This window comes from Acinetobacter sp. Swhac1, from assembly GCF_013390985.1.
Taxonomy (GTDB): Bacteria; Pseudomonadota; Gammaproteobacteria; order Pseudomonadales; family Moraxellaceae; genus Acinetobacter; species Acinetobacter towneri.
Genome location: NZ_JACASN010000003.1, coordinates 1 through 115,343, shown reverse-complemented (window position 1 = coordinate 115,343; position 115,343 = coordinate 1). Strand labels below are relative to the sequence as shown.

100 protein-coding genes, 9 pseudogenes and 1 other annotated feature (1 of these 110 running past the window's edge) are annotated in these 115,343 nt (G+C 38.2%); of the genes and pseudogenes, 34 read left to right on the top strand and 75 right to left on the bottom strand.

Going from position 1 to position 115,343, the window contains the following annotated elements; genetic code table 11:
• The 20 genes from ung to HX743_RS02325 form a co-directional block, all read right to left on the bottom strand.
• Positions 1–169, bottom strand: partial view of a uracil-DNA glycosylase gene (gene ung, locus HX743_RS02420; RefSeq protein WP_004976786.1) — the 5' portion only. The gene continues 545 nt to the left of window position 1, outside the view; only the first 169 of its 714 coding nucleotides appear in the window; it begins with the start codon at positions 167–169; its stop codon lies beyond the left edge, outside the window.
• 37 nt (positions 170–206) lie between these two features.
• Positions 207–803 carry a 6-carboxytetrahydropterin synthase gene (locus HX743_RS02415; protein WP_104851897.1) on the bottom strand — a complete coding sequence of 199 codons (597 nt, stop codon included), beginning with the start codon at positions 801–803 and terminating at the stop codon, positions 207–209.
• Between the two features lie 176 nt (positions 804–979).
• Complete coding sequence (gspK, locus tag HX743_RS02410) at positions 980–1,963, bottom strand: type II secretion system minor pseudopilin GspK (protein ID WP_096901166.1); 984 nt, start codon at positions 1,961–1,963, stop codon at positions 980–982.
• 13 nt (positions 1,964–1,976) lie between these two features.
• Positions 1,977–2,600 (bottom strand): type II secretion system minor pseudopilin GspJ, encoded by a 624-nt coding sequence (gene gspJ, locus HX743_RS02405; RefSeq protein WP_178318415.1) that lies wholly within the window; start codon positions 2,598–2,600, stop codon positions 1,977–1,979.
• Positions 2,597–2,977: a type II secretion system minor pseudopilin GspI gene (gene gspI, locus HX743_RS02400; RefSeq protein WP_178318414.1), complete on the bottom strand. Its 381-nt coding sequence runs from the start codon at positions 2,975–2,977 to the stop codon at positions 2,597–2,599. Before gspI ends, gspJ begins: the two co-directional genes overlap by 4 nt.
• Positions 2,967–3,518 (bottom strand): prepilin-type N-terminal cleavage/methylation domain-containing protein, encoded by a 552-nt coding sequence (locus tag HX743_RS02395; RefSeq protein WP_178318413.1) that lies wholly within the window; start codon positions 3,516–3,518, stop codon positions 2,967–2,969. Before HX743_RS02395 ends, gspI begins: the two co-directional genes overlap by 11 nt.
• Positions 3,519–3,524: 6 nt before the next feature.
• Entirely contained in the window at positions 3,525–4,139 is a 615-nt protein-coding gene (locus HX743_RS02390) for a TetR/AcrR family transcriptional regulator (protein ID WP_004976797.1), read from the bottom strand.
• A 93-nt stretch (positions 4,140–4,232) separates the two neighbouring features.
• Complete coding sequence (locus tag HX743_RS02385; RefSeq protein ID WP_004976800.1) at positions 4,233–5,006, bottom strand: TatD family hydrolase; 774 nt, start codon at positions 5,004–5,006, stop codon at positions 4,233–4,235.
• A gap of 24 nt (positions 5,007–5,030) precedes the next feature.
• Positions 5,031–5,372: a PilZ domain-containing protein gene (locus HX743_RS02380; RefSeq protein ID WP_026438361.1), complete on the bottom strand. Its 342-nt coding sequence runs from the start codon at positions 5,370–5,372 to the stop codon at positions 5,031–5,033.
• 10 nt (positions 5,373–5,382) lie between these two features.
• Positions 5,383–6,372 carry a DNA polymerase III subunit delta' C-terminal domain-containing protein gene (locus HX743_RS02375; protein WP_178318412.1) on the bottom strand — a complete coding sequence of 330 codons (990 nt, stop codon included), beginning with the start codon at positions 6,370–6,372 and terminating at the stop codon, positions 5,383–5,385.
• Between the two features lie 14 nt (positions 6,373–6,386).
• Entirely contained in the window at positions 6,387–7,148 is a 762-nt protein-coding gene (kdsB, locus tag HX743_RS02370; protein ID WP_004976805.1) for a 3-deoxy-manno-octulosonate cytidylyltransferase, read from the bottom strand.
• 11 nt (positions 7,149–7,159) lie between these two features.
• Positions 7,160–8,173 (bottom strand): tetraacyldisaccharide 4'-kinase, encoded by a 1,014-nt coding sequence (lpxK, locus tag HX743_RS02365; RefSeq protein WP_178318411.1) that lies wholly within the window; start codon positions 8,171–8,173, stop codon positions 7,160–7,162.
• Positions 8,174–8,176: 3 nt separating this feature from the next.
• On the bottom strand, positions 8,177–9,904 hold the full coding sequence (gene msbA, locus HX743_RS02360; RefSeq protein ID WP_178318410.1) for a lipid A export permease/ATP-binding protein MsbA: 1,728 nt from the start codon (positions 9,902–9,904) through the stop codon (positions 8,177–8,179).
• On the bottom strand, positions 9,904–10,326 hold the full coding sequence (locus tag HX743_RS02355) for a biopolymer transporter ExbD (RefSeq protein ID WP_178318409.1): 423 nt from the start codon (positions 10,324–10,326) through the stop codon (positions 9,904–9,906). The genes msbA and HX743_RS02355 overlap by 1 nt, the downstream gene beginning before the upstream one ends.
• A 9-nt stretch (positions 10,327–10,335) precedes the next feature.
• Entirely contained in the window at positions 10,336–10,983 is a 648-nt protein-coding gene (locus tag HX743_RS02350; RefSeq protein ID WP_004976814.1) for a MotA/TolQ/ExbB proton channel family protein, read from the bottom strand.
• 31 nt (positions 10,984–11,014) lie between these two features.
• Positions 11,015–11,902, bottom strand: coding sequence for a ParB/RepB/Spo0J family partition protein (locus HX743_RS02345; protein WP_178318408.1), 888 nt, complete (start codon positions 11,900–11,902; stop codon positions 11,015–11,017).
• On the bottom strand, positions 11,899–12,681 hold the full coding sequence (locus tag HX743_RS02340) for a ParA family protein (protein WP_096901175.1): 783 nt from the start codon (positions 12,679–12,681) through the stop codon (positions 11,899–11,901). The genes HX743_RS02345 and HX743_RS02340 overlap by 4 nt, the downstream gene beginning before the upstream one ends.
• Before the next feature lie 22 nt (positions 12,682–12,703).
• A complete protein-coding gene (gene rsmG / locus HX743_RS02335; RefSeq protein WP_178318407.1) occupies positions 12,704–13,336 on the bottom strand; it encodes a 16S rRNA (guanine(527)-N(7))-methyltransferase RsmG in 633 nt (210 codons plus the stop codon).
• An 84-nt stretch (positions 13,337–13,420) separates the two neighbouring features.
• Positions 13,421–14,110: an N-acetylmuramate alpha-1-phosphate uridylyltransferase MurU gene (murU, locus tag HX743_RS02330; RefSeq protein ID WP_070154601.1), complete on the bottom strand. Its 690-nt coding sequence runs from the start codon at positions 14,108–14,110 to the stop codon at positions 13,421–13,423.
• Complete coding sequence (locus HX743_RS02325) at positions 14,111–15,124, bottom strand: aminoglycoside phosphotransferase family protein (RefSeq protein ID WP_178318406.1); 1,014 nt, start codon at positions 15,122–15,124, stop codon at positions 14,111–14,113.
• Between the two features lie 120 nt (positions 15,125–15,244).
• Between HX743_RS02325 and HX743_RS02320 the strand changes: the two genes are divergently transcribed.
• The gene (locus HX743_RS02320) at positions 15,245–17,698 is read left to right on the top strand and encodes an LPS-assembly protein LptD (RefSeq protein WP_178318405.1); all 2,454 of its coding nucleotides are present in this window, start codon (positions 15,245–15,247) and stop codon (positions 17,696–17,698) included.
• Positions 17,698–18,999: a peptidylprolyl isomerase gene (locus HX743_RS02315; protein ID WP_168419028.1), complete on the top strand. Its 1,302-nt coding sequence runs from the start codon at positions 17,698–17,700 to the stop codon at positions 18,997–18,999. The genes HX743_RS02320 and HX743_RS02315 overlap by 1 nt, the downstream gene beginning before the upstream one ends.
• Before the next feature lie 169 nt (positions 19,000–19,168).
• Here HX743_RS02315 and hfq read toward each other — a convergent pair whose 3' ends face one another.
• The 4 genes from hfq to tsaE all read right to left on the bottom strand — a co-directional run bounded on the left by hfq (position 19,169) and on the right by tsaE (position 23,179).
• Complete coding sequence (gene hfq / locus HX743_RS02310; protein ID WP_178318404.1) at positions 19,169–19,687, bottom strand: RNA chaperone Hfq; 519 nt, start codon at positions 19,685–19,687, stop codon at positions 19,169–19,171.
• Between the two features lie 92 nt (positions 19,688–19,779).
• The gene (gene miaA / locus HX743_RS02305) at positions 19,780–20,724 is read right to left on the bottom strand and encodes a tRNA (adenosine(37)-N6)-dimethylallyltransferase MiaA (protein WP_178318403.1); all 945 of its coding nucleotides are present in this window, start codon (positions 20,722–20,724) and stop codon (positions 19,780–19,782) included.
• 6 nt (positions 20,725–20,730) lie between these two features.
• Positions 20,731–22,710, bottom strand: a complete 1,980-nt coding sequence (mutL, locus tag HX743_RS02300) for a DNA mismatch repair endonuclease MutL (protein ID WP_178318402.1) — start codon at positions 22,708–22,710, stop codon at positions 20,731–20,733.
• Complete coding sequence (gene tsaE / locus HX743_RS02295) at positions 22,703–23,179, bottom strand: tRNA (adenosine(37)-N6)-threonylcarbamoyltransferase complex ATPase subunit type 1 TsaE (protein WP_096901184.1); 477 nt, start codon at positions 23,177–23,179, stop codon at positions 22,703–22,705. The genes mutL and tsaE overlap by 8 nt, the downstream gene beginning before the upstream one ends.
• Positions 23,180–23,395: 216 nt before the next feature.
• Here tsaE and HX743_RS02290 point away from each other — a divergent pair, with 216 nt between their 5' ends.
• The 3 genes from HX743_RS02290 (at position 23,396) to HX743_RS02280 (ending at position 25,314) form a co-directional block, all read left to right on the top strand.
• Entirely contained in the window at positions 23,396–24,310 is a 915-nt protein-coding gene (locus tag HX743_RS02290) for a pseudouridine synthase (protein ID WP_178318401.1), read from the top strand.
• A 110-nt stretch (positions 24,311–24,420) separates the two neighbouring features.
• Entirely contained in the window at positions 24,421–24,777 is a 357-nt protein-coding gene (locus HX743_RS02285) for a type II toxin-antitoxin system RelB/DinJ family antitoxin (RefSeq protein WP_004976848.1), read from the top strand.
• 93 nt (positions 24,778–24,870) lie between these two features.
• Positions 24,871–25,314 carry a GNAT family N-acetyltransferase gene (locus HX743_RS02280; RefSeq protein ID WP_004976850.1) on the top strand — a complete coding sequence of 148 codons (444 nt, stop codon included), beginning with the start codon at positions 24,871–24,873 and terminating at the stop codon, positions 25,312–25,314.
• 101 nt (positions 25,315–25,415) lie between these two features.
• On the opposite strand, the gene HX743_RS02275 is transcribed toward HX743_RS02280, so the two are convergent.
• Positions 25,416–26,138 carry a pseudouridine synthase gene (locus tag HX743_RS02275; RefSeq protein ID WP_167845958.1) on the bottom strand — a complete coding sequence of 241 codons (723 nt, stop codon included), beginning with the start codon at positions 26,136–26,138 and terminating at the stop codon, positions 25,416–25,418.
• Positions 26,139–26,297: 159 nt separating this feature from the next.
• Here HX743_RS02275 and HX743_RS02270 point away from each other — a divergent pair, with 159 nt between their 5' ends.
• The gene (locus tag HX743_RS02270) at positions 26,298–26,753 is read left to right on the top strand and encodes a DUF441 domain-containing protein (RefSeq protein WP_178318400.1); all 456 of its coding nucleotides are present in this window, start codon (positions 26,298–26,300) and stop codon (positions 26,751–26,753) included.
• An 85-nt stretch (positions 26,754–26,838) separates the two neighbouring features.
• Here the strand turns inward: HX743_RS02270 and HX743_RS02265 are convergent, their stop codons facing one another.
• From HX743_RS02265 to HX743_RS02245, 5 genes are all read right to left on the bottom strand, one after another.
• Positions 26,839–28,014 (bottom strand): CynX/NimT family MFS transporter, encoded by a 1,176-nt coding sequence (locus tag HX743_RS02265; protein WP_096901189.1) that lies wholly within the window; start codon positions 28,012–28,014, stop codon positions 26,839–26,841.
• Positions 28,015–28,144: 130 nt separating this feature from the next.
• Positions 28,145–29,065: a LysR family transcriptional regulator gene (locus HX743_RS02260; RefSeq protein ID WP_178318399.1), complete on the bottom strand. Its 921-nt coding sequence runs from the start codon at positions 29,063–29,065 to the stop codon at positions 28,145–28,147.
• 283 nt (positions 29,066–29,348) lie between these two features.
• Positions 29,349–30,332, bottom strand: coding sequence for an ion transporter (locus tag HX743_RS02255; RefSeq protein ID WP_178318398.1), 984 nt, complete (start codon positions 30,330–30,332; stop codon positions 29,349–29,351).
• A 140-nt stretch (positions 30,333–30,472) separates the two neighbouring features.
• On the bottom strand, positions 30,473–32,185 hold the full coding sequence (locus HX743_RS02250; RefSeq protein WP_178318397.1) for an AAA family ATPase: 1,713 nt from the start codon (positions 32,183–32,185) through the stop codon (positions 30,473–30,475).
• Between the two features lie 103 nt (positions 32,186–32,288).
• Positions 32,289–34,292, bottom strand: a complete 2,004-nt coding sequence (locus HX743_RS02245) for a hypothetical protein (RefSeq protein WP_178318396.1) — start codon at positions 34,290–34,292, stop codon at positions 32,289–32,291.
• 465 nt (positions 34,293–34,757) lie between these two features.
• On the opposite strand from HX743_RS02245, the gene HX743_RS02240 reads away from it, so the two are divergent.
• Both HX743_RS02240 and HX743_RS02235 read left to right on the top strand, forming a co-directional pair.
• Complete coding sequence (locus HX743_RS02240; protein ID WP_004976867.1) at positions 34,758–35,930, top strand: iron-containing alcohol dehydrogenase; 1,173 nt, start codon at positions 34,758–34,760, stop codon at positions 35,928–35,930.
• A gap of 246 nt (positions 35,931–36,176) precedes the next feature.
• Positions 36,177–37,172: an alpha/beta hydrolase gene (locus tag HX743_RS02235; protein WP_178318395.1), complete on the top strand. Its 996-nt coding sequence runs from the start codon at positions 36,177–36,179 to the stop codon at positions 37,170–37,172.
• Between the two features lie 57 nt (positions 37,173–37,229).
• Here HX743_RS02235 and HX743_RS02230 read toward each other — a convergent pair whose 3' ends face one another.
• On the bottom strand, positions 37,230–38,411 hold the full coding sequence (locus HX743_RS02230) for a transcriptional regulator (protein ID WP_178318394.1): 1,182 nt from the start codon (positions 38,409–38,411) through the stop codon (positions 37,230–37,232).
• 245 nt (positions 38,412–38,656) lie between these two features.
• On the opposite strand from HX743_RS02230, the gene HX743_RS02225 reads away from it, so the two are divergent.
• A complete protein-coding gene (locus HX743_RS02225) occupies positions 38,657–40,168 on the top strand; it encodes an aldehyde dehydrogenase family protein (RefSeq protein WP_004976873.1) in 1,512 nt (503 codons plus the stop codon).
• A 230-nt stretch (positions 40,169–40,398) separates the two neighbouring features.
• Here the strand turns inward: HX743_RS02225 and HX743_RS02220 are convergent, their stop codons facing one another.
• The 4 genes from HX743_RS02220 to tkt form a co-directional block, all read right to left on the bottom strand.
• Positions 40,399–40,983: a YceI family protein gene (locus tag HX743_RS02220; RefSeq protein WP_004976875.1), complete on the bottom strand. Its 585-nt coding sequence runs from the start codon at positions 40,981–40,983 to the stop codon at positions 40,399–40,401.
• A 136-nt stretch (positions 40,984–41,119) separates the two neighbouring features.
• On the bottom strand, positions 41,120–41,605 hold the full coding sequence (locus HX743_RS02215; protein WP_167845954.1) for a GNAT family N-acetyltransferase: 486 nt from the start codon (positions 41,603–41,605) through the stop codon (positions 41,120–41,122).
• 179 nt (positions 41,606–41,784) lie between these two features.
• Entirely contained in the window at positions 41,785–42,000 is a 216-nt protein-coding gene (locus HX743_RS02210; protein WP_004976879.1) for a hypothetical protein, read from the bottom strand.
• Positions 42,001–42,152: 152 nt separating this feature from the next.
• Complete coding sequence (tkt, locus tag HX743_RS02205; RefSeq protein ID WP_004976881.1) at positions 42,153–44,141, bottom strand: transketolase; 1,989 nt, start codon at positions 44,139–44,141, stop codon at positions 42,153–42,155.
• A gap of 749 nt (positions 44,142–44,890) precedes the next feature.
• Here tkt and metK point away from each other — a divergent pair.
• Both metK and HX743_RS02195 read left to right on the top strand, forming a co-directional pair.
• The gene (metK, locus tag HX743_RS02200; RefSeq protein ID WP_004976883.1) at positions 44,891–46,057 is read left to right on the top strand and encodes a methionine adenosyltransferase; all 1,167 of its coding nucleotides are present in this window, start codon (positions 44,891–44,893) and stop codon (positions 46,055–46,057) included.
• 158 nt (positions 46,058–46,215) lie between these two features.
• Positions 46,216–46,527, top strand: a complete 312-nt coding sequence (locus tag HX743_RS02195) for a monooxygenase (RefSeq protein ID WP_178318393.1) — start codon at positions 46,216–46,218, stop codon at positions 46,525–46,527.
• 152 nt (positions 46,528–46,679) lie between these two features.
• On the opposite strand, the gene HX743_RS02190 is transcribed toward HX743_RS02195, so the two are convergent.
• Positions 46,680–46,910, bottom strand: coding sequence for a hypothetical protein (locus HX743_RS02190; protein WP_372238839.1), 231 nt, complete (start codon positions 46,908–46,910; stop codon positions 46,680–46,682).
• A 315-nt stretch (positions 46,911–47,225) separates the two neighbouring features.
• Here HX743_RS02190 and HX743_RS02185 point away from each other — a divergent pair, with 315 nt between their 5' ends.
• The gene (locus HX743_RS02185) at positions 47,226–47,435 is read left to right on the top strand and encodes a hypothetical protein (RefSeq protein WP_154320816.1); all 210 of its coding nucleotides are present in this window, start codon (positions 47,226–47,228) and stop codon (positions 47,433–47,435) included.
• Between the two features lie 20 nt (positions 47,436–47,455).
• Here the strand turns inward: HX743_RS02185 and HX743_RS02180 are convergent, their stop codons facing one another.
• The 3 genes from HX743_RS02180 to HX743_RS02170 form a co-directional block, all read right to left on the bottom strand.
• On the bottom strand, positions 47,456–48,091 hold the full coding sequence (locus tag HX743_RS02180; RefSeq protein WP_178318392.1) for a LysE family transporter: 636 nt from the start codon (positions 48,089–48,091) through the stop codon (positions 47,456–47,458).
• Positions 48,092–48,260: 169 nt separating this feature from the next.
• The gene (locus HX743_RS02175) at positions 48,261–48,836 is read right to left on the bottom strand and encodes an FxsA family protein (protein ID WP_004976892.1); all 576 of its coding nucleotides are present in this window, start codon (positions 48,834–48,836) and stop codon (positions 48,261–48,263) included.
• Positions 48,837–49,004: 168 nt separating this feature from the next.
• Positions 49,005–49,388: a YkvA family protein gene (locus HX743_RS02170; protein WP_178318391.1), complete on the bottom strand. Its 384-nt coding sequence runs from the start codon at positions 49,386–49,388 to the stop codon at positions 49,005–49,007.
• 200 nt (positions 49,389–49,588) lie between these two features.
• Between HX743_RS02170 and ruvC the strand changes: the two genes are divergently transcribed.
• Positions 49,589–50,134 carry a crossover junction endodeoxyribonuclease RuvC gene (ruvC, locus tag HX743_RS02165; RefSeq protein WP_004976895.1) on the top strand — a complete coding sequence of 182 codons (546 nt, stop codon included), beginning with the start codon at positions 49,589–49,591 and terminating at the stop codon, positions 50,132–50,134.
• 24 nt (positions 50,135–50,158) lie between these two features.
• Here ruvC and HX743_RS02160 read toward each other — a convergent pair whose 3' ends face one another.
• Positions 50,159–51,682 (bottom strand): NAD(P)H-hydrate dehydratase, encoded by a 1,524-nt coding sequence (locus HX743_RS02160; protein WP_178318390.1) that lies wholly within the window; start codon positions 51,680–51,682, stop codon positions 50,159–50,161.
• 21 nt (positions 51,683–51,703) lie between these two features.
• On the opposite strand from HX743_RS02160, the gene queG reads away from it, so the two are divergent.
• Both queG and bioB read left to right on the top strand, forming a co-directional pair.
• The gene (queG, locus tag HX743_RS02155; protein ID WP_154320819.1) at positions 51,704–52,804 is read left to right on the top strand and encodes a tRNA epoxyqueuosine(34) reductase QueG; all 1,101 of its coding nucleotides are present in this window, start codon (positions 51,704–51,706) and stop codon (positions 52,802–52,804) included.
• A gap of 288 nt (positions 52,805–53,092) precedes the next feature.
• Entirely contained in the window at positions 53,093–54,085 is a 993-nt protein-coding gene (gene bioB / locus HX743_RS02150; RefSeq protein WP_178318389.1) for a biotin synthase BioB, read from the top strand.
• A gap of 85 nt (positions 54,086–54,170) precedes the next feature.
• Here the strand turns inward: bioB and HX743_RS02145 are convergent, their stop codons facing one another.
• The 7 genes from HX743_RS02145 to tnpA form a co-directional block, all read right to left on the bottom strand.
• Complete coding sequence (locus HX743_RS02145; protein WP_004976903.1) at positions 54,171–54,380, bottom strand: hypothetical protein; 210 nt, start codon at positions 54,378–54,380, stop codon at positions 54,171–54,173.
• Positions 54,381–55,046: 666 nt separating this feature from the next.
• Positions 55,047–55,790: an adenosylcobinamide-GDP ribazoletransferase gene (locus HX743_RS02140; protein ID WP_004976907.1), complete on the bottom strand. Its 744-nt coding sequence runs from the start codon at positions 55,788–55,790 to the stop codon at positions 55,047–55,049.
• Positions 55,787–56,392 (bottom strand): histidine phosphatase family protein, encoded by a 606-nt coding sequence (locus HX743_RS02135; protein WP_004976909.1) that lies wholly within the window; start codon positions 56,390–56,392, stop codon positions 55,787–55,789. The genes HX743_RS02140 and HX743_RS02135 overlap by 4 nt, the downstream gene beginning before the upstream one ends.
• Positions 56,389–57,447 (bottom strand): nicotinate-nucleotide--dimethylbenzimidazole phosphoribosyltransferase, encoded by a 1,059-nt coding sequence (cobT, locus tag HX743_RS02130; protein WP_178318388.1) that lies wholly within the window; start codon positions 57,445–57,447, stop codon positions 56,389–56,391. The genes HX743_RS02135 and cobT overlap by 4 nt, the downstream gene beginning before the upstream one ends.
• Positions 57,444–57,965 carry a bifunctional adenosylcobinamide kinase/adenosylcobinamide-phosphate guanylyltransferase gene (gene cobU / locus HX743_RS02125; protein ID WP_096901203.1) on the bottom strand — a complete coding sequence of 174 codons (522 nt, stop codon included), beginning with the start codon at positions 57,963–57,965 and terminating at the stop codon, positions 57,444–57,446. The genes cobT and cobU overlap by 4 nt, the downstream gene beginning before the upstream one ends.
• Positions 57,962–58,588: a 2'-5' RNA ligase family protein gene (locus tag HX743_RS02120; protein ID WP_178318387.1), complete on the bottom strand. Its 627-nt coding sequence runs from the start codon at positions 58,586–58,588 to the stop codon at positions 57,962–57,964. The genes cobU and HX743_RS02120 overlap by 4 nt, the downstream gene beginning before the upstream one ends.
• A 204-nt stretch (positions 58,589–58,792) precedes the next feature.
• On the bottom strand, positions 58,793–59,191 hold the full coding sequence (gene tnpA, locus HX743_RS02115; RefSeq protein ID WP_096901003.1) for an IS200/IS605 family transposase: 399 nt from the start codon (positions 59,189–59,191) through the stop codon (positions 58,793–58,795).
• Between the two features lie 54 nt (positions 59,192–59,245).
• On the opposite strand from tnpA, the gene HX743_RS02110 reads away from it, so the two are divergent.
• Both HX743_RS02110 and tehB read left to right on the top strand, forming a co-directional pair.
• Entirely contained in the window at positions 59,246–60,370 is a 1,125-nt protein-coding gene (locus HX743_RS02110; protein WP_250316191.1) for a transposase, read from the top strand.
• 265 nt (positions 60,371–60,635) lie between these two features.
• Positions 60,636–61,502 carry an SAM-dependent methyltransferase TehB gene (gene tehB, locus HX743_RS02105; protein ID WP_178318434.1) on the top strand — a complete coding sequence of 289 codons (867 nt, stop codon included), beginning with the start codon at positions 60,636–60,638 and terminating at the stop codon, positions 61,500–61,502.
• A 535-nt stretch (positions 61,503–62,037) separates the two neighbouring features.
• On the opposite strand, the gene HX743_RS02100 is transcribed toward tehB, so the two are convergent.
• The 10 genes and pseudogenes from HX743_RS02100 to HX743_RS02055 all read right to left on the bottom strand — a co-directional run bounded on the left by HX743_RS02100 (position 62,038) and on the right by HX743_RS02055 (position 72,838).
• Positions 62,038–64,134: a DUF3987 domain-containing protein gene (locus tag HX743_RS02100; protein ID WP_178318386.1), complete on the bottom strand. Its 2,097-nt coding sequence runs from the start codon at positions 64,132–64,134 to the stop codon at positions 62,038–62,040.
• Positions 64,131–64,337 carry an AlpA family transcriptional regulator gene (locus HX743_RS02095; protein ID WP_178318385.1) on the bottom strand — a complete coding sequence of 69 codons (207 nt, stop codon included), beginning with the start codon at positions 64,335–64,337 and terminating at the stop codon, positions 64,131–64,133. Before HX743_RS02095 ends, HX743_RS02100 begins: the two co-directional genes overlap by 4 nt.
• Positions 64,338–64,445: 108 nt before the next feature.
• Positions 64,446–65,420 (bottom strand): hypothetical protein, encoded by a 975-nt coding sequence (locus HX743_RS02090; RefSeq protein WP_178318384.1) that lies wholly within the window; start codon positions 65,418–65,420, stop codon positions 64,446–64,448.
• 35 nt (positions 65,421–65,455) lie between these two features.
• The gene (locus HX743_RS02085) at positions 65,456–68,332 is read right to left on the bottom strand and encodes a type I restriction endonuclease subunit R (protein ID WP_178318383.1); all 2,877 of its coding nucleotides are present in this window, start codon (positions 68,330–68,332) and stop codon (positions 65,456–65,458) included.
• 180 nt (positions 68,333–68,512) lie between these two features.
• Positions 68,513–68,878, bottom strand: a complete 366-nt coding sequence (locus HX743_RS02080; RefSeq protein WP_104498412.1) for a hypothetical protein — start codon at positions 68,876–68,878, stop codon at positions 68,513–68,515.
• A 155-nt stretch (positions 68,879–69,033) separates the two neighbouring features.
• Positions 69,034–69,192, bottom strand: a pseudogene (locus HX743_RS02075) (type I restriction-modification system subunit M N-terminal domain-containing protein); the annotation flags it as partial.
• A gap of 1,102 nt (positions 69,193–70,294) precedes the next feature.
• Positions 70,295–70,852 carry a hypothetical protein gene (locus HX743_RS02070; protein WP_178318382.1) on the bottom strand — a complete coding sequence of 186 codons (558 nt, stop codon included), beginning with the start codon at positions 70,850–70,852 and terminating at the stop codon, positions 70,295–70,297.
• Positions 70,853–70,891: 39 nt separating this feature from the next.
• On the bottom strand, positions 70,892–71,611 hold the full coding sequence (locus HX743_RS02065) for a hypothetical protein (RefSeq protein WP_178318381.1): 720 nt from the start codon (positions 71,609–71,611) through the stop codon (positions 70,892–70,894).
• 17 nt (positions 71,612–71,628) lie between these two features.
• Positions 71,629–72,090, bottom strand: coding sequence for a hypothetical protein (locus tag HX743_RS02060; RefSeq protein ID WP_178318380.1), 462 nt, complete (start codon positions 72,088–72,090; stop codon positions 71,629–71,631).
• A 25-nt stretch (positions 72,091–72,115) separates the two neighbouring features.
• Positions 72,116–72,838 carry a hypothetical protein gene (locus tag HX743_RS02055; RefSeq protein WP_178318379.1) on the bottom strand — a complete coding sequence of 241 codons (723 nt, stop codon included), beginning with the start codon at positions 72,836–72,838 and terminating at the stop codon, positions 72,116–72,118.
• A gap of 126 nt (positions 72,839–72,964) precedes the next feature.
• On the opposite strand from HX743_RS02055, the gene HX743_RS02050 reads away from it, so the two are divergent.
• On the top strand, positions 72,965–73,303 hold the full coding sequence (locus HX743_RS02050; protein WP_178318378.1) for a helix-turn-helix transcriptional regulator: 339 nt from the start codon (positions 72,965–72,967) through the stop codon (positions 73,301–73,303).
• Positions 73,304–73,343: 40 nt separating this feature from the next.
• On the opposite strand, the gene HX743_RS02045 is transcribed toward HX743_RS02050, so the two are convergent.
• Together HX743_RS02045 and HX743_RS02040 are read right to left on the bottom strand one after the other, a co-directional pair.
• Entirely contained in the window at positions 73,344–74,333 is a 990-nt protein-coding gene (locus HX743_RS02045) for a hypothetical protein (RefSeq protein WP_178318377.1), read from the bottom strand.
• 1,677 nt (positions 74,334–76,010) lie between these two features.
• Entirely contained in the window at positions 76,011–77,231 is a 1,221-nt protein-coding gene (locus HX743_RS02040; RefSeq protein WP_178318376.1) for a tyrosine-type recombinase/integrase, read from the bottom strand.
• 392 nt (positions 77,232–77,623) lie between these two features.
• On the opposite strand from HX743_RS02040, the gene HX743_RS02035 reads away from it, so the two are divergent.
• From HX743_RS02035 to HX743_RS02015, 5 genes and pseudogenes are all read left to right on the top strand, one after another.
• Entirely contained in the window at positions 77,624–78,892 is a 1,269-nt protein-coding gene (locus tag HX743_RS02035; protein ID WP_178318375.1) for an integrase family protein, read from the top strand.
• 183 nt (positions 78,893–79,075) lie between these two features.
• Positions 79,076–79,216 (top strand): annotated as a pseudogene (locus HX743_RS02030) (IS5/IS1182 family transposase); the annotation flags it as partial.
• 482 nt (positions 79,217–79,698) lie between these two features.
• Positions 79,699–80,310, top strand: a complete 612-nt coding sequence (locus HX743_RS02025; RefSeq protein ID WP_005157459.1) for a hypothetical protein — start codon at positions 79,699–79,701, stop codon at positions 80,308–80,310.
• A 164-nt stretch (positions 80,311–80,474) separates the two neighbouring features.
• Positions 80,475–82,115 carry a dynamin family protein gene (locus HX743_RS02020; RefSeq protein WP_178318374.1) on the top strand — a complete coding sequence of 547 codons (1,641 nt, stop codon included), beginning with the start codon at positions 80,475–80,477 and terminating at the stop codon, positions 82,113–82,115.
• 90 nt (positions 82,116–82,205) lie between these two features.
• Positions 82,206–83,855 carry a dynamin family protein gene (locus tag HX743_RS02015; RefSeq protein ID WP_178318373.1) on the top strand — a complete coding sequence of 550 codons (1,650 nt, stop codon included), beginning with the start codon at positions 82,206–82,208 and terminating at the stop codon, positions 83,853–83,855.
• A 98-nt stretch (positions 83,856–83,953) separates the two neighbouring features.
• On the opposite strand, the gene vapC is transcribed toward HX743_RS02015, so the two are convergent.
• The 3 genes from vapC to HX743_RS02000 all read right to left on the bottom strand — a co-directional run bounded on the left by vapC (position 83,954) and on the right by HX743_RS02000 (position 88,282).
• Positions 83,954–84,358 (bottom strand): tRNA(fMet)-specific endonuclease VapC, encoded by a 405-nt coding sequence (vapC, locus tag HX743_RS02010; protein WP_178318372.1) that lies wholly within the window; start codon positions 84,356–84,358, stop codon positions 83,954–83,956.
• Positions 84,359–84,586 carry a type II toxin-antitoxin system VapB family antitoxin gene (vapB, locus tag HX743_RS02005; RefSeq protein ID WP_178318371.1) on the bottom strand — a complete coding sequence of 76 codons (228 nt, stop codon included), beginning with the start codon at positions 84,584–84,586 and terminating at the stop codon, positions 84,359–84,361.
• Positions 84,587–84,952: 366 nt separating this feature from the next.
• Entirely contained in the window at positions 84,953–88,282 is a 3,330-nt protein-coding gene (locus HX743_RS02000) for a dynamin family protein (protein ID WP_178318370.1), read from the bottom strand.
• Between the two features lie 179 nt (positions 88,283–88,461).
• Here HX743_RS02000 and HX743_RS01995 point away from each other — a divergent pair, with 179 nt between their 5' ends.
• The 8 genes and pseudogenes from HX743_RS01995 (at position 88,462) to HX743_RS01960 (ending at position 96,437) form a co-directional block, all read left to right on the top strand.
• Complete coding sequence (locus HX743_RS01995) at positions 88,462–90,558, top strand: dynamin family protein (protein ID WP_178318369.1); 2,097 nt, start codon at positions 88,462–88,464, stop codon at positions 90,556–90,558.
• Positions 90,559–90,621: 63 nt separating this feature from the next.
• Entirely contained in the window at positions 90,622–90,903 is a 282-nt protein-coding gene (locus tag HX743_RS01990; protein ID WP_178318368.1) for a hypothetical protein, read from the top strand.
• A gap of 109 nt (positions 90,904–91,012) precedes the next feature.
• Positions 91,013–91,864, top strand: a pseudogene (locus HX743_RS16320) (AAA family ATPase); the annotation flags it as partial.
• Between the two features lie 174 nt (positions 91,865–92,038).
• Positions 92,039–92,254: pseudogene (locus tag HX743_RS16315) on the top strand (biotin/lipoyl-containing protein); the annotation flags it as partial.
• Between the two features lie 173 nt (positions 92,255–92,427).
• A protein-coding gene (locus tag HX743_RS01975; RefSeq protein WP_178318367.1) for an IS3 family transposase occupies positions 92,428–93,647 on the top strand; the annotation gives its coding sequence in 2 pieces (ribosomal slippage) (positions 92,428–92,704 and positions 92,704–93,647; 1,221 coding nt in all).
• Positions 92,703–92,819: a sequence feature (AL1L pseudoknot), on the top strand. Its footprint overlaps the gene before it by 117 nt.
• 49 nt (positions 93,648–93,696) lie before the next feature.
• Positions 93,697–94,284: a hypothetical protein gene (locus tag HX743_RS01970; RefSeq protein WP_178318366.1), complete on the top strand. Its 588-nt coding sequence runs from the start codon at positions 93,697–93,699 to the stop codon at positions 94,282–94,284.
• 17 nt (positions 94,285–94,301) lie between these two features.
• Entirely contained in the window at positions 94,302–95,741 is a 1,440-nt protein-coding gene (locus HX743_RS01965) for a VWA domain-containing protein (RefSeq protein ID WP_178318365.1), read from the top strand.
• A 33-nt stretch (positions 95,742–95,774) separates the two neighbouring features.
• On the top strand, positions 95,775–96,437 hold the full coding sequence (locus HX743_RS01960) for a HEPN domain-containing protein (protein ID WP_005157496.1): 663 nt from the start codon (positions 95,775–95,777) through the stop codon (positions 96,435–96,437).
• Positions 96,438–96,542: 105 nt separating this feature from the next.
• Here HX743_RS01960 and HX743_RS16250 read toward each other — a convergent pair.
• A pseudogene (locus tag HX743_RS16250) lies at positions 96,543–96,704 on the bottom strand (IS982 family transposase); the annotation flags it as partial.
• Positions 96,705–96,898: 194 nt separating this feature from the next.
• On the opposite strand from HX743_RS16250, the pseudogene HX743_RS01955 reads away from it, so the two are divergent.
• Positions 96,899–97,842, top strand: a pseudogene (locus HX743_RS01955) (IS5-like element IS17 family transposase).
• Positions 97,843–97,992: 150 nt separating this feature from the next.
• Positions 97,993–100,035, top strand: coding sequence for a tetratricopeptide repeat protein (locus tag HX743_RS01950; protein ID WP_178318364.1), 2,043 nt, complete (start codon positions 97,993–97,995; stop codon positions 100,033–100,035).
• 256 nt (positions 100,036–100,291) lie between these two features.
• Here HX743_RS01950 and HX743_RS01945 read toward each other — a convergent pair.
• Positions 100,292–101,071: pseudogene (locus tag HX743_RS01945) on the bottom strand (IS66 family transposase); the annotation flags it as partial.
• Here HX743_RS01945 and HX743_RS01940 point away from each other — a divergent pair.
• Positions 101,065–101,166, top strand: a pseudogene (locus tag HX743_RS01940) (transposase domain-containing protein); the annotation flags it as partial. The pseudogenes HX743_RS01945 and HX743_RS01940 overlap by 7 nt on opposite strands.
• On the opposite strand, the gene HX743_RS16310 reads toward HX743_RS01940, so the two are convergent.
• The 11 genes and pseudogenes from HX743_RS16310 to HX743_RS01890 all read right to left on the bottom strand — a co-directional run.
• Entirely contained in the window at positions 101,163–101,294 is a 132-nt protein-coding gene (locus tag HX743_RS16310; RefSeq protein ID WP_256732297.1) for a hypothetical protein, read from the bottom strand. The pseudogene HX743_RS01940 and the gene HX743_RS16310 sit on opposite strands and share 4 nt — an antisense overlap.
• A 211-nt stretch (positions 101,295–101,505) precedes the next feature.
• A complete protein-coding gene (locus HX743_RS01935) occupies positions 101,506–102,090 on the bottom strand; it encodes a 4Fe-4S single cluster domain-containing protein (protein WP_178318363.1) in 585 nt (194 codons plus the stop codon).
• A gap of 11 nt (positions 102,091–102,101) precedes the next feature.
• Positions 102,102–103,946: an AAA family ATPase gene (locus HX743_RS01930; protein WP_178318362.1), complete on the bottom strand. Its 1,845-nt coding sequence runs from the start codon at positions 103,944–103,946 to the stop codon at positions 102,102–102,104.
• Positions 103,947–103,969: 23 nt separating this feature from the next.
• Positions 103,970–105,085 carry a hypothetical protein gene (locus HX743_RS01925; RefSeq protein WP_104794866.1) on the bottom strand — a complete coding sequence of 372 codons (1,116 nt, stop codon included), beginning with the start codon at positions 105,083–105,085 and terminating at the stop codon, positions 103,970–103,972.
• Between the two features lie 19 nt (positions 105,086–105,104).
• Positions 105,105–107,216 carry a PIN domain-containing protein gene (locus HX743_RS01920; protein WP_178318361.1) on the bottom strand — a complete coding sequence of 704 codons (2,112 nt, stop codon included), beginning with the start codon at positions 107,214–107,216 and terminating at the stop codon, positions 105,105–105,107.
• Positions 107,217–107,255: 39 nt separating this feature from the next.
• Positions 107,256–111,086 (bottom strand): ATP-binding protein, encoded by a 3,831-nt coding sequence (locus tag HX743_RS01915; protein WP_178318360.1) that lies wholly within the window; start codon positions 111,084–111,086, stop codon positions 107,256–107,258.
• 22 nt (positions 111,087–111,108) lie between these two features.
• Complete coding sequence (locus tag HX743_RS01910) at positions 111,109–112,167, bottom strand: radical SAM/SPASM domain-containing protein (protein WP_178318359.1); 1,059 nt, start codon at positions 112,165–112,167, stop codon at positions 111,109–111,111.
• A 17-nt stretch (positions 112,168–112,184) separates the two neighbouring features.
• Positions 112,185–113,075, bottom strand: coding sequence for a JmjC domain-containing protein (locus tag HX743_RS01905; protein WP_120366293.1), 891 nt, complete (start codon positions 113,073–113,075; stop codon positions 112,185–112,187).
• Positions 113,069–114,226, bottom strand: a complete 1,158-nt coding sequence (locus tag HX743_RS01900; protein ID WP_178318358.1) for a leucine-rich repeat domain-containing protein — start codon at positions 114,224–114,226, stop codon at positions 113,069–113,071. The genes HX743_RS01905 and HX743_RS01900 overlap by 7 nt, the downstream gene beginning before the upstream one ends.
• Before the next feature lie 54 nt (positions 114,227–114,280).
• Positions 114,281–114,436, bottom strand: coding sequence for a hypothetical protein (locus HX743_RS01895; RefSeq protein WP_171327147.1), 156 nt, complete (start codon positions 114,434–114,436; stop codon positions 114,281–114,283).
• 245 nt (positions 114,437–114,681) lie between these two features.
• Positions 114,682–115,343 (bottom strand): annotated as a pseudogene (locus HX743_RS01890) (IS3 family transposase); the annotation flags it as partial.

Below are 115,343 nucleotides of genomic sequence, written 5' to 3'. Positions count from 1 at the left end.
TCAGTGAACTTGGTGGATAAATCACCTTATTCTGTTGTTTTTCCTGCAACAAAAAATCGCGTAGCGCATCCATTTGTGGACTCAATAAAAATTCAGCTAGATTGTATTTCCAACTCTCATCTAACTGAACTTTATTTAAGCTCGCATATTGCTGCTCAGTAAAAGACATACCGCTATCAATCCTTGTTGATGTCTAATGATGTGATTTAAAGTTTAACTTGTAACTCGACATTCGGGTTTTGGAATGTCATCCCCTGTTTTAATTTTTCATACATTTGTGGGTCTGACCACTCTGTCTGTACTTGCTCAGAGAAATGAATTTGATCCAGACTCAGCAATCCCATCTGCGCATTTTCAATATCTTCCAAAAAGCTTTGTGCATAGCCAGTATCGGTTTCATGCACAATTACAGAATAGACCTCTACATCACCCTCCCCATTTTGTGTGATGGTCGATGCCAAAACTTGCTGTGCCAAATAAAAGAAAATACGTGAAAACTGCTCTGCCGATGGCGATACTGGTAAAGAAACCCAACGTGCGCTGAACGTTTTGCAGGCTTGAATATATGCAGGATCGTCCTGCTCCCAAAAACAAATGGCATGATCAAAAGCATCAAATAATTCTTTGATTACACCTTTAAGCAAACCAAAGTCATACACCATTTGTCCATGATCGAGTTTTGAAGCTTTCAGTAACAATTCTACTTTATAGCTATGACCATGAATCGAGCGCTTACAGCGGTCTGAAGTGCAATTACGCACAATATGCGCATTTTCAAACTTAAATAACTTTCGAATTAACATGGGTCTTAACGTCATCAAAATATTTGGGGGGATATTCTTTTTGAGTATAATGCAAAACGTGAACAATAAGCCAATTTTAGCCCACAGATTGCCAGACAAAAATCGTAATGATCAGTTTCAGCACAGACATGCAATGCATTTACATCTAAATAGCAGCACAAGGTTAATGATGATACTTAAAATGGCGTCAGACTTCGCCCACTAACATTGACAGATTTTTCACTACGCACCAAATCACTGCTAAATTGACGTTTGCGCTCGCCCAATACCACTTCAATTTTGGCTTTAAAATAATGTGATTGTACACCCAATAAACCTGTAAATTCATTGCGTATCGCGCTATCGACAGCTTGAAAGCCATCTAACTCCCACAAAGCGTTTACATTGCTAAAGTGTTCCAAATTGGCATTACGACGATCAAGTAGATTTTGCACTACAACCACATCCAGTTTTTCATCTAAGCTCGCCAAAACCAAAGCAGGTGCGGTATTAATATTGATAGTGGTATCCCGTTTTGGCAAGGCACTCACATAAGGCGCAATTTGCTGATACTTCGTACCTTCAAAACCACGGACTTGTTTTAATTCTTCTGCGCTGTGAAATAAGCTATTGGGCGGTAAATAAGGAATTGCTAAACCTTGGTAATAACTCGACTCTGCACCCATTGCACCACTCGGCTCATCATCTGCATCTTGCCAGTCAATCACGGCTTCACTTAATTGAGCAGGTAGCCCAACACGCTGCAACAGCTTTTCAAAATATTTTTTTGCTTTTTCGTTCACTTGATCTTCGGTTGTCAGCAAACTATTTAAATTAAATTTCCCCGACTCATCTTGCAATACGCCCGATACATAACCATCTTCGACTGGAAATGGCGGCATCGGTTTTGCCCAGTTCTCTTGTAAGTGATCAACTTGGCCTGCATTTTCAGCATCATCTTGCAGTAATTCTGCAAAAAATACTTCAGCACTTTTGGCATATAACAATGCCTGATTTTGACGCATCAAATAGGCGGTATTTTCACTGGTGTACATTTGCCGCTTGGCAATGGTCGCTGCCAAAATCGTAGCTAAGGCAACCAACATCAAAATCGTAATCAAGGCGATGCCTTGTTGTGATTTGATGATGCTACCTAAGCGCTGAGTCGATTTCGAATACATTGCCATTGTGCCTTTAATTGTCTTTCTTCTTTAAAAAATCAGTCTGCAATAAGCTAAATATCCATTCGTATTGCACGTCACGCACGGTTAAATTTATTTTTATTCCTTTCGGGAGTAGCCTTAATTGTTCAGTTTGCTGAGGATCAATATTGCTTTCAGGCCAACTACTTAATTCATTTGGATTCAATACCATAATCTCAAAGGCTTCAACTTCATCCAACATCACGCTCGACTCAGGCTGATCATTGCCCGTTTGATGCAAATTACGATATTTTAAACGATACAATTTTTTTTCATCGGCACGATATTGATATTCAACACGCTCATGGGGTGAAATACCCTGCTGCAAAGGATCGGTCACCCCTGTTTTACTGAAATTAAAGCGTCCATTTTGTAAAACTAAAGCAGGTTGTTGCTGCCCTTTAACATTGGCCGTTAATGGAACAGCCTGCATCGTGTCACGTAATATTTGTTGATAGCTTTCTTGCAACTGCTCTAAATTGGCTTCATGCATCGCATTGCGATCTTTGACTTTGGCGAGATAATCAAATACTTTCCAACCCAAAGCAGACAGCACTGCAAAAATTGCAATAGCGACTAGCAACTCAACTAAAGTGAAGCCTTTCTTTGTACTCATGATTGCTGCTCACGGGCATTAAAAAACACCAAAGAAGTCACTCCTGCTTCAACTTGTCCTGTGTCTTGATTATATAAACTGATTTGAAGATCGACACGTTGCACATTCGGACTAATGGTTGGTTGTGTGGACTTGTCAATTTGCCATGTTTCGCCCTGTTGTGTCACTTGCTTTGACTCTGTCCCACTTAACCATTGACGATTCATTTCCATCAATGCCACTTCATTCAAAGCCACAAATTGTGCATTGGTTCTTAAAATTGCATTGGCGGTGGATTGGGTATATTGCATCGCCACTTTGGTCATTGCCATAGCTGCTGTTGCAAAAATTGCCAAAGCCACCATAACTTCAAGTAGTGTAAATCCTTTAGCTTTCATGGATTTTTCCTAAATGATCGACCTCTATTTCCGCACCCACAGGACGCTGTTCTAAATAGAACTGAATACGCACAGGTTTGGCTTCACCATTGCCCAGCCAAATCAGTGCAGGCACATTACCTTGCAACAACTCACTGTTGTTAGCATTTGGATAGCTTTGTTCTAAAGATAAAATTTGGATAGAAACTTGTTCAGGTAAAGTTCTTCTTTTAAATTCGCTATAGCTTTGCCATTTTTGATTATTTTGTAGGCTTAATTGTTGTTCTGTGGCATAAGGCTGATATTCCAACACATCATAACGCGCAGGCGAAACATCGGTTGCTTGATGCAAATTGAGTGCAAAAATACGCGCTTGATCATTGGCTTCACGATTCAGCTTACGCAAATCCAATAAAAACACTTCCCGCGCCTGCATAGCTTTACGCTGATCAACACCACCGATATTCATTAAAACCAGCGATGCCATAATCGCCATAATGACTATCACCACCATCAATTCAATGAGCGTAAAACCGCGAACCGAAGATAGTGGTGTGTTCATAGCGTATTAATTCAATTGCTCGAAAGATTGTGCTTGTTTGGGCATCGCCAACGCTTGATCGATATAGGCCACACGTAAAGTATCCCGGGAACCTAAATAACGCTGATAGAAACTTGAGTTTAAAATGGCTGCCGCACCATGCGTAAGTGCCCAAATTGAAGCCAGATAATCACGCACTTCCATGTGACTATTAATAGATTCCAAATATTGTTCAGTCATACGGATAATGATGCGTAATCGGCTTTTACGAACCTGATATAGTTCACTAAACAACAAGCCAATGCCAACACCCGTTGTAGAAAGGCGTTCTTCAATTTGATGAAAAAGCACAGTACGTTCAGGATGATGTAAGTGATGCAGCATAAAAAATGCTAGATGTTCAGGAAACTGTTTTTCCGCATCTTTAATCATTTCTAGCAACATGCGCTCATTACGAATAATAAGCAACATATATAGTTCATCTTTACTTTGAAAGTGTTTATATAGAGTACCTTTGGCCAAATCCAGTTCTGCTGCCAAAGCATCAAGGGTCATTCCTGCTTCACCATTTTCCAAAAGCAACTGCTCTGCCACTTGGAAAATTAACGTTTCTCTTGCTCGAAACTGAGCCTGACGATCCATCTTCACCCGATAAACTCTCTTTTCACTATTCAATCAATGGAAATTTTTAATATCACCAGAACATTAAATTTTTGCATCATTCCACTATGCAAATTAATGTCCTTTGAGCAGGTTTTCAAAGTTTTGTGTTGTTATGAAAGCCATTTCCTCTAAGGACTTATCATATACATCACTTAGGGCTTTGGCTACATACGGAACGTATTTTGGCTCATTTGTCTTACCGCGATATGGCACAGGTGCCAAATATGGGCTGTCTGTTTCAATAAGCACACGATCTAAAGGCACTTGTTTGGCCACATCACGTAAATCTTGTGCATTTTTAAAAGAAACAATGCCCGAAAATGACACATAATAACCGCAATCTAGCACCGCTTTGGCTGTTGCCCAATCTTCAGTAAAGCAATGCAAAACGCCATGGGTCGATTTTTCAGCACGGATAATATCCACCGTATCTTGCTTGGCAGCGCGGGTATGCACTACAACTGGTTTCTTCACAGCTTGCGAGGCATGAATATGGCGCGCAAAACAGGCTTTTTGCTCCGCAACAAAATCGGTACTGTGAAAATAGTCTAGACCTGTTTCGCCCAAAGCCCAGACTTTGTCTGCTTGTGCTAAAGCAATCAGTTGCTCGGTGGTGGCACGCGCCATATTTTCAGCATTTTCACAAGGATGCACACCCACGCTATAACCAACATCGGCATGGCGTGCTGCAATTTTTGACAATGCAATATGATCGTCTAAATCGACAGAGATACCCATAATTTTAGACACACCCGCTAGGCGTGCCTGTGCAATTGCTGCATCTAAGTCACCATCATAAGGGCTTAAATCCAACATCGTTAAATGACAATGTGTATCTACAAACACGATTTTTTCCTAAAAGCAAACAACCTACATAGTGTAACTGTTACGGTTGTCAGACTTAAGCCCCGCAAGGATTCTTTCGGCTTCAGATTTGTAATAAACGCCTTTTTCACCGCTCAGTTGAATGCCAAAGCCCTGCAATTTGATGCCGTTTTGCTTTTGCGAAATCCAGATGACTTTTCCTGTAAGTGGAATTTTTTGTGATTGTTCAGGCAAAGTTGCAAGCACGAAGATTTCTTCACCCATTTTTACAGGTTGTTTTGAGGGTACAAATAAGCCACCGCCCACAACGTATGGCATATAACTTAAATATAGCGTTTCGACATCAGGAATATTGGCCTGAATAATACCGCCCATACGTGGTTGCATCATGTTCCCCTTAAATATTCATCAACTTAATACATAATTGATCAAGCACTAGATTACTTTGCACGTTTTGCTCAAGCATTGGCTTGGCTTGCTGTAATTCTGCATATAAACCAAACAGACTTTCTAAGTCATATTGTTCAGCCAAATGCTGCAAAGCGGTGCTTAAATCCAAATTTTTAATACTTTGATTTAGCTTGACACAAATTAAATCACACAACAAGTATTCAAACATCTGACTAAAATCAGTAAAGCTCAGCGCCTTGTTCCACTTGGTTGCGATTGCCATCGGCATATTTTTTTGCGTCACCAGTTTATACCAGTCTTTCAGAAAATCTGTACGCTGTTCCAGCCATTCTGCCTGTGCCAACTGCAAAGCCTGCAATGGCATTTGATTAGACAAATTCATCAACAATTGCTGTTTGTTCGCATCTAAATCGGGCAAATGCTGCTGCAAATATGCCGTAGCCTGTGCAGCATCAATACGGTCTAAAGCAAAATGCTGCAAACGGCTACGAATGGTTGCAGGTAATTTAAGATAATGATCTGCCAGCGAAATAATCACGATGCGATCACCCGGTTCTTCGAGGGTTTTCAGCAACGCATTGGAAGATGCAATATTTAAGGCTTCAGCAGGTTCAATCACAATTACCCGCCAGCCATCTACCGTTTGCTGGACAAAAGGTAATAAATCACGGATCTTCTCGATCTTAATTTTCGCGTTTTGCTTTTTATTCTCTTCATCGGTGCTGATATAGACATAATTCGGATGTGTATCTGATTTTAACCACTGACAACTGCTACATTCACCACAAGGCTGTGACTGCACATCACGCTGTTGGCATAAAATCCAAGCCACAAATTGCTGTGCAAAGGCTTCTTTACCACAACCCTGTTTGCCAAAAAACAATAAACCATGCCCCATTTTGGGAAATCGCCCTGTCAGGTTTTCCCAAACTTGTTGCTGCCAAGGATATACTTGTCCAATTACATCACGTTGCATGGTCGGTGATTCACTTACTCAAAATGGGCAATATCCATTGCATTTAAACGGTCTAAGTCTGCTTGGGTATCTACACCCGGTGGTAAATTGGCTTCTGCAACTGCAATGGCAATACGATGTCCATTTTCCAAGACACGCAATTGCTCTAGGCTTTCCAGCTTTTCCAATGTTCCCATTTCCCAAGTCACATATTCTTGCAGCAATTCCACACGGTACGCATACAAACCTAAATGGCGATACGCATGTGCATGCAATTGTGGTGTCGCTGCTTTCGCACCATCGCGGTCATAAGGAATCGTGGCACGGCTAAAATACAAAGCCTGGTTGTGTTTAGACATGACCACTTTAACAATGCTGTCGCGAGTAAATTCATCTAGTTGCTGAATCGGCTCACATAGCGTAGACATCGAGCATTCAGGTTGAGCTTCTAACAACTGCGCCACTTGTTGCACCAATTGCGCAGGCAAAAGTGGCTCATCGCCCTGCACATTGACGATAATATCGTTTTTATCCCAACCTTTAATGCGCGCCACTTCACTTAAACGATCTGTACCTGATGGATGGTCTGCCGAAGTCAGCACTACATCTACGCCTTCGGCACGGCATAATTCTGCAATACGAGCATCATCGGTCGCCACACACAAGTCATCAAAACCTGCCACTTTTTTTGCCTGATCAACCACACGTAAAATCATGGCACGACCATGAATTTCCAGTAAAGGTTTGCCTGGCAGGCGTGAACTGGCATAACGTGCAGGGATAACAATGTGCTTCATAATTTTCCTTATCATGGTCTTTCAGGCAGGTTTAAACCCAATTGTTTCAATTGTTGATGTAAGGTGACATAGCAGGCCAATGACAATACTGCATCTACAGGTACAACCCAAATTTCACGCTGAAAATCTGGATATTGTTTTAACAGAGGCAATAACTTTACTGCATCTTTTTCTGTGGTAATAATCGGTTGCGAATCTTCAAACTGCAAATCGGTAATTTCATAGTCATGGTGGTCTGGAAACTCATGGCATTGAAATTGGGTCACACCCATCGACTCTAAAGTTTTATAAAACCGCTCAGGAAAGCCAATGCCCACGACAGCATAAAAATTTTGGGTCGGATCAAAAATTAATTCTTGTGCGGGATGCAATAAGTATGGCGCTGCAACGGCCAAATGCATATTTAATTCAGAACTCGGTTGCGCTGCATGTTCAATCACCGTGGCATGCTCTAATCGAGATTTTGGTTCACGCAAATAACCTTCGGGCAATATTTTCTCGTTACCCAAACCACGATTATTATCTAAAACAATCCATTCCAATTGACGGTTTAAAGCCAAATGCTGCAAACCATCATCACTAATAATTAAATCCAATTCATGCTGTGCAAGTAACAATTCAATACTTTTTTGACGATTTGGCCCCACAGCCATCGGTACGCCTGTAGATTGCACAATCAAAGTCGGTTCATCGCCCACTACGTCAACATTAGCGTCAATGCTGACATAGGCTGGAAATGGGCCTTTTCCGCCATAACCACGGCTAATCACGCCAACACGAACATCTAAACTTTGTAGATATTTGACCAAGTGAATCAGCAAAGGGGTTTTGCCGCTGCCACCCACAGTAATATTGCCAATCACCATCACAGGTACGGGCGCGGTATAAGCGGTTTTAATACCTGAACGATATAAGTTTTGATTGAGCAAACTCACGCCACGGTACAATAAAGACAAGGGCCTAAGCACAACCAGCCATTTGGCTTGTTGCTGCCAAGCGTCCTGAATAAATTGTGCCAAAGCCATGAGTTAATGTTCCTCGAAGTTACGCTGATGCAACTGAAAGTACGCGCCTTTTTGCGCCATGAGTTCCTGATGAGTACCTTGTTCTAAAATACGTCCCTGATCCATCACTACAATACGGTCAGCATTTTCGATGGTAGATAAACGGTGTGCAATGACAATGGTGGTACGGTCTTGCATAGCCGCATCAAATGCACGTTGAATAAAGTATTCAGATTCATTGTCTAAAGCACTGGTGGCTTCATCTAAAATTAAAATTGGTGCATTTTTTAAGATTGCACGTGCAATGGCAATACGTTGTCGCTGACCACCCGACAAATTCAAGCCTTGCGCACCTAATGCTGTGTCGTAGCCTTGCGGTAAAGCCATAATAAAGTCATGTGCATAAGCCGCTTTGGCTGCAGCAATCACTGCTTCATCACTCGCACCTTCAAGCTGACCATAGGCAATATTTTCACGCACCGTACGGTTAAACAATACCACTTGCTGATTGACCATAGCAATTTGTGAACGCAGGCTATTCAGCTCAATGTCACGAATATCCTGCTGATCAAACAAAATTTGCCCTGAAGATACTTCCTGAAAACGTACCAACAGATTGACCAATGAGGTTTTACCCGCACCTGAACGCCCAACTAAAGCCACAGTTTCACCTGCTTTGACATCCAGATTAAAATCATGAATGGCATGATGCCCATCGGAATACACCAAATTCACATTCTTAAATTGCAAATTACCTTTTAAGTCTGGTGTAAGCGTCCCGTGATTATCTTCTTCAGGCATATCGAGCAATTCAAAAACCGAATGCGCCGCTGCCAAACCGCGTTGTAATTTTTCATTAATATCGGTAAGGGCTTTAATTGGTTTGCTCAACATACCTGCGGCAGTAATGTAGGCTACAAACTCGCCTGCTGAAATATCACGTAGAATTTCTGGGCGTAAGGCAATCCAGATAATAATTGCCAAAGCAATGGACATAATGAACTGCACCACAGGGCTGTTCAATTGCTGCACTGCCACCATCTTTAAACCACGACGCAGGTTTTCTAAAGAGTTTTCTTTAAATCGGCTTTGTTCATAGGTCTGACCACCAAAACCTTTGACGACCAAATTACCATTCACCGTTTCTTGCACCACGTGGTTTACATCCCCCATGGTGTCTTGTACTTGAATAGATAAACGACGCATGCGTTTTGCAGCTTTACGAATCAGCAAGCCAATTAATGGGCCAAATACCAATATACATAAGGTCAAACGCCAGTTGGTATACAGCAAATAGCCGAGCAAGCCGAGTGTAATCAAACCCTGTTGTACCAATGTACGCAGCGATTCTGTAGATGCAGCGGTCAACTGCTCTACGTTATACATAATTTTGGCAGTAATGTGCCCACTGGTATTATCTAAGTAATACTGTGCAGGTAAACGCAGCAATTTAGCAAAGACTTCCTGACGGATATTGAATACCAAATTACGTGAAATCACTGCGGTATAGTAACCGCCAATAAAAGTTCCCAAACCACGGAAAAACATCAGTGCAATGACTAATAGCGGAAATAGTGTGGTGAAAGATTGGTCACGCTCCTGAATGGCATTAATAATTTTTTCCAAGAGTTTTGCCACAGATACTTCTGTGGCTGCATTAATGGCGAAACCGATAATCACCAAGATTGCTAAGCCCCAAAATGGGAGCAAATATCTCAGAAGACGGCGATAGACCTGTAAATCCTTCTTCACTAATAACCTCGAGTTGGGACTTTCGTACTGATATTGATGTTGACGAAACCAAGTTGTCCTGCGATATCCATCACTCGAATCACATCTTGATGAGTGGCTTTGGCATCTGCAGCAATGATAAACATTAAATCACGTCGATCTTGAGAAATTTGTTTAATTGCTGTGCTTAAATCTGCCACTTCCTTAGTCGAAAGTGCCTGACCATTGACAGAATAATGCCCTGAAGAATCTACCACCACTTCAATTTTATGTTCATAAGATTTTGGTGGTACACCTTGCGCATCTGGCAAAGTTAAATTCATACGGCTAAATTGGTTAAATGTGGTCGAAAGCAACAAAAACACCAAGATGAACAGCAAACAGTCAATCATTGGGGTCAGGTTAATATGAATATCTTCAACTTGCGAGCGTTTGAATTTCATAAACTCACCTTAGCTTACTTTTTTCACATCTTGCACATCCGCATCAAGCTGATGAGGTTGACTCTGATGAAATAATCCTGCGTGAAACAAAGTCGCTTGCTGCTCTAACTCAGCAGTATATTCTTGCACCAAACGCTGAAAATAACGATAGGCAAATAAGGCTGGAATTGCAATTAACATACCTGCAGCAGTGGTAATTAAGGCTTTAGAAATCCCTGGAATCATTAAGGTTGGATTACTTGCACCCACATCAATCACTAAAAATGATTCAATAATCCCAAGCACTGTACCCAATAAACCCAATAATGGCGCAACTGCACTGAGCGTACCCAAGAAGTTGATATTTTTTTCTAAATAACCAATTTCTTGTGAAGCTGTCGCTTCCATTTGTGCACGCGCATAGTGTTCTGATTGTTGTTTGTTACGCGCACCCGCCTCAAAAATACGGCCTAATGTACTGTTTTTTAAGTTGGCACTTTGATTCAGTTGTTGCAACACAGTCGCTAAACTTTGCCCGCGGTTGAGCAACAACGCATTGGGCAAAATACCTGCTCTCTTTAAACGCATAAAACGCTCAATGGTAATTGCAACGGTAAATACCGAGCACAACACCAACGGCAGCATCAGCCAGCCACCTGCTTTTACCAATTCCCACATTCGCTTTTCCCCAATAAAATACGAATTAAAATTAATCGGACAGGCAAATATTTAAAATACCATCCAGCTCTTCCAGAGAGTGATAACTGATGGTCAATTTGCCCTTACCTTGCTTGTTATAATCAATTTTAACATCTGCACTAAAACGCTCAGAAAGACGTTGCGTGAGTTGTTGAATATCAGGCGCAATAGCCGTTTTCGGCTTTTCTTGTTTTGGCGCATTAAAGTCACGTACCAACTGTTCGGTTTGACGTACCGATAAATTCTTTTCAATTACATGCTGCGCGACTTTGAGCTGATCTTTAGCTTTCAAAGTTAAAATAGCACGTGCATGACCCATATCTAGCAAGCCTTGCTGCATCAACTCTTTAACAGGCTCAGCCAAAGTGAGTAAACGCAATAAATTACTGACCGTGGTACGTGCTTTACCTACTGTTTCGGCAATTTCCTGATGACTCAAGCCAAACTCATCGTGAAAGCGTTGTAACGCCATTGCCTGATCAATTGGGTTGAGGTCTTGACGCTGAATGTTTTCAATTAATGCCAAAGCAATCGCGACCTGATCGGTCAAATCACGCACAATTGCAGGAATTTCAGTTAAACCTGCCAACTGTGCAGCACGCCAGCGACGCTCACCTGCAATAATTTCATAAGGATGTTGTTCGTCATCAATAGGACGAATCACAATTGGCTGCATTACACCATGTTTTTCAATAGATGCCGCCAATTCCTGTAAATTTTGCTCTTGAATAAAGCGACGCGGTTGATATTCACCACGTTTTAATAAATTGACATCAATTTGTTTTAGCTGACCATGATCTAAAGATTGCACTTCAAGTTGTAATTTTTCTTTCTGGATTGACCCCAATAAGGCATCCAAACCACGACCTTTGGCTAATCCGCGTTTTTTTGTGGTCATGCTTTACTTCCTTTTTTCACTTTGCTTTTTTTCAACATTTCAGCTGCTAAATTCAGGTAGGCAACTGCACCCTTCGAGCTTTTTTCAAAATAAATGACGGGTAAACCGTGTGCAGGTGCTTCTGCCAAGCGTACATTACGCGGAATCACGGTATCGTATAATTTTTTACCAAAATAGTGCGATAATTCTTCAGACACGTCACGGGTTAAGGCATTGCGCGCATCATACATGGTGCGTAATACACCAATAATTTCTAAATCAGGATTGAGTGCTTGTTGAATACGGTCAATGGTTTGCGTCAGGTCAGCCAAACCTTCAAGTGCATAATATTCGCACTGCATTGGAATGATTACACTTTGCACTGCTGCTAAAGCGTTTACTGTAATTAAGCTTAAACTTGGTGCACAGTCGACAATAATATAATCAAAGTCTTTGGCAACTTCTTGCAAGGCATTGCGCAAAATAAACTCACGCCCCTCTTGCTCAGCAATCACCAATTCAACCCCAGCCAAATCACGATTGGCACCCAAAACTTTATAACCAACTTCTGCCTTGCTAATTGCAGTTTCAATCGGCACTTCGCCCAACAATACATCGGTCACTGAATACAGCAAATCATTTTTTTGAATGCCTGAACCCATGGTGGCATTGCCTTGTGAGTCCATATCGACCAATAAAATGCGCTTTTTCAAAACAGCCAAAGATGCTGCCAAATTTACTGCGGTTGTGGTTTTTCCGACACCACCTTTTTGGTTCGCAATCGCAATAATTTGTGCCATGATCACCCCAGTCCTTTGAAAATTAGATACGTTTTAATAAAAGTAAATGACGTTGTTCGTCTAAGCGCGGAACTTTAAGCTCGATAATTTCACAGCTGAATTCATCTTTCAATGCCTCTACTTCATCGGCAGGAATCAAACCTTTCATAGATGCAATAATACTTTGCTCATACATAAATGGTTTTGACGCGGCTACAAAGTCAGTTAAAGATGCAAAAGCACGACTGGTAATTACATCAAACTGACCTAACTCGCGGATGCTGTCTTCATTTTCAACACGGGTCTGAACTGCCACGACGTTTTTCAGTTTTAAATCGGCAATAAACTGTTTTAAGAAACGAATCTTTTTACCATTCGAGTCCAATAACACGCAATCGCGCTCAGGCTGACACAAGGCAATAATCATGCCCGGCATACCACCGCCAGTACCAATATCCAGTAAACGACCTGCAGGCAAATCTTTGAGGATGCTCAGACTGTCTAGCAAATGCTTCACTAGCATTTCTTTCGGGTCACGAATTGCAGTGAGGTTGTACGCTTTGTTCCATAGCACCAAAGCATCTTGGTATTTGAGTAATAAATTTAAAGCCTCATCACTGAGCTCTAAACCTAAAGCCTGACTACCTTGCTTGAGTTCCTGAAAAAACGAATGCATCACAATTCACATCTCGAAAAAGTTAATGGAAGTATACCGATTTATAGTTGCAGTCATAGGGGCGAATGCTTAGTGAATATGCACTTAAGCGTACACACCCTGCTGAATTTGTTGATCTAGCGCATTTAATCGTTCAGGAGTACCAACATCCACCCAAACACCCTGCAATTTCTGTGCAGAAATTTTTTCTTGCTGCATGGCTTGTTTGAGCAATGGCGCAAGCGGACGTTTGCCCGATTCCAAACCGTTAAACATTTGCGGATGCATCACCGCCACGCCACTATAAGTCAGATTTTCACCTGAGCGTGCTTGCTCAAAAGTATAGGCTTTGTTTGCAGCCAAAGTGAAATCACCTTGCGGATGCTGCACAGGGTTTTCCACCAAAACCAAATGTGCCAAGTCGTCTTGAAGCTGCACATTTAATAGTGGCGCAAAATCCATGGTGGTCCAAACATCGCCATTCACCAATATAAAAGGTTCATTGCCCAATAATGGCAACGCATTGATGATGCCACCTGCAGTTTCTAAGCCTTCGCCTTCATGCGACCACAAAATTTTCACACCAAACTGAGAACCATCACCCAAAGCATCTGCAAGTTTTTCACCCAACCATGCCGTATTGATGACAATTTCCTGCACACCCATCTTTTGTAATTTTTCGATGTGCCACACAATTAGAGGTTTTCCACCGACTTCCAATAAAGGTTTAGGCGTATGCAGTGTTAAAGGACGCATACGATTGCCCATTCCTGCGGCAAGAATCATGGCTTTCATTTAGGCAACCACCTCATACTGACCATATTTTGCTGTAAATTTTGGCATTACTGTCGTGTGAATAAAGTGCATAAATGGTTGTAATTCTGAATAAGGCTTACTTTCTTCAAGTAAATACCACATCACGCGCGGTAAATCTTTGAGATAACCCGATTTGCCATCACGTTCAAACAGGCGCACAAAAATACCTAAAATTTTGATATGACGCTGAATCGCCATCATATCGGCATCTTTTTTAAATTGTTCAAAATCACGTTCTTGTTTAGATGCTTCTGGCAACAAGTCATAGAACATTTTAAACCAACGATACACATGCTCAGCATTCCACTGCACATAAGCATCACGGGTAATCGAAATTAAGTCGTATGTATCTGCACCAATGACCGCATCCTGAAAATCAATCACACCAAGCTCGGTGTCCTCACCAACTTTCATTAAGTTCCGACTATGAAAATCACGATGTACTATCACTTGTGGCTGCGCCAAAGCAGCATTGGCCAAAATCACAAATGTACGTTTAATTAATGCACTTTCTTCAGCCGTTGGCTGAATCTGTAAAGCGGGCAATAACCAGTCGGTGAGTAGCTCCATTTCACTGATCAACTTGTCATACGAATATCCAGGAAAATGTGCAGTGCCATCAATCGCTTGTAATTGAATCAGTTGCTTAAAGCACTGTGCATAATAGTCATCTACTGTGTGTTCATTTAATAAGGTCGATAACAGCACATCGCCAAAATCTTCCAACAACAAAAAGCCTTGTGTCAGGTCTTTGGCCACAATTTTGGGTACACGCACAGCATTGGCAGCAAAAAATTCATCAATCGTGACAAAAGAACCACAATCTTCTTTTTCTGGTGGTGCATCCATGAGCATAAATGTTTTATTATTCAATTTGATTCGTGCGTAACGACGGAAACTTGCATCGCCTGCTAAAAAATGAGTTTCAAATTGATCTGAACCAAGTACAGATGTTATCCATGTTTGTATCAATTGTTCACGTTGTGTATTCATTTGCAATAAATTCTAATACAGGCTGAGTTTTTAAAGTGCTAAGTGTAGCTACTTCTGCGCTTTTTCTCTATGATGCGACAATAATTAATTGCGATTAAGCACTCTTGGTTGATGAGATAAATGAAGCATCAGTTTAAATTTAATCCTTTAGCGACTGCGGTCTTAACTCTGTTATGTGGTCACTCTGTTTCCAGCTATGCGCAGACCACAGATCAGACTTCATCTGTCACAAATCTCAATAACCAGCAGCTTAAGCACACCATTCAGGAAGCTTATCCTGGGCAGCAGTTCTTTGAGCAATATTATGTTGATAAAGCTGCACCTGAAGCACAACAACAATTTGGTCATAGCCAAAGTTCTGCCTATTGTGAGGGTGCGTGGCTAACGCCGATCAGCTCAGGTACTGTTGCGGTAGATGCTGCAAATGCCACTTCTACAGTGACTGCCGATTATGGGCACTATGACCCAAATGGTGATTCAGTCTTAGAAGGCAACGTGGTGATTGACCAAGAAGGTCGTCAAATTCGTGCCGATAAAATTACCATTGATCAAACTCAGACCTTTGCCAAAGCCGAAGGTCGGGTACAAATGGCGCAAGCGGGTTTACTGGCGCAAAGTGATGAAATTAATTACAACCTAAAAACCCAGCAAGGTGACCTAAACAACAGTTTTTATATTGCCGAAGAACAACATGCACACGGCATGGCAGAAAAAATTGCACGCACCTCAACCAATACTATGGTGTTAAATAATGCCACTTACAGTACTTGCCCGCCTGAACAAGCCCCGACTTGGAAAATTCAAGCCAATGAAATTAAGCTGAATCAGGAAACGGGACGCGGTGAAACACGCGGTACAAAACTATATGTAAAAAATGTACCGGTCATGGCTGTGCCTTACTTTAACTTTCCGATTGACGACCGCCGCACGACAGGTATTTTGACCCCAAGTTTTGGTTTTACCAATGATGGTGGTGTCGAACTTTCTGTACCTGTGTATTTGAACCTAGCACCTAATTACGATGCAACCGTTAGCCCGCGTTATATTGGCGATCGTGGTGCAATGCTAGAGGGTGAATTCCGTTATTTAACTGAAAATTTTGGTTCAGGCCAAATCTGGGGTGGTTATTTAGCTTCAGATGCCAAATATGATGATCAAGACCGTAAAGACTTGCACTTTTTACACAACTGGCAAATTAACAATCAGTTTTCGACTAATCTTGAATACAACTATGCTTCAGACAAAGATTACTTTGCCGATTTAAATAATAACCCTAACTCCAAAACCGACCTTAATTTACGTCGTGCTTGGGAACTTAACTATCGCAATGGTATCCCTGGCTTAAAAGCTCAGCTCAAAGTTGAAGATTTCCAAACGCTGGATCAATCTATTGCCTATGAAAAACGCCCTTATGCACGTTTACCACAATTCTTGTTGAATTATAAAACAGGTAATCCTCAAGGTTTCCAAGTCGAGTTTAATAACGACACGGCTTACTTCAAAAAAGACATTGGTGCATTAGATGTAGGCGAACCAAGCGGCACCCGTATTTATAACGACTTTGCAGTGCGTTATAACTACCGCAATCCGTGGTCATTTGTTATTCCAGAAGTGTCTTTACGCAACATTAACACCTTCTATGACAAAGACACTCGAAATGCGTTGAATCAATATAACTCATCTAGTGAAAGTGAATCTGTCACTGTGCCACAATTTACATTGGACACAGGGATTACCTTTGAAAAAAATGGTCGCTTCCTACAAACGATTACGCCACGTGCATTCTATGCCTATGCACCGTATAAAAATCAAAATGATCACCCTAACTTTGATTCTGCAACAGCATCAATCAATTATGATCAATTATTCAGTCCAAACCGTTTCTATGGACATGACCGTTTAGAAGATAATAATTTCCTATCTTTAGGCTTAAGCTACAGCCTGTTTGATGAAATTGGTTTGGAACGTATTAAGGCAGGCATTGGTCAAAGTTTCTATTTTGAAGACCGCCGTGTCACACTAGAAAATACCAGCGATGATTTTGACACGCAAAGCCGTACAGGGCCAATTGTCAGCCTCACCAGCCAATTAAGCCAAAATCTCAGCATCGGTGCCAATGCTGCTTGGATGTCTAATGGCGACAATGCTCAGCGTAATGTAAATCTGCTTTACGCTGGCGAACAGGGTAACTTATATAACTTTGGCTATATTAACCGTCGTTATATTCCAAACCGCCAAGACCATTATGATCAAGTGGTTGCATCATTCATTCAACCCATTCACAACAACTGGCGTATTTTAGGTCACGCACAATATGACTTAGATAACAGTGTGGCACGTGAGTATTTACTGGGTGTAAATTACGAATCATGCTGCTGGGGTATTTCAGTCTATGGTCGCTCTTACTATAACGACTTGGACGATGTGACAGATGCAGGTGTTAAACCAAAACGTGCCATTATGGCAGAGCTAAATTTAAAAGGTTTAGGCAGTTTCAATAATAAACTTGCTTCTTTGCTTGAAAACCGTATTTTAGGTTTTAATAAAATTAATCAATCTTGGACACAACGTTAATGAAGACAGTACAGTTAAAACGATTTTTAAAAGCATCTACCTTGGCACTGAGCATGGCTGTTAGCCTGCCTGCATTTGCCGCTGCGAATGATCAAATTGTGGCTGTAGTTGACAATAGTGTCATTTTAAAAAGTGATTTAGCGCAAAGCGTGGTTGAACTTAAGCAACAGCTTGAAATGCAAAAGCGCCCTGTTCCACCTCAACAAATTTTAGAACAACAAGCCTTAGAGCAATTAATTGTACGTCAGGCTCAATTAGAACAAGTAAAACGCTATAACATTAAAGCTGATGAAAAATCCCTGAATGAAGCTGTGTTAAAAGTTGCACAGCAAAATGGAAGCAATAGCTTAGAGGCTTTTCAGCAAAAGTTAGACAAATCATCTCCTGGCAGTTATGCATTTTTACGTAATCGTATTGCAGAAGATTTGGCCATGAATCGTTTGCGTCAGCAAGTGGTGATGTCACGTATTCAAATTAGCGATCAAGACGTTGATAACTTTCTGAAAACCCCACAAGGTCAGGCCGCTTTAGGCAACCAAGTCCATATTTTGCATGTGCGTGTTTCAGGAAAAGAAAATGCAGCTCAGGTTGCGCAACAAGTCAAAGCTGAACTGGCGCAGAACAATGACATTCAAGCCATCAGTAAAAAATATACAGGCAACGGCATAACCGTTCAGTCTGCAGACATGGGCTTACGTAACTTGACCGATATTCCTGCAGAACTTGCTGCACGTATTACGCCATTAGATGTGGGGCAAACCAGTGAATTGATTGAAGTCCGTGATGGTATTCATGTCGTAAAATTACTGGAACGCAAAAGTACTGAGCAACGTGCACTAGTTCCACAATACCAAACTCGACATATCTTGATTCAGCCAAGTGAAGTAGTAAGCCCTGAAAATGCGAAACACATGATTGACAGTATTCACAACCGTTTAAAAGCGGGTGAAGACTTTGCAACCTTAGCTTCGACTTTCTCTAATGATGCTGGCTCTGCACGTGATGGCGGTAGTCTAGGCTGGGTGAATCCTGGCGTGATGGTGCCAGAATTTGAAAATCAAATGAAAAACACTGCAAAAGGTGAAATTAGCGCACCATTCCAAACCCAGTTTGGTTGGCATGTACTGCAAGTGACCGATACACGCCAGCAAGATATGACTCGTGAATACCAAGAACGTATGGCACGTCAAATACTAGGTGAACGCCAGTTTGATACTGAATTGGATAGCTGGTTACGTGAAACGCGCAACAATGCTTTTGTAGAAATTAAAGACCCAAGCTTAGACCGCAAGAAAAACTAAGCTTAAGTTTTCTGCTATTTCTAAGATTAAAACCAGTGTTGCTACACTGGTTTTTTTATGCTTTTCTAACATGTGCACCGCATCTTATTTACTACTCAAATATGACTTTGATAAAAACCATAGACATAAAAAAACCTCTCATTTCGAGAGGTTTTTTTAAGAAGATCAATTAATGGTTGTTATCGTCTTCTGAAGATTCTTCAAATTTAGAATCGTTGTCAAAACCGCCTGTTGCTTGACCGCCACCGAAGCCACCTTGACCGCCGAAGCCACCTTGACCACTAAAGCCGCCGCCTTGACCGCCAAAGCCACCTTGACTACCGAAGCCGCCGCCTTGACCACCGAAGCCGCCTTGACCGCCAAAACCACCACCTTGACCACCGAAGCCGCCTTGACCACCGAAGCCACCACCTTGACCACCGAAGCCACCGCCTTGACCGCCGAAGCCTGCGCCTTGACCACCAGCAGGTGCACCAGCAGGACGTGGATTACGTGCAGGAACAACTGTAGAAATTGCATGTTTGTAAACCATTTGGCTTACCGTATTTTTTAATAAAACAACATATTGGTCAAAAGATTCAATATGGCCTTGTAGCTTAATACCGTTCACAAGGAAGATAGAAACAGGAATACGTTCTTTACGGAGAGAATTCAAGAACGGATCTTGTAAAGTTTGACCTTTAGACATGTTATAACTCCAAAAATAATTAAAAATCAGCGCAAAAACTATCTCTATTTTTCAATTAAAAATTATAAAAAAGACAGTAGGTAAATTTTGCTTTATCCGTAACAGTTTCGCAAGTCTTCTTGAGCCTGCTTTATCGTAAAATATGTGTGAAATTTATGCGATTCTTGCAACGATCTGAGCCAAGTATATTGACGTTTCGCGAGTTGTCGTGTCGCGAATAGCGCCTTATCCTCCATTTCCTGCATTTTTTCGCGACTTTCATCACCGTTTTGCAAAAACTCTAAAGCTTGACGATAGCCAACTGAACGCATAGAGGGTAAATTAGCATCTAAATCGTAATTTTCAATAAGATGTCGCACCTCATTCAAAAAACCCATTTCCCACATAATCTCTAAGCGTTTTTGAATACGCTGATGTAATTCTACCCGATCAGGCATCAAAGCGTGGTTATGAAAAGTGTAACGATATGGTACATTTTTGGGTTGTTCTGCCTGAAGCTGGGTAATTGGCGTTCCTGTTAATTTATAAACTTCTAGTGCACGAATAATACGTTGTTTATCTGACACCTTAAATTTTTTACCCGCCAGTGCATCTACTGCACATAACTCTGCATAGACCGCTTCCCAACCTTCGCGTGCAGCTTTACCTTCAATTTCTGCACGGACGTCGTAATTGGCACTGGGTAAATTGGAAGATAGTCCTTCAAGCAAAGCTTTAAAATACAGCATAGTTCCACCCACTAAAATTGGGGTTTTGCCACGTGCGTGCATATCATCAATTAAGGCGCAGGCATCTTCCACAAACTGCGCAGCAGAATAAACTTCAAGCGGGCTAATAATATCAATCAAATGATGCGGATAACGCGCCTGTTCCACTTTAGTTGGTTTGGCTGTACCAATGTCCATATCTCGATAAACCAGCGCAGAATCGACTGAAATTAGCTCAAAATGACCTAATTCATAGAGTTCACATGCCAAAGCAGTTTTACCACTTGCAGTTGGTCCCATTAAATTGATGACCGGCAATTGTTTTGACATGTAACACTACTCTCCTCGAGCAAAAAGTTTATCTAATTGAGCCAATGGAAAAGCACGCCATGTTGGACGACCATGATTACATTGGCTGGCAAATTCAGTTTGTTCCATTTGACGTAACAAGGCATTCATTTCAGAAAGACTCAGCATCCGATGTGCACGCACCGCGCTATGACACGCCATACCCGCCAAAATATGATCACGTTTTTGCAGTAATGCCTGCGCTTCATCATTTGGGTCTAAATCATTCAGTAATTCAGGAATCAACTCTGCAAAATCTGCTTTATGCAAAATGGCTGGCACACCGCGCACAATGACTTGCTCATCGCCATATTGGTCAACATCCAAACCTAAACGTGCCAATTGTGGTTTTAAATCATCTACACGCATGGCCTGCATACGACTAATGCTGATGACTTTGGGAATGAGCAATTGCTGCGAAGTCCAAAACTCTGGTTTATCCCACGCAGCTTTCATCTGCTGTAAAACGATACGTTCATGTGCGGCATGCATATCGACAATAATCAAACCTTCGCTGTTTTGCGCCAGAATATAAATACCGTGCAATTGTGCAATCGCAATTCCAAGCGGGTGTTCATCTACAGCTGTCGTCGATTCATACGCTACGCTAGTTGAATCTTGAGAGTCGACATCACGTAAAGGTGCGAGATAGCTTTTTAAGGCATTATTCAGTTGTTTCGAGCCTTGATAACTGCCTTGCATCGCTTGGCCGTATTGCACAGTTTGCGGATGGCTACGATCAAACTCGGTAAGTAGATCACTACCCGATGCTGTATTGGATACCTGATCTGCATCTACCCTTTGTTCATACGGATTCAGAGGGTTGGTCTGCACAGATTTGTGCAGCAAAAATTGTTCCTGATAACGCGGTTGTACCACATAAGGCGCAGCTTGTTCGATAGGATCGGCTTTCATGGCTGTAGCTAAATCTGCAGTTGCAGTTTGAAATTGAGCTAAGGTTTCTTTGGCGTAATGTCTTACAAACTCATGAACTTCTCGCTGATTTAAAAAGCGAATTTCATGCTTGGTCGGATGCACATTGACATCAATATTTTCAGGTTCTACTTCTAAAAATAGCAAATATGCAGCATGTTGATGTCCATGCAAAATACCTTCGTATGCCATACGCAAAGCATGGGAGATGGTCTTGTCTTTTACAATACGTCCATTCACATACACATATTGCAGATCGGCTTGTGAACGTGCATCGGAAGGATGCCCCAACCAACCTGATAAGTGCATGGTGACACTGTCAGCATCTATCCAATAAGCATTTTCAACAAAGTTACGCCCTAAAAGTTGCTGCACGCGCTGAAAACGCAACTCTCCACTGTCTGCAATGGGTAAATTCAGTTTGATGCTGTCGTTGTGTTCTAAAACAAAACGAATATCGAAATGCGTGAGCGCCAAACGGCGTACAATTTCTTCAATATGCCCAAATTCTGTGCCCGCTTTTTTTAGGAATTTCCGCCGTGCAGGGACATTAAAAAATAAATCCTGCACCCGAATATGTGTGCCTTTTTGTGCAGCAACGGCCTGAATATCTTGATGGTCAAAGGCAGTGCCATTGACTTCAACCTGATAACCAACACCATCTTCAGTTTGGCTGCTGACCAAAGTCAAACGCGATACTGCTGCAATTGATGCCAGTGCTTCTCCACGAAAGCCTAAACTGACAATGGCATGTAAATCATCGGCCGTTTGAATTTTACTGGTCGCGTGACGAGTCACCGCCAAAGGCAAGTCTTCGGCATGAATGCCACGACCATTATCAATAATTTCAATGAGTGTACTGCCGCCTTGTGCCACACGAATAATCAGCTCGGTTGCACCTGCATCAATGGAGTTTTCTAGTAACTCTTTGACCACAGAGGCAGGACGCTCAATTACCTCACCCGCAGCAATTTGGTTGGCTAAGGCAGGTTCAAGCGTGTGGATCCGACGTAGATTTAACACATCATTAGGCATGATTAAATTGTTGCTCCAAAGCTTGTTGTAATGCAACCGAAGACGAACTTAGCGTTGCAGTACGGCTTAATTCATCTTCCGATTTTTTAATTTCAATGATCAGGTCTGCGGGCGGAATTTCATCGCCACCTTTTGATGGCCATTCAAATAAAAACAAGGCATTTGGGGTTTCTAAATAATCACGAATGCCCATCAGCTCTAATTCATAAGGATCATTTAAACGATATAAATCAAAATGAAAAATATCTTGTCCTTGTATTTGATAAGGTTCCACCAAGGTGTAAGTCGGGCTTTTAACCGCGCCCTGATGCCCCAAATGCTGTAGAAAATAACGCGATAAAGTGGTTTTTCCTGCGCCTAAATCACCAATTAAATAAATCACACCCGACCGAAAATGCGTTGCCAAAACCTGCGCCAGATTTTGGGTATCTTGCTCATTATTTAAAGCCAAATTAAATGAATACTGCATAACGCTCACGACATGATTCAAAAGACCAATTATGATAGCATCGCACTGCTTTAAAGCCTATGTACTGATGGATAAAACTGTGTAAATGTGGACAATTTATAACAAGTTTAGACAAGGCAATGAATCAATATTGTTAAGCTTAGCACCCAAACTGCTTAGGCTATTTTCAATATGATGAAAAAGAAACTCTCCCACCTGAATATGAGCAATTTGCAGATGAAGTCGACTCATCCCAACACCTTTGTTCCACCCATGCTAGATGGTGTGAGCGCCAGCAAATTGCATTTACCCAAATTAAGCACACAGCCTGAATCAATTTTTCGTTATTTATGTATCCAGTTTGCCCATATTTCTGCACAGGAATGGCTGCAACGCTTTGAGGAAGGTCTGGTTTATGATGCCGAAGGCAAGCGTTTAGATTTAGATACACCTTATAGCGCACATCAGGATATTTTTTATTATCGTTTTTTAGCGCATGAAGTTGCCGTGCCTTTTCAACATCAAATTTTATTTGAAAATGAACACTTATTGGTTGTAGATAAACCACATTTTTTGACCATGAGTCCTACAGGGCAATATGTACAAGAAACCCTATTAGTACGCTTAAAAAAACAAACACAGAATGAGCAGCTCACACCTATTCATCGTTTAGACCGCGAAACTGCGGGTGTGGTGCTGTTTTCCAAACAACCAGAAACTCGGGCGGTGTATCAGCAATTATTTGCAGAACGTCAGGTGCAAAAAACCTACCATGCCATTGCGCCTTATCAAGCTAATTTGTCACTACCATGTACTGTGCAATTACGCATGGAAAAAGGTGAACCTTTTTATTTGATGCACGTCGTGGCAGGCACACCTAACAGCGAAACAGAAATTCGTTTGCTTGAACATAATCAAACATGGGCAAAATATGAATTAAAGCCTACAACAGGCAAGCAGCACCAACTGCGTGTGCATTTAAATAGCTTAGGTATTGCGATTAAGAACGACCCGTTTTATCCCATTTTACAGCACAAACAAGCAGATGATTTTTCTGCACCGCTACAATTGCTTGCCAAGCATTTAAGTTTTTTTGACCCGATTAGCCAGCAAAAATTCCACTTTAGCGCACAGCAAGAATTGACATTGTAATATGTTTGTCATTACAAAATAGTGGATTTTCGTTGTAGTCATATTGAAATTACAAATGAATTGTTTACAATATTGCTAAAATTTAAATCTATTTCCTTCTATTAAAAATTATGAGAAAAACTGAAGTTTATCAAGTACGCTTGGACTCTCAAGAGAAAAAACAAGCCTTTGCTGTGTTTAAACAGTTGGGGATTACGCCTGCGCAAGCGGTACGTTTGTTTTTTAAGCAAGTCGTGCTGACTAAATCAATTCCCTTTTCAATTGAAAATCAGAATATTAATCTGGAACAATTGATTAAGTTACGCAAATTAAAACAAGAGCAAAAAGCAACGCTAGTGGATGCAACCCCAAGCAATGAAGCATCTGTAACTGGCAATAATAGTGTTGAAGATTTTGAACTGGATGATGAACATCTAGACTTGTTTGATGAACTCAATGCAATTTTGGGTGAAACTGACAAAAATTAACAGTGTTGCATTTTTAAACAATTCTTTAAAAATTTACTTTAAAAACTTAGCTATGCTTCATGCAAGGACAATAAAAAAGCATGGAGTATCGTAATGATTGTAAGACGTGCCACTTTAGAAGACTTAGACCAGCTTGCTGTATTGTTCGATGAGTATCGTCAGTTTTATGGTGCATCCTCGAATTTAAGCCTTTCAGCAGCATTCTTAAAACAGCGTTTTGAAAATCAGGAAAGTGTGATTTTCATTCATATCAAAGATCAAAAAATCACTGGATTTGTATTACTTTATTTAGGCTTTTCTTCGGTTGCCTGCTCGACCTACTATATTTTAGATGACGTTTATGTTACCCCTGTTTTTAGACGACAAGGTTCGGCCAAACAGCTCATTGATACTGCAATTTTATTTGCACGACATGAAAATGCGCTACGGATTAGCCTTGAAACACAAAAAAGTAATTACCAATCCCACCAATTGTATGAAAAGATGGGCTTTGTCAAAGATGATGAATTCCAGACTTATCACTGCTTTTTAAAATAGTCACCTGATCTGACGATTACGGCTTTAGGCAAAGGGTTTAAATTTAATCTGACGTAAGCCATTGATCATAAGCTATTGATGAAAGTTCAGCAGAACCTCATTTATTCCATACGGTTTTTTGCCAATTCGACTTGTTCAGGGCTTAAATACATCCATTCACCCACATCTAAAGCCAAATCAGTCAAGTTTAATGCACCAACTTGCTGACGATGTAATTGTTCTACTTTATTGCCCACTGCTGCCAGCATACGTTTAACTTGGTGATAAACACCTTGATGAATGGTCATCTGCAATTCATGTTCAGCAAGCTGTTGTACCTCTGTTGCAGCAAATGTCCCTGATTCATTGCGCAATGCGACACCCTGCTCAAGTTGCTGGATTTGTGTTGCATTAATCGGGTCTGCGGTGTGCATAGCATACACTTTTGCCACATGCTTTTTAGGATGGGTCAATGCTTGTAAAAACTGTCCATCATCCGTCAGCAATAACAGCCCTGTGGTGTCCTGATCTAAGCGTCCAACACACTGCAAACCACGATTCAGCAATACATCATCAAACAAGTCAAACACACTAAAATGATGGGTCGCCTGATGCGAACACTCATAGCCTTGTGGTTTATGTAAGGCGATATAGACCTTTTCACGATATTGATAATTTTGCCCATACACCGAAAATTGCAAAACCGTTTCAGGCGCAATTTTTATCGCGAATTTAGGATTGGTCTGGGTTTCGCCCATAATGGTGACTGCACCATTTTTAATGAGTTGTTGGCAATGTTTACGTGATCCAAAGCCTTGTGATTGCAACATTTTTTCCAACAACATGATGAGCGACCTAATGATAAAAAGTATAAATATATTTGCTGCTATTCTAAACCAAATACACCGTAAATTCTGAACACATTGCGTACCTTGCCCGCTTGTAGTTCAAAACAGTTACAATAACTGCACTTTTCCAATTTATTTCCCCTTTTATGGATCACCATGCTCTCTCAATTAGACCTTAACCTGATGGTGCTGATCGTTCTACTCGCATGCGGTATTTTTAGCCAAAATACGGCTGTGACCATTGCCTCAGCAGTACTGATTGTTTTTAGAATTACGCCGCTAAGTGAATTTTTCCCACTATTGCAGCAGCATGGCTTAAATCTGGGCATTATCATTCTCACCATTGGCGTACTGACACCTATTGCCAGTGGCAAACTTCCAGGCGAAGCAATTCTAAAATCTTTCCTGAGTTGGAAATCTTTACTTGCGATTGCAATTGGTGTTTTTGTGGCATGGTTAGGCGGGCGTGGTGTCAAGCTCATGACCAATCAGCCTGATGTGGTCGCAGGCTTATTGATTGGTACAGTCGCAGGTGTTGCTGTGCTACGTGGCGTGCCTGTGGGACCATTGATTGCAGCAGGAATTCTCACCTTGTTTATTGGCTATTCTTAACATAGATTTAGGGACGCTTGGTTTAGATGGTTTTGCTTGAATTCATCGTCTTGTATCAACCAATTTCAATAAAAACCATCCAAATCTAAGCCACTTTGCGAAACAAGATAGATGTTAATATCATTCCCATTGCAGATAAAACGGCCATTAAAATACCAACCCAAAGCCATGTTCCTGTGGCAGATACGATAGCTGCGACCACAGGCGGCAATAAAAATTGTGAAATTGCCGAGCACTGCAACACCAAACCTACGGTGGTACTAATCGCAATCGGTTGTGGTGCAAAATTAAGTACTTGCGCAAATACCACAGCTGCGACTAAACCACCAAATAAAGAGAAATGGATGACCAATAAAAACTGCACAATGAATGGTAAAACATCACGCAAAATATAAAAACTCAGTGCGCATAGCATCAATACCGCAAAACCCATTTGCATCAACACTTGCGCTCTCAGCCCACGCTGTAATAACAACCCACATACAAACGTACCCACCGCATTTGCCATTGCAACCATAGCTGTGAGCACACCTGCGGTTTGTAAAGATATTTGATATTGCTGATAAATGGTCGGCAAAAAACCCACCAAACTGAACCACTGCCCTGCATAAACACCAAAAACCAAAGCCAATATCCATGCGGGTGGATGGCTCAAAGTGCTTTTAATCAGTTCAAAGATGGCAATGGCTTGCGTGCTGATCTGCACACTCGGTACGGCTTTATAAATGATGATTGCGAGCGCAAAGGATAACAATCCAAAACACATCCACACGCCTTGCCAATCCAAGATGGTCAGTAAAAACGGCGTACTTAGTAAACCAATACCCATCCCGCCGCCCATATAGGCACTCCACAGCCCCATTTTGGCAGGCAACTGCTCCACTGCAACCAGTTGACGAATAAATGCAGGGCCGCTGAGTGTAATCAGTAAAAAGCCAAAACCTTCAATTACACGCAGACTTAATAGTGCGGAAAAGCTATGTACAAAACCACCGACAAAACTTGCACCTGCCAATAAAGACAAACCCAAAAGTACACAGCGTTTTAAGCCAATTTTTGCGGTATAACTGCCTAGCAACAACGCCAAAGTCATGCCTGCAGCTTGTACTAAAGACAGCAAAAAGCCTGCCTGAACCAGACTAATTCCGAGTTCAGCTTGAAGGATAGGCACAGTCGGTGGCAACTTGCCAATATGCATTGCTGCCATAAAACCCGCAGCAACAATCCATAAATCCTTGGTCAGCCAACGTACCGAACTCACAGCGCTCTCCCTTAATTTTCGCAAGGCAAGCTTAGCAAGAACATCTCACTGTTTTTAGTGGAGATTTAGATGAGCTTAGTGTTTTTAGCAATTAATCAGCATCCTCTTTAAAATGCTGATTGTGCAATTTTTAACTCGAATAATACTGCGTGCGTTTTTGGGAAAATTTCTCTAATTGCTTCAAAAAGCCTTCAAAATAGCTCTTTTCTTTTTCTTCGCTACGATAACCCGCATACAAGGTACGGCGTAATCCTCCCGCAGCAACGCAGTCTAAACGACGTGAAGTTACCCAGCCTTTTTGCTCATATTCATTCACCACCCAATCTGGCAATGCGCCAATCCCTCGCCCACTCGCCACCAGTTGAATCAACATTTGGGTTAAATCTGTAGTACGAATAGCTTTTGGCTGAATATTGGCTGGAATGAATAGCTTAGACATAATATCTAAACGGTGTTTATCGACAGGATAGGTAATCAGGGTTTCTTCTGCCAACTCCTGTACGGTAATGCGCTCGGCACGTACTAAAGGATGAGTATTTGACAACACCAAACGCGATTCATATTCAAAAATTGGAAAATATTCGATACCTTTTAAGGCAATCGGGTCTGCAGTAATCAATAGGTCAAATTCTGCGTTTTGCAATAATTCATGCGGATTGGCTTCAAAACCTGAAGCAAAATCTAAATCTACATCAGGGTATTGCTGACGATATTGATTCAGCAGCGGCATCAACCAGTCAAAACAACTGTGACATTCCGAAGAAAAAATAATCCGCCCCGTTTGCCCATGCACAATGCGGGTAATATCGGTTTGGGCAATTTGAATTTGTGGCAAGACATCATCCGCCAGTTTCAATAAACGCTGCCCAACATTGGAAAATGTCACAGGACGACTACGGCGGTTCACCACTTCTACGCCATACCAATGATCTAGTTCTTTGAGTTGATGAGAAATGGCAGATGGCGTCAGACATAAATCATTGGCGGCAGCAACCAAAGAACCATGTTCACGCAGGGCTGATAGCGTTTTTAAGTGGCGAATTTCAAGCATTGCTTGTTCCTAGTTTTTCAAGTTATTGACTGCATGTTTAGACCTAGGTCGCATTTTTATTTTGCAAAATAAGAAACAAAGCCAAACATGATTCAATTTAATAATGAATTAATTTAATCTTAGCATGTAAATAATGAGTTTTCTTCATCTTAGTTTTTATTCGATGATATTTACTACGAAATCAATACAATTCCATAAGAATAATATGGCTTTCAGCAAGCATGTTTTAGGCTCCCAACGTGCAGAGCCAAACTAGAATTGAAATTCTTAACCCAAGCCTCGCTTACTCCGACAACTTCTCTCCACAATGTGGGCAGTATTTATAAGGCTCCTGTTCTAAACGCAGCTCTTCTTCACGACGCTCACGAATTAACTGCAATAAAATATCTTGGGTTTGCTCAGTGGTTAAACCGACTTGTTTGCGTAAATCTTCAATTTTTTCTTGATCATTTAACAGATCAATCTCACTATTTTGCAATAGCTCTCTAAATTTCACCCCTAAATGCTGCTTACGTTGTTCAAGTTCGTTGGCTAAACCTGTGGCTAAAATACCTGCAGGCAATGCTGCCAAGCCGACACCCAATACCGTAATTAACGCACCTAAAATTCTGCCCCAAGGGGTAATTGGTGTGACATCGCCATAACCGACTGTGGTTAAAGTCACCACTGCCCACCACATCGAAGCGGGAATTGAGCTAAAGGCTTCAGGCTGTGCCTTGCTTTCCACCACATACACACCTGCGGCAGACATCACAATCATAATAGAGAGAATAAAAATGACTGCCTGAAATGATCCTTTTTCCCGTTCGATCACTCTTAATAAAATTTGCAATGATACAAAGTAACGTGTCAGTTTTAACAAACGCAGTAAACGTAAAATTCTTAGGAACCGTAAATCTAGATGCACAAAGAAGTTAATATAAGCAGGTAGAATCGCCAACAAATCTATAATTGCCCCACCGCTGGTAAGCCATTTTACACGCTGTTTCCACGGCGAAATAAACGGGTCTTTTTCGGCAATACTCCAAATCCGCAGCAAATATTCAAGCGTAAACACTGCGATGGAAAAGTTTTCAAAATGGTCAAAAAATACCTGATAGGCAAGATAGACATCATTCACCGACTCTAAAATAACCGCACTGGCATTGCTTAAAATCAGTAAAATTAAAAAATAGTTAATGCAACGACTAAACCATGTTTCATAGTCATCGTCGTGTAAGTTGTTATAGACAAATTTTCGAAATGTGTACCACGGTGTAAATGCCATACCGAATATTATATTTTAAAGCTTACAGTGATGGCAGTTTAACCGAAGTTTTTCTCAAAACGATAGTATTTTATGTGACGTTAAGCGGGCATTTTTAATGCAGAATTGCAGTATAAGTCATCATTATCCAAATGACTAAACTACTGAATAAACAGCAATGCTAAACGCACCTGATCATAGCCCATGCGTGGACTAGTCGCTTCAACAATCGGGCGCAGTTTAATTGCGCCATCATCGCTGAAGTGCTCTGCATTTTGACGCTTCATTAATCGCTTATAAATTTTACGGACCTCTTCCACCACTTCTTCACCTGGATGTGCCACTGAAATATCCAGATTTTGTTCTTTTTGCAAACGTGCCAAATGGTTGATAATAGTTGCAGGAGTTAAACCTCGCTCTACTGCAATATCCTGAATATCATAACCTTCTTCAAATAAAGCGCGGGTTTCATCTAACGTGGCAGTCGCATAATTGGTTTTTCCACCTTTGGCAATTTTCTTTTCATTGCGCAAAATTTCGGTTTCGTTCAACGTGCCACCACAGTGACGAATAAATGCATTATGTTGTGGTGTTAAATCCATCAGCTCATAGTGCGTTTCAGCTTCTTCAGACAATTCCTGAAAACGGCGGTCAGCCTTAATCGCTAAACTGTCGAGTTCCAAAGCTTGGCTATTAAATCCCAATAAACGCAAACCGCTTAACGATTTTAATCGTGACAACGCCACATAACCCTGCCCTTTTTCAAAAGTATGGCTAAGATTGATTTCTGCCGCTTCTAAGGTCATACCTTGTGATTTGTGGATGGTAATTGCCCATGCCAAACGCAGCGGAATTTGCTGGAAACTGGCAATGGTTTTGCCTGCATCATTATCCACCGACCAAGTTTCAGGCTCGACCAACAATACTGTGCCATCGGTCAATTTTACTTTAGGCAAAATACCGTGATCGTCATCTTCTTCAAAGCCAATCACTTCGCCCAAACTGCCGTTGATATAGCCCATATCGAAGTTGTTTTTAACAAACATCACTTTGGCATGTTTTTTTAGATTTAAAATTTCAGGCGCACGTACGGATGATTTCAGCGTTTCAATCAACTTTTCATTGCCATCACACACGGCATCAAACTGCTTGCTCTCAGTTTCAATTTCATTCAAATGCTTAAAGTTGATATTGTCCACATCCATATTGTGCGTATATAAACGCGTGAAAGTGTCGCCAATATCTTGATGGCGGGTGTGCTCCAAAGCCTGAATATGTTGATAATCAATACTTTGTGCACGAATTGCATTGAGAATGTCATTTAAATAATCGTCGCCCTGACGGTGCTGCTCAGTTAAATAACAGACTCGAAATTTAGCTTCGACCCACGTCTCTGACATAAAACAGAACTTGTCACGATTGCGCTCATCGTTTTTTCCTACAGGCGGTAACTGGAAAAAATCTCCTGCGACAATCACTTGAATGCCGCCAAAAGCGTCATCACTGTCTTTAAAATATTTTAAAACTTGATTGACCAAATTCAGTTGTTTGGCATGCAACATCGAAATTTCATCAATAATCAGCACTTGCGCATTTTCTAAATGTTCTTTGAGATATTTGCGCTCTTTCATATTTTTCAGGTCAGCATCGGATAAAAAATCTTTAATACCAATGCCTGCCCATGTATGAATGGTCATGCCATTCATGTGCGTTGCAGCAATGCCTGTAGATGCCGTAATTGCCACTGGCACTTTGCGCGCTTTTAAATAATTGATGTATTGATTCAGGGTATAGGTTTTACCCGCACCAGCCGAGCCTGTTAAAAAGACATTTTCGCCTGCTTTTAAAAGTTTAAGTGCAGTTTCCTGTTTCATAAGACCTATACCATGATTGAACGGCTATAGCCTAACGAGTTTTGAGCCAAAAGTTAAGGCTCAAGTCCGTGAATACGACAACAGTTGTCTTATGACTTGTAACTTATGACTTTGATGGTAATTGTGGATTCAGCCATGCAATAAACTGCGCTGCGATGGTAACCAACAATTGTTCTGCTTTTTGATTATTAGGATATTCCAATTGATCAAACACAAGTTGCCCATTCCTAAAGTGACAGCCCAAGGTCAATTGCTGCACATAATGTGGTGATGCCATGTGAAACGCCACATATTGTCCTTCACTCATGGCTTTGGCATAGCTCAGTGCCAAACAGTGTTTAAAGTTTTTCGATTCTTCAATAATACGGTCTAAATCGGTCAGTTCTTCAAAACACCAACCTGAAAAGTACAATATTTGCTGCGGGCTTTTCGCCTGCCATGTGCTACACGGAATTTCTTTTTTCAGTTTGGCAAATAGCTCTGCTTTATACACTTGTTGATGCCAATGTACCGCTTGATGAAACAACCCCAACCAACTCAAACTTTTTGGAATATGTGTATGCGCTACGAAATATTCCAGTAAATAGTCGCGCACATAACTGTCAAATACCGAAACACGTGTATTGTGTGCACGTAAATAAAAACGCTGCCGAAAATCATCAGGCTGAATCTGATAACGCTGCAATACCGTATAAAAATCACGTTGCTGCTGACTTTCTGACTGAATATAGTCCAACAAAGCTGTCGGTAAATCTTGAGTGATTTGCTGTAAATACAACATATAGCTTTGCATGACACGACTTAAACGCCGAAATACATGCTTGACCAAATGCTCATCATGTTGTGCCACGGTTTTCAGCAAAGTCATCCACTCATCCAAATACAAAATAGAAGGACTAATGGCAACCCGCGGATCATCCAACGATTGTTTTTCGCCATGCGGCATTAAACTGACATTATGCGCATGTGCGAACCACGCTTGCTGTGTCGCATATACATTACAGCTTTGAATGAACATACGTGCGGCTGAATATTGAAAATATTGCAAAGTTGCCAAAATAATCCGTGGATGTGCCTGACTACAATCGACAAAACTGAGCGCAGTCACTGCCACCCGCACACTGGTATGATGAATATTTAAACTAAGCCAATCCAACACTTGTGCAGACTGTTTAAACAGCCAATTCACCGCACGCGGATAATCAAATAACGGCAGTTTGGCGACTTTCTTTTGCCAAATTAAAGGACAAGATTTTAAAAAATGCGGTTTCGCCAAAGCATCGGAACGCTGCCACACTTCACGGTGCATTAAACGCGCAAAACCCAATAAACGCCCATGTTCTTCGGCATGTCGATACAACAACCGAATATCATCCTGATGATCGATTAAATCCTGTAAATTAAATCGCTCAGGAAATGAAATACTTAAAATACGATGCATGGCTTTAGGCAGAAATTCTGCCGCACTAAAACAAAAATCATCATAACTTTGCATCAGTGCTTGCACTGGCAAAAAGGTTTCACCCTCTACAAATTCCAAAGCACACAGCATCGATAAGTTAGTTAAAACATCTTCAGGAATGTGCTGCCCTTGCTGCACAAATTTGGTCAATACTGGTTGATACTGATCGTCTGCCTGCATTAATGCCTGATCTAAAATTTGTGCCTGCATTGCATCTAAATGCAATAACAATTGCTTAACCCGTGCTGCACCATCTACCCACAGGTAAACTTGCTGCAGAATCAATTGTCGCAATTGCTGCGCCTGATTACGCAAAAATAAAGAATGCTGCGGTTTTAAATCCCCAGTCAAAAAATGCAGATCATGTAAGAAAAAATCTTCAAATGCTTCTTGCTGTTTCCCCGCAAATTCAAAGTGAGTTTCTATTAAATTTGTATGCGATTTTGGCGGATAAAATTCAAGACTAAACAGACCATTCAGCAATTCGACCCGATGCTGCAAAGGATCGATCCGAAACAAATTTTGTGCTGTAAAATGTCCAACCAAATCCATTTGATCTTGATAGATTTCTGCGGCCACACTGGAAATACGAACCAATTGCTGTGCAACGGCATGCAACTGGCTATGCTGGCAAATTGGCTGCATATACGCTCCTCATGCTTAAGTGCGGTCTATCTAAGTGTCATCTTATTTTTATTTGATTGCACCGACTAGACCCATCACGTGATACATCCCTATTTTTTGTTTTTTATTTCCATCTGCAAAAAGTGGACAATTCTTCAATCGAGCTTAAGCCACTTATTAATTGAATTACACCTGAAATTTATGTGAACGGTATCTACACCTTAAAATTAGAGATACAAAAACACTATAAACAAGATTTAAGCCCTTGCCTATAGCCTGCGCACAACTTCAGAAAAAATAAAAACCCATTAAAAAACAAATAAATTTCAATTGATTAGTTTGCATTATTTACACAGAAAATAGGGTTGGTGTTTGGTAGGTAGGATTTCACCACAAAGCATTGTATAAATTGTATACTCAAATCACGGTTCAACACCGCGATAACAACACATTATTCCAATACCCAATGCAAGAAGGAATCTGAGCATGGCTTTTAAAAATATTGCAGATCAAACCAACGGTTTTTATATTCCTTGTGTGTCTCTCTTCGGCCCTGGTTGTGCCAAAGAAATTGGCGTAAGAGCACAAAATTTAGGCGCTAAAAAAGCCCTGATTGTGACAGATGAAGGACTGTTTAAATTTGGCGTAGCCGATACCATTGCAGGCTATCTCACCGAAGCAGGCGTTGCCAGTCATATCTTTGCAGGTGCAGAGCCAAATCCAACCGACATTAACGTACATAAAGGTGTCGATGCCTACAATGCCAATCAATGCGACTTTATTGTGTCTTTAGGTGGTGGTTCTTCACATGACTGCGCCAAAGGCATTGGCTTAGTTACCGCAGGTGGTGGGCATATTCGTGATTATGAAGGCATTGATAAAAGTACCGTGCCAATGACCCCGCTAATTGCCATTAACACCACAGCAGGTACAGCATCGGAAATGACCCGTTTCTGTATCATTACCAACACTGACACGCACGTTAAAATGGCAATTGTCGATTGGCGCTGCACACCACTCATCGCCATTGATGATCCAAAACTCATGATTGCCAAACCTGCAGGTTTAACCGCAGCAACAGGCATGGATGCTTTAACTCACGCTGTAGAAGCCTACGTTTCAACTGCAGCCAATCCTATTACCGATGCCTGTGCGGAAAAAGCTATTCGTATGATTAGCCAGTGGCTCAGCCCTGCTGTGGCAAATGGTGAAAATATTGAAGCACGTGATGCCATGAGCTATGCGCAATATTTGGCAGGTATGGCATTCAACAATGCCTCATTAGGCTATGTGCATGCCATGGCGCATCAACTCGGTGGTTTCTACAACTTGCCGCACGGCGTATGTAATGCAATTTTATTGCCGCATGTTTGCGAGTTTAACCTGATTGCCTGCCCTGAGCGTTATGCAGATATTGCAGAACTGATGGGGGTAAATACTGATGGATTAACTACCACAGAAGCCGCCTATGCCGCAATTGATGCAATTCGTGAATTATCTAGCTCAATTGGTATTCCAACAGGTTTAGCAGAGTTAGGCGTTAAAGAAGATGACTTGGCGATTATGGCTGAAAATGCACAAAAAGATGCCTGCATGCTCACCAACCCACGTAAAGCCAATCATGCACAAGTGGTCGAAATTTTTAAAGCCGCGATGTAATTTGAATCTCCTGCTGAGTGAATCACGATTTGCTCAGCATTTCCCATCCTTTTTTCAATTTTCCTCTGTTGCTGTTTTATTTTTATCCTTCCCTTTGGCAGAACCATCTCAGATGCGTTCTGCTTTTTTTGCTGTTCAGAACAAAATGAACTCGCAGCATAAAACTAAAGCGATTTAGATGCAGAGGGTTTGCATAATTCAATTTGACAAATGCGCACAGCTCATCAAGGATATAGTCAAAATAAAATGGATGACGAACACCTTATGCTGTTAAGTAAAAAACAAAAAACAACACCAAGCTATCAACCCGATATTTTGGGTGCCGATTACCAACAAATGACGCTGGATTTTCCTTCGGATTATGAAGGCAAAGTGATTGCTACCTTGGTACGCAAAAAAGCCGAACAGGAAACCCGTAAAGCCGTACTTTATATTCATGGTTTTATTGACTATTTTTTTCAAACAGAAATGGCAGACCAGTTTAATCAGCATGGTTATGACTTTTATGCCCTAGATTTACGTAAATATGGGCGTTCGCATTTGTCACATCAAAATTGGTACAATGTGCGCAGCTTGTCTGAATATGATGCAGAAATTTCCGCTGCACTTGAGCAAATTGCCACAGAAGAACATGACTCAGTAATTTTGGCAGGACATTCAACAGGTGGATTAATCACCACGTTATATGTGGCACATCATCCCAATCATCCACTGATTCGTGGTTTATGGTGTAACAGCCCTTTTTATGATTTCAATATGAGCGAAATTGAGAAAAAAGTCGGTATTCCGCGCTTAAGCCAATTGGGCAAATTGCTGCCAGAAATGAAATTTCCAAGCCGCCTCAATCCATTTTATGTACCAAGTCTACACAAGCAATATCATGGTGAATGGTTATTTAATTTGGAATGGAAGAAACCGCGCTATCCTAAAGTGCGATTAAGTTTTGTACGTGCAATTCATGAAGCACAAAAAGAAATTCATGCCAGTGTGCATTTGGGTGTACCAACCTTAATTATGCATGCGAGTCAAAGTAGTTATCCACGCCAATGGAATGAGATTGCGCAACGTACTGACGTAATTTTAGATGTTGCGGATATGCAAAAATATGGGCATCACATGCATGGTGATATTCAGCTTTGCCAAATTGAAGATGGCGTGCATGATTTGGTGCTTTCTGCGCCAGAAGTCCGTGCGGAAGTGTATCAGTCCTTGTTTGACTGGTTAAACCGCAAGGGGCTATAAAACTAAAAACTAGAACTAAAGGAAGTGAATTAACGGCTAAATGACTTGATGCATCCCTTAAGCTGTGTATTTTAATAAAATTTGATGTGCAGGATGCCCCTTTGGCATCAATTCAATTAAACGCTCCACTGCGTCAATCGCTTCAGGGCTGCGTGCCAAATGTTTTAGTAATACATCGGTATCTTGTGCATTAAAAATGGCATCACTCAGGCGTGATTCTAAACAATCTCGCCATGCGCATAAAAATGGACTTTCAGTTTTCGCCAAAAATACCCCTGCACACGTTTGCAAGGCAGACTGCACATAACCTGCATCTAAAGCCTGCTCAGCTTGTAAAAAATCGGCTTCAATATGCGCCAAAACTCGGTAAGGACGCGAACCAAGCATCCCGCCTAGAATATCACGTAATTGTGACATTTCAGCTTTTAGCGTCCCCATACTAACTTTACGCTCACCATATAGTGCTTGGTGTAAAGTGTCTAAACTCATGCCTTGTGGGCAAAGTGCCAAAATCACCAATATTTCAATTTGACGCGGTGTCATCACCACCACTTTGCCATTAAATAACACCTGTGGCACACGAAACGCGCGAATATAAAGCTGCTGTTTTTGCTGTTCCAGCAACGCATTTTGAATTAAAGAAGCACAGCGCTCTGCTGCCAACAAACCCAAACTGTTATGATTTTTCCAAGTGGTCGATAAATCAATCACGCCCAACACTTGTTTGGAATGTGGGTCTAAAATTGGTGCGGCATAACAAACCCAGTCATGTAACGATGACATATAATGTTCACTGGAAAACACACAACTGGCTTGCTGAGTTTTGAGTGACAAAGCCAAAGCATTCGTACCCACCAACTCTTCACGCCACTGTCCACCCTCTACAAAATGTACTCGTTCCGCCACATTACGCATTTGAGCGCTCGCTGCCGTCCAAATAATCGTACTGCCCACATCGCCCACGGCTGCCACCATGTCGGACTGCTGCGCGATATGTTTTAAATCTTCTGCGCAATTTTGCACAGCTCTCTGTAAAGCCGAACCGCCTTGCGGATGCGATAAACTGGAATTTAACGGAGCAGCCTGCCGATCTACAGGAATTTCTGCAATTTCAGAGCGTTGCCAAGAATTTAAAATACTCTGCTGAATTTGCTGCGCATGCAGCGGCGATAAACTACTGCTTTGTCTAAACCGTTCAATATGCAGTTTTTTTTCCAATAGATCTTGTTTTTTCATCATGACTGATTCTCACAATCCTGTGGGCATTACATCCATTGTACTGCTTACTTTTGTAAGGATTTGTTCGCTGCTTGTAAACCTGCAACTTTCCAACCTTTTTCCAACCTTATATTGGTATGCTAATCAAATAACGTACTAAAGTACCTTATACCTTAGCCGTAAATTTAACCTGATTTTAGACACAGGATTGTGATAAAAGGTAAAGATGACGGCAGATTATAAAAAACCATCAAAGGAAGAGAATTATGCGTTACGTAGATCCCAATCAACCCGGTTCAAAAGTTCAATTTAAAGCACAATACGAAAACTTTATTGGTGGCGAGTGGGTCGCCCCTGTAAAAGGTGAATATTTTGAAAATATCTCTCCTGTAGATGGCAAAGTATTTACCAAAGTCCCACGTTCATCGGCAGAAGACATTGAACTGGCTTTAGATGCAGCCCATAAAGCCAAAGCGCAATGGAACAGCTCATCTCCAACAACCCGTTCTAACATTTTGTTAAAAATTGCAGATCGTTTAGAACAAAATCTAGAGTTATTGGCAGTTGCCGAAACTTGGGATAATGGTAAGCCTGTTCGTGAAACATTGGCTGCCGACATTCCTTTGGCGATTGACCATTTCCGTTATTTTGCGGGCTGTATTCGTGCCCAAGAAGGCGGAATTTCTGAAATTGATGAAGATACCATTGCCTATCATTTCCATGAGCCATTGGGCGTTGTAGGGCAAATTATTCCATGGAACTTCCCTATTTTAATGGCAACATGGAAACTTGCACCTGCTTTGGCTGCGGGTAACTGTATTGTACTTAAACCTGCAGAACAAACCCCTGCCAGCATTTTAGTTTTAGTCGAACTCATTCAAGATCTATTGCCTGCAGGCGTACTAAACGTAGTCAATGGTTACGGCGTAGAAGTTGGTCGCCCATTGGCAACCAATCCACGTATTGCCAAAATTGCATTCACAGGTTCGACTCAGGTCGGTCAATTGATCATGCAATACGCCACTGAAAACATCATTCCAGTGACTTTAGAGCTTGGTGGTAAATCTCCAAATATTTTCTTTGAAGATATTATGGCGCAAGATGACGACTACTTAGACAAAGCACTCGAAGGCTTTGCTATGTTTGCGCTGAATCAGGGTGAAATTTGTACTTGTCCATCACGTGCGCTCGTACAGGAAAGTATTGCTGACCGTTTCCTTGAAAAAGCCATTGAACGTGTTAAACGTATTAAAACAGGTCACCCGCTTGATACTGAAACTATGATTGGTGCGCAGGCATCGCAAGAACAACAAAACAAAATCTTGGGTTGTATTGCGACAGGTCGTGCCGAAGGTGCGCAAGTTTTAACAGGTGGCGGTGAACGTCATGAAGTTGGCAGTGGTTTCTATATTGAGCCGACAATTTTCAAAGGCACCAATGACATGAAAATTTTCCAAGAAGAAATTTTCGGCCCAGTGCTTTCTGTGACTACATTTAAAGACTTTGATGAAGCCATTAAAATTGCCAATGACACCATTTACGGTTTAGGTGCAGGTGTTTGGTCACGTTCTGCGCACACTTCTTACCGTGCAGGCCGTGCTATTCAGGCGGGTCGCGTTTGGACGAACTGTTACCACATTTACCCTGCGCATGCAGCTTTCGGTGGTTATAAAAAGTCAGGTATTGGCCGTGAAAACCATAAGATGATGTTAGAACATTATCAACAAACCAAAAACTTGTTGGTAAGTTATTCAACTAAACCTGCAGGCTTCTTCTAAGTTAAGCTTTTAACCTCAACATGATGAATGAAAATGCGAACTTCGGTTCGCATTTTTTTATATTTGGGATGTACAGATGGACAAAAAGAAAAACAGAAAAAGCCATTTATCTACATAGATTTACAAGTCATAGACCTAAAATTACTAACATCAAAGTCATGTAGATGAAATCACGGACATAAAAAAAGCACCATTTAAAAAATGATGCTTTTTGATCAAATCACAACTGCTTATTTTTTTGCAGCTACAGATGCTTCAGTAGTGATGTTAACAGTAATTTTATCACCCACGTTTGGTACATAGCTTGCGATACCAAATGCAGAACGGTTGAATGATGTTGTTGCATTAAAACCAACAGTCGCTGCCTGAGTCATTGGGTGTGGACCTTGTTTGTTCAATACTGCGTCAAGTACCACTGGCTTAGTTACACCTTTAACTGTTAAATCACCTGTGATTTTAAAGTTTTTCTTGTCTTGAGTTTCAACTTTGGTACTTTTAAAAGTAATGGTTGGATATTTTGCTGCATCAAACCAATCTGCTGCCATTAAGTGCTCATCTAAAGCTTTTACGTTGGTGTTGATGCTGCTTAATGGAATCGTGACATTCACAGATGAGTTAGCAGGTTTTTTCTCATCAATGTTGATAGTACCTTGAATGTCTGAGAAGTTACCTGATGGCGTAGAAAAACCGAAGTGATCCCAAGTAAATACAGTAGCAGTATGCGTTGGGTCAATTTGATAAGCCACTGGTTTAGCCATTGTCATTGTTGCTGCAGACGCGATAGCCAAACCTAAAGCAATTGATTTCATGTTCATATTGTTCATCTCTAAAAGTGTTGATACGTTTCAATGAGGTTTAGTTTATAGATTTTTGCTGCAAATACAGGATTAAAGATAAAACAGTATGTTGCATGACTGAAACGATAAATTTGTAAAAATATGCATGCGCGTTTTACATCGCTGTTGCAGGGCTGCGATATTGAATAAAACCTGTTCTTTTTGCGACACGATCATACAACTGCCGTGCCTGTAAATTATCTTCATGAGTCAGCCAATATACCCGATCACATTCACGCTGTTGCGCTGTTTGATTCACCTGCTGAATAAGCTGCTGAGCAATTCCCATCCCTCTGTACTCAGGCAAGGTATATAAATCTTGCAAATAGGCATAAGGTTTAAGCGTCCAACAACTGTCATGTTCAATTACATGCACAATTGCCACAACTTGAGTTTGATATACGGCAGCAAAACCATAAATATGCGTACTGTGTGGATTAATTAGTTTTGACCACGTATTTTGCGTAACCTCATCACTTAATTGCACCTGATAAAATTGCTGATAACCCTGCCAAAGTGGTTGCCATTGCTCAAATTGGATTTCACTTAACGCGACAATGTCGATGTGCTTAAATTGACGATCTAATATAGTTGCCTGCATGCTTTGATATTGCCTGATTATTTTTGCATCGAATCATTTTATTGATTATGCATCATTCATATTATGCTTAGGCTATTTTATAAACTATTTTTCAGCAATAAAAAAAGCTTTACCCTACGCATAGAATAAAGCTATTTTTGACGATACACCATTTAATGCACCGCATTCATCGCAATAGATTAAAGCTTCTCAATCAAAATACGATCAACCTGCTTTAAGCCTGATTGCTTTTCATGGTTCTTACGGCGAATTTTGATTTGCTGATCTTCAGCCAAATCCTGTAACAACAACTCTACCGCCACCATAGCTTCAAGTGGTAAATCTTGTCCAATCCACTTTTGCTCACCCGCATCCATTAAAGTGACTTCATCATTAATTTGCTCGTACAAACTCATTTCTCATCTCACTCAATTACACAGAGGTTTATTCACAAACCTGACTTACACTGACAAAATTTGTTGGATCATCACATCGAATACCAAACAAATATGCAAAAATAAAAGACGTCCCTTTGCAGGAACGCCTTTAAAAACACTGGATTAAAAAATTAAGCTGTTAATTCTTTTACTGCAGCAACAACCGCTTCAGTGGTAATGCCAAAGTACTGATACAAGTCTTTTGCAGGTGCAGATTCACCATAAGTTGTCATACCAATAACTTTACCGTCTAAGCCGACAAACTTCCACCAGTAGTCTACATGCGCTGCTTCAACCGCAACACGTGCACGAATATGTGATGGCAATACCGCTTCACGATATGCTGCATCTTGCTTCACAAATTCTTCTGCACACGGCATAGACACAACACGTACACCTTCAAGCTGCGCGTATGCTTCCATTGCCAAGCCCACTTCTGAACCTGTTGCAATAATAATGGCTTTCAATTCACCTTTTTCTTCAGCCAAGACATAACCACCTTTTGCCACGTTCTCAATTTGCGCTTGAGTACGAGTTTGGAATGGCAAGTTTTGACGTGAGAAAATTAAAGCAGTTGGACCTTCGCTGCGTACTAATGCAGATTTCCAAGAAATAGCCGCTTCAACGGTATCTGCAGGACGCCATGTATTTAAGTTTGGCGTACCACGTAAAGATGCAATTTGTTCAATCGGTTGGTGTGTTGGACCATCTTCACCCAAACCAATCGAGTCATGGGTATACACATGAATCACACGTTGCTTCATTAATGCAGACATACGCACAGCATTACGCGCATATTCCATAAACATTAAGAATGTTGCAACGTAAGGAATAAAACCACCGTGAAGTGCTACACCGTTTGCAATAGCAGTCATACCAAACTCACGTACGCCATAGTGCACGTAGTTCCCTGCTGCATTGTCCTGAACGCCTTGGCAACCTTTCCAAAGGGTTAAGTTTGAACCTGCCAAGTCTGCAGAACCACCCAATAATTCAGGCAATAATGGACCAAATGCCTGCAAAGTATTTTGGCTGGCTTTACGGGTTGCAATCGTTTCTGCTTTAGCATTGGTTTCAGCAATAAACGCATCTGCCTGTGCGATGAATTCTGCAGGTAGTTCACCGCTTAAACGGCGTTTAAGTTCTGCAGCTTCCGTTGGATATTTTGCTGCATAGGCATCAAAAGTTGTATTCCATGCAGCTTCTGCTTCTGCACCTTTTGCTTTAGCATCCCAAGCGGCATATACATCTTCAGGAATAACAAATGCTTCATCTGTCCAGCCTAATGCTTGACGCGTCAAAGCGATTTCATCATGGCCTAATGGCGCACCGTGACAGTCTTCTTTACCTTGTTTGTTTGGCGAACCTAAACCAATAACAGTTTTACAAATAATAATAGTCGGTTTTTGCGTTTCAGCTTTTGCTTCAACCGTTGCAGCACGAATTGCATCGGCATCGTGACCATCAACTTTTAAGACTTGCCAGCCGTAAGATAAGAAACGTTGTTCGGTATCGTCAGAGAACCAGCCTTCTACTTCACCATCAATAGAAATGCCGTTGTCATCATAATAAACAACCAGCTTGCCTAAACCTAAAGTACCTGCCAATGAACATGCTTCGTGTGAAACACCTTCCATTAAGCAACCATCACCCAAGAAACAGTAAGTGAAATGGTCTACAACCTGAATATCTTCTTTATTAAATTGTGCAGCCAGTGTTTTTTCTGCTAAAGCAAAACCAACAGCATTGGCAATCCCCTGACCGAGTGGACCAGTGGTGGTTTCAATCCCTGGTGCATAACCCAATTCTGGGTGGCCAGGTGTTTTAGAGTGTAACTGACGGAACGCTTTTAAATCTTCGATTGAAAGATCATAGCCTGTTAAATGCAACAACGCATATTGCAACATTGAACCATGACCATTAGACAATACAAAACGGTCGCGGTTTGCCCATTGTGGATTGGTTGGGTTGTGATTCAAAAATTCACGCCACACCACATCGGCAATATCTGCCATCCCCATCGGTGCACCTGGATGTCCTGAATTTGCTTTTTGCACAGCATCCATTGCCAATACACGAATTGCGTTTGCAATACGACGTTCGTTAAGCGGGGTCGTCATAGGTCAGAGTCCACAAAAAATCGTTAAATAGAAGAAGATGAATAGAATTCAAAACAGCCGCTATTCTCTCAAAAAAACGCCTGAGGGGTAAAGCCTATGCAACAATATTTCCGCATTAATTCCCATTCAGGGTATTTTTCGTGCAAATTCAAAGACGTTTTCACGTTTATAACAACAAGAAAATAGCTAATTGCCGTGTTAAGCTCTATTCTTGGCAAAATTCTAAAGTATAGATATTTCAATTTATAGACGCAGGATGGAATTGTGATGTCGCTCTTGCAGCAACTCCAATCAAATGCATAGCAACAAGTTAAAACACAACAGTATTCTGTAGAAATAATAGACAGATTTTAACACATCTTGAATTTTATTCACTTTTCACACAATAAATTGAATCACAGCCATCGTCCAAAATTTTAAAACAGCTTTTGAAAATGCAGCTTGATGCAGATAAAGTCAATTCAAAGTCTTTAAATTACCCATCTACAATATTGTTTTTAAAAATGATTCACCACTTAAAAACAAGGTGCTCCTTAGTTTAAAATTATGACAGCATACTTTAGCCAACATGAATATTTTTGAGTCACAATATAGTCATACCGATACTTTATCTATTTTTTAGCTAAAGATATGCGATAAAAAGTCATTGAATTGAAATAAATTCAGCCAATTTAGTCGTAATGCGCTAGTCCTAAAGTCTAACTCGATGTAACATATTGCGTCTTTTGAATTTAACTGTGATAGGACTTATGCGCGAGTACGCTGTATTTACCTCGGAATCTGTAAGCGAAGGCCATCCAGATAAAATGGCTGACCAAATCAGTGATGCCATTTTGGATGCAATCTTAAAAGAAGACCCTTATGCGCGGGTTGCTTGTGAAACGCTTGTAAAAACGGGTGCGGTTGTACTGGCAGGTGAAATCACAACAACTGCAAATGTCGATTTTGAAGCCGTTGTTCGTCAAACCGTAAATGGCATTGGTTACCATCATTCTGACTTAGGTTTTGATGGTTCAACTTGTGCGGTCATTAACATGATTGGTAAACAATCACCTGAAATTGCACAAGGTGTAGACCGTCAAAAGCCTGAAGATCAAGGCGCAGGTGACCAAGGTTTGATGTTTGGTTACGCCAGCCGTGAAACTGATGTATTAATGCCTGCCCCAATTTCTTACGCACACCGCTTAATGGAAAAGCAAGCTGAATTACGTCGCAGTGGTGCTTTGCCGTGGTTACGCCCAGATGCAAAAAGTCAGGTGACTTTTGCTTATGAAAATGGTGTGCCTGTACGTTTGGACGCGGTGGTGTTATCTACTCAGCACGATCCTGAAATTTCGCAAATTCAGCTTAAAGAAGCGGTAATTGAAGAAATTGTGAAAAAAGTGATTCCTGCAGAAATGTTCCATGCAGACACCAAATTCCACATCAACCCAACAGGTATGTTTGTGATTGGCGGCCCTGTCGGTGACTGCGGTTTAACTGGTCGCAAAATCATTGTCGATACTTACGGCGGCATGGCACGTCATGGTGGCGGTGCATTCTCTGGTAAAGACCCATCTAAAGTTGACCGTTCTGCTGCTTACGCAGGTCGTTATGTTGCAAAGAATATTGTGGCAGCTGGCTTGGCAGACAAATGTGAAATTCAGGTGTCTTATGCTATTGGTGTTGCAGAGCCAACGTCAATTTCAATCAACACCTTCAACACTGCAAAAGTGGCAGATGAGTTGATTATTGCTTTAGTACGTGAACACTTCGATTTACGTCCATACGGCATTACCAACATGTTGAACCTGTTACAACCAATGTATAAACAGACTGCAGCTTATGGCCACTTTGGTCGTCAAGGTTCTGACACTGCATTTACATGGGAAAAAACCGACAAAGTTGAAGCATTAAAAGCCTCTGCAGGTCTGTAATGTAAAACTTTTCAGTTTTATCAAGCTCACTTCGGTGGGCTTTTTTATGCCTAAAATTTAGCTGTCAAACCACAATATACAAAATACGAATATGTTATAGTGAATCATTCCTGAGATTTTTTAAATACTCATCTAAGATAATGATGTAGGAGTTTATTATGGCGGTTATTCTTCAAGTCGATTTCCCTTCTGAAGGCCCATTTGGCGAAAGCATGAGCCAAGCGTACCGTGAACTTGCAGAAAGCATTAACCTAGAAACTGGCATGCTTTGGAAAATTTGGACTGAGAACAGTCAAACACAGGAAGCCGGTGGAATCTATCTGTTTGATCATGCGGCCAATGCTGAACGCTATTTAAAAATGCACACTGCACGTTTAGAAAGTTTTGGCGTGAAGAATATTCGTGGCAAGATTTTTAAGGTGAATGCTGCACTGTCTGCAATCAACCAAGCTGACTTCTTAAGTCGCTAATCTTTTTAAATTGCTCATCCATATTGAAGAATAAAATGGTGAGTCTCTTCAATATTGAAAAAACAGTTGAATAAAATCCTGAGCCATTTAATGATTCAGGATTTTTTGAAATCTTGTATAGACGAAATAAGCGTTAAGCTTGGATGCAGCACTTATTGCGTACGAATCACCTCAAGCACCGATTGTTGCACGGGCACTTCTTGATGATCTTGCAAATAAACATGCACGACTTTAAACACAACGGCTGCTGCCAAGCATGCCAAAATACAGAATAACCAGAAACCATAAGGACTACGAATATTGTGTGAACCACAAGTACCACATTCTTTTTCTGATGATTCCACCACCCGATTGCAACATGCGCAACGATACTGATGATACAGCATAGGTATTCTCCTACTTCACTGTAATTCTTGTTTTTATTGTTACACCATCTACCCTGATGCAGTGTAATTTTGTTTAAGCAACTGTGACACTTTGTAGCCTGCATCCTTTGGATGATTTAACTGACACAATCGCTTGTGAATTAGAATGTCAAAGTTCTGCTATTCGCGCAAATCGTATTTTTGAATAAACAGTCACTTTATCCATCTAAAATAGGTATGCCATGCTAAAATTCTGCATGCTCGATTACTTGAAGTTTAGACTCAAGCTTGGCTTTCAGCACATATTTTTTTATTACACGGAGTAAAGTTAAAGTGGTGCAACTCATTAAAAAAGGTGGCTTGCGAGAACGTGCCAACCGTAGTCGTAAATACCAAGGTTCGGAAAATACCGAAGCAACTTTGCAATCAAACCGTACTTATCAGCCCAATCATTTAGATAAAACTGAAAACACGACTGCAACCGAAATACTGAATGAAAAATCGTCAAACTTGGCTTTGGACAACATCAAATCATCTAACTAATTGGCATCAAAACCTATGTTTTAAAACATACGCAGTGCATCTAACCACAACCACACAGCAAATAATAAAAATAATCCGCCCGAGACCATATCAATATAACTGCCTGAACGCAGATATAACTTTTTCATTTTTGGTGTCGAAAGTAGCAACATAAATAATGTAAATGTCACAAAAGTTTGGATTGGAATAATCACTGCCAATTGGGCTTTTAAAGATGCACTTGCCGATGAACTCAGCGCCAAAGCAAATACGCTGCTAAAATAAATTAAGGTTTTCGGATTAGATAAATTGGTGAATAGACCCAATAAAAAGTAGTTTTTTGCGGCTGGAATTTGCACTTGAGTATCATCAAACTGTTTACGCTGCTGCCAACTATGCCAACCACCCGACAACATACCCCATCCCATTTTGGCAAGAAATAAACCGCCAATCAGCATTAAGACTTGCTGAATCCAAGGAAACTGCTGCACCAAAACCGTAAAACCCAATAGGGTCAGCACTACCCACACCACAATCCCTGATGAAATACCCGCAATAATCTGCAAGGTATTACGGCGGGTATTGCTGGCTGCACTTTTGGCAATTAATAAAACATCTGGTCCTGGACTAAGCTGTGCCACAAAATGCAGCGCACAAATGGTGAATAACAAAGACATAAATACATCAGGAGAATTGAAAATCCGATTATACCTTGTGCGGTAGGAGAATAAATAAGGCTTTAAATGCACACCTCAATGTTTAAACACTCACGTGCATATTCACCAAAAAATACCCATAAAAAAACCGAATCAGCACGATTCGGTTTGATCTCAAGCATCACCCATATTATTTAGGTGGATTGACATCTTTCATTTCAATTTTTTTCGCATCGGGGGTAATTTCACGTGCTTCACCATCAATAATACTGGAATCACGACCACCGCCCTGCTGATTTTGCATGTCTTGCATTTGGCGCATTAAATCTGCAAACGGGTTTTGACCTGCTCCGCCCATGCCATTCATATCGCCCATCATGCCACCCATCATTTGATCCATCATGGCTTGCTGACGTTTCATCATGGCTTTCATCATTGCCGCTTTAAAGGCATTTTGTACGGCAGGAATCATCACCAGCAATGCCAAAACATCGCTGATTAATCCTGGAATCATCAATAAAAAACCCGCAAAAATTTTAGGTAAATTATTACTCAGCGCAGGATCGGCACTCATCTGCCCCATTTGCATTTGCTGCATTTGTGGCATCACGCCTGCAGAATATTTACGAATCAGGTTCAAACCAATGAAGAAAGCAGCGACAAACCAAAAGAACACGTACCACATGCTCCCCACTAGGTCGCCCACACCAATCCAGACGAAGACTTCAAGAACTAAGCCAATTAGAACAATAAGAAATAATTTCATGAAAATTAATCTAATCTCAACAAAATAAATAAAATGCAGTAACCAAGTGCTTCATCGGGATCAAGCTTTTTTGATTCGCTGTTGTTTCAATATGGGCATTATTGTATTTTTAAAGGTTAAGTCTGTCATTAATATTTTCATCATCACCCAATAACAGACTTAATACGTCTATATATTTAAACGATAAAGATAAAAATATGCGGCATAAGCCAATAATAACCACAACGCAATAAAAACTGATGCTGCAATATAACTGCTCGGTTTTTGACTGATCGCATCGGCTTGTAAGCGACAACGCTGCATTACTTCAGCAGGTACTAAACGCAATACCAACATGATGCCCAATGGCACTAAAATCAGGTCATCTAAATAACCCAAAACAGGTATAAAGTCTGGAATTAAATCAATGGGAGAAATGGCATAAGCAGCGACCAACAATGCCAAAAGCTTTGCCATAAACGGCGTTTCAGGATCACGTGCGACAAACCAAACCGCATAAACATTTCGTTTAATTTGCTTCGCCCACTGTTTTAGCCTATCAATCCACTTCATTGCCGCTCTCATTTGCTACCGTATATAAAATATACGCCTCAAAACTTAAAATAAAATGAAGTCCAAAATTGAAAATGTGGCGTGGGATACATTCCAATGGTTTAAACAGCAGCTTACTGACCGAATGTTTTGAAATTACTCCACACAAAAGAGATTTAAACTCCTATAATTCAACTTGATGTAATTTTTTAAGGCTTGGCATGTCACTTATTATTGGAATCGACCCTGGTTCTCGTCTAACGGGCTACGGCATTATTGAACGTGATGGCGCTAAATTACGTTTTGTAGATGCAGGAACCATTCGCACCGAAACCAGTGAAATGCCTGAACGCTTAAAACGGATTTTTGCAGGGATTGAACGGATTGTGAAATTTCACGGCCCGACTGAAGCTGCAGTTGAACAAGTGTTTATGGCGCAAAACCCAGACTCTGCCTTGAAATTGGGACAGGCTCGTGGTGCAGCGATTGCCGCTTTGGTGAATTTAGATTTACAAGTGGCGGAATATACCGCCCGTCAAATTAAACAATCTGTCGTGGGTTATGGCGCTGCCGATAAAGAACAAGTACAAATGATGGTCATGAAACTATTAAATCTATCCATTAAACCACAACAAGATGCTGCCGATGCTTTGGCTGCTGCAATTTGCCATGCTCATGCATCAGGCAGCATGACCAAATTGGCTGTGCTCAATGCCTTGGGCGGTATGGCTCGCGGGCGCAGTCGCTCAAGCTCCAGACGTCGCTAAATCAGCATCGCCATCGCTTATATTTTACCGATTCACAACCTGATAAATCGCTTGGCTCATGTGCTGTGCCTGTAAACCGCGCATGCCCTGCTGTGCCAATACATCCCCCGCCAAGGCATGTAACATGACAATTTCATGCAATTGAATTTTATGATGAAACTGGGCTTTTAAACTGGCAATCATGCCTGCCAACACATCGCCCATACCACCTGTACCCATACCAGGATTGCCTGCGGTACAAATCCACAATGAACTTGCTTGCGGTTCTGTAGATGCAGCTTGCAAAGTCAAACTACCTGAACCTTTTAACACCCAATCGCCTGCATAGCGTTGCTGCAATTGCTGAATCGCGGCAATACGGTCTGCTTCAATGGCTGCAACCGTAGTATTGAGCAAGGTCGCAGCTTCACCTGAATGTGGTGTGGCATAACTGTTCGGTTTTAGTTGGGCTGGATGATGCGATGAATGCGCTTGTTTCGCCAAAAACCACAAGGCATCGGCATCGTAAACTACTTCTACCTCGGACTGATTTAGCGCGGCAAACCAGTCTGCATAATGCTGTTCTGCCCAAGCATCTCGTCCTAGTCCCATCCCTAAACTCACGGCATCGACCTGTGAAATTAAGTGCTGAATTTCTGCGCCTGTCAGTGCGTCTATATCCCGCAACATTAAATTCGGCGCACGGCTTAATATCGCCACATGATGTTTGGCATGACAGACCACAGTCACTTTCCCTGCACCTGCGCTTGATGCGGCTTCTGCAGCCATCATCACCGCACCACCCATTTGCGCATGTCCGCCCACAATCAACACATGCCCATAACTGCCTTTGTGTCCAAAAGCCTGCCGTGCGGGTAATTGAATCAAATGTGGTGTGAGTTGGGCCAACGCTTTGAGTTCTGCATCGGCTGGAATCAAATCCAGCACATCGACCAGTCCAGTATATTCCTGTGCCTGCCCTGTAAATAACCCTGCTTTCAAACCCAAAGCTGTAAAGGTGTAATCGGCTTTAATTGCACATGGCAATGGCTGCCCCGTGTTGGCATTTAAACCGCTTGGAATATCAACCGCAATTTTTAAACCCGCTTGTTGATTCATTGCGTGAATAAGCGACTGCCACTCATCATTTAAAGGACGATCTAAACCAATACCAAATAATGCATCAATATAGCAGTCATAACTTTGTTGAAATGCAAAACCTTGAATTATATTGACTTGTTCTGTCTGAGCTTCTAAAAAAGCCTGATGTAAATCTGCCGATGAACCGCGTGTTGCTGCATAAATATCGACTTGAAAACCTGCTTGTTTTAAATATTTTGCAGTTAAATAGCCATCGCCTGCGTTATTGCCTTGTCCACAACACACAGCAATTTTTTGTATTGTAGATGGCTGTTTTGCAAAAATTTTGCGAATTTGTAAATGCAGTGTCCACGCCACTTGCTGCATTAAACCGTAAGAACTATTTTTTTGACGGGCAAACCAGCGCTGCTCCCACGCTTGAATACTTTGACTATGATAAACAGGGCTATGGTACACTTGCTGCGGCATTTTCTTCCCTTCTATTTTGTTATGGCAACATCCACCACTTCAGCACATATTTCTCTGCATCAAGACGATCCAGCCGCCTTGAAAGCGTGGATTAAAGCTCAAGCTTTGGCGCTTGGTTTTGCTGATTGTGTCATTGCCAAACCAGATGCTCAAGCAGAATTAGCACGTTTTCAGGAATATTTAAAACGTGGCTATCATGGCGATATGAAGTTTCTAGAAGAAAATTTAGACAAGCGCGCTAATCCCACACTGTTAGTCCCGAATACAAAAAGTATTATTTGTGTGCGGATGAATTATTTGGTGGAAACACCACGTCCACGACACATTCCCGATGCACCTAACTCTGCAATTATTGCCCGTTATGCACGTGGGCGCGATTATCACAAAGTCATGCGCGGACGCCTAAAAACTCTTGCCACCCGTATTCGTGAAAAAGTGGGCGAGTTTGAATCACGCCCCTTTGCGGACTCAGCCCCGATTTTTGAAAAGTCGTTGGCTGAAAGTGCTGGCATGGGTTGGACAGGTAAACATACCTTACTGATTCATAAAAAATCTGGGTCATTTTTTGTATTGGGTGAGCTGTTTACTTCACTAGATTTGCCTTTTGATCCACCTGCAACATCGCATTGCGGCTCTTGCACAGCCTGCATCGACATTTGCCCAACGCAAGCCATTGTTGAACCTTATATGTTAGATGCGCGTAAATGTATTGCTTATTTGACCATTGAATATCAGGGTATCATTCCTGAAGAATTACGTCGTGGCATTGGTAATCGGGTGTTTGGTTGTGATGATTGCCAACTGATTTGCCCGTGGAATAGCTTTGCTCAAGTCACCACGGTGGAGGATTTTCATCCCCGACATGCCTTAGATCAGGTCAGCTTGCTAGATTTATGGCAATGGGATGAAAGCACATTTTTAGCCAAAACCGAAGGTAGTCCATTACGTCGTACAGGCTATCAAAGTTTTATGCGTAATATTGCAATCGGGCTTGGAAATGCCCCATTTTCAGCACAGATTTTACAAACTTTGCAGCAAACGCGTGCACAGCATAATGAGATTGTGCAAATCCATATTGATTGGGCGATTCAGGAACAACTCCTTAAACAGTCTAAATTTTAAACAAAAATCATATCCAAAACCGTGCGATATTTTGACTGCAGATTACTTGCCAATTTATGCAGTTAACTGAATTTTAGTGACCAATTCATTGCAAAATAAAAATCCATAAAAATAAATTTTGCAGCGAAATAGCATTAAAATTGCTTAAGTTTGCAACCAAATCGACTGCATATTTTTGTTTCCATACTGTCGAATATTAGCCATGAAATTGGGAGATTATGCCTTTCTGATTCCAACTATTTGTGTATGATACAGACTATGAATAATAGGGATGATGGACTTTTACTTATGTCAGTACGCAATGATTGGACTCGGGAAGAAATTCAGCAGTTATATGAACAGCCTTTTCTGGATTTAGTCTTTGAAGCACAACGTGTGCATCGCCAACATTTTGCTGCCAATACCGTACAAGTCAGTACCTTATTGTCGATTAAAACAGGCAAATGCCCTGAAGATTGCAAATATTGCTCGCAGTCTGCGCATTATGATTCACAGCTTGAAGCTGAAAAACGTATTGCAGTGGATAAAGTCATTCAAGAAGCTAAAGAAGCCTTAGCATCAGGTTCTTCACGCTTTTGTATGGGTGCTGCATGGCGTAATCCGCATGAACGCGATATGCCGTATGTTCTAGAAATGGTACGTGAAGTCAAAGCATTGGGCTTAGAAACTTGCATGACTTTAGGGATGTTAAACCAATCGCAGGCAGAACGCTTAAAAGATGCAGGTTTGGATTATTACAACCACAACCTAGACACATCGCGTGAGTATTATCCCAATGTGATTAGTACTCGCAGCTTTGATGACCGCTTAAATACTTTAGATATTGTGCGTCAAACAGGTATGAAAGTGTGTAGTGGCGGTATTGTCGGTTTAGGTGAAGATACCCAAGACCGTATTGGTTTGTTACATGAATTGGCGACTTTACCGTTACATCCTGAATCTGTGCCGATCAATATGTTAGTTCCGATTGAAGGTACACCACTGGCTGAAATCGAAAAGCTAGATGTGATTGAATGGATTCGTACTATTGCAGTTGCACGTATTATCATGCCAAACAGCTATATTCGTTTGTCTGCAGGGCGTGAATCGTTGTCTGATTCAGATCAGGCATTGGCATTTATGGCAGGTGCGAACTCGTTATTCTCAGGTGAAAAACTTTTAACTACACCAAACGCAGGCGAAGGCAAAGACAAACAATTGTTCCAAAAGTTAGGCTTAGTGCCTGAACGTGCTAAACCAACGGTTTCTGAATTGTCGGTAGATGCGATGGCAATGGCTTAAAGTTTTAGCATCCATCCAAATGTACAAAGTCCCGCAAAGGGACTTTGTTTTTTATGCAGCAAAATAAGTTTATGCGGCAATGCTTTTAAGAGGTGATTAAAATTCCGTAACTGGCATTTAAATACTGCCCTGTTTTAATAATATCTACCCCGTTGGCATGTTCTACCGTCAGTTGTTGCTGAATCGCATCATAATAAAACCGATCATAACAGTCCTGATGATGCAGCAACCACGTCAAAGTATCTGCTAGATTGTCATCTACAATATACGTTTTTTCTTGAAAGTTTTTAGCCATAAATACGGTCAGTTCAATATTTCTAGGTACTGGATTTTAAGCGGAATACCTTGTGGGATAAAGTGTGCGGAGGATAGAAAATTTAATTGTGCACTTGTATAAATCAAACTTCGTACAGCATGAGAAGTCTCCCCACCAAAAGAGGTGGGAATGATATATGTAGTTTTGAAGATGGATAAGTGCAGTCTAATCTATACATGCAGGCAAGACTAAGCAAAATATTCAGGCTGTTAGCCTAAAATAAAAAAGTGAGTCATAAAGACTCACTTGGTTTTAATACAGATTCAATACTTAACATTATTGTGTCTTAGAATCCCCACACTTACGACACTCTAAATGCGCCCCGATTTCTTCCATTGCGTCATATTCATAAATATGGATACAGAAAATTTGCTTTAACAGTTTGATCATAAATGACATTCCTTTTGATTTTTATACATCACGTTTGTGATCTCATCCTGAGATACAAATGCCATCAAGGCTGATTGACATAAACTACTATTATCATATTTAAAAAAAATAGCAAATCTAATTTAGGAACTTTCCGACAAATGACAAATTCATCTGCATACTTGCTGAAATTGAGTGCATAAATAGCTGTAAATTCATTCGCTTATATTATTTCAATTTTCAGCGCACTTGAAACAAGAAAAAACTGCTTAAAAGCTAATTTATTAAAAACCAAAGAATCGCAATAGCCAATAACATCATGCTTTCTGTTATTTCAATACTCGCACCAACGGTATCGCCCGTAATTCCACCTAAACGCTGCATAAATTTATATCGCAAATACAAGGTGCTAAGGATAAAAGTCAGAACGGTCACCAAACCCACCCATCCCCAAAGCACTCCTGCAAGCAAGGTCAATGCGATCACAATTTTTGTGCCTGTTTTAGGCAAATGTGCCTGAATAGCAGTGCCTAAACCATTGGCACGTAAATAAGGCGTGCTTAAAAATAAAACCAAAGCGCTTAATCGTCCCAATACGGGTACAAACAGCAAAAATGCCAAATACTGTTGTTCGAGCAATACATACAACGCAGACCATTTTAATAAACAGCAGATCAGTAAGCTCAATACTCCAATCGGGCCGCTGCTTGGGTCTTTCATGATGTTTAAGCTACGTTCAGGATCACCAAAACCGCCGACCCATGCATCGGCAGTATCAGCCAGTCCATCTAAATGTAAACCACCTGTCAGCCAAATCCAGAGCACTAAAATTAAGCTGCTACTCAGAACCAAAGGCAAGAATTGCAATAAATGCGCCATCCCCCACAGCGCAGCTCCAATTAGTAAGCCAACGAGCGGATAAAACAGCAGTGATTGTGCATTTTGCGCTGCAGTTGGCATCTGTTTTAAAGAAACAGGAAAAGTGCTCAGGAATTGCAAGGCAATCCAAAAAGGTGTCATGTTTGCCCCTGCATGCAAATGTTGCCATTGGGATGTAACTGGAATGAACTCAATTGCCCCAACGCTGCAGACATTTTTAAAATATCGTCTAAAGATTTTTTCTGCGCCAATACTTTGAGCAATTTAATTACCCCGCCATGCGTGACCAATAACACACGTTTAGGTTGTTGCTCGAGTTGTTGTAAATATTGGTTGAGATCGGACAGACCTTGCAAAACGCGCTGCTGAAAATTTAGCAAAGATTCTGCTTGTGGCGGACTAAATTGGGTCGGTGTCATCCAAAATTTAGCTAAATCTTCAGGGTATTGTTCATATAAGGTTTGAGTGGAAATAGCTTCCCATGCACCAAAATGCATTTCCTGAAATTGTGCATCAATATACAGTGGCAATTGCTGTGCTTGCGCAAAGGTCTGAGCAACCTGCAGACAACGCTGTAAAGGTGAACTTGCCACAACATCCCATCGCTGTCCTGTAGCTATTGCCGTGTTTAAAGTCTGCTGCATGTCTTGCCAACCTTTTAAAGTCAAAGCATCATCGGTTGAGCCACGCAAAGTATGACCCAATTCTGTTTCGCCATGTCTTAATAGGTTTAGCATGATCATAAAGATACTTTCTCACCAATAACCGCAGCTTCGGCAAAAGTCGCCATTTGATTATGCAAGGCACAGGCCAGTTGGATAATGCCCAATGCCGCGCCCGCACCGCTGCCCTCACCTAAGCGTAAATTTAGATGCAGCAAGGCTTGTGCACCTAATGCTTCTAATAAGCGACGATGTCCATATTCAGCCGATTGATGCCCAAACAACATCCATTCTCGGACTTGAGGATTTAAACGCACTGCAACTAATGCAGCAGCACTGCTGATAAAACCATCCACCACCATCGGCAAGCCCAACTGCGCACAGCGAATATACGCGCCCACCATTGCAGCGACCTCCAATCCACCAACTGCACATAAGGCTTTAAAAGCATCATCTTGCACATAGTTCTGATGTAGAGCTAAAGCAGCATCAATCACCTGTTTTTTATGTTGCAATTGTGCAGTGTCAATTCCTGTGCCTATGCCAGTCAAGGCTTCAGCAGGTTCATGTAATAAAAAGCAAGACAAGGCTGATGCCGAACAGGTATTTCCAATACCCATTTCACCTGCGACATAAATCGAGGCCTGCTGTGCGATGGCATCTTCCACACTTTGACGTCCAAGTGCCATCGCATCTGCACACGCCTGTTCAGTCATGGCGCGGGTTTTAGCAAAATTCGCTGTGCCTGCACGAATACAATGCCGCTCTACTCCTGCATATTCATACGCTTCCCCGACCGAGCCGCAATCCACCACTTGTAAATGCGCCTGATATTGTCGGGCGATGACGCTGATACATGCCCCACCTGTGGCAAAATTTTGTAGCATTTGCCGAGTCACGGCTTGGGGATAGGCGGAAATATTTTCTTCCATCACGCCATGATCGCCTGCGAAAATACATATCCACGGAAGTTCAATATTCGGCTGCGTTGTTCCTTGCAAAGCCGCCAGTTGAATCGCAATATTTTCCAATGCTGCCAATGAACCTGTTGGTTTGGTCAATTGAAGTTGTCGTGCAATTGCCTGTTGTTTCATCTGTTCATTTGGCTTTTGACACGCTGCAAACCACCAAGTCATTTCTTCTCTCCTTTTAAAAGCATTGGAAAACCTGCGACACAGAACTGCACTTTGTCTGCAATTTGTCCCAATTGCTGATGTAATCGCCCTGTTTCATCGACAAATTTTCGGGTTATTTCGCCCATCGGTACAACGCCCAAACCTGTTTCATTGCTCACTAAAATAATATCGGCTTGCAACTGAGGTAAAACTTCGAGCAATGCTGAAATTTGTTGTTCGGCAAAGCTTTCTGCAGATTGCATCAACAAATTACTCATCCACAAGGTCAGACAATCTACTAAAATCACAGCATTCGGATGATCCAGCATCTTTAACTGCTCCGCCAAATACAAAGGCTCTTCGCACAATTGCCAAGTCTGCGGACGCTGTTGTTGATGATGCTGAATCCGCGCCTGCATTTCTGCATCGCCCGCTTGTGCAGTTGCTACATAAATGACGGATTTGCCAAGTTGCTGCGCGGTTTGCTCAGCCATACGGCTTTTACCCGAACGCGCACCGCCCAAAATAAGTTGAATCACATGTGCTCCAAAGGAAATTGATGCGTGCTAAATAGCTGACCTTGTAAAGTGTGTGCCTGATAATAACCAAAATTTAAATGATGGATATCTAAATCGAAATATTGCACGGGGAGATTTTGAATACGCTGCAAAATCAAATTGGTTGAACACGCTGTTTGATATAAACCCAAAGTAATATGTGGATGATACTGTAAAGCTGCGATTTCAGCCCCGCCTACGCTAAGTGCCTGACGTATACGCGCCAGTTGCTGTGATTGATCTTGCACTTCTACAAATAAAGCACTATCAAAACTATTAATGCCGCCCACTTTCAGTTGAAAAGGCTCTAGTTGCAACTGCTGTAAGGCTTGAACTTGTTGTTGAAATTGTGACTCGAGAAAGTCATCTTCCCAATATTTTTTTGCTGCATAAAACCCACAAATATATAAAGTTATATGAAACTGACGTGTATTTGGGCGAAATAATACATCTGAAAATTGCTGTTTTAATTGTTGTAAATAACATTCTAAAGCTGGATGTTGAACAGCTAAATACCAAAGCACATAACGCTCACGCCCACGATGCCATTCAGGATAATCATGCTGCTGTGTTGGAATAACGTACTGATTGGCTTGAATAAACACGGGATAATTCAATGAATTAAAACAGCTTATGGTAAAACATTCACAACTGAATAGACATGAAAATCATGCAATTTGAGGTGAATATTTTTCAGTTTGGTATTTTAACCATCTACATCATTTAAATAATTTTGATTTTAACTAACTGTGCGAAATTCCCCATCTATAATCTTCGATTTAGGTGGGGATGGATAGCACGACTTTTCGTTATTCGGGTCTTTCTTGATTTTTTATATATTCACGAATTACATCAATTGTCGCACCACCTGTTGTAAGCAAGCAATAAGCCCTAGTCCAAAGTACAGGCTTCCAATAATACTGCTTTAGTTCTGCATCAAATTCTTTGCGTATAAGTCTGCTAGATACCGTTTTGATGTTATTTATAAACTTGCTTGGCATGATATTAGGGTGCATTTCTAGTAATAAATGAATGTGGTCAGCTTCACCATTAAACTCAAGCAAGTCGATTTCCCAATCTTGACAGTTCTTTCTTACGATTTCTTCAAGGCGATTGAGCATTTCATTTGTAAAGCATTTTCTTCTGTATTTTGTTACCAACACTAAATGATAAGTTAGCTTATAAACACAGTGGTAATGTGACTTCATGTTATTTACACCAAGATTAATATTTGTTAAATTATAGGTATGAATGAAGCTCAAATGAAAGCCTACAAGTATCGTATTTATCCGAATGGTGAGCAAAAAGTGCTAATCGAAAAGCACTTCGGCTGTGCTAGGTTTACTTACAACTGGGCTTTAGCACTTCAACAAAAATATTATGATGAACATAAAAAATCACTGAGCCGAAAAGATATTCAGGATCAGCTTGTGAGTATGAAAAAGCAAGAACAATACTCATGGCTCAATGAGGTGAACAGTCAAACTCTACTTAGTGGATTGCTTCATGTTTATACGGCTTTTGGAAACTTCTTCAAAGGTCGGGCGAAATTCCCCAAGTTCAAGTCTAAGAAAATTCCACAACGATCATATCAATGCCCTCAACATGGTAGTGTTGATTTTGAAAAAGGCACACTGAATCTACCTAAATTAAAAGGCATTAAAGCTGTATTTAGTCGTCAATTTGATGGAAAGATTAAAACTGTCACTATTAGTAAAACAGCAACAGGAAAGTATTACGCATCAATTTTAGTTGAAACTAATCAAGCTAAAGTAACAGCATCAATAATTGAGTCAGATAAAACCATTGGTATTGATTTGGGCTTAAATCACTTGTTGATTCAGTCGGATGGTCAAAAAATTGAAAATCCAAAATATTTACGACAAGCTCAAAAAAGGTTGGCAATTCAACAAAAGATATTTGCTCGAAAGAAGAAAGAATCCAAGAATTATCAACGTCAGAAATTAAATGTTGCGTGTATCTATGAAAAGGTACGTTTGCAACGCTTAGACCTACATCACAAACTAACGCATCACTTGATCTGTGAAAACCAAGCGACCACGTATGCAGTAGAAGATTTAGGAATTAAAAACATGGTTAAGAACAGTAAACTAGCCAAGTCCATTTCGGATGTGGCATGGGGGCAATTCTTAACGCTGTTACAATACAAAGCTGAATGGTATGGCAAGAATGTTTTGAAAATTGGTCGATTTGTACCAAGTTCAAAAACTTGTTCTTGCTGTGGCTATAAGATGGAAAAGTTACCGCTAAGTGTCAGATTGTTTGAATGTCCAAGTTGCAACTTGGTTGAAGATCGTGATGTGAATGCGAGTATAAATATCCGTAATTTCGCTTTAGCTGATGCACTAGGGCTTCGTGCTGTGTAAAGAGTTCCTGTGCCACAATACTTGTCAGCGCAAGTGTGGCATCGAAAGGTGTAATCAATTTGATTGCATGGGTCGCAAAGATTCCCCCACTATAACTTTCAGTTTAGTGGTGGGAGTATGTCAATGAGATGGATAAAATTCAGAAGATGGCTGAAACAGGTCTGCAATGTTATGCTGAAATGAAGATGATATTTTCTAATCTACACAAGACACTACATTACTGTGAAGCTTTACCCCATCAGAATCGGTATAACTGGAGTTTATGATGCAACAAGAATTGATCTGTTATAAACAACTTCCTATTTGGAATCATGACTCAATTCCACAAGGGTTTAAAAAACAACACAATACCCAAGTCGGCACATGGGCGAAGTTGACTATTTTAAAAGGCGAATTGCATTTTTCGATGCTGCATGAATCTGGTGAAGTACAATCTGAGCATATTTTTTCCGTGGAAAATCAACCACCATTTATTGAACCGCAAGCGTGGCATAAAATTGTATCTGCCAGTGATGATATTGAGTGCCAGCTTAGTTTTTATTGTTTGCCTCAAGATTATTTTGTTAAAAAATATAAATTAAGCCCAACACATTCTGAAATTTTAATGGCACTTCCACAGTTAACCGTGGGTAAAGCTTTGGATGTTGGCTGTGGTACAGGCCGAAATGCGCTGTATTTGAGCCAAAACGGTTTTCAGGTGGATGCTTGGGATGTGAATCCGAGTAGTATCCAAAAATTAAATGAAATTATTGCTACAGCACAGATTTCATCTATTCAAACTACTGTGCGGGATTTAAATCAGGATGCCACAATTACGGAGGAATATGACTTCATTAACTGTACAGTGGTGATGATGTTTTTGGCGCCTGAAACCATTCCTACGCTTATTCAGCACATGCAGCAAGCGACCAAACCACAAGGCTTTAACTTAATTGTTTGCGCGATGGATACTGAAGATTACCCCGTGCAACAAGACTTCCCTTTTAGTTTTAAAGCGGGTGAGTTAAGTGCATATTATGCTGATTGGGATATTGTGAAATACAATGAAAATGTCGGTGAGTTGCACCGCACAGATGCAGATGGCAATCGCATTAAACAGCGTTTTGCGACGTTGTTGGCGAGGAAGAAGTAGATGTGCAAGTGGAATCTTAAATGAATAAGCTTTTGAGCTGCTCACAGACTACATTTCAATTGCTTACATAAAGCTTAAAATAAAAAACCACTTAGGATTAGTACACCTATGTGGTTGTTTTATATGGTGGGCCCAGACGTTACTATACTTTAACTTAAATCATTGTTTTATATTTATTTATTTTTAATAGACTAAGCAAGATACAAACTCGGATACATAAGTATTTTTTGTTATTTTTTTGTTATTTGACCTTCTTAGTATTAAGAGTCTAAATGATTTTAGAATTGTTTACTTTTCAGCATATATTATTTTTGATAGATGGACAGTTCTTAACTTCGCTAAATGACTAAATAGCCCTGTATGTCTTTATATATAAGGATTTTCACTTTGTAGTCACTAAATAAGGCAATGACTAAGTGACTTAATGAACACTGGTTTTAGTCATTTGTTTAGTCACTTAGTCGAAGTCATTTTTGCTGACGGCTAAACGCAATACCTTTATTCACAAGGGGTATAGCCTAATTTAGTCACTTAGTTACGATTCCAATAAAACAGGGTTAATTACAACGTACCTAGTGCGTCCTAGGGATTCAATTTTGATATGATGCGAATCTTCTAATTGTTGAACAATCATTTCTAAAAGATTTTTATTCTTCTGCATAGGTCTAGGGCATGACGTCTGCATATAAGAGTAAGGCAGTCTATCTGTGTTTTGCAGTAAACATTTTCTAGTAAGCCATTTCAACAATCGTTCAGCATCACTTTCTGCTTTAACTTCAATGTTTTTATACATTAACCACGCATTTAATGAATATTTGATTATCTCACAAGCTCCTGTTAAGGTCTTGGCATCAATGTTTGGTAGACCCTCAAAATATGCAAAAACTGTTGCTAAACGTCTTGCTAATTGACAAGCACGGCTAGCAAATGCCTGTATATATTCATATTTTCCATTAGCAAGTTGTGAGGATTCAAAAAAATTATAATAAAACTCATCAACTTCCTTGGCTTCATTATTCATCGAAATTACATAACGACCATGATGTTGTGTTTGTTCTTGTAGTAGTTTAGGACAATCATTAAGCAAATCTTCACATCTTGTCCAGTAGGCTATAAGACGTGGATCAGTGTTAGCATTTTTAGTTCTATAGCTTGAATCCTGTAATCGCGTACCTGCTAAGTTCTCAGGTACAGTTAAAATAAATCTGGGTAAAAATCCCTGCCCACACAACATAGGATCTGTTAATGCATCAACTAGAACCTCATGTTGTCCCTGTAGATTGATAGTCAATCGAACGTCATAAGCTCGACCGCTTCCATTTAAATTTGACTTTGAGCGTGTACGATCTACAAAACCATTATCAAATAACTTTGCATAACCACTTATGGCTTGGGATCTTGTTTTTCCTTGCATAGTATAGCCACCAAAAAATTGGCCTGCCTCATCACTAGCAATTGAAGCATTACCAACAACCCTATCAACATACAAACTTGCAATTGATTCAAATGTTATATCGCTAAACAACGTGCTAGGATCTTGTGGTGGTGGATTTTCAACACAGTACGCATCACGGTCTCGTTTATTTAATCCAGCACATCTACTTTTCCACAGTTCAAATTCATGATGGTATAGTTCATATTGCTTACGTTCATGCTTAATTATAGTTTTCTCTGCCATATTTCGACTAGTACTTTTTCTGCTTCCACTTTGTCCTTCTGTCACCAAATATAGGCTACATGGTTCGCCTTCTTCTGAGTCATTTCGGCCTATTGGTGCGTTAACATTAGGTTGTGCTATGTGTGACATTGCCCCTATGATACATTGGACTGTCATAGCTATGGGCGCTTGCACATAGTCAGCAATCGCTATAGCGGCCTCTCTTGCTAATGGAGGTAATGCATCAATGGGATAAGGATCGTTTGATAGCGATTCTGCTTGTACTAGTGGTAACAACTTCTCCCATTGCTTTACTGGCTCTTGAATAACTATCTTAGGGTCAATGATTTGCTTAAGCTGGTTAATTTTTTCTGAGAAAAAATGCTTTATTTGTTTGGGTTGAAGCGTTTTAAAATTCTTATCCAATTTCACAAATAAGTCATGATTTTGCTCAGGCTCATTGAAACCCGTTAAAACCCTGAATATTGTTTCTTGTACACCATCATTTATAAGCTGATAAGCTGCGTTAATATCTTCATTAAAAACAACGGCCTCTCCAGATATTGCGATTTTTAAAAATAAGCCTATATCATCCGTACCCAGTATATACGGCATGTATACTCTATTTGTATTGCCTGCAAATACTCCTTTTTCACCAATCAAAAAATGTACTTTTTTAGTATCAACCAACTTATATGGTGTTTGTTCTGTATCATATTTTTTAGCAGTTCCCTTTATTGTATATCCCACTACCTTAGAAAAGTTTTGAGGGTTAACATGGGGAATTGCATAGCAATCTTCACAGTTATAGTCTACGTATTCTGGGTGAATATAGCTCTCAATCTTAACTTTAAAATTGTGCTCATCGATGCAGCATTGAATAAAGTCATTGAGTGAGTGAAACTCTATTTTATGACCTGTTACTGGATCGGTACTTGCTGCAAATGGTGCATTAAAAATGATTTTTGCATTCATTTCCCGCCCTCCAACTCAGAATCTGAAGGATTCAAACTCAAAACCCAATTTTTAATTTCGCTTTCACGATAAAAAACACGACCTTGTTTTTGGTCGCCGAATTTAATTGGTTTTGGAAAATTAGGATCTTTTTTTTGTAAGGCATATATCGTATTTCTACTAGTTTTTAAAATACGGCAAACATCTTTGATCTTCAAAAGCATTTGTGAGCTCCAATAACAATGCTAGGAACCATCATGTTTTTTTTGAAGTTATATGCCCTTATGTTTTTTTAATATTTTTCCAAAAAAAACCTAACTAATTGAAATAAATTATTTTATTTTTAATATTTCTTTAACTTTAGCCTTTGCGGCATCATCATTTAGTACATCTAAATCGGTGTAAAAAATTTGAATTAATTTAGAAATTATATTTATATTATACGGTCTTTTATTTGGAGAAATTTCTGCCTTTCCATCAACATCCCACATGCTTTTAATAAAGAATGTTCTATGCGATGTATTATCAACTCGTGGAGATTTCATATTTAATATTTCTGTTTCTATTTTTTTGTAAAAAAAATCAAGCAGATCACTATCCACAAATTCAACATAATCAATTAATTTATTATATATTTTTGTACTTAGTAAAATATCGTTAGATTTTTTTAAAAACTTATATTCTGGTATTTTTATATCATCTTCCATACCACTTAAAGGAGAAATATAATTATTATTTTTCATATACTCAAGAAAATTATCAATATCTTTATTATCATATTTTTCTGCATATTCTTTTAGTTCATAAAATCTTACATCTATCATTTCCATATCTATAACAGCAATTATTTTTTCTTCTCTCAAATAATTAACAATCTTATTAACATAGCCTGAACTTAAATAAAAACCCGCTGTCTTAGTTTTCGACAATGGAGATGTATTTAATAAATTTATCATTTTATTTTTTGCTGACTCAAGCTTATGGAGCCAATTTTTTAATTCAGTTCCACTATATACTGCACCACTATCCAGTTTTTCCTTATATTTTATTGAGAAATAATATTTTTTAGAAAAAAGAATTAAATCACTTAGCTTTAAATCAGACTCCAACATTTTTGTAAAAGACTTATCCTCCAACAATATATAAATTTTCTCAACATGAAAATCCTTTTCCTCAATACTAAGGTAAGTTGTAAATTTAAGATTACTACTTATAAATTTAGTTTTCATAAACTTACTATTAATTTTGTTATATTTTTTTAGAAATATAGCTACTTCTTCTTTATCTTCTTGTCTAACTCTTTCCATTTAATTACCTCAAATTAAAATTCTGCGTTACTAATTTATAAACCAGTATAAAACTTCTCAATCAACTGTCGTGTTTTAGCCAATAAATTGGTTAATACGCCATCACGCTCAAATAGCTTCACTTTATAATTTGGCAGTTCTTTCATCTCCTCTTTACGTGGAAGACGTTTATTAAACTCATAATTATCTAAAACCTGTTTCATCACATCAGGTTTTAAATTTTCTTGCTCACAGAAATGCTGATAGGCTTGTTCTTTTTCTGCATCCCAGAACTGAGCAAAAGCCACTTGTACGCTTTGCCCGTTGATCATTTTTGGCATATTTTCTTCGATGAATTTCTGAATCAAATCTTGCTTGTCATGCAAGCTAATATCACTACCAATCAGATCATGGACTTGAGCTTCATATTTCTTACGCTGCTCATCTGTTTCAGCATTCACTGCCATCTGTAACAATGTCAGGATATAACCCACATTAATGCGGTCGCTGTGCAGTAAATCCAATTGGAAATCGACATCATCTAAAACCGATACTTTTTCTTTTTTGGTGGTTTTTCGAATCGCTCGACAGAGATCGGCATATTTGGATGCAAAATTCGCAAAGTGCTGTTTATCTAACTTTGTCAGGTCTTGATCGTACTCTATAAAAGTCTGCAATTGAGCGTTGTAGCGCATTACTTCACGAAACGCTTTAATAAATTCAAGTTGTTCATCTTCTGTGACTAAATCATCTACTGTTTGATAATCAGGCGTAATACTGAGTAGCTTTTCAATCGCTTGCTCATAATCTTGTTTGATTTCATCAAAACTTGGGACAAGCACAGTCTTCCGTGCTTCTTTATTGGAAAATAACGCCAATGCTTCATCGGTGGCACGTTTTAAATTACGGAAGCTAATAATATTCCCGAATGGTTTTTTATCGTTGTAGACACGGTTAGTCCGTGAAAAAGCCTGAATTAGACCATGATATTTAAGGTTCTTATCGACATACAAGGTATTCAACGGCTTTGAGTCAAAGCCTGTGAGGAACATATTTACGACCAGTAAAATATCAATCTGCTTTTTCTTTACCCGATCTGCAATATCACGGTAATAGGCATAGAATCCATCACCAGAGTTATAATTCGTGCCGAACTGAGCATTATAGTTGGCAATGTAGCGATCCAACTTGTCACGACTAGACTGATTGATTTGGCTCGGAGCATCAGTTGATTCTTCTTGAATCAATCCATTTTGGTCGTTGTTCTCAACAGCTTCATTCGCACCGTAGGAGAAAATGGTCGCAATGGTGAGAGGTTTAAATAATCGACCCTCCGCTTCGTCTTGTTGTTGCTTCTCAGCTTGTACCTTTTCAAACAGTTCATAATACTGAGTTAAGGTATCCACTGAACTGACACAAAACATTGCGGTAAATTCACGGTTTTTGGTTTTAGTATCGTGCTTATCAACGATATAACGGGCAATCATTTCTAATCGCTGCGGATTATCATAAAGCTCTTTGGTATCTATCCCTTCAACATCTTCGTCATAATCGAGGTTATTCTGCATACCCTTAGCAGTATACTTGCCACGATAATCTATTTGGAACTGCAATACGTTACGGTCGCGAATCGCATCCACAATGACATATTGATGCAGACAATGATTGAATAAATAATCTGTGGTGAGTTTTAAACCTGCTTTGGATTGACTATTTTCCTCAAAGATCGGTGTTCCCGTGAATCCAAACATCTGCGCATTGCTGAAGAATTTTTTAATGTTCTGATGGGTCTCACCAAATTGGCTACGGTGACATTCATCAAAGATAAACACCACTTTCTTGTCTTTTAGATAATTGATGTGTTCTAAATAGCGGTCTGTGCTAATTGCACGATTTAACTTTTGAATAGTGGTCACAATCAGTTTGTCATGACGTTGATCGAGTTGCTTGACCAAAGTATGCGTACTGTCTGTGCTATCCACACTCTCAGCTTTAAAAGCATTAAACTCACGTGAGGTTTGCGTATCGAGATCATTACGATCCACCACAAACAGGACTTTTTCCACATCAGGCATTTGCATGATGATTTGACTGGCTTTAAATGAAGTCAGGGTTTTACCTGAACCTGTAGTGTGCCAGATATAGCCGTTCTGATTGGAGTTTTGCACATGCTCCACAATTTTCTGTACCGCATAAATCTGATAGGGACGTAGCACCATCAAACTTTTACTGGTTTCCAACATCACCATGTATTGAGTCAGCATGTCTGTAAGATGCTGATGATTTAAAAATGCATCCGCAAAATCGACAATTTCATTGATATGTTTATTGGCGACATCTGCCCATGGAAAGGCAAACTCTATCCCAGTCGTACCGTTTGAGTAATAGCGAGTATTTGCGCCATTACTGATGACAAAAAGCTGAATAAAACTAAATAGCCCTTGCCCAGCCCAATAGGCTTCACGAATATAGCGTTGCGTTTGATTAAAGGCTTCGGCAATTTCCATGCCTCGTTTTTTCAATTCAATTTGAACTAAAGGCAAACCATTGACCAAGAGCGTGACATCAAAACGGCTGGTTCGACCATTAAAATCACGATGATCTACCGTGATTTGATGGGTGACTTGGTATACATTTTTGCTTGGGTCATCTGATAAAAAGAAAATGTGCTTACTTGAACCATCATCAAATTTAACAGGAAACTGGTCACGTAGGTTTTTAGCTCGTTCAAATACTGTGCCTGTATTGAGAAAGCTAATGACCTGCTTCCATTCCGTTTCTGATAATGGTGCAAGTCCATTGGCACGTTCAATTTGTGTTTTGAGATTTGACAGTAGTTGGCGTTCATCCTTGATGGTAACGGTTGCATAGCCCAGTCCTTGCAGTTGTGCAATCAGTTCATTTTCAAGTTGATATTCGCTTTGTACTGTCATTTCACCATCACTTTAAATCAATATTTAACAACAACTTAACCAATACAATAACTAAGCATAGTTTTAGCTATTTATCAAATTTTAGACTCTATTTAAACAAAATCTTTGCAACGCATATTTTTCATTAATCTCATTTAAAGACTTGATAAGAGGAATACCACATAGAAAACTTTTAAAGAATCAGTGCATTAATCTTAAAAACTGAGGATTATTCACCTTCATTTGCAAATTGTTTTTATATTCTTCAATTGTTCCTCGAGCACAGAAACGCTTACCTACCATGCCATCAATACGACCGAAGCGCTCTTCAAACCATTTGTAGTTATTGTCCCAAACTAAAAGCGTCAACGTTTGATTCGGATACATTCGATCAAGGTTTAAATAATGCCGATTTTCTAAATGCTTAATCTCAGCTAACTGCCCACATGCCATCACGGTCTTACCAACATGGAATGGAGCTTTAATTGCCTCAATTTTAATTTCCTGCGAAAAAGCATTTAAGCTCGCCATAGACAACAAAGAAGTAATTAATATTTTTTTTAGCATAGGGAACACCTTAAGTATTTAATAGCTTGAAATCTGATTTTCAACAGAGCGAATCACAATTTGAGGAACACCTTTATAGCTTTCGATTAAGCCAGTGATACAAATATTGCTACCCTCTGATGTCGGCATGATGTTGTTTGACCACATCACTGCACTGAATTTATGTTTTGGATAACCGACTTTTCTGATAAATATTTAAAGAAAATAAAGCCCAGAATGTAATCACGGAATTCATCGGCGCCCATGGTGCCACGCAAAGTATTGGCAATATTCCAAAGTTGTTTTTGTAATTGTTGCAGTTGTACTTGGGTCATTGTTATAGAAGTCCGATGAAATGAATAAAACATGACTAGTGTACCGAAAATTAAAGTTTTTTCAGCAAAATTGGAAATAGAAAGACAAAATTTGTCGCACTAAACACATATCAATAATATTGATATATAAGGTTTTATTTGGATTTTAAAAGATTAACAGGTTCAAGTATCATAATTTAAATTAAGTCTTATATCAAAATTACATATGCTTAGAAAAATATTTATAAGTAAAATAAATAACAAGGCGGTTTGTTAAAGTTGGTCATATTCAGCATCAATATACGCATTAATTAATGTCCAATCTTCAGTTTTTGAGATATGACGTGGAAACTGGCAATCTCCTCCCCTAGAAATAATAGGATTTTAAAAAGAATGATTTTTAATTACGAATAAGCCCTAGACAACAAAAAAAGTAATCATTGTAATTAGAAATGTTATAGCTGTACTTGCCATAAATCTCATTGTTTTTGTATTAAAGTTTACTAAGCATGTTTGTGAATAGTTTTTGTATTTCAATGTGAAGTACAGGCTAGATATGAAACAGGCTGTTAGAAAGCTTAGCATCAATGCCATGCGATAATAGTCAATGGATAGGTCTGTTCCGACTGTGAATTTCTGAAATTGGTAATAGTTGATTCCTGTCAGAAATATAAAACATAGTAACCCTAAACCTATTGCACGATATTCTGTATTTTTATCCTGATCTTTGTATAAAAACTTGGTAATTATCATACTTAAATTAAGAAAAAGTGGGATCAAAATAACTATAAAACTGACAAGTAAATTTCTAAATAACCAAGATTTAATGTCCACATCATTTCTAAATTGAAAAATATTTAAAAATGGAAAAAAGACCACTGGAAAGAAATGTACATAAGACCGTTTAAATGAATCCATATTTTTAATCATGAGTGGTCACGGTTCCTGCTATAGAGACTAATTTCACTGATTGCTAAGTGAAGCTAGGCAGAGTAAAACTTGAAGTGAGCTGTGCAAGGTTTGCTATGATTAATATTAATTGCGCATAAAATAACGTCAATATGTATATGAAAATAAGGCAACATACTCAATTATTATAGGATATGTTGCCCATAATTCTTATTTAAAATGCAGATCCTTGTTGCTGCACTTTCTGTTGAAGTTGTCGTTTTTGTTCAGCTTCTATTTCAGTGTTCATTTTTGAATAATTTATTTTATCTGTGTAATTCAAATACGTTGTAGTATCAGGCCAACCACGATATGCCGTAATACTCATACCATTTTTGAAATTCCAGGTAAAACTTGCTTCTCCAAGACTAGGATTTCCTGAGCGTTGGCTCGGTTTTCCATATTTTGATGAAACAAAATTTGCAACCTCTAGAATTTTTCTTGAGTCCATGAATACGGGAAATTTATATTCTGCATAAGCAAATTTTCCATTGGATGTATATCCAAAATTTAATTCTGTAGTACCTTCCAATACAGCATTGGAATTGTATTTATCTATCCAGTAGGTGTTGTCTTCACGAACCACTTTAACATTGGTATTTTGCAATGCTGAGCGAATTTGATCACGTGTTGCACCTTTTAGCTCTACATTAAATAGTTGTGGTGCTGCCATCACTGACATTGAAGTCACTATACAACACACAATAATACCGCTACCCCATAACTGACGCATGAATGATCTCCTATTAAAAAATGTTTGGTTATGATTACGTTATAGGACACTGGTATTATCAGGTTGACTTTCTTGATCTGATAATTTAGGTTCTTCTATTTGAATATCATCCAACACCTCTTCATGAGCTGTATCTAGATTCTTTGATTGTGTAGAGGGTTGCATTGACTCAGTCCAACTCTTATCAAATTCTGCATGCTTTCGATTAAATTCAGCATTAAAATCAGCTCTTTGTTGTTCAAACTCAGCCTTGAAATCAGCACGTTTTTTTTCAAATTCAGCTTGTCGATCTTGCTGTTCTTCTAGAAATTGTAAAAATTTCTGATAAATTGGAGTTGACTGTAAAATTTCGGGGTGTAAATCTATCAGCTCACGGGTTTCGTCATAAAGCTGTCTGGTCTGTAAATATTCCTCTTTAGAAATTTCGGTCCACGTTTCAGCTAATATATTCCTTTGATTGGTGATGTCATTATTCATAAACTCTTGAATGGATTTATAGAAATGCTCTTCACCATCGCCACTACGGCTTTCATAGCGATACGCAAAACCATAGTTATTATAAGTATTACTACTTTCAAATGAATTCACGCTAGTTTGTTGAGCCATGAATTTTGCATTTGGGTCATTACTGATATTCACATTTGATTTAGAGTTAGACGATGACTTTTCAACTGCGCTATTCATCTGGTCATTTTTACTACAACCACTTCCCAACAAAAGGGTTAAAAAGACAATATATAAAAATTTAGATTTAATCATTCCAGATTTTCCATTTATTATTTTTTATTCACATTGCTTGAAGTTGGGTAGGCTTTAAAACCCATTTTTTTTCGACTTTCATTCAACCCCTGAATGTCTGATTGATCTATGGCATTTAATGCCTCATTAACTGCACCCATTAATAGTTCTCTTTCAATAGCGGTTGTTCGTTCTTGACTTGACCACATTGAACGCTTATAGCTATTTGAAAGTATAGGAAAATTTTTATCTATAACTTGAGCAATTATAACAGCCGTAGTTTGTTGTTTATCTATAGCTGAACTATAGCGTAAGTCGACTTTTGCATTCGAATTTTTTAAGCGATTGCAAACCTCATCATAATTTTCAAATTCAAAATTATTTTTTTTAATAATTTCATCTAATTTGACATCAGTAGTGTAAGAGATTGAACAATTAGAAGCAGCAGAGGCATTCGCTGCAAGAATACTCAGTAAACTAAGCAATAATAATTTTTTCATCAGATTTCTACTTTTATTTATAAGATTAACGAATAGTACGAATTAAAGAGTCTTCTAGATAGCGGTTTGAAAAATTATTTTCAAACCAACGTAGAGCATCTTGAGCAAAATAAATATTAGTGTATATGCGACTATCAACACCTATGGCTGAGATTGTTTGCCATGAGCGTGTCATAATGGCTACAGGACTGCCATTTTTATCAAATTCAACAAAGGCAGGATCAACATCATAACGATTTTGAGCACCATTAAATTCTGTAATCGATTGTACTAATCCATTATTCAAATCTCTATTAATATTTTTTTTATACATACGAACTTGATGCCCTTGAGCCAATGCTTGCTCAATAAACATTTTTGAAACTAAATCTTTTTCTGAAATATAAATACCATTGTTAATTTTTCGATTCGCTTCATTAAAATTTGCTTCATGATTAATATATTTTTCTAAATGAATTGAACCCATTGTACGTTTTTCTAATTTAAATTTATCATTGATCAATGATGGGTTTAGAACAATTACATTATTATTAGAGTTATTTGAAAGGACTAAAAATTTGTTTCGTATTTCTTTATTTGACATTTCATCCCATACGCGTTGAGTACCTTTACTTACCCAGCCATCATAGGCGTTTACTCCTTTCGATATAGCACCTACCGTACTGTCTGCTGCTGTTTGGATATGTTGACACCCTGTTACATTAATTAAGGCGAAAGAAATCGCTAAAAATAAAAAATTCTTATCCATTTTACCCTCTAAGTGTTGGATCAATATTATAAAGTATAGCTATGCCGATCATAATACTAAGCAATTCTTAGTAATTTATCAATTTAAAACTAAGAAAATCTTAGTTTTAAATTGATTATTAAACATATGGAACGCAAAAAATCCAATGTATTTTCAATGCGTCTAAAGGTTGCTCGCAAAGCGAAGAAGCTTTCTCAAGAACGATTGGGAATACTTGCTGGCATTGATGAAGCTTCGGCTAGTGCTCGAATGAATCAATATGAAACAGGAAAATATGCGCCTGATCTTCTGATGGCTACAAAAATAGCTGAAGTTTTAGAAGTGCCTGTAGCTTACTTCTTTATTGAAGATAATTTAATGGCAGAACTTGTTACAAAACTCCATTTTTTAACTGAATTACAGCAGAAAGAAGTATTAGATTTTATTAATCAAACATCCTTAGATATCAGAAAAAAAAATATATAATATTTAAAATATAAGCATATTTGATATTTTTTCATAAACCCTATATTTCAATGTATTCACTGATTAACTGCCAATTTTCCTTTGTTGAAATCTCTCGTGGAAGTTCAACTTCAAAGGATTCATAAAAATATCTACGCATACAATACTCAGTATAAGAATCCGCATAGGTTTCATACCGCGCGATGATTGTTAAGTCCATCATCGGCATTTGTGCCTGATCCCATCGTTGTCTTTTCCGACTGAAAAAGAATAGTTTCCCGAAGGTATATAAACGTCCCGCCTGCTGTCGATTGCCTCTGAATACAGCATAAACTTTAAAATAATTCTGCCATGCAAGAAGATCATTGAGCGCTTTGGTCTGATCTTTCTGTGAAATCACTCGATTGAGAATTTGGGTTAATTCTTTTTTTTGTTTCTCTACTTCAGTTTTCTTAAATCGCCACGTCCATGAGAAATTCTTATTACTTTTACGGTAAAACTTAGTTTGATGTTCAGCATACTTTTTATGGCTTAACCGTACTAATTCAGCCTCATATTTACCAAAATCTAAGCATAGATAAGGTTTATTCAATATGAAATTAAACTGTTCATTGTCTTTATAGTAATGACGGATAAAAGTTAATTCTTGCGCGACTGTAATTTTGTCCCAGATGACAGGTTCAAGTTCAGCAATTTTATCTTTTGATGTATATGCTGAACTCGTTGTTGAAGTCACTTTGCCTATGGTTTCTTTGCTGTGACGATGGCTATTAGGGGTTTTGATCAACAAGATAAATAACCACTCATCTTTATAAAGAATGTCTTGAACAATGAGATCAGCAACAGGTAATCCTTGTTTTAGTCGATATGTTCTTTGCCGACTGGTTAAATTTAATAAGTATCTTTCGGTTAATTTATGAATAATCTTTTCAATATCAATTTTACCTAACTCAGTTTGCACTATAAATTTGCAGTAAAAATATGATCCTCTTGTGACCTTATCTTGAATTTTTTGTGCGGTGTATTTTGTGTGGGGGCTGTAATCAATCATTTTATGTCATCCAACTATGCACTTTTCATGTCAATCAACAATCCACTTCAATCCAAATTTCTTCATCCATTTTTGAATTGTTCATCAACAATAATTTTCTCTACATTTCCCATTTTGCTGAGCGCGTCAGCCATCAGCATTAATCAAATTGCGCTAGCACTGTCACCTCACGTTGTAAGGTGACAATAAAGTAGTTCCTAGTGCGCATTACGAACCTTGATCAGCAAATCTTATACTTGTTTAAATATTATATCAATATTATTGATATAATAAATTGACTCTGATAATATGACTGCATATCAATCGAATTGTGGATTGACCATCCATTCCAACTTTCTTTTTTGAAGTTGTTTGAATGGCTGACCACCATTCAAAAACTTTGATACATATTGCCCTGAGTATAAGACTAACCATCTTCATACTGCCGATGTAGCGGACTGCTGGGGAAACCTCGCTCGGTACGTTGCAACGGGGGCTAGAGGATTGCAATATCCTTTTTCTATCCGTTCATTCACTTTTTAAGAGTTCCAAGCAAATAAAAAGTGGTTGGGCGACAAGGAAACGGGAGCCTATAAGCGATTTATCGTGAAATGGTCATTTGGTTAGTAATAGCCAAGTTAGGTGTGAAATTATGAAAATAGTGGAACATTGAAACCCTGTTCAAAGTGATACAGTCAGGAGCAGCATAGGATGTGCGATAGTCTCCGTTAATAGCTGAATGTGTATGCTTGATCGAACAAGTTTTTTTACTTGGAAAAGTATGCTCATTTCCAATCACGATGGCTGCTGAGAGTGCCGTAAGGTACTAGGGCTTTGAGGCTAACGCTGGAAAAGCTGGCACCATTTTGCGCAAGCTGAATGGGTCGCTGGATAGCTTAAACGTGTAACGGCATTAATCGATAGATGCTGATTGGAGTGTAAGAGTTTTACCCTTTACAAAGTTATGTATACATCATATCCCGATATTTTTTAAGGAACTACGGTCGGGGGAAACAGGAAGCATGTATACAGGCGAGAGGATAAACGGTCTGCACATTAAGACACTTTGAAATAACTTGGGAAGCACTGGATAAAAAGACTTAAATTGGTTAAAAGTCTGCTGTATTTTTTCAGTGTGGGAGCGATGGTGAGTAGCGCATATAAAGCAAGTATTTACTTGCGGAAATTGTGATACCAATCTTCATAGCAAGATTTGTATTAAATGAGATAGCTAGCTTAAAGCGAATCCTAAAACATTCCGATTTTTTCAGTCGGGATGCTCATTGCGAAAACTTGAGTCGGCACATGCGTGAGCATGTTGGACAATATGTAGAAAAGAAAGGTTAATGGAACACTGGTCGTGTTTCTCAGTCGGGGATTGGTCTCCTTGACTAGGCCGAGATTGATATAGTCTAAGTATTCTGAAGTTTGGTCACTGATGAAAATAAACTTATACGGGTTTGCCTGAGACTTAAATCAGGGTAATGCTACACCAGCATGAAAAAATCGTGGCTTGTTCTTCCAGATTAGACAAGCATAAAACTATTGCCTAGCAGTAGAAATATGAAATGGAATATGGCCTAAGTCGGCATGAAAAAATTGAACCGCCAGTACAGGCGTAATCATCTGCTCAACAAAGAGCGTTAACAAATGCATTAGGCTCGATCCCTTAGGGACGAGCCTTGTCTTATTAAAAAATTATGCTACGGCTTTAATGTTATCAGTAACATTACTGAGATAGTCGGCCCACCATTGCATAATTTCAATTCGTTCTTCTAAATGTGTAGCTTTGTCATAAACAGCTTTTACACCCTGTTTTTTATGCGCTAAACAAGCTTCAATAACCTGTTCTTTATCACTGAATTGATTATTTAAGGCAGTACTTGCAATATGTCTAAATCCATGTGGACTTTGACGGCCTCGATAGCCTAGATTTTTCAAAGCATTATTTAAAGTTGCTTCACTCATTGGCTGTATAAGGCTATCTCTGCTAGGAAATAAAAAATCCGATACTGTCCTAATTTCTTTTAATTTAAATAACAGTTCTATTGCCTGTTTTGGTAAAGGTACAACATGGGTAATACCACATTTCATTGTTTCGGCAGGCTTTATCCAGATTTTTTTCTCAAAGTCAAAATCTTGCCATTTTGCATAGCGCAACTCTTGTGGTCGTGGGAAAAGAATAACGAGTAACTGCAAGGCAATCGCGGTATGGGCATTTTTATAGCCTCGAATAGATTGAACCAAATCTGGTAATTCCTGAAGGCTGACATGCTTCATATTCCCTTTGCTACCTTTATCAAGATACTTCAAAATGCCATCTAAAGGGTTAGACTCTATTTGTCCATGAAACTTTGCAAGATCATAGGCATTGCGACAATGTGAAACTAATTTCTCTACACGATTGTAAATACTTTCACTTCTAAGCATATCTTGAAAAAATGTCAGCCATTGTTGAGGTGAAATTTTGGTGAAATCCAATTCACCAAAAACAGATAAGATACGTTTTTCAATCGATTGAGTTTCTTTCTTTATTGTTATTGCAGCCCAAGTTGTTTTCTTAGTATCAAGCCAATCATACATTAAGCTTTTTAAATTAAGTTGTTGTGCCTCTATTCTTTGCGATTCAATTTCTTTTTTTGTTAATACTTTTTCATTTTGCTGTAACTTAAGAAAAATAGTTGAAGCTTCAAGTTTAGCTGCTACAAGCGATAACTGCGGATAACTTCCAATACTGTGCCATTTCCACTTCCCCGCCTCATCCTTAAAGCGGACTTGCCAAGTTTTTTTCCCTTTTGGTGATACACGAAAATAAAGCCCAGCATCACATGAAATACGATATTCCTTATCCTCAGGTTCAAGATTAAGAAGATGGGTATCTTTGATTTGTTTGATGTTATCTAAAGCCGCTCTTTTCATAGCAAAATCTCTTGTATCCGAGTAATGCAGAAAGAGTATCGGATACAAGATTGGATACACAAGAGGGCCAAATAAAGCTGTGCATAGCCAAACATAGTTGCGCAAAAAGCAGAAATAAAAAACCCATGAATCATTATAATTCATGGGTTTATATATGAAATCATTGCAAAGCTGTGCATATGATTACAAAAAATTGGTGGGCCCAGACAGACTTGAACTGTCGACCAACGGATTATGAGTCCGTTTACATAGTAATTAAAAATCAACAAGCAACATATATAAAATCAATACTATCATATGCTTATATAATTTTAAAATTTTATTATTCACTCTTTTTGTTGATTAATATATATTGATTTTGCTTACTACTTGCTTACCAGACGCTTACTAGAATGAAGTTAACAAAACCTGCTATTGATAAAATTGATTGCTCAGACAAAAATAAACCAACTTTTTTTTGGGATGAGAAAACCCCAGGATTCGGTGTTAAAGTTACACCTAAAAATAATAAAAGCTACATTTTCCAAGGTCGTATTGGTCTTCAAAACCGTCGTATCAAAATTGGTGACGTTGATATATGGAAATTAGATGATGCTCGTAAGTATGCACAAGAATTAGCGATTATGTGTCACAAAGGGATTGACCCATTGATCGAGCGTAAGAAAGCTTTAGCGGATAATAAAGAACTGTTAAAACAAGAAAAACGTAAGACGATTAAATTTAAAGATGTATGGTTTGAATATTTAAAAGCAAGACAACCTAATTGGCGACCAAGAAGTTATCAGGACCACATCGAATTATCTAGAGGTGGTTACGATCCTGAAAAAAATAGTGTTTATACCAGTCAACCCATTTTTCAACTGTTTGAGTACAAACTTTCTGAATTAACCGCAGATGTGTTTTGCGATTGGCTTGATCACAATGACTTCCGTCCAACAACATCGGCTAAAGCTTACCGACTTACACGAGCTTTCCTCAATTGGTGTGAGGAACACGAGGATTATGAAAACTTAGTGCCTCCAAAATCTTATAACTCAAAAAAAGTTAAAGATAAAGTCCCTTCTCCCAAAGCCAAAAATGATTGTTTGATGAAACAGCATCTAAAACCATGGTTTGAAGAGGTAAATAAGTTAACTAATAGAAAAATAGCGATTTTTTTGATATGTAGTTTAATCACTGGTTGCAGAAAGAATGAGCTGCTTTCATTAAAATGGACAGATGTCGATTTTCGTTGGAAAACAGCAAAAGTCAGAGATAAAATTGAAGATGAAGGTCGCCTAATCCCTTTGACGGCATATGTTGAAAGCCTATTTTTAGAACTAAGGAAAAATTCTGATTCTAAATTCATATTTAGCAGTAAGGGTGCTGAATGTGGTCATATTGTCAATCCTTACGATAGCTTAGAGAAAATATGTAAAAAACTAAATATTGAACTTACACCCCATGGATTGAGAAGGTCATATAAAACATTAGCTATATGGGCAAAAATCAATGAAGGATCTTTAGCACAGATATCAGGTCATAAACCAAGTGCATTAGTTGAAAGACACTATATCGTACGACCTATGGATATGCTACGAGAAACACTGCAAGAATATGAGGACTGGATTTTGCAACAAGTGCGAAATGGCATTAATGAGGGTATAAATAATTCTGTGTAAATACAGTTTTAAAAATACTTGGTTACACGCTCTTCAAACATGATACTAAAGCGATTCATGGCAGCTTTCCAATTCTGAATGGCTTTGTTGCATAAAGCTGTTCTTAAAGGCTTCTTCGGCAATATAATTTCCAAATGAAGAAGCCTACACAAAAAATCTACCGCACAACCAATTGGCCCGCATATAGTAGAAACCAAGATGCACTGCATCAAATTATTAGGCGATAAGCTCAGTGCTCGGAATTTTGATAGCCAAGTCAACGAGATTCATGCACGTGTGGCTATCTTAAATAAGTTTAGGGAGCTCGGCCGACCTTACACCTAAGTTGTCACTTAAATTTGAACAACTTAGGAAAGCTCTATCTTTAAAATCTTTATGCAACAAAGCCCTTCAGCTTTAAATTCTGCCGTATACGTCTTGTGTTTCTTGCTCATGGTAAACTCCTGATGAGTATGCATAGTTTACCAAGTTAAAACCTCCTGTTTTTTCAGCACACATCAGTCATTGAATATATTCGGTACTGTACTGCCCTTGGTGTTGATCCTCATACAGGTATAGATGCTGTAATGAAAAACTCATCCTCATCTGCTGAACCAGCCTCCGAAGATTAATAATCTGTCATCCTATCTTGCCACAGGGACAGGTTGTGTCCCTTTTTTCAAAAAATAATTTATTTTTTACACGCTAATTATTATAAAAGAAAACAATCAATTAAGTACGTCAAACTACGACCTACTATATATTTTATCCTCTTAATTTTCCTAAAAAAGACGATTACACTTGGCAAAAAATTACTTGAGTACATCATGAGTCAAGAATCATCGAAAGTTATCAGCCGACAATGGAAAATTATTCAATTTTTATTGGATAGCAAATATGTGAGTACCGCAGATATAGAAACTCATTTAAGAAATCAAGGAATTGATGCTACGCAGCGTACTATACAGCGTGACTTAAATTTACTGGAAAAGTTATTTCCTCTGGAATGTCGTCGTGACTGTATGCCATATAGCTGGCGTTGGAAACGGATTGAGACTACAGTCAAGGGACTCAGCATTACTCAAGCCCTTATTTTACGGTTAGTCGATGAGGAACTCAGCGATCTTTTGCCTGAGCACACACTTGCTGAACTGGCTCCTTTATTGCAAAAGGCAAAATTAATTACATCCAATGCAACAATGTCCAATAACGATACCAGTCTTTCAGACATATTTAATCGACCTCGTGGTGGTGGATACGGTATGGTTGAACCCTCTATCATTGGTGAACTTATTCATGGTATTGGCAATAAAGTGTCAGAAATTTATCGGGATACTTTTAATATTGACGAAAGAGAGACTCGCAAGGTTCTTCAAGAGTTGGTAACAATACTGGAACAGTATGAAATGCCCGAACTGGCACAAGCACTGAAAGAATAGTACAGATTTCAGGTAATTGAATATTTTTATCAAACCAGTGCGTCAAACTAAGACTGAGTCCTTTTGGTTCAGTCTTTTTTTAAATGATTTATCTCCTATAATCATCACTAGATTAAAAATCAATTCGTTATAAATAGTTATACTTATACAATCAGGGGTTTAAGATGTTTCAACAGCAAAAAACACTCATTCAGGATTTACCAAAAATTCAAAACCTGTATGAAAAATACCAACTTGATAGCAACAAATTTCAAGAACTGACAAAAAATAGTCAGAACTTTAAAGTCCGCATTCCTTTGATTGGTGCATTTAGTGCAGGAAAATCTTCATTAATTAATGCGTTACTGGCTCAAAGACTATTGGCAGTTGAAATAGATCCAGCCAGTAATTTGGCAACAGAAATCAGTTTTGCAGAAACAGATCAAATTTTAGGGTTTAAAGATAATCAGTTTGTTAAGGAATTATCCTTTGAACAATTAAAATCTCAAGATTTTGACGATTTGGGGGCAAATGGTCATGTTGAGGTCAAACTCAATAATCCATTACTCCAGTCTTTACCCCATTTATGTTTAGCAGACTTGCCAGGATTGGACTCTAAATCAGAGGCACATAGTCAGGCAATTCATCATTATCTCGGACGTAGTCTTGCCTACTGCATTATGGTGAGTTCTGAGGAGGGTACACTCAAGGAAAGTATTAAAAATTTTCTTGCAGAATTAGCCCTACATCAAGCGCCTGTACTGGTCATTATTTCTAAAAGTGACAAACGTTCTGCCGAAGATATAGAAGCAATTAAACAGCAGGTCAAACAACAGGTGCAAGCAATCCTACCACCCGATAATTACCTGAATGTAGTCGCTGCGTCCCGTAAACAGTTTGATACGGTTATCGCTGCTTTACAGGAATTGGAACAACGTAGTGAACAACGTTTTAAAGAAATGGTGGTCAAGCAATCCATAGATACGATTGCGACTTTGCAACAACATATTGAAGTTTTAAATAATCAGGACAACCTTGATCTCGAAAGTTTGAAGTTAAAACAAACTGAAATGCAGGAGGAAATGCAGCACTTTCAGCAAAAATTAAAGCAAGAGCATCAACAGATTAACAGCCGTTTTAATGATGTATTGTCACAGATTACTCAACATATCCGTAGTCGTTTAACAGGTGAAACCGATAGTTTCGCTAATAGTGTGCTTCATCAAGGTAGCGACATTCAACAACAGATTACCTACTCTGTGCGTATTGGCATGACCGAGGGTATGGAGCGTTACTTTAAACCGTTGGTGGAAAAATATTTACATCGTATTGAATCAGAATTACCTGAACAACTTAAAATCAATCAAAATTTTAATTTTGAAGCTTCTGACAATGATGGATTGAATACAACAATCTTGACTGGTGCAGCAACTCTACTCCCTATCGTGCTAAGAAGCTTCCCTTATGCTGCGGTGATTATTCCAATTATTTCCACCATTTTGGGAAAATTTATTTCTGATAGCCAGAAAGAACAGCAACGGGCTGAACAACGTGAGCAAGCTCGCTCTTATGTGCAAGCAACCCTCATTCCACAAGTTATGGCACAAGTAGAATTAAATTTGCGTCAAATTTTGACTGCACAGTTACAACAGGTTGAACAAAACGTTCAGCAGCAAATTGATGAAAAATATCAACAAGCTCAACTTGCCTTAGCTCAATTGGCGCAACAACTACAACAAGGTGAAGCTGAACAGGAACAACAACGTGCTATCTATCAACAAGACCTCACGACGCTGAATCAGGTTATTAAAGCACTGAATCCTTAATTTTTAACCAGCAGATATTATTTATATTTTTGCAGTATAAATAATATCTGTCAGACAACCTATTATAAAACCAATAGACTGGACTTTAAAATGTCAAATATACCTACCGATATTCAAGATAGATACCAACAGCTTAAACAATACTTTAAACAGAATATTACCCAATTTAAAACCCATTTACCTCTGGATCAGGCAAATCAATTGGGGCTGGATTTTCAACATGAGTTAGATCATTTCTATAAACTCTGTGTCTCACCTCAGCTCAACAATCGTTTTATTATTGGTATTGGTGGCGCATTTAGTGCAGGCAAATCCAGTTTTCTCAACGGGCTATTGGGACAAAAACTACTGAGCGTGGAAATTGATCCAACAACCTCTATTCCAACTTATTTGGTACAAGGTACAGACAATCGGATTACTGCAATTCTAAAGTCAGGAGAAGCTCAAACGCTCTCAACGGAGCAATTTAAAAATTTAACCCATCATGCCGAGCAGGATGATAGGGCTTTAATCGATAGTATTGATTTAATTATTGTAGAACAAGCTCATTTTCCTTGGCAAAATTTATCTTTCCTCGATACACCAGGCTATAGCAACACTGAAAGCTCCGAACAAGGAAACTGTGATGCCCACATTGCCAAAGTTCAACTTAATGATGCACAACGGATTATCTGGCTGATTTCTGCGGATCAAGGTGTCATTTCTGAAAGTGACCTACAATTTTTAAAAACACTAAAAGCCGATATTCCCAAACTGATTATTATTAGCCGTGCTGATAAAAAGACTGAAATTGATTTAGAACTGATTCAAACTGTGACGGCTCAAACACTCGCTCAACACGGCATTCAAGCGGAAGCCGTACTCACCTATTCTGCTCGACAGTCTCAAGGCTTTGATCGTTCTCTTTTAAATCAATATTTAGAAGACTGGAATGCTCAGCCACAGATTTTATCGGTACTGGATAATTTTGTTGAATATTTTGCAGAAATTAAAACCCATCTTTCTAAACTGCATCATCAGGTGGATTTGGATAGTTTCCAGAAAAATTTATTTGAACAAATTTATCAATTAGCGCAACTGGCAAATGTCGATATTGAAACACAATGGCAACATTATTTAGCGCAACAGTTTGCGATTGAACAGCAACGTCAGGAAGCACTTGCCCAATATCAGGCCGAACTTGAACGAGAAGCCCAAGCAATTGCTGATGAACAGGAACGTCAACGCCAAGCCGTTGAAATGCAGAAAGCACAGGATTTATTGGCACGAGCTGAACAAATTAGAAACCAAGCTCAAGCTGTACAACCGACTCGTCGTTCATTGGAAAGTATTTTAGAAAGTTATGAAAATGAAATTAGTCACCCAAGTGCAGGCAGCTATTTGATTGATGATATTTACGGTGTGCGTAAAAAGGTTGATAAAGCTATCAAAGCTTATGCTTTTGAGGGTGATGGTGAGTACGGTAAGTATAATGATGATCCACTGGTGCTAATGGATACTACCACCATTTTTAAAAATGCTGAAAATGGGTTATTTTTAACTCATAGTGAGCTGTATTGTAAGGATATGCTTGGAAAGCGTTTTGTGACTCGGCTCAATCAAATCCGTAGCATTCGTTTTGATCGGGATGAGTCTAAGCTCTATGTGAATGGTGATGAACGACTGTATGTTCCGCAAGATAATCTTAAAAAACCAATGATGGCTTTGGTTAAGGCGGTTAAGGAATATTTGGATCAGTAGAGTTTTGGCTTCGACAAGCTCAGCCACCACATCGGGTCGGTGAGCTTGTCGAACCGCAGCTATTCGATTGGACTGGCTAAAATCATCTTTACAATGAATTATCCATTGACCCAATTTTCAATTTGTAAAGCAGGCACTCGCTCAAACTCTTTTGTATTATTCGTAACGAGTATCAATCCTTTACTTCGAGCATGAGCAGCAATATGTAAATCATTCTCACCAATAGGTGTGCCTATTTTCTTTAAATGTGCCTTGATATTACCGTATTGAATTGCAGCATCTACACCATAATCCAAAATTTGTAAGCGTGATAAAAAGTTTTCGATGATCTTTAAGTTTTTTTCAGGCGTTTGGCTATTTTCTGCACCGAAAATTAATTCTGCCACACTAATGCTACTGATACACAGTTGAGTTGAAACCGCATTAAATTTTTCTTTTACTTCAATCGGTCTTTGCTTCATTGTATAAATTACAATGTTGGTGTCCAGCATATATTTCAACATTTAGAATGCTTCTCGTTCTGTTGAGATTTGCTCACCACGTTCAAAATCAGCAGAAAGTTGTAGATCAGGATCATCAAAAAAGCTATCCCACACTTGTTCTACGGGACTAATCACACGTTCCACTCCCACCATACGGACAAAGACTTTTTGAGTGGATTCAGAAAAGCGGTAAATACTGGGTAAACGCACGGCTTGGGTACGATTATTCATAAAAACAGAAGTCAGCATGTTTGATACTCCTATGCTATATACATAAAGTATATAGCATGTTTTTATTATGTTCTACTGAGTATTTAGACTGAAATCACAGCATTCTTTTTGATCGGGATGAGTCTAAGCTCTATGTGAATGGTGATGAATGTCTTTATGTTCCTCAAGATAATCTTAAAAAACCAATGATGGCTTTGGCTAAGGCGGTTAAGGAGTATTTGGATCAGTAGCACTAAAATCAATCTTATATCTCGGTTTAATAGATAAAAGGCTTTGTTGCATAAATACCTAAGACTATGATTTTGTTTAATTTATTTCTGGATTAAAATTCAAACAAATCCCTAAAAATCAGTATCTTGAAGAATGTTTATGCAACAAAGTCATTCAAGACTCTAAAATAGCTCTTCTACTCAAAATAGAGCAATTTATATTTTCATAAAGAATTTCATTAATATAGTTATCAGACTTACTTAGTAATATATTTTGAACTTTTTCTATTACATTTACATTTGATGCCAGATTAGAGTGCAAATCATCATTTAATACTAATTTTTCTTGCAAATTAGGGTGTAAACATCTATTAGATGCTAAGTTATTTAGTATGATTCTAGAATCATAATCAGAACAGTCAAAATTGGATAAAATTTCTTGAACATTGATATGCAAATTCTCATTCCTAGCCAAATAATATATTATATCTTTACTTCCAATTTCTATTATTTTTATCTGAGCATCAATCGAAAGTCCTTTATTCTCAGCCAATGTCTTAACTACAGATTCATCACTATCATTTACAAGGATTAACTGAACATTATTTGTAATGGACGTATTACTAGCTAAACTTTCTCTAACTGAGGCTTCTTCATCTCTTGCTAAAGTAAGTTGCGCTCTTTCTATTAGATTAGTATTTTTAGCTAAACTTCTTCTGAACCAAGAGTTGGGGTGATTTACAAATTTTAACTGTAAAACTTCAATTAATGATGGGTTTTCCAACATACATCTAACAAGTGTTTCATTATTTTCTTCAACTATAGAATTTTGAATATTTTCATTTAAAATAGAATTTTCAACCATTATTTTCTTAACATAAAAATCTTCTTCATTTAATATAACACTTTGACCAAAATGATCAATATTTTTATTATTTATTATAATATCAAATGAGAAGTTCAAGAAATTACTTAGAGTAGACAAATACTCTTTAACTTCCATCTTCACACTTTTATTTCTTATTAAATTTATTCTAACCTTATTACAATCAACATGAGCCAATCTAGAATAAATCTCATCAAATAATTTTTCATTTAATGAAATTCTATCTAAGTGCTCTCCATTATCTATCAATAAATTTTGTACTTTTTTAGTTAAATTACTATTATCTACTATATTATCAATATCCCAACCATTTATAAATTTAATTTGTATATCTTCATCTAAATTTGGATACTTACCCAAACTACATCGAGTCATAAAACCTTTATCAAAAAACTTTTGCTGTAGTTCAGATGAGAACTTTATTCTCCCATCAAACAATCTATCATCAGCATATAACAGACTATCTTTTTCCATTAATTTATATAATGCTAAGCCCGTTAAATTTCTATTATCTGTTAAACTATATTTAATGGAATCTATCCAACTATCTCCTATTAATTCAACTAATTTTAGCTGTATTTCCTCATCTATAGTCGGATTTGAGGCTAAAGAACCTCTAATACTTTCATCATAACTATCAATTAAAGCTAACTGTATCTTCTTAGATATCCACCAATTTTCAGCAAGATTTTGTTTATCCCAATCATCTCCTTCCTGAACTATAGAAAAATGTTTACTTTCTTGACTAACTCTAAAATTTGAACTTACAGATAATAATTTATTTTTCACTTGATCATGTAAACTATCATTCAATAATAATTGATTTCTAACTCTCTCACTTTCATCGCTACTTAATATAGTTTGAACTTCTTCTATTTTTGTTAATTTTGCCAAACTAGCCCTAATACTTACATTGTCATTTTTTGTCAGAATAACTTGGGCTTCCATACAAAGATTTTTAACGCCTAGTAGTGTTTTTGCCAAATAAAAACTATTTAGAGAATAATATGCTATATTTAATAAATCTTCATCATCTAGTTCTTTATTCTTTAACAACTCATATAAAATAATTTTATCTTCCTCTTTAGAAAGATATTTTTTTACCAATTTACCTATATTTTTACCAACCAACATTAACTTCTCACTAGAAGAAAGCATATTATAATGATTTAATAGATCTTTTTCATTAAAATATATTTCACCACGTGAAAATATGTTTATAATTTTTTCTGTAGACAAGCTTCCCACAGGTTTAGATAACGCCCTTTCAAGTACTATTTGAGGACAATTTTGATGCTTATATATTATATCTAGTATATCATTATCTAGTGTTTCAGAATAGCTTTGTAATATTTCTGCTGAACAATTTGGATCTTGCAATAGTGTTTCAATATCAATCAACTGTTCCTTATATCCTCTTATTGAATCTGCAAGCTGATTCATTTTCTTAAAAAACTGACTTTGTAGCTCTTCAAGTTTTTTAGCTAAATCATTCCATTCCTTGTTACTATCTTTTTCAATATATTGTAGTTTTTCAGTAATTTGTGTTTGTTCAGTATGATCAGATAAAAATAATAACTTATTTATTTGTTCCAATTTGGTTTTAGCTTGTTGTTGTTTATTCTGTACAAATTGACTATACCCCACAAACTGACGTTTAAAATTTTGAGCAAAACTTAAACCTTTTTTCTGTTCATTCCACTTCTCTAAAAACTCTAGTACAGGCTGAATAGGATAATCATTTTTCTTACGTGCAGATACAGGAACTACATCCAGTACATTAATTCCTCGTTCTGCTGTCGTCTGCTTCACCAAAGCCACAATTTTTACAATATCTTCAGGTGTTTTCGCATCGGCACGGCTGACCACAATCAGCTTTGGAATATCCGCATTTAAAGTTGCCAAAAACTTTAAATCATCTTCAGAAATTGTCCCTTGTGTCGCAGATACCACCCAAATAATGAAATTAGACAAATTAAGTTGTGAACGTGCCACAGATTCATCTGTTCGCTCACTCCACTGTTCACTATCAGGTTTGCTATACCCTGGGGTATCAAGCAAGGCGATATTTTTCCAAGCAAAATCTGGATCACTGACAAAAGCTGAACGCAATAGCCCTGCAATCTGACTACCATATTTTATTTTTTCTTCGTGGGTCAGACTGGCAAATTCTTCCTGAGATAAAATTACACGACGGCGAAATAAATTAAGTGCCGTAATCTGTTCCTGTTCACCATACAACAAATAAGTCGGCAAAGAAGTTGTTGGATCAATCTCTACCACTAAACGCTTTTTCCCTAAAAGCGTATTAATTAAGCTGGATTTTCCCGCACTGAATGCGCCACCAACACCTACCACAACTTTTTGAGCCAAGTCTGGAAATTCACAAAACTCCCTAAAATGTTCTAATTCCAGATTGAGACTTTTTAAAATATCCGCAAAATGATCAGGGCTACCTGAACGAGCCAGTTCAGGCAAATCATGATTAATGATTTTGTCCAATACATCCAGATCGGCTGCAAGTTGTAAACGTTGCCCCTCCTGTTCAACATGTGACTGACTGGCGCGGCACAATAAATCATAACGCTGTGCGATATCAAAGTCTTCTTGGTATGACATTCTCTTGTCCTGAAATTTTATTATGTGTTGATCATATACAATTGAAATCCAATATAAAATAATCTATGAAAATTACTACGTCAAACTATGACTTAGACCGATGAAATGACTCTATTTTTTTATAAGAATTCAGGTAGACTCCATGAAATAGTTTATTTCATCATAAAAAAGAGTGTCTTATGACCATTCAGCAACACCTAGAAAAATTGAACCAACTTTCTAAGCAATTACAACCTTGGCAGGGACGTTTTAATGAAATTCAGGATATTCTAAGCCTAAAAAAACCGTTATTAGAACAGGTCGAGCGTTTTAATCAGGAAGAGCAAACACTGAATATTGCGATTATGGGGCAGGTCAAGGCAGGTAAAAGTAGCTTTTTAAATGCTCTCCTCTTTAATGGCAAACCCGTTCTGCCTACAGCAGCCACACCTAAAACAGCAAACCTAACACGCATTTCCTACGGTGAAAAACCTGTACTGGAAGTTGAATACTACACAGCAGAGGAATGGCAAGACCTTGAGCAACTGGCACAACAACAAGGCGATTATGACCAAATTAAAGTAGCAAAAGAACTGACCACGATGGTGAAGCAAAGTGGCCTGGATGTTACTCAGGTATTGCAGCAACAAAAACAACTGATTGAAGCCAATTCTTTAGATGAGCTGATGCAGGTTCTAGACAGCTATGCAGGCAACAGTGGTCAATATACGCCTTTGGTCAAGATGACACGCCTCTATTTACCCAATGAAGAACTGAAAGGCTTTGACATTATTGATACGCCAGGAATGAACGATCCTGTGCTCAGCCGTACTGAAAAGACCAAGGAAGAAATGAAACGCTGTGATGTTGTGTTTTTCCTTTCCCGTGCTAGTCAGTTTTTAGATCAATCTGATATTGAATTACTCTCAAGCCAACTTCCTCAAGGTGGCGTACAGAAAATGGTTTTAGTGGCTGCACAATATGATTCTGTGATTATTGATGATGGTTTTAACCGTGATTCGTTAGCAGAATGTGAAACCAATGTTCAAAAACGTGTCAATCGTCGTGCGGAAACTGAACTTGGAAAACTTGCTGAACAACGTGAACAGGCAGGTCGCCCACAAGTTGCCGAATTATTACGCTCACTGACCAAACCTATTCTATCCAGTACCTTTGCCTATGGTTTTTCACATTGGGAACAATCTCAATGGGATAACGCCATGCAGCATACTTATAAGGAATTACAAAGTTTAGGGGAAGAATGGGGTGATTACCAATTTACTCAAGCAGACTGGGAAAGAATTGGTAACTTTAAAACGCTTAGCCAAGAATATGAACAGGCTCGCCAGAATAAAGTCCAACTTTTAGAACAGAAGAAACAAGAACTTTTGCCCAAAGCTCAGGAAAATTTAACAGATAAAGTACAAGCGTTGACTGCAATGATTGATCAACGTATCCATACCTTGAACACGCAAGATATTCAGCAACTGGAACAGCAGCAAAAGAAATGTGAACAACAGATTCAGCGCATTTCAGGGAAGCTGGAAAATCTGATTAATCAACAAATTAATAAACTGCAAAGCACGACTCAAGATATTACCCGTGACTTGCAAAAAGGGATTCAACAATATAGTCAAATCACCACACATACGGGGACAGAGACAGAAGAACGCTCGTATGAAGTAAGTACCTCAAAATGGTATAACCCATTTAGTTGGGGAAGCACTGAAACACGTTATCGTAGCTACACCACAACCTATGAATACCTGAATGCTTCCGATGCAGTAGAGCAAGTCAGTCAATATGCCCGTGATTGCACAGTTGATATTCAATATCACTTTAACGACTTAGTTCGCCCAAGCCAATTAAAACTGGAGTTACGCAAGGCACTGGTGGATGAACTGAATACATCCAGTCAGGATTTTGATCCTAAACAATTTAAAAATACGCTAGATCGTGTCATCAATCAGCTAGATTTACCTGAGCTAAATTTGGATATCGGCAATCCAAGTGAGCTGATTAGCCGTAATTTTAGCGGTCAGGTTCGTTCAAGTAGTGATATTCAGCAACTTAAACAACAGCTTAATCAATCATTGCAGAAAATTTTTGAAATGTTATCGCAACGCTTTAAAACATCTTCTCAGGATTTACAGCACAGCTTAGAACAAACTCGTGATTCTTTACTGCAAACCCTAATTGCAGGACTTGAACAAGAGTTGCAACAAGTTCGTCAAGATTTTGCTGAAAAACAAAAAACCTTAGAAGAATATCAACAGCTTAAAAAAATCCTGGCTTAAAACCATATAGGTGTACAGATTTTTGTACACCTTTTCCTTTATACAGATTTGGGGGAATTCGATATGGAAATGATTAAACGTCTGTTCTTTAAACATCTGGTTTTTAGCCAAAGCAATATTAAAAAAGTCATTCTGCTTATTGTGATTAATGGGCTGGGTATTGTCACGATGATTGGTTTACCAGTTGCCTTGATTATTGATGTACTGTTTGTCTTTTATAATCTTCAACGTGTTTATCAGCATCGGGCAACCATTAAAAAGGGCTGGAATTTTATTACCCTGCTCAATCGTTTGGCATTGGGTCTGATTGTTCTAGTCGGACTCGGTATATTCTTTGGCTCATAAGTTGATGATTTCATTACGTCAAACTATGACTTGGTCATAGTTTTAATCACTATCTTTTTATCAAACCTAAACTTACACTCTATGTATAATTTATATTGCGTATAACACCATGAACCAAAAGCAATTATTTGAAAAAATTCAGCGTATTCAACAACAGTTGATGCAAGGCTTAATTGAGCGTGAGCAAACCATTAAACTTGCCTTTCTTGCAACATTATCAGGTGAACACATTTTATTGATTGGCCCGCCTGGCACAGGCAAAAGTATGGTGGCTCGTCGCATCCATCTCATGTTTAAGCAAACACCCTATTTTGAGCGTTTACTGACCCGCTTTTCTGTACCTGAAGAATTGTTTGGTCCTCTTTCCATTAAAGCCTTAGAGCAAGATCAGTATACTCGTTTAACACAAGGCTATTTACCGCAAGCATCGATTGCCTTTTTAGATGAAATTTTTAAAGCCAATAGTGCCATTCTCAATGCTCTGCTCACTTTATTAAATGAACGTGAATTTGATAATGGGATTATTCGGGAAAAAGCGCCTCTACTTTCTGTGGTAGGTGCAAGTAATGAACTTCCTGAAAGTGAAGAATTGAGTGCTTTATTTGACCGCTTCTTGTTTCGTCAATATGTTGCCCCTGTCAGTCGGCAAGGTTTTAAACAACTCCTGACTTTAAAAAATAATGATCAAGATTTAAATATCGAACAGCTTAGTCTTGAAGAAGTACAGTTTATTCAAAACAATGCCAATCACATTGAGCTATCTGCCGAAGTGGTCAATTTTCTGGTTGAGTTAAGAAAATGGTGCCATGAAAATCAGATTCAGGTCTCTGATCGTCGTTGGCGTAAGATTGTTCACATGCTAAAAGTTTCTGCCTTTACCAATGGTCAAAGTACGGTTTCAATTTGGGATTGCTGGTTGGTTCAACATTGTATTTGGGAAAAACCAGAACAGGTTGAATTGGTTGCAGAAATGTATGAGCAGTATTGCGGCAAGGCGGTGATTAATGTTGATAATCTGGTCAAAGTCGTTGAAGTTTTGGAGAAAGAGGTCAGGAAACTGCCTAAACCAAACAATAATGTTCATAAGGCTTCTGATCAGCAGCCTAATCGCCCACAAACACCAACAAGTGATCTTATCGAAATCAATGCTCCTGTCTTTCCAGAAAGTGTAGCCGATGGAACAATTGCCACTTGGCATGTAAAAATCGAAGAAAGAGTAAGTAAAGATCAGGTTATTTGTGATATTGAAACAGACAAGGTTATTTTAGAAGTTGTTGCTCCATGTGATGGAATGATCTATGCCATTATTAAAGATGAAGGTGATATGGTTCTCTCAAACGAAGCTATTGCGGTATTGGCTTCTACTGATAATTTAAAAACAAAATCAAGTTCAACTCAAACATCAGCCAATAATGGTCCAAGAACAATTGGTGAGCTAATCAAGGCACAAATGAAATAATTAATTTTATAGGAGTGAACCGTACCGGGTTTGTCGGAGACTCAATATTCTGAGAGACTATTCCGATGAAAAAACCAAACTATACCCCCGAAATTAGAGAAAGAGCGGTTCAATTACTTATTGAATCTGAAAAAGATTATCCTTCTACTTGGGCAGCAATCACAGCTATTGCGCCTAAAATCGGTTGTACTCCTGAAACATTGCGTGTTTGGTATTTAAAGCATATGGATCAACTAAATCCTGCCAAAGTACAACAGATATCTGACCAAGAAAAAATGAAGCAAATGGAACGTGAAATTAAAGAATTAAAACGTGCCAATGAAATTCTACGTAAAGCAGCCGCTTTTTTCGCCCAGGCGGAGCTCGACCGCCCACACAAATAATGGTGGATTTTATCCATAATAATAAAGAGCTGTACGGAGTCGAGGCGATTTGTAGAATTTTACCGATCGCACCCTCAACCTATTACCGGACTCTAGATCTCTGCGAAAATCCAGAACATCGAGCAAAGCGAGATTTACATGACTTGCATCATGCTGAGGAGATTAAACGAATTTGGAAGGAAAGTTCAGGTCGGTATGGTGTACGTAAAGTCTGGCAAAAACTGAAACGTGAAGGCTATATTATTGCACGCTGTACTGTTGCTCGATTAATGAAAAAGCTAGGTATACAAGGTGTTTGGCGAGGTAAGAACAAACAAACCACCCGTAGCCGAGATGACCAAAAACGAGCAGATGATTTAGTGAAACGTAATTTTACTGCTGATCATCCTGACCAACTGTGGGTCAGTGACTTTACGTATATTCAAACTCATTCAGGCTGGGTCTATACCGCCTTTATTATTGATGTGTTCTCACGAGCAATTGTTGGCTGGAAAGTATCTACACGAATGAATACCGATATGGTGCTCGATGCATTAGAGCAAGCATTGCATGATCGAGGCATGCCAAAGAATGTGATTCATCATTCCGACAGAGGTGTTCAATATCTTTCCATTCGTTATACCCATCGTTTAGAAGCAGCAAATTTACGAGCATCAGTCGGTACGACTGGTGATTCATACGATAATGCTTTGGCTGAAACGGTGAATGGCTTATACAAAACAGAGGTGATTGAATATTTAAAAGCGGATTGGCAAGGTTTAGCGGATGTACAACTTGCGACACTAAACTGGGTAGATTGGTTCAATAAAGAGCGTGTACACAGTGCACTGGGTTATGTATCACCTTTTGAGTTTGAAGCAATGTACTATGATAAGATTAACCCGTTAGGTCAGGTGGCCTAACTTAAATAAAAAAGTCTCCGACAAACCCGGTACGGTTCAGAGAAATATAATGGGATGGTTTTCACAGGCTGTGAGAGCTGCAAATGTTGCTTCATCACAAAATTTTGGTGATAAAGCACAACGGTTAGCAGGAAGTTTAGCTAAACATTACTCAACGACATCTACTGATCAACAGACTTTACAATACATTGTTTTATTTATAGAAAGAGCAGAAAAAAAATATCCTAAAACACTTTATGGAAATCTACTGAATGCATTAATTTATGCTTACGATAGCCAACAAACAAAATACCCTGCTCATTTCTATATTGATAAAGCAATGGAATTTCTTGATAACCTAAATTCAAAAGTTACAGTACAAAAAAATCAATCCACAACAATCAACAAAAATCATAATCCACAATGGTTTAAGCAGAAATCCGAAGAAGTTGAAAATCATCTCAAGCACATTGCCTTAATGAAATTACAACTCACCAAAAACTTAAAAGATTTACAAAGTCAGAATGGTGGACATTTATGGATTGATACCGATTTTATTGAGCCTGCAACTGAAACTTTACAAGCAAGTCTTACACAGATTCAAGATTTGGAAAATCGCTTGCAAGTTTTGAAATTGAAATATCAAGATCATTTATAAGTTTAAGGATTGTGATGATGGCTGAAACCATTGCTGCTGATTATCTAGAAGACCAATATGCATTTTTGGATGACTGTCCACAGGAACTATTGGAGCATGTGATTTGCTCTACCGTAGGTACACTGGAACAGCGTAGCCGTACCATGCAGCAATGGTATAAATACCTCATGGCTGGAGAACTGCCGCCAAAACCCGATTGGCTACCCTCTTATATTTCAGAGAACGTTGAAAAACAGCTCAAGCAGGCAGATGTTGCCCGTTTTATGAAAGATCAGCATGAATTAACAGTACAGCTTTTACAGGATGTCATGCAAACATGGCATCTAGTTCAATATGAATATCAGCAACAACTTGCAGAATGGCAGGCGCAACAACGAGAAAAATTTAAAAACCTGAAACGTATAAATCAACCAATTGATGATACTGATTTTACAGATCATTTTGATTTTTCAGGTGAACTTGTAATCAATGAAGCATGGAATGACAAAGTTCAGGCTTGGAAAAAACTGGATGATGTGTTTGGCGATTTAAGCAATATGTTGGGTCGTGATGTTGATCTCACCAAAGGCATTTTAAAACATCAAAACTGGCGACATATTGAACGCCTACAGGAACTCCTCAAACGCATTGATGAGTTTAAAAAGATTGTGGATTCATTAGGTCGCCTACAAGAAAGCATAGATAACGATGAAGCACTCGAAAGTTTTTTTGAAAGTGTTTCCCGTGTTGTTGAAGAAATACAGGAAAAAGTTGTTCATTATATTCCTGAAGAAATGTCTGGAATTGAACGCAGTGGCAATATTGCCCGTATGTTGCCACAGGAAGCCTTATTCCTCGGACATCCACAATTAAAAATGCTATGGCATGCACGTCGCTATGAACAAGCCCTGCTTAGTTATCGGGTTCAAGGCACAGAGATTAGTAAAACTTGGGCAGAAATCAATGAACAAGTTGAAGTTCAAAAACCTCGCCCACGTTTTGATCGAGGACCTATTTTAGTGGTGTTGGATACTTCTGGCTCAATGAGTGGCGAACCTGAACTGGTCGCAAAAGCCCTCACCCTACAGGCAGCCAAAACTGCCCATGCTGAAAAACGACCTTGCTACTTATTTGCATTTAGTGGACGTGGTGACAAGATTGAATATGAACTCAAACTTAACCAATCAGGCATTCAAAACTTATTGGAGTTTTTAGGTTGTTCATTTAGCGGTGGAACTGACATTGAAACTGTAGAACATGCCATTCAAAGACTTGATCAAGAACAATGGAAAAAAGCAGATGTCATGATTGTCAGTGATGGACAATGGTCAGCTTCTTCCCATATCCGAACGATAGTCGAAAAATCCAAAAAAGATGGAACACGTTATCATGGTATTCAGGTTGGATATGCTGGTGGTGGCTTAGAGCAGCTCTGTAATTCCATCCATCATTTTGCCAGTTGGAGTAAACTACGTTAGACTAAAACAGACTTTAAAATGGGAATAAAAATCATGCTATTACAGGAAATCCAGCACCAATTTAAACAGAGCAAAGAACAGTTTAATGAAGATTTCCGTTTACGCATTCATCGTTCCCTCAGTTGGTTACAACAAGCTGAACAAGCACAACAGGCGCAGGATTTTGATTCTCAATTTATCTTTTTATGGATTGCCTTTAATGCAGCTTATGCCAAGGATTTAGGCGCAGGTATTCGTAGTGTAGATAAAGGACTATTCGTACAATTTATTTATCGAATTTGCCATTTAGATCAACAGCACCATATTTATGATTCGGTGTGGAATACCTTTTCAGGCAGTATCCGTATTATTCTGAACAATAAATTTACGTTTCAGCAATTTTGGGATTATCACAATGGGTTAATTACAGAAACTGAATGGCTAGAAAGTTTTGAACGTAATAAACAAAAAGCCCTAAATGCGCTCAGCCAAAAAGATACGCCTGAAATTTTGGTCGCTGTTTTTAATCACCTCTATACTTTGCGTAACCAGATTATTCACGGTGGTGCGACATTCAACAGTACTGTCAATCGTAGTCAACTTAAAGATGCCTGCACCATTCTGTTTACAATTATCCCTGAAATGCTACAGGTCATGCTGAATCATCCCAATGACAAAACTTGGGGTAAACCCTTTTACCCTGTGGTTAAATCCTAAAAAAAATATTGATTTAATTGATTAAACACTGCGACAAACTATGACCTAGTCAAAACTTGGCTGGGTTTTTCTGCCCCCAAAGTTTGATAAGCTCAATTATGTTCTCTAACCTGAGTTCGATGAAATCCACTTAGCTTTTAGCATATTTTGGAAAATTGGCTTATTGGGGTTCAAGCAATATGCCACTACAGCAGCCATGATATTCACCATGAAGTTATTCACCGAACGATGACGTGAATGTTCAAATTGATGTAAATTTTTTAATTTGTGTGATTCATTCTTCGATACCTACTATAATTTTCTCAGAGATCAATCAATATGGAACTAAAGATTACTACTGTAATCTGTAAGCGTCCGCTGAACACACCTTATGAATTCATCCTATAAGCCTTAATTTAGTCCCCACTGGCTTTGTTGCACAAACCTATCTGTAAAGGGTTTTTCAGCGATATAATTTTCAAATGAAGAAGCCTACACACAAAATCTACCGCTCAACCAATTGGCCCGCATATAACCGAGCACTCATGAGTCGCGGAAATATTGCCATTTGGTTTGATCCTGCTACGCAATGGTATGCGCCATCAAAAGGCAAACAAGGGCGAAATCAAACCTACTCCGACGCAGCCATCCAATGCTGCTTAATGATTAAATCCTTATTCCGTCTGTCTTTACGTATGGTCACTGGCTTTGTGCAAAGTCTGATTAAACTTTGCGGATTAAATTGGACCGCACCAGATTACAGTACGCTTTGTAGAAGACAGTAGAAGACAAAAGCATATTGATATTGCAATCAGCTACCAAAAAAAGTAGCGATGGGCTGCATCTACTCGTAGACTCTACAGGCATGAAGTTTCTAGGTGAGGGCGAATGGAAACGCAAGAAACATGGAGCTGAATATCGTCGCCAATGGCGTAAACTACATATTGGTATAGATGCCAAAACCCTACAAATACGCGCTATTCAGCTCACAACCAATAATGTCAGTGATTCACAGGTGCTTGGTGATTTACTTAATCAGATTCCACAAGATGAGCAGATTGACTCTGTTTATACCGATGGAGCTTATGACACCAAGCAATGCCGTCAGGTCATTGCAGATCGGCAAGCATATGCGGTGATTCCACCTAGAAAAAATGCGAAACCATGGAAAGATACAAAGAGTAGCTCGCTAGAGCGAAATGAATTACTTCGAACCGTTAAACGTTTAGGCAGGACATTATGGAAAAAATGGTCAGGCTATCATCGCCGCAGTTTGGTGGAAACCAAGATGCATTGCATCAAATTATTAGGCGATAAATTAATGGCAAGAAGCTTTCCTAGTCAGGTGAATGAAATTCATGCACGTGTAGCAGTCCTCAACAGATTTACGGAATTAGGTCGACCACTTACCCAAGTTACGCCTTAAATTTGGCTCAATTAGGGGCGCTTTGCATTTCAAATCTTTGTGCAACAAAGCCATTTATTAAATAGAGGGAGTGAATAATTTAGACCTTTTTATGGATTTGTAGTGTAATTGATTGAATAGTTAATCTTTTATAATTTTTTTGGAGGATATATGGGCTTACGAAAAATCAAGGTTGTTAAATATTCTGCTAATATAAGCAAAATTGATAAATTAGAAAATTTAGCAAAAAAAGGTGATATCTCAGCACAACTCGATGTTGGGCAAACCTACTTAGCAGAAGGAAAGTATAAGCAAGCACATTATTGGTTAACTAAATGTGCAGAACAAAAAAATGCTGTTGCTCAATTTCTATTAGGTCTTTTTTATAAAAATGGTACTAGTGTCAGTTTAGATAAAAAGATGGCTTTCAATTGGTTTAAAAAATCTGCTGAACAAGGGTATGCAGATGCTTTAATGGAAATAGCGATTTTCTACAAGAATGGTTGGTGTGTTGAAGCCAACTTTGAAAAAGCAATTGATTTAATTATTGAATCAGCTGAAAAAGGAAGTCATAAGGCTCAATTATATTTAGCTAGCTATTATCATTACACGAATAATAAAAATTTGTCCTTTGCTAAAGATTTGTATAATAAATCTGCTGATCAAGGGAATATCTATGCTGAAATTAGTTTGCTTAATTTAAGTGAGAGTAGTGATAAATTACTGACTAAATTGGCTCAGGTGGTGAATATTACGGAATGTATTAGCATCGGCGACATAGCTTTTAATTTAGCGCAAGCTCATTTGGAGGGTGATACCGTTGTTCCTAGCATAGAAGCTTGTGTTCATTGGACTAAGATAGCTGCGCAACTTGATTCCAAAGAGGCGCAACATAAACTTGGTATGTATTTTTTAACTGGTGAATTTGGCTTTGAAAAGGATACTAAACAAGCTTATGAATGGTTCTTAATAGCTGCTAAAAAAGGCCATGCTAGCTCTCAGTATCAATGTGGAAAAATATGCCTAGACTTTAAAGATTACGATAATGGTATTAGTTGGTTAAAAAAATCAGCAGACCAAGATGATCAATCAAGTCAACTTTATTTAGCTTCGATTTATAAGCTTGGACAATATGGTATTACTCCGAATGAGGAGGAGTCTCTAATTTGGAGCTTAAAATTAGCAGAACAGGGGAATTCTAAAGCTCAGTACTTATGCGCAAATATTTATCTTAAAAAAAATAATAATAAAGATGGTCTTTATTGGTTAACTCATGCTGCCCAAAATAACGTTGAAGCCGCTCAATATACATTAGCCACGTTTTATGTAAATGGAGACAAGGGCTTTAAACAAAATACCACAAAAGCGATTTATTGGGCTGAGAAAGCAGCAGAGCGGTCTTTTTTAAAGGCTCAAAAATTATGTAGTGAATTATATTTTAGATCTAATAATTACAAAAAAGCCCAATATTGGATGGAGAAATTGGCAGAATCAGGAGATGTGGATACCCAATATCAATTAGGAATTATGCTTATGACCAAGTTTGCTCAAAAGCAGGATCAAGTAAAGTCACTTTATTGGTTGGATAAGGCAGCAAATCAAGGGCATGCAGGTGCACAATATGAGATAGGGTGTAAATATCTTAAAGGCATCTATGTTGAAAAAGATTACGAGAAGGCTTTCAATTGGTTTGAAAAGTCTGCTGGGCTAGGTTTTCAATCAGCAATGCTTGAGCTAGGATTACTTTATAAAAAGGGGTCGGGGGTAGTTAAAGATTTAAATAAGTCACTATTTTGGATTGATAAAACCCTAAGTCATAAGCCTAGCCAGCCTAAGATAGAAAAAAAAGCTCAATTGGAAATGGCTATGATGTATGGTCTGTGTGTTGAAGAAGGCTTTAAAAATGATAAGTCTTTATATTGGCTAGAGAAATTAGTTGAATTTGGCGATCCAGATGCTGAGTGTGAGATGGGTAGATTGTATAAAAATGGAGTTGGATTTATTCAAGATATAAGTAAAGCTAAGCAACTCTTTAAAAGTTCTATGAGGAACGGTGGACTTTTAGGCGAAATTTATCTTGGTCAAATTCTAGATCCTATTAAAGATAGAATTGAGTTTGTTGAGATGCTTGAGCTGAAAAATCAGCTGACAGATGACACAGACTTAAAAGAATTAAACAATGTCATGATTTCAGCATTGAAAAGTTTAAATTGATTTCAAATCCTTTAAATTATTTGGTAAGCGTCCGCTGAACACACCTTATGAATTCATCCTATAAGCCTTAATTTAGTCCCCACTTAAAAACAAGTGGGGACTAAAATTTATGACTACAAATCACCAGACATCCATCGCATCTCTTGCGAAAAAAGTAAGCGTCCGCTGAACCCCATGCCTATTTTTTAATTCGGTTCAGGTTTCCAGCGGTGTGGTAGCAATTCTGTAAGCGTCCGCTGAACCCCATGCCTATTTTTTAATTTGAGTTGGATTTCCAGCGATGTGGTAGTAATTCTTCTATTTGGGTCGCTTTATGCGTCGGCAGCCTTTTCAGCACATCACTGAGATAGGCATACGGATCCAACCCATTCAGCTTTGCTGACTGGATTAAAGTCATGATGTTTGCCGCTCGCTGACCACTGCGCAGCGAACCTGCAAACAGCCAGTTCTTGCGCCCCAACGCCCAGGGACGCATCTGATTCTCGACCCAATTATTGCAAATAGGTAGATTGCCATCATCCAGATAGCGGCTTAAAGCTGGCCAACGCTTCAGAGTGTAATTGATGGCCTTGGCGGTGGGAGAACTCGATGGCACCGTCAGATAATGTTGGTTGAGCCATTCATACAGTTGTTGCATCACCGGTTGGCTGTGCTGTTGTTGGTATTCGCGGCGGTGTTCTGCTGTACTATCGGTCTTTTTCCTGAGTTCTGCTTCTATCGCATACAGTTTCTGAATCATCAGTAATGCCTGTTCAGCGATCTGACTTTTCCCAGTCACATGTAGCTCATGGAATTTACGACGTGCATGCGCCATGCAGCCCACCTCAATGACATCGCCTGATTTAAAGCGTGCTTTATAACCACTGTAATCATCACAGACCAGATGGCCCTGCCAGGCATTCAGGAACTCTTCTGCATGCTGACCTGAACGACTATCCTGAAAGTCATAGATCACCGCCTGAACTGGATTGTACTGTGTTGTGGCATAGGCCCAGACATAACCTTTCTTCGGTTTTTTCTCATCATCACCCATCCGCCTATTTAAGTGATGTGCTGAAAAGGCTGCCGACACATAAAGCGACCCAAATAGAAGAATTACTGCCACATCGCTGGAAATCCAACTCAAATTAAAAAATAGGCATGGGGTTCAGCGGACGCTTACGTTTAATTAAAGGGGTGAGTATGCCATTTTCTCCAGTCAGTGCTTGTCCTGACTGGAGTTGTTTTAAGGCTGTTTCAAAATCAAATGTAGTTGCCATAATGCATCATTCCTGTTTTTAACAGCTTAAGGAAATGACACAGTTTTTTGAACACTACCTGAAACGACCTCATTCGAGTCTAGACAAAATGACACCAAATGAGTTTTACTATGATCAGCTACCCCAACAAAACAAGGTGGCTTAACTAGAGCGGAATATCACTTATAAATACGCTTTTAGTTGTTCAAACAAGTGGGACCACCTCTATACCTTACTTAATTCTTAAAATAAAAGGGAGGCCATTCCCCATAATATTTCCGCTGTGATCAATGCGCCATTCATTGGTCACAGATAACTCTCTTGTTTCTATTTCAGCATTATAAAACTCACTTAGATAATGAAACCTCTGATTAGTTGAACCAACCCAATTTCTTACAGTTTCAATATTTTCTATCTCATATTCTCCATCAACAAGTACATCTGTCGCAGCAATAAGTTGAGTCGCTCCTCGGAATTTTGTTTCTGTTAATTCTTCTAGCAAGTATCCCGTAAACACCATAACAGACAAGTCTAATTGCTGTGCAAACTCGGCAATTTGTGATAAACCTTCTGCTTGTAAAAAAGGCTCCCCTCCTAACAAAGTGATACCTTCTATCTGATACATTTCTTTCGCAGCTTTAATCCCTGCCATCACTTCTTTAATTGGAACCAGTTCAGCTGGCTGTATTTTTAGGAACTGACCATTACAGCATCCCTTACATCGTTTTAGACAACCTTGCACCCAGATTGCTGTACGCAATCCAGGTCCTTCAGCTTCAGTTACCTCTATAATTTTTGCTAAATTTATCCAAGACATCTTATTGGCCTTTAGACAATATCAAAATCAAAAGACTTACCTGCCTGAATTACACGTATAGTTCTATTTTTAAGCTGATCAGCATATTGAACATGCCTAAATAAAAAATCTGCTAGTGGATCAAACAATTCCTTTGTTAATACATTTAACACACCACGACCCCCATGCTGTTTATTTACTTTTTCTACCAATGTCTGTAATGCTTTATCTTCATTTTCGAAAATAAAAGACTGGATTTTCCATTTTTCGATTAATCGGTTTTCCAAAGGCTTAAGTTTAGCTCTTGCAATATTCTTCAGAACATTGTCATCTTCCATGAAATTAAATGGAATAATATTTGCTTCACCAATACGTCCTAATAATTCAGGGCGCTTAAGTTCTTTCTTAAAGTGTGTTTGCACAGCAAGTTTGAATTGTTCAGCTACATTTTCAGGTGATGAAGGGACTATATCACTTGCACCAATATTCGATGTAAATACGATAAACGTATCTGAGAATGAAATTGTTTCACCTTTACCATCAGTCAATCGGCCATCCTCCAAAATCTGGAGAAATTTATCCAAAATTCGTGGGTGGGCTTTTTCAATTTCATCAAATAATAATAGCGAAAATGGTCGAGATTTTACTGCATTGGTCAGTTGTCCACCTTGCTCATAACCGACATAACCTGGAGGTGCTCCAACTAAGCGTTGATCGGCATGTTCATGATTAAATTCAGACATGTCAAAACGAATACATGCATCTTCATCTCCAAACAAAAACTCTGCCAATGCTTTTGCCAATTCAGTCTTACCTACACCTGTAGGTCCCACAAAAAAAAGTGCTCCTTTCGGAGTTTTTGCTTTTACTGAATGTTGCAATCCCGATAGGCCAGTATAAGCACGTATCAGAATTTTATTTACTGCATCAATTGCCTGATCTTGCCCTTTTACCCTTAGTTTTAACTTATTTTGGGTATCCTGTAATTTTTCATGATTAAGCTGCTCCCAAGGAGACTGACGCTTACCATATTGATAAAGTGATACCAAATTATTTATTGATAATGTTTCACTCTGTTGACGTGACAACCTTGCCATATTATAGATATCACGAATAGTTAAACCATCCGTCAAGGTAACAAAATCTCTCAACCCCTGGCTTGAAGGGCTAAGCTCTTCTTGAACTTGAAACACAAAGCTCAAAGAAGAAATTGCTTTTTCACGCTCACTAATACTTGGTAATGGAATATTTACTTCGCTAAATAAAGGATTATTTAAATAAAGGCTTGGTGGCAATACCGATGCACCAGAACAGATAAATATTAATAAACTTTGCGGCTTATTCATATCTGATGCGCTCATATTTAGGTCAGCATCACGGATACTTTTCGAGATTTGTTGCAACCATGACCTTTCTGCATCGCTTAAACTATTTACTTGCCCAAAAAGATAATTTGACCAATCAACAATAAAGGCAACTCTTAAATTAGATTTTAAAATGACCTGTTCTGCAACTGCAAAAAAGTCTTTTGGAGTAAGCTCAGTTTGACCAATATTTTGTTGTTGAGGATCTTGTGGACTAGACTCTCCCATATCATATTCATCCCCCTCAAAATCATCCTGTTGATGACCAATATTTTGTAAATCTGACCATTGCTGAGGAGTAATACCTGAAATACCTCCAACACGAGAATAATAAACAACGTGCTGAAACCCCTGCTTTTTTAATGTTTCAGTAATAATTTGATTAATAGATTTTAATTCCTGCATTGCAGAAAAAGATAAATCAATAATGTTACCGGAAATCACAATTGCACGGCGAATCAAGGATTGGCGTTCAAAATTATCTAACCATGAATTAATATATTCTGTTTGCATCTTTCTTTACTTCAATTATTTAATTAACGCTGGTGTACATTCTGGGGAGTGATCGGCTTCATTTCCTGATCTTCATCATCTGGATTAGACCAAATTACTCTTTCATCAGACAAATCAACCCCATAAATTTCTGACAAACGAGGCAGTACTTTAATCATATCGTCCTTGCAGGATTGTCCTCTGTAATTATCAAACTCATAGCGAACCTTGCCATCAAGTTCAATTTTGAACTTTGCCTGATTCCCTGAAGGACGCCTTGCTTGAATAATAACTATATCTTCTGTCTCATTTTTGGTGCGTTTAGGTTTTAAAACACTGAAACCAGCATGTTGAAGTGATTCATAAACAGCTTTTACCATTTCACGACGAATACTTTCATCTTCCATAGCTTTATCAGCCTTCTGAATCAAACTTTTAACTTGCTCAAAACTTGCTGTTGGCTGACTTAAAACCGCGCTCAAATCTTCATTTAATACTTGAGTTTCTGAAATAGGTAAATTTGCGTGTTTTACCTCTTCAGCTAATTGCTCAAGCATATTTTTCGTTGCTTCATGATTCGCTTCTTTTAAATCAGATTCTCGTTTCTTATTAGCCTTTTTTTCAGCTTCCTGTTTGATATGCAGCATTTCTCTTTGAATTTGCTCAACTGTATATTGGCTATTTTGAACAAATATTTTTTGTTTTAAGTTTGATAGTTCCTTGAGTGCTAAATTTCTTGAATATTTATCAGTCCAATCTGCCCAAATCTCCTGCCAAGCATGCTGTAACTTTTGATGTTCCTGACGCAAAATTTCTTGTTTTTCTCGTTCACGTTCTAATCTCTCATATTCCACATTCTCAGCTTCAACTCGTGCTAATTGTCTAGCAAGGCGTGGTAGTGTATGAATACGCTGCCCTACCTGAATACTTAGCTCACGAGCCTCAAAAGCATCTCTAGTCGCTATCGATCGAATATGAGTTAATTGTGCCTGTATCAACTGAATGTCTTCAAGTACATATTGAGAAAGACCTTGATGATTCAAATCATTCAAAATATTTTCATAACGTTCTACATACTGTAATGTTGTTTCCCTGACTCGTCGCTGAGCAATTTCTCTCTCTCTCTGCAAGCGATAACGTCTTTCATGGATAGCACTCATAAATTTCTCTCTTATATACTTAATTATTCTGAGTCTTTACATTAACTGACTTAGCTAAATTACAGAGACTATTATCACGGCTATACAATTTAGCGGAGTTTAAACGATGATATAATGCAACAGATAGAATCTGTTCATCATTACTTAGTCCGATATGGTTTTGGCTTTTGTTAATAAAATGACTTAATTCCAATCGACTTGGCTCTATATGTTCATTCGATAAATCTTTTATAGCTCTTATCGCCTCTCTCGCTTTATACGCTTTTTCTGGATCTTTACTTAATTTATTTCCTTCTAATTCAGTTATAACAATTTGAGGAATAATAACAAAATTATCTTTAATTATTTCTTTTACACGCTCACTAAAATCCATCAAATAACAAGAATCTAAAATCGCAACTGTCTTATTATCATCACGTTTAGGAGCAAAATGCTGTTCAACTTGTTGTCTTAACAAATTTAATCCAATGAATTGTTGATCTATTTTTTTACAACCTCTGATTAAATCAGGTAATTGCTGATTAATCTGTTCATAAGCCTCTAACCAATAATCAATTGCAGCAATATCTTTTACAGCAATCTTACTAATATCCATTTTTTGATGAGCAATAACCTGCTTAAGCAATTCTGGATGAATTCGACTTTTCAATTCTTTGTTTGCTTTAATGAAAGGTTCATATACAAAATCAAACTCTGTTTTAGAAGAAATACTTTTTTCAAAAGCTGAATCTAAAATTTGAATAAGTAATGCTGAGCTTAACCAGGTTTGTTTTAATGAAATATTAGGAAAAATTTTTCTAAAATAATTTAGATCCTCTATGGTTTCTAATGTTTGGATTTTTTCTTTCCATAAAATGTTTTGCAAGCCAACTTTATGGGTCTTTATCATTTCATCATGCAAACTATATGCTTGTTTTGCTGTTAATAGTGGAGCATGATCAATAAGCTGAGATTCCGATAAAAAGCTTCTCGCAAATACTAAGGGCTCTAATCGCTCAATATCAATAAGTTGCAGTACTCTAGTTTTTATTTTCTCCCATATTCCTAAATCTTTTAGTCTAACTTTTAAAGCTACTTTTCTAGGCTGTTTAGCATGATATATTTCTGTATTACCTTGAAATACAACGGAACTTTCAAGATTTTGATCTAAATATAATGCTTGAAAGCCTATGGCAGGTTTAAATAGCATTGGGACTGTTAAAGTTTTACCATTTAGCTTAGGTGTCGAGCAATGTTGAGACAAAATAATTTCATAACCTTGCACTATCTTATTTGGACTTTCATCCAAATACACACTCAGTTTTGCACTAGATAATTTCAACTCTTTATCTGGCAAACTTACATCAAGGACTTGTTGCCAATCTAATTTTGGTAAATCATTTTCCAACTTAGCAAAAACATGCGAAATAATTTGATCCCAAAGTAACTCTGGCTCAGCCTGTTTTAACCAATTCTTAAATTTAGCAATATCTTCACCCTTACCTTTACTTTCTAAATGAATATTTGCATTTGAATCCAAACCTATCTCTATTGGCAAATCCCGCCATAAGATACGTTCAACTTCATTTTCAATTTTACTAATATTTACATTAGGCTTTTTCCATACAAATGTCTTCTCATCAGCTTGTTGAACTATGTAATCAACTAATTGACCGATTTGACCTAAATTTGCAGAAAAAACGTCTTTAGATAAAGTTAAATTTTCATCTTTATTGTGACTAGTCCAATTATTTTTAGCTTTTACCAAACTTAGAAGCAACGGATCATAATGGCAAGTTATTGCTTCTACCTTAGGATTAGAAGGCATTTGATTTTTATAAAAAAGATCCCGACCAAGGTCTGTAACTTTAATATGGATTACTTTTATATCTTCCAAATAACCTGAGACTCTTTCAATTACATCATTATCAATAAGTGTTTCTAATGCATTTGCTATGAAATTTTGTTCGATCTTAAAAATCTCACAAATTTTCTCTAAATTGATCTGACCCAATTTTTCTTTATGCTGGATTGCCAATTTTAAAATTAACGCTTCAAAAGCAGTAGTTTTACGAATTGACTGATAATGGATAGCTGACTCTACTTTATAAATTGGTAGCCATACTTTAGTTTGAATCAATGAAGTATTCATTTACTTTCCAAAATTTAATTTTTTACGAATAGATCTCAATTAATTTGTGCATGCCTGCATAAACTCTTTTACTGAGCAAACACGAGCTTCTCGATCAAGACGATTAAAAATATCCTGATAAATTTTCTTCTTACTTGATCCTTCAGTATCCATGTTAGGTAAAATGACATCCCGCATTTCCAACATATTCCTTGCACCAAATACCATGAGTAAATTTTGAGCGCGTGACATAGCGACATTAATAAATTCAAACCTTGCTACATTGGCATTGGAAGAGCGACGATAAGTTTTTTCCTTACCATCATTACGCACTAAGCTAATTAGGATAATTGGCTTTTCCTTGCCTTGATAACGAATAACCGTATTAATTTCTACATCAATTGCATCAAACTTTAGGCTGCCGTGATTTACGCTTTTTATAGCCTCTCTGATTACACGACACTGTGCTTGATAGAATGAAACTACTCCTACTTTCTGCTTACCTTTGGAATCCTTGGCATTAAAACCTGCTTTTTTCATTTGCTCATTAATGTTTACTAGAGCATGTGCAATTAATTTAGCTTCAGTAGGGTTAGTACTACGTTCTTCATCTAGACAAGCCATTCCTTTCTCATCATATGACGTATCAATCCAAAGCAAATGATTGTCAGATGTTACTAAATCATTATATTTACTCTTAAGCGTCACAAAATGTTGCCGATCTTTATCGGGATTACCACAAACTAATTGACCTTCATAAAAATAGTTAATCATTTTCATAATTTGCGGATGCATACGAAACTGCACAGTTAAGCGTTCACGCAAACTTTCAGGTGCTTTTTCAAAAAGCTCTTTAAATAATGATGCTGTCACCATTTTTTCATAGCGCTTAAAGTTCTCTTTAGTCAGTAATGTATCAGTTGCACCTTCTTCAATTTCTTCATTTACCATGTCTTCAAAAGTATTAGAGGCATCCTGGCTTTCCTGAAACAAAGGTGGTAGTTGGCGATGGTCACCAACTAAAATTGCTTTACGAGCCCGCATGAGGGGCAATAATAATTCCAATGGTGTTGCTTTCGAGACCTCATCGATAATAACTACATCAAAACCATCAAGCCCGGCATCAGTTAAAGTTTGCTCTCTTTCATTGCAAGAAATTGCAACTAAATTACAATTAGCAGGATAGATTTCTTGCAACAATTCCCAGTCTTGGCTTGCCTGATCTTTCTCTTTAAGAATAGCTTGCCATTGCTCAAATAAAGGCAGCCAATCACTATTACGATCAGTCAAAATATTACATTCATCTTCCAAGTTTTTTATATGTTGTTTAGTGGCATCTATTGCCGATTGAAAATCAAATTCTTGGTTAAAGTTTTGTAGTTGAAGGCTCTCTAGTTGTTTATCTTTTAATGTGCGACAAAGATTAAGTTGTAGTTGATACTGCTCACGCAGAGCTTCTACTTGCGACTTCATTTGTCTTAATGTCTTGTCATTTGGCTCAGATGAAGTAAGACGATCTATTCTCTTATTCAAGCCAATTAAAACCCTTTCGAGTGTCTCCCCAAGCTCTTTCTTTATACGTTTAAAAACTTCAATACGTATGATTAAACTTTGTGAAAGTTCATTTGCATCATTTACACGCGTGAACCGTTCCGCATCAATGAATAATTTATAGCATGGATGTGTTAACCCATCAGAACATTGTTTTAACTCACTTAATTCTCGTCGTTTGCGTCTCCATATTCCGACTATCTCATCAGAATCATCTATTTCCATTTGATCAGCCAATAGACTGATTTCTTGATTTAAAGATTGAATTTTCAACTGTGTTTCAATACTGATCAAGCCCCCTACTCCAGCTTGATCTAAACGTTGAATATCATTATCAATTTGCTCTAAATTACCCTCAATTTGAAACCAAATATCAAAAAGTGCATTTAATATCAACATCTGAGATGCTGGATTAAATTTAAAATCATTCCAGCTAAATGGAATGTTTACCTTAGCCTCAATCATCGAAAACAATATTTCTGCTAAAGCGTGGGTTTCTTGGGGCAATTGTGCAGATAGAGGAGCTGGGCCCTTTTGGCTTAAAAAGTCACGCAACTGAACCAATTCTTGTTTCAGTCGTAATGTCTCATCATATTGTTGTGATTCTTCATCAAATTTCTGCTGCTCAAATTTCAATAATTCAGCATGCTGAATACCATCCTCTTTGATACTTAATAATTTTTTCTCAGCATTCTGAATATCTAACGACAAAAATTCAGCTTGATCTACCCATAGTTTTAACTTGTCAATAATACTTTTTTTGTCACGTAATGGCTTCAAAAATCGAAGATCAAGATCTTCAGCTAAAGCATCATAATGCCGAGCAAGCGCCTGCTCACCAGCAAATTGTTTGCCATCATCTGTAATTTTGCTACGCCCACGACTTTCTTTTGCTAATCGTATCGCACGTAATTCAGGTTTATTTTTAATACGTGACAAAGCATTATCAATCGCATCATGGGCCTGACTTGCAAGCAAAACTGTTTGCCCTTCTTTTGCGAATTGAAGAATAGCTTCAGCAATGACTGTAGTCTTTCCTGTACCCGGTGGCCCCTGAATCAGACATAGATCAGGAGCTGATAACATTTTTTTTACAGCACTTTGCTGAGCCTCATTTAATTGTTCATTGTACCAATAATCAACCTCATTAATATGAAGAGGTTCCTTTGCTTGAGTAATATCAAACAAATAACTAGATAAATATGGCGAATAACAATTCTCATTCTGTTTCAAATTACGAATGCTACGCTCTTGGCGCTTGATAAGTGCCCAATCTCCTACTAAAGAAAATGAAATAAAGCCTTGATCGGGTATATTTTTAATAAATCCATTCAAGACTTCTTGATTATTAAATAATGTTTCTTCATCGTTTGATTCAGTATCAATTGAGTCTAACTTATTCTTCCAATCTTCACTTATATCTACCCTCAACCATGCATAGGCAGCTTGCTGAAATGGAAACTCTGCTTCTTGCATGATCTGTCGCTGATTTGAACTTAAGTTTGTGAAACTAATAAACTCAAGAACCTTTTTTCCACGAGTTATCTGACCTAGTTCTAAACTAGATTTCGGTGTTTTTTTATCATTATCAAGTTCTGGAAGTGCGAATGTCCAATCATTTACCGAAATATTCAAGTCAAATAGCTGCAAATTTTGACGTAAAAAGCCTCTCCTTGCTTTTTCTAAATAGGCAGCATCTTGAGCGGTAACTAATAGTCTCAACTGACTATTTTTGTGGTCATAATCGTATGCTATATAACGTAAACCTACAGTTTTCTGACGAATCAAACGCCGTTTAAACTGCAAAAAAGAATTCCAATTTTCAAGCCTTTCACTTGTCAAAACAGAAATTTTAGGTAAATCATTTGCAAGTTGACGATTTAGGACATTAGGAATGTTACGATCTGGAAATTTATCACCATCGAGCCGTTGATAGCTACACTCAATCTCGTGTTCATATTCAGTAGGTTCATCATCATTATGTGTAATCATAATTTTTTCTGGAGTGAACCAAGGTGAATTTGTAGTCATGTTCCAATATCCAATTACAGCAAAGGAACTATGAACATCAAGATAATCACTAAATTCTGGATGCGCAGGGATACGTAATGAAAGATTAATTTTTTGAAAAGATTTGTCTTCTAAAGATAAATTTGCTACATAACCTATAGTTTCTAAACTGGGAAAAAAAAGATTCAAGAAATGTTCTACTTTATCTTTAGTTCCTTCAAATAGTTTTGCTAACTCTGGTTTAAACTTTAGAATATGATCTAAATTTCTCTTTAAACGTTGATTAACATGATCTTGATTAGATACTTTCCAAAATAGTGTTGCAGACATTAATTTATAACCTAGTTAGATATTAAATTTGTACTAATGAAATTTGCTTCTTTGAATCGGAATTTAATTGATAGTGTTCAAAAATCTTTGGGCATTTAATATCTGGTTCATTTAAAGAACCTGTAGAATAATATCCAGCCCCTAAACATCCTCCATTACAAACCTTTTTATACCGACAACTATTGCAGATTGGATGATCTATTTCATGCGCAGATATATTCAAATGATTGAACCCTGAAAGAATGCTGTGTATATCCTGATTTTTAAGATTTCCAGATGGTTTTTTTTCATAACAGGTACATGCAAGCACATCTAAATTTGGATATATATATATTTTTGAAGTACCACTTCCACAGTTCTTTATTACTTTCGATTGCACATGAGAAAGCATTTCATCACTTACCCCATCCAGAGATAAAAAATCGTACATTTTCTGAATATTAATTATATTTTCAACATCTATTTTTTTTACATTTTCAACAATCTGATTCCATTCATCATTATTTAAATAATCAAAATTCTCATTACTAGCTTCACCCGAGTATGAAACCCTCTTAATATTCCAAACATTCACATAATTTTTTAAATCATTGTATAAATTTTTAAAATCATATAAAAAATTTAAATTAGAAACTGTAGTCGAAACAATAATTTCAGTATTTTTATATGATTTGCAAATTTTAATATTATTTAAAGTTTTTTGATAATTGCCTTTACCACGTATTTCATTATGAACAGATTCAGCCCCATCAATTGAAAACTGTATTCTAATTTTATTATTTTCAATGATATCTGTAAATTTTTTAGTAGAAAAATATTTATTAGTACCATTTGTATTAATAGTTACCTTTTTAAATTTTTCACATGCCTTCTGTAAGAAATAACTAAAGTTTTTATGAACGGTTGGTTCACCGCCTGAAATAATAAAATTAGATGTACTCCAATATTGTTTCAATCTATCAATAACAAGATCATAATCATCGATTGAAAGGCTATTACCTAAATTATAACCATAATCTCTTATACAAAAAGAACAAGATAAATTGCATTTCTTGGTCACAATTAAATATATTTGCTTCATTAAATTTTCCTAATCTATCAAATCAATTCAATTTTACTATATTGATTTCTATACATTTTAATAAAATTAGAATAATTTACAGAAGTATTCTTTTCACCAAATAATTTATTCAATTCAATTATTAATTCCTCAATGACTGATTTATATTTATTTTCATCTAAGTTATAAATATTTTTTTGCATATAACTCCCCATTTTTTGGTTTATATATTCATTTAAAAAATTATGAATATTGGGTGGTGTCAAACCAAAAGCAATATGCAATGAACTTTGATCCTCTGTTGTTTGGGTATAATGCCAAAATCCTTTTGGAACAATTAAAAAGTCACCTTCCTCAAGAAGAATTGTTTCGATAATAACACCATCCGAATCTAAGTTAGGCTTGGTAGAGTAATTTATTTTTTCAACATTATCTTCTTTAAAATTTTTAATAATATGCCATTTTTTTTGTCCATGAATTTGAATTACCAATACATCATGCTGATCAAAATGCAAGTTAATACCTTTATTATTACGATATGTATAATATAAATTGGCAGTAACTTTAGCATTTAAGCCATAAGATAAATCATAACAGAACGATCTGACATTTTGATTAAATAAGTCAACTTTATCCATTATTAAAGTATCCCCTTTAGCCAGTCTATATAGTATACTTTTAAGGGATAATTTAGTTTCCAAATTATTTAAATGCTTATTGTTTGTTTTTTCAATAATATCCAACCTAGAAGTTGTATTTTTATAATTATTTAATCTTACATAGGGATATACTAAATTTTGATAATTAAGATCATCATTCATTTTCTCTAAACTATATATAGATTGATAGTTTTCATCAAATTGAAATTTCACAACTTCATTACTATTCAGAAAATCTATTAAGACAGATATATCCTTTTCAGTTAACATATTATTTCAACACCATTACTACTTAATTTATTTAAAATAAAGCCTTCAAGATTTAAGTTAACACAATGCTTAATATCTATTATTTTTAGATTACTTAATTGCAATAAACCTTCTGGCAAACGATTAATATCAGTAACAGCCACATTCAAATATTCCAAATCCTTTAATCCAAGAATCTCTTTTGGGAATTCTGATATTGGATTCATACCAATATTCAAATATTTAACATTTTTAAAATAATCCAGCCATTTAAAATCACTCAATCGATTATTAAACAATGCTATACTTTCAATATTATTATAATTAAAATCATTTCCACATATAATTTTCTCTATGCAGTTTTTTGAAAAATTTACTCGTTTCACATTTTTTGGAAAATTATCAAAAATCAATTCCTTTATTTTATTTGCTGAAAAGTTAACTAATTTTAGATTAATAAAATTACTCAATTCAGGTGTTTTTGAAATCAAACAAGATTTAAAGTATAGTTTCTCCAATCTATTATTTATAATTTTCCCGTAATCAAATTCACTTAAATCTACTCTATTACAAATAATATTCTTTTGAGAGGAAAGCCTCAAAATTTGATTTAATATTCTGTAAGAATCGATTCCACTTGAATTTAAAAGATTAGAGAATCCATCAAAACTACATGTCAAATTTAATGTTTCTTCATTATAAATTAAAGGAGATTTCTGATTTATATGAGATAAACTTAATATTTCTTTATGAAGCAAATCATCCACAATACTTTTATTTTTAATATTTAGCACACAATCTTTAATTTCATTTAAATTCAGGTTAAATTTTGACAATTTTTTCGGAAATATCTCTATATACTTATTGTCAATTTTTAAATAATAATAAATTTGTTTAACTATGATTGAGTCTTTATCAATATACTCATCATAAACACCAAATAAAAATACTATTATCCTCTGATTTTTTATAAATTTTTTTTTCAGAAATTCTTCCCACTCTATATTTAATTCTTCTTCCCCAAATACATTAATAAATAAAATAACTAGTTCGTCAGAAGTATTTATTTCTAACTTAATCGTTGATACTTCTACAGCTTCAATATTAAAAAATTGAGATACTGCCTGTGCCAACCCACTCGCAGTAATCGAATTACTATTATAGATAATCATAAAACGGACTTCCAAGTTAGCCAATGTATTTCATTGGCTAACTATGTATGCTACTTAGTCCCCTTCATACCATTGACCAAACATTGCATTTAAATCTTGCTCAAGCTTTTCACGCTCATTAATATCAATTGTTGCACTGTTAACACATGCTAATTTAGATGCTAATTGCTGTACTTCTTCGATATTCAATTTGTCATCTTGAATTTCCATAGAGCCCTCTCTTAAAGTATTCTTAAGTTATTTTGAATATTTCTATTACTAGAAATATAAACATAAATATCCATCAAAAAAACATAAAAATCAATAGCACTTAAGACTTATTTTTACCTTAAGTTCAAGTGCGCAGACCAATAGTTCTTAAGAATTCAGTTATGACTTCTTGCCCGTTGTGCTAGATACCAGGTTATTCAGTGAGGTGAACCGTACTGGGTTTGTCGGAGACTTTTTTATTTAAGTTAGGCCACCTGACCTAACGGATTAATTTTATCATAGTACATTGCTTCAAAATCAAAAGGTGATACATAACCCAGTGCACTGTGTACACGCTCTTTATTGAACCAATCTACCCAGTTTAGTGTCGCAAGTTGTACATCCGCTAAACCTTGCCAATCCGCTTTTAAATATTCAATCACCTCTGTTTTGTATAAGCCATTCACCGTTTCAGCCAAAGCATTATCGTATGAATCACCGGTCGTACCGACTGATGCTCGTAAATTTGCTGCTTCTAAACGATTGGTATAACGAATGGAAAGATATTGCACGCCTCTGTCACTATGATGAATCACGTTCTTTGGCATGCCTCGATCATGCAATGCTTGCTCCAGTGCATCGAGCACCATATCTGTATTCATACGTGTTGATACTTTCCATCCAACAATTGCTCGTGAGAACACATCAATAATAAATGCAGTATAAACCCAGCCTGAATGAGTTTGAATATACGTGAAGTCAGCGACCTGAGAAGCATTGCTTCGCAAGGGTCAGGATGAGCAGCACTAAAATTGCGTTTCACCAAGTCATCTGCTCGTTTTTGATCCTCTCGGCTACGGGTAGTTTGTTTATTCTTACCACGCCAAACACCTTGTATACCTAGTTTTTGCATCAATCGAGCAACTGT

Bases quoted from the DNA above. Each gene is read 5' to 3' on its own strand.
- HX743_RS02415 (WP_104851897.1), bottom strand. From the start codon at position 803: ATGTTAATTCGAAAGTTATTTAAGTTTGAAAATGCGCATATTGTGCGT.
- gspK (WP_096901166.1), bottom strand. From the start codon at position 1,963: ATGTATTCGAAATCGACTCAGCGCTTAGGTAGCATCATCAAATCACAA.
- gspJ (WP_178318415.1), bottom strand. From the start codon at position 2,600: ATGAGTACAAAGAAAGGCTTCACTTTAGTTGAGTTGCTAGTCGCTATT.
- gspI (WP_178318414.1), bottom strand. From the start codon at position 2,977: ATGAAAGCTAAAGGATTTACACTACTTGAAGTTATGGTGGCTTTGGCA.
- HX743_RS02395 (WP_178318413.1), bottom strand. From the start codon at position 3,518: ATGAACACACCACTATCTTCGGTTCGCGGTTTTACGCTCATTGAATTG.
- HX743_RS02390 (WP_004976797.1), bottom strand. From the start codon at position 4,139: ATGGATCGTCAGGCTCAGTTTCGAGCAAGAGAAACGTTAATTTTCCAA.
- HX743_RS02380 (WP_026438361.1), bottom strand. From the start codon at position 5,372: ATGCAACCACGTATGGGCGGTATTATTCAGGCCAATATTCCTGATGTC.
- HX743_RS02375 (WP_178318412.1), bottom strand. From the start codon at position 6,372: ATGCAACGTGATGTAATTGGACAAGTATATCCTTGGCAGCAACAAGTT.
- kdsB (WP_004976805.1), bottom strand. From the start codon at position 7,148: ATGAAGCACATTGTTATCCCTGCACGTTATGCCAGTTCACGCCTGCCA.
- lpxK (WP_178318411.1), bottom strand. From the start codon at position 8,173: ATGGCTTTGGCACAATTTATTCAGGACGCTTGGCAGCAACAAGCCAAA.
- HX743_RS02355 (WP_178318409.1), bottom strand. From the start codon at position 10,326: ATGAAATTCAAACGCTCGCAAGTTGAAGATATTCATATTAACCTGACC.
- HX743_RS02350 (WP_004976814.1), bottom strand. From the start codon at position 10,983: ATGTGGGAATTGGTAAAAGCAGGTGGCTGGCTGATGCTGCCGTTGGTG.
- HX743_RS02345 (WP_178318408.1), bottom strand. From the start codon at position 11,902: ATGACCACAAAAAAACGCGGATTAGCCAAAGGTCGTGGTTTGGATGCC.
- HX743_RS02340 (WP_096901175.1), bottom strand. From the start codon at position 12,681: ATGGCACAAATTATTGCGATTGCGAACCAAAAAGGTGGTGTCGGAAAA.
- rsmG (WP_178318407.1), bottom strand. From the start codon at position 13,336: ATGCATTCGTTTTTTCAGGAACTCAAGCAAGGTAGTCAGGCTTTAGGT.
- murU (WP_070154601.1), bottom strand. From the start codon at position 14,110: ATGAAAGCCATGATTCTTGCCGCAGGAATGGGCAATCGTATGCGTCCT.
- HX743_RS02325 (WP_178318406.1), bottom strand. From the start codon at position 15,124: ATGAATACACAACGTGAACAATTGATACAAACATGGATAACATCTGTA.
- HX743_RS02320 (WP_178318405.1), top strand. From the start codon at position 15,245: ATGAAGCATCAGTTTAAATTTAATCCTTTAGCGACTGCGGTCTTAACT.
- HX743_RS02315 (WP_168419028.1), top strand. From the start codon at position 17,698: ATGAAGACAGTACAGTTAAAACGATTTTTAAAAGCATCTACCTTGGCA.
- hfq (WP_178318404.1), bottom strand. From the start codon at position 19,687: ATGTCTAAAGGTCAAACTTTACAAGATCCGTTCTTGAATTCTCTCCGT.
- miaA (WP_178318403.1), bottom strand. From the start codon at position 20,724: ATGTCAAAACAATTGCCGGTCATCAATTTAATGGGACCAACTGCAAGT.
- mutL (WP_178318402.1), bottom strand. From the start codon at position 22,710: ATGCCTAATGATGTGTTAAATCTACGTCGGATCCACACGCTTGAACCT.
- tsaE (WP_096901184.1), bottom strand. From the start codon at position 23,179: ATGCAGTATTCATTTAATTTGGCTTTAAATAATGAGCAAGATACCCAA.
- HX743_RS02290 (WP_178318401.1), top strand. From the start codon at position 23,396: ATGAAGTCGACTCATCCCAACACCTTTGTTCCACCCATGCTAGATGGT.
- HX743_RS02285 (WP_004976848.1), top strand. From the start codon at position 24,421: ATGAGAAAAACTGAAGTTTATCAAGTACGCTTGGACTCTCAAGAGAAA.
- HX743_RS02280 (WP_004976850.1), top strand. From the start codon at position 24,871: ATGATTGTAAGACGTGCCACTTTAGAAGACTTAGACCAGCTTGCTGTA.
- HX743_RS02275 (WP_167845958.1), bottom strand. From the start codon at position 26,138: ATGTTGTTGGAAAAAATGTTGCAATCACAAGGCTTTGGATCACGTAAA.
- HX743_RS02270 (WP_178318400.1), top strand. From the start codon at position 26,298: ATGCTCTCTCAATTAGACCTTAACCTGATGGTGCTGATCGTTCTACTC.
- HX743_RS02260 (WP_178318399.1), bottom strand. From the start codon at position 29,065: ATGCTTGAAATTCGCCACTTAAAAACGCTATCAGCCCTGCGTGAACAT.
- HX743_RS02255 (WP_178318398.1), bottom strand. From the start codon at position 30,332: ATGGCATTTACACCGTGGTACACATTTCGAAAATTTGTCTATAACAAC.
- HX743_RS02250 (WP_178318397.1), bottom strand. From the start codon at position 32,185: ATGAAACAGGAAACTGCACTTAAACTTTTAAAAGCAGGCGAAAATGTC.
- HX743_RS02245 (WP_178318396.1), bottom strand. From the start codon at position 34,292: ATGCAGCCAATTTGCCAGCATAGCCAGTTGCATGCCGTTGCACAGCAA.
- HX743_RS02240 (WP_004976867.1), top strand. From the start codon at position 34,758: ATGGCTTTTAAAAATATTGCAGATCAAACCAACGGTTTTTATATTCCT.
- HX743_RS02235 (WP_178318395.1), top strand. From the start codon at position 36,177: ATGGATGACGAACACCTTATGCTGTTAAGTAAAAAACAAAAAACAACA.
- HX743_RS02230 (WP_178318394.1), bottom strand. From the start codon at position 38,411: ATGATGAAAAAACAAGATCTATTGGAAAAAAAACTGCATATTGAACGG.
- HX743_RS02225 (WP_004976873.1), top strand. From the start codon at position 38,657: ATGCGTTACGTAGATCCCAATCAACCCGGTTCAAAAGTTCAATTTAAA.
- HX743_RS02220 (WP_004976875.1), bottom strand. From the start codon at position 40,983: ATGAACATGAAATCAATTGCTTTAGGTTTGGCTATCGCGTCTGCAGCA.
- HX743_RS02215 (WP_167845954.1), bottom strand. From the start codon at position 41,605: ATGCAGGCAACTATATTAGATCGTCAATTTAAGCACATCGACATTGTC.
- HX743_RS02210 (WP_004976879.1), bottom strand. From the start codon at position 42,000: ATGAGTTTGTACGAGCAAATTAATGATGAAGTCACTTTAATGGATGCG.
- tkt (WP_004976881.1), bottom strand. From the start codon at position 44,141: ATGACGACCCCGCTTAACGAACGTCGTATTGCAAACGCAATTCGTGTA.
- metK (WP_004976883.1), top strand. From the start codon at position 44,891: ATGCGCGAGTACGCTGTATTTACCTCGGAATCTGTAAGCGAAGGCCAT.
- HX743_RS02195 (WP_178318393.1), top strand. From the start codon at position 46,216: ATGGCGGTTATTCTTCAAGTCGATTTCCCTTCTGAAGGCCCATTTGGC.
- HX743_RS02180 (WP_178318392.1), bottom strand. From the start codon at position 48,091: ATGTCTTTGTTATTCACCATTTGTGCGCTGCATTTTGTGGCACAGCTT.
- HX743_RS02175 (WP_004976892.1), bottom strand. From the start codon at position 48,836: ATGAAATTATTTCTTATTGTTCTAATTGGCTTAGTTCTTGAAGTCTTC.
- HX743_RS02170 (WP_178318391.1), bottom strand. From the start codon at position 49,388: ATGAAGTGGATTGATAGGCTAAAACAGTGGGCGAAGCAAATTAAACGA.
- ruvC (WP_004976895.1), top strand. From the start codon at position 49,589: ATGTCACTTATTATTGGAATCGACCCTGGTTCTCGTCTAACGGGCTAC.
- HX743_RS02160 (WP_178318390.1), bottom strand. From the start codon at position 51,682: ATGCCGCAGCAAGTGTACCATAGCCCTGTTTATCATAGTCAAAGTATT.
- queG (WP_154320819.1), top strand. From the start codon at position 51,704: ATGGCAACATCCACCACTTCAGCACATATTTCTCTGCATCAAGACGAT.
- bioB (WP_178318389.1), top strand. From the start codon at position 53,093: ATGTCAGTACGCAATGATTGGACTCGGGAAGAAATTCAGCAGTTATAT.
- HX743_RS02145 (WP_004976903.1), bottom strand. From the start codon at position 54,380: ATGGCTAAAAACTTTCAAGAAAAAACGTATATTGTAGATGACAATCTA.
- HX743_RS02140 (WP_004976907.1), bottom strand. From the start codon at position 55,790: ATGACACCTTTTTGGATTGCCTTGCAATTCCTGAGCACTTTTCCTGTT.
- HX743_RS02135 (WP_004976909.1), bottom strand. From the start codon at position 56,392: ATGATCATGCTAAACCTATTAAGACATGGCGAAACAGAATTGGGTCAT.
- cobT (WP_178318388.1), bottom strand. From the start codon at position 57,447: ATGACTTGGTGGTTTGCAGCGTGTCAAAAGCCAAATGAACAGATGAAA.
- tnpA (WP_096901003.1), bottom strand. From the start codon at position 59,191: ATGAAGTCACATTACCACTGTGTTTATAAGCTAACTTATCATTTAGTG.
- HX743_RS02110 (WP_250316191.1), top strand. From the start codon at position 59,246: ATGAAAGCCTACAAGTATCGTATTTATCCGAATGGTGAGCAAAAAGTG.
- tehB (WP_178318434.1), top strand. From the start codon at position 60,636: ATGCAACAAGAATTGATCTGTTATAAACAACTTCCTATTTGGAATCAT.
- HX743_RS02100 (WP_178318386.1), bottom strand. From the start codon at position 64,134: ATGAATGCAAAAATCATTTTTAATGCACCATTTGCAGCAAGTACCGAT.
- HX743_RS02095 (WP_178318385.1), bottom strand. From the start codon at position 64,337: ATGCTTTTGAAGATCAAAGATGTTTGCCGTATTTTAAAAACTAGTAGA.
- HX743_RS02090 (WP_178318384.1), bottom strand. From the start codon at position 65,420: ATGGAAAGAGTTAGACAAGAAGATAAAGAAGAAGTAGCTATATTTCTA.
- HX743_RS02085 (WP_178318383.1), bottom strand. From the start codon at position 68,332: ATGACAGTACAAAGCGAATATCAACTTGAAAATGAACTGATTGCACAA.
- HX743_RS02080 (WP_104498412.1), bottom strand. From the start codon at position 68,878: ATGCTAAAAAAAATATTAATTACTTCTTTGTTGTCTATGGCGAGCTTA.
- HX743_RS02070 (WP_178318382.1), bottom strand. From the start codon at position 70,852: ATGCGTCAGTTATGGGGTAGCGGTATTATTGTGTGTTGTATAGTGACT.
- HX743_RS02065 (WP_178318381.1), bottom strand. From the start codon at position 71,611: ATGATTAAATCTAAATTTTTATATATTGTCTTTTTAACCCTTTTGTTG.
- HX743_RS02060 (WP_178318380.1), bottom strand. From the start codon at position 72,090: ATGAAAAAATTATTATTGCTTAGTTTACTGAGTATTCTTGCAGCGAAT.
- HX743_RS02055 (WP_178318379.1), bottom strand. From the start codon at position 72,838: ATGGATAAGAATTTTTTATTTTTAGCGATTTCTTTCGCCTTAATTAAT.
- HX743_RS02050 (WP_178318378.1), top strand. From the start codon at position 72,965: ATGGAACGCAAAAAATCCAATGTATTTTCAATGCGTCTAAAGGTTGCT.
- HX743_RS02045 (WP_178318377.1), bottom strand. From the start codon at position 74,333: ATGATTGATTACAGCCCCCACACAAAATACACCGCACAAAAAATTCAA.
- HX743_RS02040 (WP_178318376.1), bottom strand. From the start codon at position 77,231: ATGAAAAGAGCGGCTTTAGATAACATCAAACAAATCAAAGATACCCAT.
- HX743_RS02035 (WP_178318375.1), top strand. From the start codon at position 77,624: ATGAAGTTAACAAAACCTGCTATTGATAAAATTGATTGCTCAGACAAA.
- HX743_RS02025 (WP_005157459.1), top strand. From the start codon at position 79,699: ATGAGTCAAGAATCATCGAAAGTTATCAGCCGACAATGGAAAATTATT.
- HX743_RS02020 (WP_178318374.1), top strand. From the start codon at position 80,475: ATGTTTCAACAGCAAAAAACACTCATTCAGGATTTACCAAAAATTCAA.
- HX743_RS02015 (WP_178318373.1), top strand. From the start codon at position 82,206: ATGTCAAATATACCTACCGATATTCAAGATAGATACCAACAGCTTAAA.
- vapC (WP_178318372.1), bottom strand. From the start codon at position 84,358: ATGTTGAAATATATGCTGGACACCAACATTGTAATTTATACAATGAAG.
- vapB (WP_178318371.1), bottom strand. From the start codon at position 84,586: ATGCTGACTTCTGTTTTTATGAATAATCGTACCCAAGCCGTGCGTTTA.
- HX743_RS02000 (WP_178318370.1), bottom strand. From the start codon at position 88,282: ATGTCATACCAAGAAGACTTTGATATCGCACAGCGTTATGATTTATTG.
- HX743_RS01995 (WP_178318369.1), top strand. From the start codon at position 88,462: ATGACCATTCAGCAACACCTAGAAAAATTGAACCAACTTTCTAAGCAA.
- HX743_RS01990 (WP_178318368.1), top strand. From the start codon at position 90,622: ATGGAAATGATTAAACGTCTGTTCTTTAAACATCTGGTTTTTAGCCAA.
- HX743_RS01970 (WP_178318366.1), top strand. From the start codon at position 93,697: ATGGGATGGTTTTCACAGGCTGTGAGAGCTGCAAATGTTGCTTCATCA.
- HX743_RS01965 (WP_178318365.1), top strand. From the start codon at position 94,302: ATGGCTGAAACCATTGCTGCTGATTATCTAGAAGACCAATATGCATTT.
- HX743_RS01960 (WP_005157496.1), top strand. From the start codon at position 95,775: ATGCTATTACAGGAAATCCAGCACCAATTTAAACAGAGCAAAGAACAG.
- HX743_RS01950 (WP_178318364.1), top strand. From the start codon at position 97,993: ATGGGCTTACGAAAAATCAAGGTTGTTAAATATTCTGCTAATATAAGC.
- HX743_RS16310 (WP_256732297.1), bottom strand. From the start codon at position 101,294: ATGGCAACTACATTTGATTTTGAAACAGCCTTAAAACAACTCCAGTCA.
- HX743_RS01935 (WP_178318363.1), bottom strand. From the start codon at position 102,090: ATGTCTTGGATAAATTTAGCAAAAATTATAGAGGTAACTGAAGCTGAA.
- HX743_RS01930 (WP_178318362.1), bottom strand. From the start codon at position 103,946: ATGCAAACAGAATATATTAATTCATGGTTAGATAATTTTGAACGCCAA.
- HX743_RS01925 (WP_104794866.1), bottom strand. From the start codon at position 105,085: ATGAGTGCTATCCATGAAAGACGTTATCGCTTGCAGAGAGAGAGAGAA.
- HX743_RS01920 (WP_178318361.1), bottom strand. From the start codon at position 107,216: ATGAATACTTCATTGATTCAAACTAAAGTATGGCTACCAATTTATAAA.
- HX743_RS01915 (WP_178318360.1), bottom strand. From the start codon at position 111,086: ATGTCTGCAACACTATTTTGGAAAGTATCTAATCAAGATCATGTTAAT.
- HX743_RS01910 (WP_178318359.1), bottom strand. From the start codon at position 112,167: ATGAAGCAAATATATTTAATTGTGACCAAGAAATGCAATTTATCTTGT.
- HX743_RS01905 (WP_120366293.1), bottom strand. From the start codon at position 113,075: ATGTTAACTGAAAAGGATATATCTGTCTTAATAGATTTTCTGAATAGT.
- HX743_RS01900 (WP_178318358.1), bottom strand. From the start codon at position 114,226: ATGATTATCTATAATAGTAATTCGATTACTGCGAGTGGGTTGGCACAG.
- HX743_RS01895 (WP_171327147.1), bottom strand. From the start codon at position 114,436: ATGGAAATTCAAGATGACAAATTGAATATCGAAGAAGTACAGCAATTA.